General features: G+C 68.8%; 106 protein-coding genes and 2 tRNA genes (2 of these 108 running past the window's edge). 61 read left to right on the plus strand and 47 right to left on the minus strand.

Going from position 1 to position 111,587, the window contains the following annotated elements:
- From MFF21_RS04505 to MFF21_RS04515, 3 genes are all read right to left on the minus strand, one after another.
- Positions 1-658: the 5' portion of an aminopeptidase gene (locus MFF21_RS04505; RefSeq protein ID WP_238310003.1), read on the minus strand. Its footprint begins 608 nt before the window's first position; the window shows 658 of its 1,266 coding nt (coding positions 1-658); it begins with the start codon at positions 656-658; the stop codon falls past the left edge of the window.
- Between the two features lie 157 nt (positions 659-815).
- Positions 816-1,109 (minus strand): DUF2218 domain-containing protein, encoded by a 294-nt coding sequence (locus MFF21_RS04510; RefSeq protein ID WP_238310004.1) that lies wholly within the window; start codon positions 1,107-1,109, stop codon positions 816-818.
- 338 nt (positions 1,110-1,447) lie between these two features.
- Positions 1,448-2,902, minus strand: a complete 1,455-nt coding sequence (locus MFF21_RS04515; RefSeq protein ID WP_238310005.1) for an FAD-binding oxidoreductase — start codon at positions 2,900-2,902, stop codon at positions 1,448-1,450.
- Positions 2,903-2,986: 84 nt separating this feature from the next.
- Between MFF21_RS04515 and MFF21_RS04520 the strand changes: the two genes are divergently transcribed.
- The 4 genes from MFF21_RS04520 (at position 2,987) to MFF21_RS04535 (ending at position 4,565) form a co-directional block, all read left to right on the plus strand.
- Positions 2,987-3,685 carry a fumarylacetoacetate hydrolase family protein gene (locus MFF21_RS04520; protein ID WP_238310006.1) on the plus strand — a complete coding sequence of 233 codons (699 nt, stop codon included), beginning with the start codon at positions 2,987-2,989 and terminating at the stop codon, positions 3,683-3,685.
- A 38-nt stretch (positions 3,686-3,723) separates the two neighbouring features.
- Positions 3,724-4,200, plus strand: a complete 477-nt coding sequence (locus MFF21_RS04525; protein ID WP_238310007.1) for an NUDIX domain-containing protein — start codon at positions 3,724-3,726, stop codon at positions 4,198-4,200.
- 111 nt (positions 4,201-4,311) lie between these two features.
- Positions 4,312-4,386, plus strand: a tRNA-Gly gene (locus MFF21_RS04530).
- A 104-nt stretch (positions 4,387-4,490) separates the two neighbouring features.
- Positions 4,491-4,565, plus strand: a tRNA-Gly gene (locus MFF21_RS04535).
- A gap of 84 nt (positions 4,566-4,649) precedes the next feature.
- Here MFF21_RS04535 and MFF21_RS04540 read toward each other — a convergent pair.
- Positions 4,650-4,997: a hypothetical protein gene (locus MFF21_RS04540; RefSeq protein WP_238310008.1), complete on the minus strand. Its 348-nt coding sequence runs from the start codon at positions 4,995-4,997 to the stop codon at positions 4,650-4,652.
- Positions 4,998-5,302: 305 nt separating this feature from the next.
- On the opposite strand from MFF21_RS04540, the gene MFF21_RS04545 reads away from it, so the two are divergent.
- Entirely contained in the window at positions 5,303-5,998 is a 696-nt protein-coding gene (locus tag MFF21_RS04545) for a GntR family transcriptional regulator (protein ID WP_238310009.1), read from the plus strand.
- A 6-nt stretch (positions 5,999-6,004) separates the two neighbouring features.
- Here MFF21_RS04545 and bamA read toward each other — a convergent pair whose 3' ends face one another.
- Together bamA and MFF21_RS04555 are read right to left on the minus strand one after the other, a co-directional pair.
- A complete protein-coding gene (gene bamA / locus MFF21_RS04550; protein WP_238310193.1) occupies positions 6,005-8,455 on the minus strand; it encodes an outer membrane protein assembly factor BamA in 2,451 nt (816 codons plus the stop codon).
- 224 nt (positions 8,456-8,679) lie between these two features.
- Complete coding sequence (locus MFF21_RS04555) at positions 8,680-9,477, minus strand: enoyl-CoA hydratase (RefSeq protein WP_238310194.1); 798 nt, start codon at positions 9,475-9,477, stop codon at positions 8,680-8,682.
- Between the two features lie 156 nt (positions 9,478-9,633).
- On the opposite strand from MFF21_RS04555, the gene MFF21_RS04560 reads away from it, so the two are divergent.
- Together MFF21_RS04560 and MFF21_RS04565 are read left to right on the plus strand one after the other, a co-directional pair.
- Positions 9,634-10,071: a hypothetical protein gene (locus MFF21_RS04560; protein ID WP_238310010.1), complete on the plus strand. Its 438-nt coding sequence runs from the start codon at positions 9,634-9,636 to the stop codon at positions 10,069-10,071.
- 130 nt (positions 10,072-10,201) lie between these two features.
- Entirely contained in the window at positions 10,202-10,621 is a 420-nt protein-coding gene (locus MFF21_RS04565; RefSeq protein ID WP_238310011.1) for an FKBP-type peptidyl-prolyl cis-trans isomerase, read from the plus strand.
- An 87-nt stretch (positions 10,622-10,708) separates the two neighbouring features.
- Here the strand turns inward: MFF21_RS04565 and MFF21_RS04570 are convergent, their stop codons facing one another.
- The gene (locus tag MFF21_RS04570; RefSeq protein WP_238310012.1) at positions 10,709-11,641 is read right to left on the minus strand and encodes a glycoside hydrolase family 26 protein; all 933 of its coding nucleotides are present in this window, start codon (positions 11,639-11,641) and stop codon (positions 10,709-10,711) included.
- Positions 11,642-11,698: 57 nt separating this feature from the next.
- Positions 11,699-14,350, minus strand: a complete 2,652-nt coding sequence (locus tag MFF21_RS04575) for an MGH1-like glycoside hydrolase domain-containing protein (protein WP_238310013.1) — start codon at positions 14,348-14,350, stop codon at positions 11,699-11,701.
- A 334-nt stretch (positions 14,351-14,684) separates the two neighbouring features.
- On the opposite strand from MFF21_RS04575, the gene MFF21_RS04580 reads away from it, so the two are divergent.
- Positions 14,685-15,251 carry a YgjV family protein gene (locus MFF21_RS04580; protein WP_283206504.1) on the plus strand — a complete coding sequence of 189 codons (567 nt, stop codon included), beginning with the start codon at positions 14,685-14,687 and terminating at the stop codon, positions 15,249-15,251.
- A gap of 280 nt (positions 15,252-15,531) precedes the next feature.
- The gene (locus tag MFF21_RS04585; protein ID WP_238310015.1) at positions 15,532-15,783 is read left to right on the plus strand and encodes a hypothetical protein; all 252 of its coding nucleotides are present in this window, start codon (positions 15,532-15,534) and stop codon (positions 15,781-15,783) included.
- Between the two features lie 185 nt (positions 15,784-15,968).
- Here MFF21_RS04585 and MFF21_RS04590 read toward each other — a convergent pair whose 3' ends face one another.
- Positions 15,969-18,296, minus strand: coding sequence for an amylo-alpha-1,6-glucosidase (locus tag MFF21_RS04590; RefSeq protein ID WP_238310016.1), 2,328 nt, complete (start codon positions 18,294-18,296; stop codon positions 15,969-15,971).
- Positions 18,297-18,516: 220 nt separating this feature from the next.
- Positions 18,517-19,647 carry a glycosyltransferase family 4 protein gene (locus MFF21_RS04595; protein ID WP_238310017.1) on the minus strand — a complete coding sequence of 377 codons (1,131 nt, stop codon included), beginning with the start codon at positions 19,645-19,647 and terminating at the stop codon, positions 18,517-18,519.
- Between the two features lie 355 nt (positions 19,648-20,002).
- Between MFF21_RS04595 and rpmI the strand changes: the two genes are divergently transcribed.
- The 5 genes from rpmI (at position 20,003) to MFF21_RS04620 (ending at position 25,320) form a co-directional block, all read left to right on the plus strand.
- Positions 20,003-20,206: a 50S ribosomal protein L35 gene (rpmI, locus tag MFF21_RS04600; protein ID WP_056244427.1), complete on the plus strand. Its 204-nt coding sequence runs from the start codon at positions 20,003-20,005 to the stop codon at positions 20,204-20,206.
- Between the two features lie 50 nt (positions 20,207-20,256).
- On the plus strand, positions 20,257-20,622 hold the full coding sequence (gene rplT, locus MFF21_RS04605; protein WP_238310018.1) for a 50S ribosomal protein L20: 366 nt from the start codon (positions 20,257-20,259) through the stop codon (positions 20,620-20,622).
- Positions 20,623-20,802: 180 nt separating this feature from the next.
- Positions 20,803-21,882: a phenylalanine--tRNA ligase subunit alpha gene (pheS, locus tag MFF21_RS04610; protein ID WP_238310019.1), complete on the plus strand. Its 1,080-nt coding sequence runs from the start codon at positions 20,803-20,805 to the stop codon at positions 21,880-21,882.
- 70 nt (positions 21,883-21,952) lie between these two features.
- Complete coding sequence (pheT, locus tag MFF21_RS04615; protein ID WP_238310020.1) at positions 21,953-24,373, plus strand: phenylalanine--tRNA ligase subunit beta; 2,421 nt, start codon at positions 21,953-21,955, stop codon at positions 24,371-24,373.
- A gap of 68 nt (positions 24,374-24,441) precedes the next feature.
- Positions 24,442-25,320, plus strand: a complete 879-nt coding sequence (locus MFF21_RS04620; RefSeq protein ID WP_238310021.1) for a DUF1186 domain-containing protein — start codon at positions 24,442-24,444, stop codon at positions 25,318-25,320.
- Here MFF21_RS04620 and MFF21_RS04625 read toward each other — a convergent pair.
- On the minus strand, positions 25,289-26,077 hold the full coding sequence (locus MFF21_RS04625; RefSeq protein ID WP_238310022.1) for a HesA/MoeB/ThiF family protein: 789 nt from the start codon (positions 26,075-26,077) through the stop codon (positions 25,289-25,291). The two genes, MFF21_RS04620 and MFF21_RS04625, sit on opposite strands and share 32 nt — an antisense overlap.
- Before the next feature lie 91 nt (positions 26,078-26,168).
- On the opposite strand from MFF21_RS04625, the gene dapE reads away from it, so the two are divergent.
- Positions 26,169-27,335 carry a succinyl-diaminopimelate desuccinylase gene (dapE, locus tag MFF21_RS04630; protein WP_238310023.1) on the plus strand — a complete coding sequence of 389 codons (1,167 nt, stop codon included), beginning with the start codon at positions 26,169-26,171 and terminating at the stop codon, positions 27,333-27,335.
- Here dapE and truA read toward each other — a convergent pair.
- From truA to recR, 4 genes are all read right to left on the minus strand, one after another.
- Positions 27,320-28,078 carry a tRNA pseudouridine(38-40) synthase TruA gene (gene truA / locus MFF21_RS04635; protein ID WP_238310024.1) on the minus strand — a complete coding sequence of 253 codons (759 nt, stop codon included), beginning with the start codon at positions 28,076-28,078 and terminating at the stop codon, positions 27,320-27,322. The genes dapE and truA overlap by 16 nt on opposite strands.
- 9 nt (positions 28,079-28,087) lie before the next feature.
- Positions 28,088-29,017: a methionyl-tRNA formyltransferase gene (fmt, locus tag MFF21_RS04640; protein ID WP_238310025.1), complete on the minus strand. Its 930-nt coding sequence runs from the start codon at positions 29,015-29,017 to the stop codon at positions 28,088-28,090.
- Positions 29,018-29,024: 7 nt separating this feature from the next.
- Positions 29,025-29,543: a peptide deformylase gene (locus MFF21_RS04645; RefSeq protein ID WP_238310026.1), complete on the minus strand. Its 519-nt coding sequence runs from the start codon at positions 29,541-29,543 to the stop codon at positions 29,025-29,027.
- Positions 29,544-29,618: 75 nt separating this feature from the next.
- Positions 29,619-30,224, minus strand: a complete 606-nt coding sequence (recR, locus tag MFF21_RS04650; RefSeq protein ID WP_238310027.1) for a recombination mediator RecR — start codon at positions 30,222-30,224, stop codon at positions 29,619-29,621.
- Positions 30,225-30,392: 168 nt separating this feature from the next.
- Between recR and MFF21_RS04655 the strand changes: the two genes are divergently transcribed.
- Together MFF21_RS04655 and MFF21_RS04660 are read left to right on the plus strand one after the other, a co-directional pair.
- Positions 30,393-30,827 carry an EVE domain-containing protein gene (locus MFF21_RS04655; protein WP_238310028.1) on the plus strand — a complete coding sequence of 145 codons (435 nt, stop codon included), beginning with the start codon at positions 30,393-30,395 and terminating at the stop codon, positions 30,825-30,827.
- Positions 30,828-30,942: 115 nt separating this feature from the next.
- Positions 30,943-31,560: a ParB-like protein gene (locus MFF21_RS04660; RefSeq protein WP_238310029.1), complete on the plus strand. Its 618-nt coding sequence runs from the start codon at positions 30,943-30,945 to the stop codon at positions 31,558-31,560.
- Here MFF21_RS04660 and MFF21_RS04665 read toward each other — a convergent pair.
- Positions 31,557-32,039 (minus strand): disulfide bond formation protein B, encoded by a 483-nt coding sequence (locus MFF21_RS04665; protein WP_238310030.1) that lies wholly within the window; start codon positions 32,037-32,039, stop codon positions 31,557-31,559. The two genes, MFF21_RS04660 and MFF21_RS04665, sit on opposite strands and share 4 nt — an antisense overlap.
- On the minus strand, positions 32,039-32,620 hold the full coding sequence (locus MFF21_RS04670; RefSeq protein ID WP_238310031.1) for a YqaA family protein: 582 nt from the start codon (positions 32,618-32,620) through the stop codon (positions 32,039-32,041). Before MFF21_RS04670 ends, MFF21_RS04665 begins: the two co-directional genes overlap by 1 nt.
- Before the next feature lie 361 nt (positions 32,621-32,981).
- Here MFF21_RS04670 and MFF21_RS04675 point away from each other — a divergent pair, with 361 nt between their 5' ends.
- The 6 genes from MFF21_RS04675 (at position 32,982) to MFF21_RS04700 (ending at position 38,785) form a co-directional block, all read left to right on the plus strand.
- The gene (locus MFF21_RS04675; protein ID WP_238310032.1) at positions 32,982-33,578 is read left to right on the plus strand and encodes an acyltransferase; all 597 of its coding nucleotides are present in this window, start codon (positions 32,982-32,984) and stop codon (positions 33,576-33,578) included.
- 326 nt (positions 33,579-33,904) lie between these two features.
- Positions 33,905-35,245, plus strand: a complete 1,341-nt coding sequence (glmM, locus tag MFF21_RS04680; protein ID WP_238310033.1) for a phosphoglucosamine mutase — start codon at positions 33,905-33,907, stop codon at positions 35,243-35,245.
- 183 nt (positions 35,246-35,428) lie between these two features.
- Positions 35,429-36,295 carry an outer membrane protein gene (locus MFF21_RS04685; protein ID WP_238310034.1) on the plus strand — a complete coding sequence of 289 codons (867 nt, stop codon included), beginning with the start codon at positions 35,429-35,431 and terminating at the stop codon, positions 36,293-36,295.
- Between the two features lie 172 nt (positions 36,296-36,467).
- A complete protein-coding gene (locus tag MFF21_RS04690) occupies positions 36,468-37,307 on the plus strand; it encodes an outer membrane protein (protein ID WP_238310195.1) in 840 nt (279 codons plus the stop codon).
- Positions 37,308-37,510: 203 nt separating this feature from the next.
- Positions 37,511-38,422, plus strand: coding sequence for an outer membrane protein (locus tag MFF21_RS04695; RefSeq protein WP_238310035.1), 912 nt, complete (start codon positions 37,511-37,513; stop codon positions 38,420-38,422).
- An 84-nt stretch (positions 38,423-38,506) separates the two neighbouring features.
- Positions 38,507-38,785 carry a hypothetical protein gene (locus MFF21_RS04700; RefSeq protein ID WP_238310036.1) on the plus strand — a complete coding sequence of 93 codons (279 nt, stop codon included), beginning with the start codon at positions 38,507-38,509 and terminating at the stop codon, positions 38,783-38,785.
- A 25-nt stretch (positions 38,786-38,810) separates the two neighbouring features.
- On the opposite strand, the gene MFF21_RS04705 is transcribed toward MFF21_RS04700, so the two are convergent.
- Positions 38,811-39,359 carry an HNH endonuclease gene (locus tag MFF21_RS04705; protein ID WP_238310037.1) on the minus strand — a complete coding sequence of 183 codons (549 nt, stop codon included), beginning with the start codon at positions 39,357-39,359 and terminating at the stop codon, positions 38,811-38,813.
- A gap of 502 nt (positions 39,360-39,861) precedes the next feature.
- On the opposite strand from MFF21_RS04705, the gene MFF21_RS04710 reads away from it, so the two are divergent.
- Together MFF21_RS04710 and MFF21_RS04715 are read left to right on the plus strand one after the other, a co-directional pair.
- Complete coding sequence (locus tag MFF21_RS04710; RefSeq protein ID WP_238310038.1) at positions 39,862-42,606, plus strand: DUF3772 domain-containing protein; 2,745 nt, start codon at positions 39,862-39,864, stop codon at positions 42,604-42,606.
- Between the two features lie 109 nt (positions 42,607-42,715).
- Complete coding sequence (locus tag MFF21_RS04715; RefSeq protein ID WP_238310196.1) at positions 42,716-43,165, plus strand: CAP domain-containing protein; 450 nt, start codon at positions 42,716-42,718, stop codon at positions 43,163-43,165.
- A 66-nt stretch (positions 43,166-43,231) separates the two neighbouring features.
- Here MFF21_RS04715 and MFF21_RS04720 read toward each other — a convergent pair whose 3' ends face one another.
- From MFF21_RS04720 to MFF21_RS04730, 3 genes are all read right to left on the minus strand, one after another.
- Positions 43,232-43,894 (minus strand): Phasin, encoded by a 663-nt coding sequence (locus tag MFF21_RS04720; RefSeq protein WP_238310039.1) that lies wholly within the window; start codon positions 43,892-43,894, stop codon positions 43,232-43,234.
- Positions 43,895-44,170: 276 nt separating this feature from the next.
- Positions 44,171-44,524: a phasin gene (locus tag MFF21_RS04725; protein ID WP_238310040.1), complete on the minus strand. Its 354-nt coding sequence runs from the start codon at positions 44,522-44,524 to the stop codon at positions 44,171-44,173.
- Between the two features lie 236 nt (positions 44,525-44,760).
- The gene (locus MFF21_RS04730; protein ID WP_238310041.1) at positions 44,761-46,050 is read right to left on the minus strand and encodes a glycosyltransferase family 4 protein; all 1,290 of its coding nucleotides are present in this window, start codon (positions 46,048-46,050) and stop codon (positions 44,761-44,763) included.
- Positions 46,051-46,247: 197 nt separating this feature from the next.
- Between MFF21_RS04730 and MFF21_RS04735 the strand changes: the two genes are divergently transcribed.
- Both MFF21_RS04735 and MFF21_RS04740 read left to right on the plus strand, forming a co-directional pair.
- The gene (locus tag MFF21_RS04735) at positions 46,248-47,522 is read left to right on the plus strand and encodes a glycosyltransferase family 4 protein (RefSeq protein ID WP_238310042.1); all 1,275 of its coding nucleotides are present in this window, start codon (positions 46,248-46,250) and stop codon (positions 47,520-47,522) included.
- 87 nt (positions 47,523-47,609) lie between these two features.
- Positions 47,610-47,789: a hypothetical protein gene (locus MFF21_RS04740; protein WP_238310043.1), complete on the plus strand. Its 180-nt coding sequence runs from the start codon at positions 47,610-47,612 to the stop codon at positions 47,787-47,789.
- A gap of 33 nt (positions 47,790-47,822) precedes the next feature.
- Here the strand turns inward: MFF21_RS04740 and MFF21_RS04745 are convergent, their stop codons facing one another.
- From MFF21_RS04745 to MFF21_RS04755, 3 genes are all read right to left on the minus strand, one after another.
- On the minus strand, positions 47,823-50,171 hold the full coding sequence (locus MFF21_RS04745) for a putative bifunctional diguanylate cyclase/phosphodiesterase (RefSeq protein ID WP_238310044.1): 2,349 nt from the start codon (positions 50,169-50,171) through the stop codon (positions 47,823-47,825).
- Between the two features lie 423 nt (positions 50,172-50,594).
- A complete protein-coding gene (locus tag MFF21_RS04750) occupies positions 50,595-52,274 on the minus strand; it encodes an acyl-CoA dehydrogenase family protein (RefSeq protein WP_238310045.1) in 1,680 nt (559 codons plus the stop codon).
- Positions 52,275-52,390: 116 nt separating this feature from the next.
- Positions 52,391-53,266: a DMT family transporter gene (locus MFF21_RS04755; protein WP_238310046.1), complete on the minus strand. Its 876-nt coding sequence runs from the start codon at positions 53,264-53,266 to the stop codon at positions 52,391-52,393.
- Positions 53,267-53,498: 232 nt separating this feature from the next.
- On the opposite strand from MFF21_RS04755, the gene MFF21_RS04760 reads away from it, so the two are divergent.
- Complete coding sequence (locus tag MFF21_RS04760; protein WP_238310047.1) at positions 53,499-54,383, plus strand: YihY/virulence factor BrkB family protein; 885 nt, start codon at positions 53,499-53,501, stop codon at positions 54,381-54,383.
- A gap of 313 nt (positions 54,384-54,696) precedes the next feature.
- Here the strand turns inward: MFF21_RS04760 and MFF21_RS04765 are convergent, their stop codons facing one another.
- Entirely contained in the window at positions 54,697-56,472 is a 1,776-nt protein-coding gene (locus MFF21_RS04765; protein ID WP_238310048.1) for a glucan ABC transporter ATP-binding protein/ permease, read from the minus strand.
- A gap of 246 nt (positions 56,473-56,718) precedes the next feature.
- Here MFF21_RS04765 and MFF21_RS04770 point away from each other — a divergent pair, with 246 nt between their 5' ends.
- The 4 genes from MFF21_RS04770 (at position 56,719) to MFF21_RS04785 (ending at position 61,425) form a co-directional block, all read left to right on the plus strand.
- Positions 56,719-57,492, plus strand: coding sequence for a motility protein A (locus MFF21_RS04770; protein WP_238310049.1), 774 nt, complete (start codon positions 56,719-56,721; stop codon positions 57,490-57,492).
- Between the two features lie 34 nt (positions 57,493-57,526).
- The gene (locus MFF21_RS04775) at positions 57,527-58,360 is read left to right on the plus strand and encodes an OmpA/MotB family protein (protein ID WP_238310050.1); all 834 of its coding nucleotides are present in this window, start codon (positions 57,527-57,529) and stop codon (positions 58,358-58,360) included.
- 152 nt (positions 58,361-58,512) lie between these two features.
- Positions 58,513-59,955 (plus strand): DegQ family serine endoprotease, encoded by a 1,443-nt coding sequence (locus MFF21_RS04780; RefSeq protein WP_238310051.1) that lies wholly within the window; start codon positions 58,513-58,515, stop codon positions 59,953-59,955.
- Between the two features lie 156 nt (positions 59,956-60,111).
- Positions 60,112-61,425 (plus strand): replication-associated recombination protein A, encoded by a 1,314-nt coding sequence (locus MFF21_RS04785; protein WP_238310052.1) that lies wholly within the window; start codon positions 60,112-60,114, stop codon positions 61,423-61,425.
- A gap of 4 nt (positions 61,426-61,429) precedes the next feature.
- Here MFF21_RS04785 and MFF21_RS04790 read toward each other — a convergent pair whose 3' ends face one another.
- Both MFF21_RS04790 and MFF21_RS04795 read right to left on the minus strand, forming a co-directional pair.
- Positions 61,430-61,990, minus strand: a complete 561-nt coding sequence (locus tag MFF21_RS04790; RefSeq protein WP_238310053.1) for a TetR/AcrR family transcriptional regulator — start codon at positions 61,988-61,990, stop codon at positions 61,430-61,432.
- Positions 61,991-62,000: 10 nt separating this feature from the next.
- Positions 62,001-62,474: a nuclear transport factor 2 family protein gene (locus MFF21_RS04795; protein ID WP_238310054.1), complete on the minus strand. Its 474-nt coding sequence runs from the start codon at positions 62,472-62,474 to the stop codon at positions 62,001-62,003.
- A gap of 187 nt (positions 62,475-62,661) precedes the next feature.
- On the opposite strand from MFF21_RS04795, the gene MFF21_RS04800 reads away from it, so the two are divergent.
- From MFF21_RS04800 to MFF21_RS04825, 6 genes are all read left to right on the plus strand, one after another.
- A complete protein-coding gene (locus MFF21_RS04800) occupies positions 62,662-64,158 on the plus strand; it encodes a carboxypeptidase M32 (RefSeq protein WP_238310055.1) in 1,497 nt (498 codons plus the stop codon).
- Positions 64,159-64,241: 83 nt separating this feature from the next.
- Positions 64,242-65,489, plus strand: coding sequence for an Hsp70 family protein (locus MFF21_RS04805; RefSeq protein ID WP_238310056.1), 1,248 nt, complete (start codon positions 64,242-64,244; stop codon positions 65,487-65,489).
- A 294-nt stretch (positions 65,490-65,783) separates the two neighbouring features.
- A complete protein-coding gene (locus MFF21_RS04810; protein ID WP_238310057.1) occupies positions 65,784-67,118 on the plus strand; it encodes an RluA family pseudouridine synthase in 1,335 nt (444 codons plus the stop codon).
- A 587-nt stretch (positions 67,119-67,705) separates the two neighbouring features.
- Positions 67,706-68,407: an HAD-IA family hydrolase gene (locus MFF21_RS04815; protein ID WP_238310058.1), complete on the plus strand. Its 702-nt coding sequence runs from the start codon at positions 67,706-67,708 to the stop codon at positions 68,405-68,407.
- Positions 68,408-68,451: 44 nt separating this feature from the next.
- Complete coding sequence (locus MFF21_RS04820) at positions 68,452-69,246, plus strand: ATP12 family chaperone protein (RefSeq protein WP_238310059.1); 795 nt, start codon at positions 68,452-68,454, stop codon at positions 69,244-69,246.
- A 234-nt stretch (positions 69,247-69,480) separates the two neighbouring features.
- Complete coding sequence (locus MFF21_RS04825) at positions 69,481-71,013, plus strand: acyl-CoA carboxylase subunit beta (RefSeq protein ID WP_238310060.1); 1,533 nt, start codon at positions 69,481-69,483, stop codon at positions 71,011-71,013.
- A 65-nt stretch (positions 71,014-71,078) separates the two neighbouring features.
- On the opposite strand, the gene MFF21_RS04830 is transcribed toward MFF21_RS04825, so the two are convergent.
- The 6 genes from MFF21_RS04830 to MFF21_RS04855 all read right to left on the minus strand — a co-directional run bounded on the left by MFF21_RS04830 (position 71,079) and on the right by MFF21_RS04855 (position 77,109).
- Complete coding sequence (locus tag MFF21_RS04830; RefSeq protein WP_238310061.1) at positions 71,079-72,758, minus strand: methyl-accepting chemotaxis protein; 1,680 nt, start codon at positions 72,756-72,758, stop codon at positions 71,079-71,081.
- Positions 72,759-73,197: 439 nt separating this feature from the next.
- Positions 73,198-73,644: a hypothetical protein gene (locus tag MFF21_RS04835; protein WP_238310062.1), complete on the minus strand. Its 447-nt coding sequence runs from the start codon at positions 73,642-73,644 to the stop codon at positions 73,198-73,200.
- A gap of 74 nt (positions 73,645-73,718) precedes the next feature.
- Positions 73,719-74,273: a TerB family tellurite resistance protein gene (locus MFF21_RS04840; protein WP_238310063.1), complete on the minus strand. Its 555-nt coding sequence runs from the start codon at positions 74,271-74,273 to the stop codon at positions 73,719-73,721.
- Positions 74,274-74,344: 71 nt separating this feature from the next.
- A complete protein-coding gene (locus MFF21_RS04845) occupies positions 74,345-75,256 on the minus strand; it encodes a metallophosphoesterase (RefSeq protein WP_238310064.1) in 912 nt (303 codons plus the stop codon).
- Positions 75,257-75,267: 11 nt separating this feature from the next.
- On the minus strand, positions 75,268-75,477 hold the full coding sequence (locus MFF21_RS04850) for a hypothetical protein (RefSeq protein ID WP_238310065.1): 210 nt from the start codon (positions 75,475-75,477) through the stop codon (positions 75,268-75,270).
- 240 nt (positions 75,478-75,717) lie between these two features.
- Positions 75,718-77,109, minus strand: coding sequence for an aminotransferase (locus MFF21_RS04855; protein ID WP_238310066.1), 1,392 nt, complete (start codon positions 77,107-77,109; stop codon positions 75,718-75,720).
- A 96-nt stretch (positions 77,110-77,205) separates the two neighbouring features.
- Between MFF21_RS04855 and MFF21_RS04860 the strand changes: the two genes are divergently transcribed.
- Positions 77,206-77,745 carry a hypothetical protein gene (locus MFF21_RS04860; RefSeq protein WP_238310067.1) on the plus strand — a complete coding sequence of 180 codons (540 nt, stop codon included), beginning with the start codon at positions 77,206-77,208 and terminating at the stop codon, positions 77,743-77,745.
- A gap of 778 nt (positions 77,746-78,523) precedes the next feature.
- Here MFF21_RS04860 and MFF21_RS04865 read toward each other — a convergent pair.
- The gene (locus MFF21_RS04865; RefSeq protein WP_238310068.1) at positions 78,524-79,327 is read right to left on the minus strand and encodes a response regulator; all 804 of its coding nucleotides are present in this window, start codon (positions 79,325-79,327) and stop codon (positions 78,524-78,526) included.
- A 180-nt stretch (positions 79,328-79,507) separates the two neighbouring features.
- Between MFF21_RS04865 and MFF21_RS04870 the strand changes: the two genes are divergently transcribed.
- Positions 79,508-79,732, plus strand: a complete 225-nt coding sequence (locus MFF21_RS04870; protein WP_238310069.1) for a NepR family anti-sigma factor — start codon at positions 79,508-79,510, stop codon at positions 79,730-79,732.
- Positions 79,733-79,783: 51 nt separating this feature from the next.
- On the opposite strand, the gene MFF21_RS04875 is transcribed toward MFF21_RS04870, so the two are convergent.
- Positions 79,784-79,960 (minus strand): DUF1328 domain-containing protein, encoded by a 177-nt coding sequence (locus MFF21_RS04875; protein WP_238310070.1) that lies wholly within the window; start codon positions 79,958-79,960, stop codon positions 79,784-79,786.
- A gap of 726 nt (positions 79,961-80,686) precedes the next feature.
- On the opposite strand from MFF21_RS04875, the gene MFF21_RS04880 reads away from it, so the two are divergent.
- Complete coding sequence (locus tag MFF21_RS04880) at positions 80,687-81,616, plus strand: MBL fold metallo-hydrolase (protein WP_238310071.1); 930 nt, start codon at positions 80,687-80,689, stop codon at positions 81,614-81,616.
- 3 nt (positions 81,617-81,619) lie between these two features.
- On the opposite strand, the gene MFF21_RS04885 is transcribed toward MFF21_RS04880, so the two are convergent.
- Complete coding sequence (locus MFF21_RS04885; protein ID WP_238310072.1) at positions 81,620-82,399, minus strand: DUF1499 domain-containing protein; 780 nt, start codon at positions 82,397-82,399, stop codon at positions 81,620-81,622.
- 203 nt (positions 82,400-82,602) lie between these two features.
- On the opposite strand from MFF21_RS04885, the gene MFF21_RS04890 reads away from it, so the two are divergent.
- Positions 82,603-83,031, plus strand: coding sequence for a MarR family winged helix-turn-helix transcriptional regulator (locus tag MFF21_RS04890; protein ID WP_238310073.1), 429 nt, complete (start codon positions 82,603-82,605; stop codon positions 83,029-83,031).
- 86 nt (positions 83,032-83,117) lie between these two features.
- Here MFF21_RS04890 and MFF21_RS04895 read toward each other — a convergent pair whose 3' ends face one another.
- Positions 83,118-83,306: a con-10 family general stress protein gene (locus MFF21_RS04895; RefSeq protein ID WP_238310074.1), complete on the minus strand. Its 189-nt coding sequence runs from the start codon at positions 83,304-83,306 to the stop codon at positions 83,118-83,120.
- Between the two features lie 163 nt (positions 83,307-83,469).
- Between MFF21_RS04895 and MFF21_RS04900 the strand changes: the two genes are divergently transcribed.
- A complete protein-coding gene (locus MFF21_RS04900) occupies positions 83,470-83,652 on the plus strand; it encodes a hypothetical protein (protein WP_238310075.1) in 183 nt (60 codons plus the stop codon).
- A gap of 36 nt (positions 83,653-83,688) precedes the next feature.
- On the opposite strand, the gene hemH is transcribed toward MFF21_RS04900, so the two are convergent.
- Complete coding sequence (gene hemH, locus MFF21_RS04905; protein ID WP_238310076.1) at positions 83,689-84,756, minus strand: ferrochelatase; 1,068 nt, start codon at positions 84,754-84,756, stop codon at positions 83,689-83,691.
- Positions 84,757-84,893: 137 nt separating this feature from the next.
- Here hemH and MFF21_RS04910 point away from each other — a divergent pair, with 137 nt between their 5' ends.
- The 10 genes from MFF21_RS04910 to dnaQ all read left to right on the plus strand — a co-directional run bounded on the left by MFF21_RS04910 (position 84,894) and on the right by dnaQ (position 93,393).
- Positions 84,894-85,847, plus strand: coding sequence for a class I SAM-dependent methyltransferase (locus MFF21_RS04910; RefSeq protein WP_238310077.1), 954 nt, complete (start codon positions 84,894-84,896; stop codon positions 85,845-85,847).
- A gap of 51 nt (positions 85,848-85,898) precedes the next feature.
- Entirely contained in the window at positions 85,899-87,410 is a 1,512-nt protein-coding gene (locus MFF21_RS04915) for a bifunctional metallophosphatase/5'-nucleotidase (RefSeq protein ID WP_238310078.1), read from the plus strand.
- Positions 87,410-88,123 (plus strand): uracil-DNA glycosylase, encoded by a 714-nt coding sequence (locus MFF21_RS04920; RefSeq protein WP_238310079.1) that lies wholly within the window; start codon positions 87,410-87,412, stop codon positions 88,121-88,123. The genes MFF21_RS04915 and MFF21_RS04920 overlap by 1 nt, the downstream gene beginning before the upstream one ends.
- 92 nt (positions 88,124-88,215) lie before the next feature.
- Positions 88,216-88,665, plus strand: coding sequence for a hypothetical protein (locus tag MFF21_RS04925; RefSeq protein WP_238310080.1), 450 nt, complete (start codon positions 88,216-88,218; stop codon positions 88,663-88,665).
- A gap of 16 nt (positions 88,666-88,681) precedes the next feature.
- Positions 88,682-89,590, plus strand: coding sequence for a polysaccharide deacetylase family protein (locus tag MFF21_RS04930; protein WP_238310081.1), 909 nt, complete (start codon positions 88,682-88,684; stop codon positions 89,588-89,590).
- Positions 89,591-89,678: 88 nt separating this feature from the next.
- Positions 89,679-90,512 carry a pyruvate, water dikinase regulatory protein gene (locus MFF21_RS04935; protein ID WP_238310082.1) on the plus strand — a complete coding sequence of 278 codons (834 nt, stop codon included), beginning with the start codon at positions 89,679-89,681 and terminating at the stop codon, positions 90,510-90,512.
- A gap of 13 nt (positions 90,513-90,525) precedes the next feature.
- Positions 90,526-91,143, plus strand: a complete 618-nt coding sequence (locus MFF21_RS04940; RefSeq protein WP_238310083.1) for a Maf family protein — start codon at positions 90,526-90,528, stop codon at positions 91,141-91,143.
- 17 nt (positions 91,144-91,160) lie between these two features.
- Positions 91,161-92,003, plus strand: a complete 843-nt coding sequence (locus tag MFF21_RS04945; protein WP_238310084.1) for a shikimate dehydrogenase — start codon at positions 91,161-91,163, stop codon at positions 92,001-92,003.
- A complete protein-coding gene (gene coaE, locus MFF21_RS04950; protein ID WP_238310085.1) occupies positions 92,000-92,635 on the plus strand; it encodes a dephospho-CoA kinase in 636 nt (211 codons plus the stop codon). The genes MFF21_RS04945 and coaE overlap by 4 nt, the downstream gene beginning before the upstream one ends.
- Positions 92,636-92,664: 29 nt before the next feature.
- The gene (dnaQ, locus tag MFF21_RS04955; protein ID WP_238310086.1) at positions 92,665-93,393 is read left to right on the plus strand and encodes a DNA polymerase III subunit epsilon; all 729 of its coding nucleotides are present in this window, start codon (positions 92,665-92,667) and stop codon (positions 93,391-93,393) included.
- Positions 93,394-93,418: 25 nt separating this feature from the next.
- On the opposite strand, the gene panC is transcribed toward dnaQ, so the two are convergent.
- From panC to secB, 5 genes are all read right to left on the minus strand, one after another.
- The gene (panC, locus tag MFF21_RS04960) at positions 93,419-94,276 is read right to left on the minus strand and encodes a pantoate--beta-alanine ligase (RefSeq protein WP_238310087.1); all 858 of its coding nucleotides are present in this window, start codon (positions 94,274-94,276) and stop codon (positions 93,419-93,421) included.
- A 107-nt stretch (positions 94,277-94,383) separates the two neighbouring features.
- Positions 94,384-94,719, minus strand: coding sequence for a hypothetical protein (locus tag MFF21_RS04965; protein WP_238310088.1), 336 nt, complete (start codon positions 94,717-94,719; stop codon positions 94,384-94,386).
- A 65-nt stretch (positions 94,720-94,784) separates the two neighbouring features.
- A complete protein-coding gene (gene hisS / locus MFF21_RS04970; RefSeq protein WP_238310089.1) occupies positions 94,785-96,296 on the minus strand; it encodes a histidine--tRNA ligase in 1,512 nt (503 codons plus the stop codon).
- Positions 96,297-96,391: 95 nt separating this feature from the next.
- Entirely contained in the window at positions 96,392-97,627 is a 1,236-nt protein-coding gene (locus MFF21_RS04975; RefSeq protein WP_238310090.1) for an MFS transporter, read from the minus strand.
- A 186-nt stretch (positions 97,628-97,813) separates the two neighbouring features.
- Complete coding sequence (secB, locus tag MFF21_RS04980; protein ID WP_238310091.1) at positions 97,814-98,326, minus strand: protein-export chaperone SecB; 513 nt, start codon at positions 98,324-98,326, stop codon at positions 97,814-97,816.
- A 394-nt stretch (positions 98,327-98,720) separates the two neighbouring features.
- Between secB and MFF21_RS04985 the strand changes: the two genes are divergently transcribed.
- The 5 genes from MFF21_RS04985 to mnmE all read left to right on the plus strand — a co-directional run bounded on the left by MFF21_RS04985 (position 98,721) and on the right by mnmE (position 104,538).
- A complete protein-coding gene (locus tag MFF21_RS04985) occupies positions 98,721-99,437 on the plus strand; it encodes a Tim44/TimA family putative adaptor protein (RefSeq protein WP_238310197.1) in 717 nt (238 codons plus the stop codon).
- 12 nt (positions 99,438-99,449) lie between these two features.
- A complete protein-coding gene (mltA, locus tag MFF21_RS04990) occupies positions 99,450-100,646 on the plus strand; it encodes a murein transglycosylase A (protein ID WP_373324921.1) in 1,197 nt (398 codons plus the stop codon).
- Positions 100,643-101,335, plus strand: a complete 693-nt coding sequence (locus MFF21_RS04995; RefSeq protein ID WP_238310093.1) for a Smr/MutS family protein — start codon at positions 100,643-100,645, stop codon at positions 101,333-101,335. The genes mltA and MFF21_RS04995 overlap by 4 nt, the downstream gene beginning before the upstream one ends.
- A gap of 298 nt (positions 101,336-101,633) precedes the next feature.
- The gene (gene rho, locus MFF21_RS05000; RefSeq protein ID WP_238310198.1) at positions 101,634-102,977 is read left to right on the plus strand and encodes a transcription termination factor Rho; all 1,344 of its coding nucleotides are present in this window, start codon (positions 101,634-101,636) and stop codon (positions 102,975-102,977) included.
- Positions 102,978-103,224: 247 nt separating this feature from the next.
- Positions 103,225-104,538, plus strand: coding sequence for a tRNA uridine-5-carboxymethylaminomethyl(34) synthesis GTPase MnmE (mnmE, locus tag MFF21_RS05005; protein WP_238310094.1), 1,314 nt, complete (start codon positions 103,225-103,227; stop codon positions 104,536-104,538).
- A 695-nt stretch (positions 104,539-105,233) separates the two neighbouring features.
- Here the strand turns inward: mnmE and MFF21_RS05010 are convergent.
- Positions 105,234-105,650, minus strand: coding sequence for a hypothetical protein (locus MFF21_RS05010; protein ID WP_238310095.1), 417 nt, complete (start codon positions 105,648-105,650; stop codon positions 105,234-105,236).
- Positions 105,651-105,748: 98 nt separating this feature from the next.
- Entirely contained in the window at positions 105,749-106,660 is a 912-nt protein-coding gene (locus tag MFF21_RS05015) for a hypothetical protein (RefSeq protein ID WP_238310096.1), read from the minus strand.
- A 409-nt stretch (positions 106,661-107,069) separates the two neighbouring features.
- Between MFF21_RS05015 and MFF21_RS05020 the strand changes: the two genes are divergently transcribed.
- A complete protein-coding gene (locus MFF21_RS05020; protein ID WP_238310097.1) occupies positions 107,070-108,104 on the plus strand; it encodes an aspartate-semialdehyde dehydrogenase in 1,035 nt (344 codons plus the stop codon).
- A gap of 64 nt (positions 108,105-108,168) precedes the next feature.
- On the opposite strand, the gene MFF21_RS05025 is transcribed toward MFF21_RS05020, so the two are convergent.
- Both MFF21_RS05025 and crtD read right to left on the minus strand, forming a co-directional pair.
- The gene (locus MFF21_RS05025) at positions 108,169-109,029 is read right to left on the minus strand and encodes a carotenoid 1,2-hydratase family protein (protein ID WP_238310199.1); all 861 of its coding nucleotides are present in this window, start codon (positions 109,027-109,029) and stop codon (positions 108,169-108,171) included.
- Positions 109,026-110,561, minus strand: a complete 1,536-nt coding sequence (gene crtD, locus MFF21_RS05030; RefSeq protein ID WP_238310098.1) for a 1-hydroxycarotenoid 3,4-desaturase CrtD — start codon at positions 110,559-110,561, stop codon at positions 109,026-109,028. Before crtD ends, MFF21_RS05025 begins: the two co-directional genes overlap by 4 nt.
- A gap of 99 nt (positions 110,562-110,660) precedes the next feature.
- Here crtD and MFF21_RS05035 point away from each other — a divergent pair, with 99 nt between their 5' ends.
- Both MFF21_RS05035 and MFF21_RS05040 read left to right on the plus strand, forming a co-directional pair.
- Entirely contained in the window at positions 110,661-111,530 is an 870-nt protein-coding gene (locus MFF21_RS05035; protein ID WP_238310099.1) for a polyprenyl synthetase family protein, read from the plus strand.
- An 11-nt stretch (positions 111,531-111,541) separates the two neighbouring features.
- Positions 111,542-111,587, plus strand: the 5' portion of a protein-coding gene (locus MFF21_RS05040; RefSeq protein ID WP_238310100.1) for a methyltransferase. The gene runs 1,106 nt beyond the window's last position; only the first 46 of its 1,152 coding nucleotides appear in the window; it begins with the start codon at positions 111,542-111,544; the stop codon falls past the right edge of the window.

Consider the following 111,587-nt stretch of genomic DNA (forward strand, 5'->3'; position numbering starts at 1 on the left):
GGGCCGAGAAGCGCCGCGCGTTCAGCCATTCCGTGCGGGCATGGAGCGCCCGGTTATGCGCCTCCCAGGCCGCGATCGGATCCGGCCCATCGACCCGCGAGGCCTTGAAGATCGCCTCCCACAGGCGTGCGACCGCCTCGTGCGGGTCGAGATCCGGGAAGACCGTCCGCGCCCAGGCCGGGGTGGCGGCGGAGATGATGGTCCAGTTGATCGAGAAACCCGCGATCAATTCCAGGGCCGGCACATAGGCCTTGGAGCGGGCCCGGTTCGCGCGGGAGACCTTTCCGGGATCCTGCCCGGCCAGCAGGGAGGGATCGTCGCCGGAGATGGCGAGGCGGGCGGCCCCGTTGCGATAGGCTTCGGCCATGCCGCCATAGAGCCAGCCGGCCGCCGCATCGAAGGCCTCGTCGGGGGCGTGGGCGAAGCGCGCCAAGGTGGCGGCCTCGTCCGTGTAGAGCGTCGTCACCAGGGAGGCGCCGGCCTTGTAGGCCTGCTCGGTGACCGCGCGGGCGAGGGGAACCGCGTCGAGGGGAGCGGTGACGATGAGTTCCTGCCCCGGCTCCAGTCCGAGACCGACCCGAACCGCGACCTGCGCGAGGCGGTCGAGCCGCTCCTCGAAGGCAGCGGCCGCCGCCTTCCCATCGAACGCAACGTTCATTCCTCAAGTCCCAGGCTGATGGCGATGCGCCATCCTAGCCGATCGGGGCGGAATCGCGCAGGGCGGCGCCATCATTGTCTCGCGAGCGCGCCGAACCGTCACAGGCTCCGGGCAACCGGCCCGCGATGGGCCGCCGAAGGGGCGGCGTCCGGCCGTCTCAGGCGGCGCGCGACCAGATGATCTCGCCGAGATGCTCGCGGAAGGCGAAGCGCAGCAGATGATCGGCGACCACGTTCTCGAGCCGGGTCAGGCCGGCGGCATCCGGGGTGGCGACCTTCATCACCAGGGCGTCGGGGCTCGCATCGAAGGTGCAGATGCGGTCCTCGCCGAAGGGGACGACGCCGTGATCGCCGGTCTCCTCGACGGGAAACTTGTGGCTCCAGTGGCGGCAGAGCTGTTTCAGGTAGCGGTTGGCTTCCGAGGTCGGCACACGCGCCTGAGACGTCGGCATCGGTAGGGTCTCCTCATCAAATCGCGAATCGGGGGCCGCTCACGACGGCCCCGTCGTCATGGGCCGCATCTTCCAACCGTGCGCGGCGATATTGCGGCGCAAGAGGATTCGCGGCCCTCGAAGGGCGATGCTGGCCCAGGGCGGTGCCGAAACGGTTAACGTGCGTATAATTCACAGGCACGCCCCCTGTGTTCCGCGCATCGTCCCAGAGCGTTGCGGCCGGCGGCTTCCCGCGACCGCATTGCAGCATCATGAGAGGATTTTGTGCGATGCACAACACACGTCAATGCCCGCCGGGGGATTAAATGAGCCGGCGCGTCAGTGGGGAATGTGCGGGCTCACACGGGCAGCGCCGGGGGCGCCTCGTCGGAAAGGGCCACGACCTTGCCGGGATTGAGCAGGTTCTGCGGGTCGAACTCCCGCTTCAGGCGCCGCATCAGGTCGAGGCCGACCGGATCGCCATAAAGAACGAGCTCGTCGCGCTTGATCAGGCCGATGCCGTGCTCCGCCGAGATCGACCCGTCCATGGCGTGCACAATGTCGTGAACGATGCGGTTGAACTGACCCCATTCCGCCAGGAAGGCCGGGCGATCCATCCCGACGGGCTGGCTCAGGTTGAAATGCACGTTGCCGTCGCCGAAATGGCCGAAGGCGCAGACGCGCAGGCCCGGCATGGCCGCTTCACAGGCGGCGCTCGCGGCCTCGATGAAATCGGGCAGGCGCGAGAGCGGCACCGAGACGTCGTGCTTGATCGAGCCGCCCTCGGCCTTCTGCACCTCGGGCAGCAGCTCGCGCAGGCGCCAGAGGCCGGCATTCTGCGCCTCGCTCGCGCCGATCGTGGCATCCTCGGCGAGCCTCGCCTCGAGCGCCTCGGCGAGCAGGCTCTCGAGCTCCGCCCGGGTATCGGCACCGGGGCGGGCCGAGGAGAGCTCGACGAGGGCATAGGCGCCGTGGTCGCCGGCCAGGGGCCGGGTCACGCCCCGGCCATGGGCGAGCACGATCTCCAGGCCGAAGCGCGGCATGAACTCGAAGGCGGTGAGATCGCGGTCGGCCGCCCGGCGCAGCCGCTCGAACAAAGCGAGGGCCTCGCGTGCCGAGGCCAGCCCGACGAAGCCGACGCTGCGCGAGAGCGGCTTCGGAAAAAGCTTCATGCAGGCGGCGGTGATGATGCCGAGGGTGCCCTCCGAGCCGACGAAGAGGTGCTTCAGGTCATAGCCGGTGTTGTTCTTGCGCAGGCGCTTCAGGCCGTTCCAGATCCGCCCGTCCGCCAGGACCACTTCGAGGCCGAGCACGAGGTCGCGGGTATTGCCATAGGCGAGCACGGCGGTGCCGCCGGCATTGGTGGCGAGCGCCCCGCCGATGCGCACCGAGCCCTCCGCCGCCCAGGACAGGGGGAACAGCATGCCCGCGGCCTCCGCCGCCGCCTGCATGTCGGCGAGCACCGCGCCGGCCTCGACGGTGATGCTGGCATCGATTGGGTCGACGGAGCGGATGGCGTCGAGCCGGGCGAGGGAGAGCACGATGCCCCCCAGCGGAAGGCCGCCGCCGACGAGGCCGGTATTGCCGCCCTGGGCGACCACCGGCACCCCGGCCTGAGCACAGGCGGCGACGGTGAAGGCGACCTCCGCGGTATCCTTCGGGCGCACGGCCGCCAGCGCCTTGCCGCGATAGAGCCCGCGCGATTCGACGAGATAGGGCGCGAGATCCTCCGGCGCCGTGAGCACATGCGCCGGGCCCAGCCGTTCGGCGAGGGCGGCGAGCAGGGGATGGGGAGTCTCGGAGCCTAGCGTCATCGTGGATGGCGGCCTGCGTCGAGCCGACTAGATAGCCGTGCAGCGCCGGCTTTGCACCCGGTGCCCCCTCCTGGAAATCCGGCCATGCTGTCCGTCATCCCCAATCCCGTCCGCGTCGCGCTCCCCGTCATCGGCACCGAGGATTTCTTTCCGGTGCGCCGGGTCTATTGCGTCGGGCGCAATTACGGCGCCCATGCCCGCGAGATGGGGTCCGATCCCGACCGGGAGCCGCCCTTCTTCTTCATGAAGCCGGCCGATGCCCTCCAGGTGGTGCCGACCGGCGAGACCGTCGCGCATCCCTATCCCCCGGGCACCAGCAACTACCATTTCGAGGTGGAGATGGTGGCCGCCCTCGGCACGGGCGGCCGCGACATCCCCGTCGACCAGGCGCTGGCCCATGTCTACGGCTACGCGGTGGGCCTCGACATGACCCGGCGCGACCTGCAGGACGAGGCCAAGCGCCTGTCCCGGCCCTGGGATCTCGGCAAGGCCGCCGACGCCTCCGGTCCGATCGGCCCGCTTCACCCGGCCTCGGCGATCGGGCATCCGGACCGGGGCGCCATCACCCTCCATGTCGACGGGAGGCTGCGCCAGAGCGGCGATCTCTCGGAGATGATCTGGTCGGTCTCGGAGCAGGTCGCCCTGCTCTCGACCTTCTTCACGCTCCAGCCCGGCGACCTGATCTTCACCGGCACGCCCTCGGGCGTCGGGCCGGTGGCCCGCGGCGAGACCATGAGGGCCGCCATCGACGGGCTGGGCGACATCGCCCTGCGGGTCGCCTGAGGCGCGCTCGGCCGGGAATCGGGTAAGCTCGGCCCATCATGGCCATCAACCTGAACCGCCCGATCCTGCGCGACCTCGCCCACGGCGCCGCCCTGCTGACGCGCGGCATGACGCTCGGCGTGCGCGGCGTCGCCATCGACGCCGCCGGCCACGTCTGCCTCGTGCGCCACACCTACACCCGGGGCTGGTATCTGCCCGGCGGCGGCATCGAGCCGGGGGAGACGGCGGTGGCGGCGATGGTGCGGGAATTCCGCGAGGAGACCGGCCTCGGGGTCGAGCCCGAGGCCCTGAGCCTGCACGGCTTCTTCCTGAACAAGGCCCATCGCGGCCGCGACCACATCGCCGTCTACGTCGCCGCAGCCTTCACGCCGCCGGCCGCGCCCAAGGCGCCGGACCGGGAGATCGCGGAATGCGGCTTCTTCCCCCTCGACGCCCTGCCGGCGGACCTGACCCGGGGCTCCCGCGCGCGCCTGCGGGAGATCGCCGACGCCGTGCCGGCCGCCGCGCTTTGGTGAGGCGGCGCAAAAACAGCGTGACCGAACGCTTGCAACGGCCGGCGGAATGGTGTTTAGAGACGCCACCGGCGGCGCCGGGGCCGCGAGGCCTTGACGAAGCGACGGTTGTGAGCGGGTGTAGCTCAGGGGTAGAGCACAACCTTGCCAAGGTTGGGGTCGAGGGTTCGAATCCCTTCGCCCGCTCCAGTTTCCAAAAGATTTGAAGGTTCAGCGGCAGGCCGCATTAGCGGTATGTCGTGCAATGGTTTCGGCGTGAGCCGGGTCGCGAGACCCGACGAAGGCCGGTGTGAGCGGGTGTAGCTCAGGGGTAGAGCACAACCTTGCCAAGGTTGGGGTCGAGGGTTCGAATCCCTTCGCCCGCTCCAATTCTCCAACCGATCCGAATGGCCGCCGAGAAGCCGCCTCCGGGCGGCTTTCGTCGTTCCGGGCCCCGGGCCGAAATGCCGATCTCAGTTCGCGCAGGCGGGCGCCGCGGCCTGCCGGGGCCGGAAGGCGAAGGGCTGCGGCGCCGGCTGGCGGCCCGGCACCTTCTCCCAGCCCGTCCGGTTCTCCTTCAGGCCGTATTCCAGGAAATGGATGAACGGGTTGATCCGGTCGTCCCGCGCCACGTCGGAATTGGCCTCGAGATAGCCGACCGTGCTGAAATAGGGGCCGGGATCCCGCCCCTCGCGCCAGCCGATCAGCAGGTAATGCTCCAGGGGCGACAAACGTTGATGGAGCACGTCCGGGTACGACGAGACGTAATAGCCTTCGTCGAAGAAACGCAGCTGCGGCGCGATGGGATTCACGGTCGTCACGGACGGGCAATCCTCTTTACACAACTTCGAGAGGAACGCGGGTTCGAGGGAAGCGGAGCGAAGATGTAGCGCGCGCGTCGTGATGCGGGAACGTGGGCGAAGTACACATTCTCTTGATACGCCCCAGCAATCCCCCGCCACGGCGCGGGCTCCAGACGCGTTCTGGCCGGTTCTCCCGGGAGATGGGCCGATCGTTTCCGGACTGGACCTTCGTCCAACCCGTCACGGAAGCACCTCGACACCTCGCCGACTTGCGCCTAGAATTTGAATGCATTCGTTTTCATTCAAAAAAACTTGATGGCCCGATGAATAAAATCGATCCCGGCATCGGCATCAACCGCCGCTACCTGCACGACGAGGTGGCCGATCGCATGCGCGAGCTCATCCATGCCGGTGAGCTGGAGCCCCGCGCCCGCGTCAACGAGAGCGAGCTGACCGAGAAGTTCGGCATCTCGCGCACGCCCCTGCGGGAGGCGATCAAGATCCTCGCCACCGAGGGCCTGCTGGAACTGCTGCCGAACCGCGGCGCGCGGGTGGCCAGCATCTCGCAGGAGGAGATCGAGGAGATGATCGAGGTGATCGCCGGGCTGGAGGCGACGGCCTGCGAGCTCGCCTGCCGCGTCATCGGCGACGACGAGATCGCGGCCATCGAAGAGAAGCACGCGGCCATGATCGTCGCCTGGCAGGCCCGGGACGAGGGGAGCTATTTCCGCCTCAACCGCGAGATCCACGAGGGTATCATGCTGGCGAGCGGCAACGCCACCCTGCGCGGGATCTATACCAGCCTGTCCGGCCGCACCCAGCGCTCGCGCTACACGGTGCACCAGAGCGAGGCGGAATGGGCCCGCGCCGTCGACGAGCACGAGCGCATGATGCCGCTCCTGCGCGCCCGCGACGGCGAGGCGCTCGGCCGGCTGATGCGCTCCCATATCCGCGCCAAGAAGGCCGTCATCGCCGAGGCCTATGGCGAGGACACGGAGCGCGCGCTGTTGCCGGCCTGAGCCCTCTCAGAACTTCGTGCCGCCCGAGAACCGGAAGGCCTGCGTCTGGTCCTTGCCGACGCGGCCGTAATAGGTGCCGTCGCTGCCGTAGACGCGGGTGCCTTCGTCCTTGGTGAGGGCGTAGGCGTAGTCGAAGCGGATCGGGCCGAGGGGCGAGTTCCACAGGATCGAGGCGCCGATCGAGGAGCGGATCGTGGCCTTGTCGCGCACGTTCACGCATTCCGGCTCCACGCCGATCGTGTAGGCGCTGTAGGAGCAGCCGCTGGTCGGGCTGTAGCCGTTGATGATGCCGTCGCCGTTCACGTCGAAGGTCTTCTTGCCCTTGTAGCCGAACAGGGTGCCGGCATCGGAGAAGAGCGCGCCCTTCAGGCCGAGATCCTTCGGCACGCCGGGAAGCGGGAACTGCACCTCCAGGGTGCCGCCGAAATAGGTGGTGCCGCCGAGGGCGTTGGAGCGGGAATCGGTCGTGCCGACGTCACGCGGGCCGATGCCGTTGATCGCGAAGCCACGCACCAGCGACGGGCCCATGAAGAACTGGTCGGTGACGCGGAGCGGGTTGCCGTCGGTCGAGCCGATATGGCCGCCCTGGAACTTGATGAAGCCGACCACGTCCTCCCACAATTCCTTGTAGTAGCGGGCCTCGCCGGTCACCCGGTAGAAGTTCGAATCGCCGCCGAGCCCGGCGATGTCGGGCTTCAGCTCCGCGTAGAACCCGTTCTTCGGCGCCTGGAGATTGTCGAGGGTGGAATAGGCGAGCGTCACGCCGACGAGGGAGGTCAGGGTCGAGCCCTGGGACGACTTGATGGCGATGGAGGCCTCGCCGTCCGCCGCGCAGGTCGGGTAGGTGGCCTGCCCGGCGCTGTTCACGGTGGTGTAGCCGCTGATCGGGTTCGAGCAGTCGTCGTAGGGTTCCTTGAGGGTGTTCGGGACCTTCAGCTCGGTGTTGTAGATCGAGTAGCGGAAGGTGACGCCGAAAGTGTCGGTCACGGGCAGGCCGAGACGCAATTGCGTGCCGACCACCGTGGTCTCGTAGCGGGAATAGCGGGCGAGATCGCTGTACTTGTAGAAGGCGTCGATACCCGCCGCCATGCGATAGCCGAGGAAGTACGGCTCGGTGAAGGACAGGTCGACGCCCTTGGCATATTGGCCCGCCTGCACCGCCAGCCGGACATATTGCCCCCGTCCGAGGAAGTTGGATTCGGAGACGGAGACCTCGCCGATGATGCCGTCCTGGGTGGAGTAGCCGCCGGCCACCGAGAACGAGCCCGTGGGCTGATCCTCGACGTCGATGTTGACCACCACCCGGTCCGGCGCCGAGCCCGGCTCGTTGGAGAAGCGCACCTTCTTGAAGAAGCCCAGCCCGTTCAGGCGGCGCTCGGCCCGGTCGACCAGAACGCGGTTGTAGGCATCGCCCTCGCCCAGATCGAGCTCGCGCCGGATCACGTAGTCCCGGGTCCGGGTGTTGCCGCGGATGTTGATCCGCTCGATGTAGACCCGCGGGCCGTCCTCGACCACGAAGCCCAGCGACACCTTGTGGGTGGCCCGGTCGCGCTGGCCCGTCGGCCGCACCTGGGCGAAGGGATAGCCCTGGCGGTTGACCTCGTTGGTCACCCCCACCAGCGTCTTCTCCACGTCCTCGGCGTTGTAGACGTCGCCGACCTGGGCGCGCACCTCGCCGTCCAGCGCGCCGGCATCGACCCCCGGAACCCGGGCATCCACCGCGACCGCGCCGACCGTGTACTGCTCGCCCTCGTCCACCGTGACGGTGATGACCCAGCCGGCATCCTCCGGCGTCTCGACGTAGCGCGCATCGGCGTTGACGATGCGGAAGTCGGCATAGCCGTTCTTGAGGTAGTAGCGCCGGATGATGTCCAGGTCGTTGGCGATGCGGTCGGGATCGTAGACGTCCGAGGTCTTGATGAACGACAGGAAGTTCATCTCGGAGGAGGTCATCATCCCGCGCAGGGTCGACTCCGAGTAGGCGTTGTTGCCCACGAAGTGGATCTCGCGGATGCCGGTCTTGTCGCCTTCCTCGATCTGGTAGACCACGTCGGTCCGCCCGTTCGGAAGGTCCACCAGACGGTAGCTCACCCGCGCCGTCCCACGACCCGAACGCTTGTAAACGTCACGGATCCGATCAACGTCGGCGGCGACCTGGGCCGGATCGAGGGGGCCGTGGTCGCGGGTGACGGTGGCGGCCTCGAGCGTCGCCTTCTCGATCTTCTTGTTGCCCTCGAAGACGACGCGGCTGACCGCGCCCTTCTCCTGCACCCGCACCACGATCTTCCCGCCCGCGCTCGCGATCGACACATCCGAGAAATAGCCGCTCGCCAGGAGCTCGCGTCGGGCATCGGCGGGGGCGTTGCTGACGATGGAGCGGATCACCTCGGTGTCGACGCGCCGGTTGCCCTCGACCACGATCTCGGCCGCCGCCGGCAGGCTCGTCAGCGCGGACAGCGCACAGCCGAGGAGAAGGGCATGCCGGAGGGAGGAGGACAGCACCACGATACGCTCGCAAACGACTTCGCTGGGATCCACTGATGCGTGGGTAAATTTCCCACGTCAATCGAGCGGAGCCGTTCGGCGTGTGCTGGCGCACGCGGACATCATCCGGAAACGGTCGGGAAACCGTCCGGACGCGGAACGGGGAAACGGGACCGGGAAGCCGGAAGGGACGAGGCTCAGCGGCCCTTCCAGTCGGGGGGCCGCTTGGCGAGGAAGGCCTCCATGCCCTCCCGGAAATCAGCGCTGGTGTAGCACATCAGGATCAGGTCCTCGCCGGCCTCCTCCGCGGCGGGGCCGCCCTCGGCGAGGCGGCGCAGGCCCTCCTTGGTGGCGCGCAGGGTCAGCGGCGCATGGGTCGCGAGCTGCGTGGCGAGCGCCTCGGCGCGGACCGCCAGCGCCTCGGCATCCTCCACCACCTCGGTGACGAGGCCGATGGCGAGGGCCTCCTCCGCCGGCACGAGGCGGGCGGTGAACAGCATGTCCTTCACCCGCGCCGGGCCGACCAGGGCGGAGAGGCGCTTCAGGGTGGCGAGCGACAGGCAATTGCCCAGGGTCCGGGCGATGGGGAAGCCGAGCCGCGCATCCCTCGTCGCGAGACGCAGGTCGCAGGCGGCGGCGATGGCCGCCCCGCCGCCGGTACAGGCCCCGGCAATCGCGGCGACGACGGGCACCCGCACCCGCTCCAGCGTGCCGAGCACGCGGTCCATGAAGCGCTCGTATTCCAGCGCATCCTCGGGCGTGGTCACCTTGCGGAACTCGGCGATGTCGGTGCCGGCCGCGAAGGCCTTGCCGCCGGCGCCCGTCACGATGACCGCCTTGATCGCCGGATCCGCCTCGATCCGCGCGCAGAGCGCCACCAGCCCCTCGTACATGGCGAAGGTCATGGCGTTGCGCGCCTGCGGCCGGTTCAGGGTGATCCGGGCGACGCCGGTCGCGCCGACCTCAAACAGGAGCGCGCCATCCGCCTCCTCGATACGCCGCTCGCTGCCCGACACCCGCATCCTCCCGGATTTGTCCCGTCCGGCGCCTTCTCGCGCAATCCGGGCCGCCAGGGAACCGGCATCGGGGAACGGCGCGGCAGCGGTCACGGTTGTGACGGCGGGGCCGAGTTCGAGAGCGGAATGACTCAGATGCGCGCAAGCCAGGGGCGGGGACGGGGTGCGGGCGGGATCGCGGGCCTCCTGGCCGCCGGGCTGCTGCTGGCCGCGGCGACGCAGGCCGAGGCCGGCTGCCTGCGCCGGATCGTCAACACGTCGAACGCCGTCGCCCTGGTGAGCCGGGACGGCGGCCCCGCCGTGCTGATCCCGCCGCATCGCGCCCAGACGATCCGGTACATGCATCCGGGCCGGATCGCGGTGGCCCTGCATTGCGGCCCGATCGACACGCCGCCGGTCTTCAAGGCCAGCTACGCCACCATGGCCCTGATCGACCGCTGCTACATCGATATCGACGGCGGCGGCACGCAGCCGCTCACCCTCAACAACCCGCGCCAGGGCGACCTGATCGTCGGCCCCCTCGTCGAGGGCTGCCCGGCCGGGTCCCGCGCGGTGGTGAGCGCGCGCTACTGAGGCGCTTCGAGCGGGTTTCGCCCTGCCCGCCGGTCCGTGTTAAGCCGCGCCCGCGAATGCCGGCAGGGGGCGGCGCGGACAGCGTGGTCCCGGGCCCGGCCTTTCTCGAACCAGACGGACAGCCGATTCCATGCGCTCGTTCCTCAGCCTCACCGGAGCCCTCGTCCTCGCCATGACCGCATCCGCTTCCGCCGCCGAACCCGTCAAGCTGCCCTCCGGCCTGTCCTACACCGACGAGGTGGTCGGCACCGGCCCCGCGCCGCAGGCGGGCCAGAAGGTGACCGTCCACTATACCGGCTGGCTCGATCAGGGCGGCCAGAAGGGCAAGAAGTTCGACTCCTCCCGCGACCGCGGCCAGCCCTTCACCTTCACCATCGGCGCCGGCCAGGTGATCCAGGGCTGGGACGAGGGCGTCGCCAGCATGAAGACCGGCGGCCGCCGCATCCTCGTGATCCCGCCGGAGCTCGGCTACGGCCCCCGCGGCGCCGGCGGCGTCATCCCCCCGAACGCCACGCTGATCTTCGACGTGGAGCTGATCGGCGCCAAGTGATGGAGCGCGACGTGACGAGCGCCGATTAGGCGGCGCCGGTCACCGGGTTCTGCATCGGCCGCCGCGGGTGTTCCGCGGCGGCCTTTCTCATGTCGTCTGCCCGGCGAAGGCGCGGGCGAAGGCGGCGCGGGATTGCGGGAAGCGCTCCGCGTCGAGGCGCGTCGGCCAGGCGCCGTCGACGTCGAAATAGAGCGCGTAGGCGATCTGCCCGGCATTCTCCCGGAACCACTCGGCCATCCGGGACACGAAGAGCGGGTTGTCGCCGGCCTGCCCGACCCCCCATTCGGGATAGCTCATCGCCTTGCCGTGCCGGCGGGCAAAGGACCGGTGCCAGTCGAGGCCGAAGGGCACGTCGCGGGTCGCCTTCACCCAGCGCGTCTCGGGCGGATCCCCCGTGCCGAAATCGTAGATGTCGAGGCCGATCACGTCGACGACGTCGTCGCCCGGATAGGCCGCGTCGGCCGGGCAGGCCTGCGGCCCCCAGCCGGGGCACCAGTCGAAGCGGAAGCGGGGCGAGGCCTGCCGGAACAGCCCGACCACCCGGCGATAGGCGCGGATGTAGTCGGGGGCGCGGCCCTTCGCGAGCCAGAGGCTGCCCGCGACGTTCATCTCCCAGCCGATGCGCAGGGTCGCCTCCGGCTGCGCCCGGGCGATGACCTCCGCCGCGTGGCGGAAGAACGGATCGAACGAGCCCCGGCCGATCTCGGCGAGGTCGGTCCCGGCCATGGTGAGCGGCACCGACCAGACGAGGGCGCGCTTCGGGTTCGCCCGCGCCCGGAAGGCGGGCAGCCAGTCGAGCCGGCGGAAATCCTCCCAGGTCTTGTCGCCGTAGAAGTCGAGGGCCGGCACGGAGGCGGGGGGCTGGGAGAGCCATGCCTCCCAGGCCGAGAGCGTCGTCTCCCGCCCCTCCGCTCCCCAATCGGTGAAGGCGCCGGCGAGGCACGGCGGCATGCCCGCGGGGGCGGCGGCCAGGGCAAAGCCGGCCGCGAGGCCGGTCAGGCAGTGGCGGCGGCTGAGCATCGGGCGTCTCCGGAGCGGACCGGCAACCGCCTTAGCAGCGAAAGGTCGAGGAAATCGTCACCCCCGCCGCGCCCGGTTGCAGAGCAGGTTGAGGATCAGCGCCGTCCAGCCGGTCTGGTGCGAGGCGCCGAGGCCCCGGCCGGTATCGCCGTCGAAGAACTCGTGGAACAGGAGCGGCTCCGTCCCGTCCGGGGCCGAGACCGGCGCCGGCGCGCTGCCGCGATAGGCGCGCCGGCCCTCGGCATCGCGGGTGAACAGGCCGATCAGCCGGTCCTCCAGGGCGTCGGCGATGGCGTTCAGGTTCAGGTGCTCCCCCGAGCCGGTCGGATACTCGACCAGGAAGTCGTCGCCGTAATAGGCGTGGAAGCGGCGCAGGGCCTCGATGATCAGGTAGTTCATCGGCATCCAGACCGGCCCGCGCCAGTTGGAATTGCCGCCGAACATGTTCGAGGTGGAATCGGCCGGGTCGTAGCGCACGGTGAAGGAGGCGCCGAGGGCGTTCAGGGAATAGGGCTCCGCCTGATGCGCCTTGGAGAGCGAGCGCACGCCGTGGGGGGAGAGGAACTCCGCCTCGTCGAGCATGCGCTTCAGGAGCGCCTTCATGCGGTGCCCGCGCAGGAGCGAGAGCAGCTTGCGGTCGCCGACGCCGCCCTCCGTCCAGCGGGAGACGAGGCGGGCAAGGTGGGGGCGGTTCTCCAGCACCCAGTTCAGGCGCCGGGCGAAATCCGGCAGCCGCTGCAGCATCGCCGGCTCGATCACCTCGACGGCGAAGAGCGGCACCAGCCCGACCATGGAGCGCACCCGCAGGGGCAGCATGCGCCCGTCGGGCATGTCGACCTCGTCGTAGTAGAACGCGTCCTCCTCGTCCCACAGGCCGAAGCCCTCGCCGCCCATGTCGGTCATGGCCTCGGCGATGAGCAGGAAGTGCTCGAAGAACTTCGAGGCGGTGCTCTCGTAGACGTCGTTGTGCTGGGCGAGCTCCAGGGCGATCCGCATCATGGTGAGGGCGTACATCGCCATCCAGGCGGTGCCGTCCGCCTGGTGCACCATGCCGAAGCCGGGGGGCGGCCGGGAGCGGTCGAACACCCCGACATTGTCGAGCCCGAGGAAGCCGCCCTGGAAGACGTTGCGGCCGCCCGCATCCTTCCGGTTCACCCACCAGGTGAAGTTGATGAGCAATTTGTGGAACACGCCCTCCAGGAAGGCGAGGTCGCCCCGCCCTCCGCGCCGGTCCCGGTCGATCTCGAAGACACGGAAGGTCGCCCAGGCATGGACCGGCGGGTTGGTGTCCCCGAACTCCCACTCATAGGCGGGCAATTGCCCGTTCGGGTGCATGTACCATTCGCGGGTGAGCAGCAGCAGCTGGTTCTTGGCGAAGGTCGGGTCGAGCAGCGCCAGCGGGATGCAGTGGAAGGCGAGGTCCCAGGCCGCGAACCAGGGATATTCCCACTTGTCCGGCATGGAGAGCACGTCGTTGGCCGCGAAATGCGCCCAGGTGCGGTTGCGGCCCTCCCGCCGCTCCGAGGGCGGGCGCGGCATCAGCGGATCGCCCTGCAGCCAGAGGCGGACATCGTAGCGGTAGAGCTGCTTGGTCCAGATCAGGCCGGCGGCGGCCTGCCGGAAGATGGCGCGGGCATCCGCGTCCTCGATGCCGTCCTGAAGGGAATCGTAGAAGGCGTCGGTCTCGGCGACCCGCTGGCGCAGCAGGCAATCCTCGCGGTCGACGGGGCGCGGGCTCGCCCCGGCCCGCAACCGCAGGCGGATCGAGGCCTCCTCGCCGGGGCGGAGGCGCAGCACGTAGTGCAGACCGACCTTGGTGCCGGATTCCTCGCGGATCGCGTCCGCGTCGCCATCGACGATCGCCGCATGGAAGCCGTCCTTGAAGGGGCCGGGCGCGTCGGGCTGGCCGGCATAGCGGCGCAGGTTCGTCTCGTTCTCGCAGAACATCACCCGCGGCGCGCCCTCGAAGGTGAGGTCGTAGGGGCCGAGCCGGGGATGCTCGCAGGCGACGCTGCCGTCCGGGCGCAGCCGCATGATGGGATGCGGCTGCGTCCCGTTCGCCTGCCAGGACCAGGTGTTGCGGAACCAAGCCTGCGGGATCAGGTGGAGATCCGCCGTCTCGGGCCCGCGATTGACCGCCGTGACGCGCATGTGGATGTCCTCGACATCCCCCTTCGCGTACTCGACCGTCACGTCGAAGAAGCGGTTCTGCGCGAAGACGCCGGTATCCTCGATCTCGTATTCCGGCTGCTCGCGGCTGCGCTCCCGGCCCGCGCGCAGCAGGGCGTCGTAGGGATAGGCGGCCTGGGGGTAGCGGTAGAGGAACTTGAGGTAGGCGTGGCTCGGGACCGCGTCGAGGTAATGGTAGACCTCCTTCACGTCCTCGCCGTGGTTGCCCTCCTCGTTGGTCAGGCCGAACAGGCGCTCCTTGAGGATGTGGTCGCGCCCGTTCCAGAGGGCCAGCGACAGGCAGAGGAAGCCCCGCTCGTCGCACAGGCCCGCGAGCCCGTCCTCCCCCCAGCGATAGGCGCGGGAGCGCGCATCGTCATGGGTGAGGAAGCGCCAGGCATTGCCGTCGCGGCTGTAATCCTCGCGCACCGTGCCCCACTGGCGCTCGCTCAGGTAGGGACCCCAGAGGGACCAGGGGCGCTCGCCACGGGTCTGCTCGGCGATGCGGCGGCGCTCCGCCCAGGTCTCGATCATCTCCATGCCGATGGCCCTCAGGCGCGCCGGAGGCCGCGGGCCGGCGCGGCGTCGCGGTGCGCGCGGGAACGGGCACGAACATGTCTCGATAAGGGCTGGGACAACGAACGAAGGCGCATCGAACTCGGCAGGCGATCGGCTTGGAGCGCCTAACATGCATCATCAGCGCCAGCTCCGGGCTGCGCTGGGCGTCGGGCTGATTTCAACCGCATGCAGGCGGCCGATGCGGCAGCGCGGCAACGCTCACCCCACCGTGTTCGGGCCGTTAAGAAAGCGGTTACCATGCAGGCCTAGCGCGTGATTCAGAACAGGCGCCATTCCGGCGCCGCAAGTACGCGCCATGATTGTTTTCGAGACGGCCCTCCCTACGCTGACATCGGTCACGGCGCAGATCGATATCTTCGGAAGTCTCGGACTGTGTTGCGGCTCCGGCGCGGGCCTGATGCCCCGGCGCAGCTGGATTCTTCGGATGTCGGCGCTGTGCAGTGCCTGTTTCGCGCTGCATTTCCTGCGTCTCGGCGCGCTGACCGGCACCGCCATGTGCAGCATCTCGGTGATGCAGAGCCTGCTCTCGGCGCAGTTCGTGCGCGACGGGCGCCGTCCGGACTGGCTGGGGCCGCTCTTCGCCCTGAGCTTTCTCGTGGTGATGGCGCTGACCGCCGCGACCTGGGCCGGCTGGCCCTCGGCCTGCGCGGGGATCGGGGCGCTGCTCGCCACCACCGGCCGGCTCCAGACCCGGACCGCCGCGATGCGCCGCTTCTTCCTGGCGAGCTCGACCTGCTGGGCCGGGCACAACCTGCTCGTCGGCTCGCCCTTCGGGCTGACCTGCGATCTCCTGACCCTCTCCGGCCTCGCCCTGCACCGCGAGCGGGCCGTCCCGCTGGCGCCGCAGTTGAAGGCGGCCTGAGCGCACGCGCGGCCGGAGCGGACCACGCGCCCGGGAGCGCCACGTCGCGCCCAAGCCCATGGGCGGTGATGCGTGTCGTATCGGATCGAGGCTCATGCCGGCCCGATCCTGTCTGCTGAAGGGTCCGGCCGGGTGACGGGCGGCGCCCCCGGTGTCCCTGTGGATCGCCGCGGCGGCGAAACGTGGCCACGTGCTCCCGAACACAGCCAAGCCGGGGCGATCCGGTGTCAATCACGACAGACGCCAACAAGACGTCGCACCGACATCAGGAGATCTTCCCATGACCCACCGTGACATGACCGCGATGACCACCGATCAGACCATCGGCGCCCAGCCCGTTCTTCTTTCCGACGACGCTCTCGATCAGGTCCATGGCGGCGCCCGCTCGGCGTTCGGAGACCTCGACCGCATGTTCAACGACATCAAGCGCGGCATCGGCAACGGCGCGACCTATGTGGACTACCACCACGAGAGCAAGACGGTCGGCGGCAACACGACGACGGTCACGCAGAGCCGCTTCCGCCGCCGGTAAGCCAAAGCCGTCCCAAGCCCTGCCATGTCGGCCCGCCCGGTTCGCCGCGGCGGGCTCGTTCGTTTCTGGCGGATCGCTGTCCCGGTCCGGCGGCACGGTCCGCTCGACCAAGCGGCCCTTCGTCACCGCCTCCGATGATCGCCTCGCCCCGGTGAGGCGCCGGGCTGCAGGGCAGCCCGGCTCCCTCATTTCAGCAGCGAGATCTGCACGTCGCCGACGCGGCGGGTCACCGCGACGGTGACGTCGTCGTCGTGCCGGTGCAGGCGCAGGTCGGCGCGGGACTCGCCGAGCTTCAGATTGAACAGGTGCACCGCCTCCAGGAAGGGCGGCAGGATCGGGTCGCGGAAGCGGATCCGGTTGCGCTCATGGTCGAGTTCGAGGCCGAGGCAGGCGGCCAGGAAGGCGAAGGGTGCCGCCGCCGCCCAGGCCTGGGGCGAGCAGGCCACGGGGTAGTTCACCGGCCCGCGCTGGCGCCGGCGCATGAAGCCGCAGAACAGTTCCGGGAGCCGCTTCTGGTCGTAGTAGAGGCTGGTGTCGAACATGCCCTGGAACACCCGGGCCGCCTCCGCCTTCAGGCCGTAGCGGGCGAGGCCGAGGGCGCAGATCGCGTTGTCGTGCGGCCAGATCGAGCCGTTGTGGTAGGACATCGGATTGTAGCGCGCCTCGCCCTTGGCGATGGTGCGGATGCCCCAGCCGTTGAAGCCGTCGTTGCAGAGGAGCTGCGCGGCCACCTTCGGTGCCCGCTCCGGCAGGGCGATGTCCGTGAACAGGGCATGGCCGGCATTGGAGGAGCGCACGGCGCATTGCCGCTTCTCGCCGTCGAGGGCGAGGGCGTAGGTGCCGATCTCCTCGCACCAGAAGGCGGCGTCGAACTTCTCGCGCAGGGTGTTGGCGGCGGCGGAGAGCCGGTTCGAGAGCTCGTCCTTGCCGAGCAGGCTCGCCAGTCGGGCCGCGCCGCGCTTGGCCGCGTAGACGTAGCCCTGCACCTCGCACAGGGCGATCGGCCCCTTGGCCATGGCGCCGTCGGCGTGGAAGATCGAATCGTGGCTGTCCTTCCAGCCCTGGTTGGCGAGCCCCTTCTCGGTCTCGCGGGCATATTCCACGAAGCCGTCGCCGTCCCGGTCGCCGTAGGTGTCGATCCAGTCCAGCGCCAGCTCGATCGCCGGCCAGATCGCCTCGATCGTGCCCCGGTCGCCGGTGATCGCGTAATACTGCGCGGCCAGCATCACGAAGAGCGGCGTGGCGTCGATGGTGCCGTAATAGTGGCGGAAGGGCACCTCGCCGAGCATCGCCATCTCGCCGCGCCGGGTCTCGTGCAGGACCTTGCCGGGCTGGGCGTCGGCCTCCGGATCGACGGTCTTGGCCTGGGTCGCGGCGAGGAAGCGCAGGACGCCCTTGCCGAAATTCGGATCGATCCAGAGGGCCATCATCGCGGTGATGATGCCGTCGCGGCCGAACACCGTGGAGTACCAGGGGATGCCGGCGAAGGGGTAGACGCCCTCCTGGGTGCGGGTCGCCAGCATGTAGAGATCGGCGGTGGCCCGGCAGAGGCCCTCGTTGAACTGGTCGTTCGAGGAGATGATCGTGGTGATGCCCGCGGTCAGGGCCCGCTGGTCGCGGCGGTTGTCGCGATAGGCGCGGGCGAAGATGCGGCCCTCGGTGATGTGCCGGGCCGGCCGGTCGGCCAAGCTGCCCGCGGCCCGGGACAGGGCGGCGGCGGCCTCCTCGCCGGCCTTCACCGGGCCGGGGGCCGAGGTGTAGGCGCGGTGCGCGTCGAAGGCGACGCGCAGGAAGAGCGAGCTGTGGGCGCCGGGCGCCAGCGTCACCTCGAACTCCGCCACGCCGGGCTCGAGCTTCACGGGCTTGGGGCCGAAATGCACGGAGGTGGTGCGCACGATCTCATCGAGGCCCGCATAGCGGAACTGCACCTCGGTCTCGCTCGCCACCAGCACGGAGCGCTTGCCGCGATGGGTGCGGTCGGTGCCGCGCACCTCGAACAGGTCGCGGAAATCGGCGTCGAAGGTCACGCCGATGCGCAGGCGCCGGGTGCGGGTGTCGTAGTTGCGCAGGCCGATGCGGTCGTAGCAGGCGCCGCGATATAGGAACTTGGTGCGCTCGATCGCGATCAGCTCGCGGGGGATCGAGGTCTCGTCATGGGCGTCGAGGCGGATGTCCGGCGTGGTCAGGTCGACGCTCAGCGCGCCGTTGTCGTCCTGCATCGCCGAGGACAGCATCATCGGGCGCTGATCCTCGATGGTCAGCGCCAGGCGCGAGAGGTAGCGCGTGTCCTGGAAATACAGGCCCTCGGCGCCGGGCACCCAGCCGATATCGCCGTAGGCGTCGAGGACGGCGAAGGCCTCGCCGTATTTCAGCGAGCGCAGGGGCCGGTCGGTCAGCGAGGTCGTGGCCTCGATGTGGTATTGCGGCAGCGCCTCGTCGGCATCGACGAACCCCGCCGACCCTGCCGCCTCGCGCGCGTGCTTGGGACCCTGTGCCGCCGTGCCTGCCGCCATGTGCCGCCTCTCCTGCGAATTCGGGGTCATGCCTCGCCAAGGCCGCTCGCGCGGGCGCCGCGCCTCCCGGAAGGCGGCCACGCGCAGCCTTGCAAAGACAAGGCCGCCGGTCGCTGACTGCGAGCCGGCGGCCCTGTTTCGAACCGACAGTTAGGCGATGTTGCGGCGAGGGCGAGGGGCTCCCGCCGCCTTTCTCGAAGGTTCTTCGCGGGGCGCGGCCTCAGGCCGGCATCGCGGCGACGTTGATCGCGGGGCGGGAGCCGTTGGCCTCGCCGTAATGGGGGGTGAAGGCGGCCGCGGTCGGCAGCTTGATCACGTTGCTCGCCCCCGAGAGCAGCTGCTCGTAGGCCGCGAGATACTTCGAAGCCATCACCTCCGCCGTGAAGCGGCCCTCGAAGTGGCCGCGTACGCCGGCACGGGGCAAGTCCTTGATCTTGCGGCAGGCCTCCACGGCCTCATCCAGCGTGTCGACAATAAACCCACTAACCCCATCCTTGATCACTTCCGGCACCGAGCCGTTGCGGAAGGCGATGACAGGAGTTCCGGCGGACATGGCTTCGATCATTACCAGACCGAAGGGCTCCGGCCAGTCGATCGGGAAGGCGAGAGCCAGGGCGTTACCGAGGAAGTCCTTCTTCTGCTCCTCGTTGATCTCGCCGATATACTCGATCAGCGGGTGGTGGATCATCGGCTCGATGACCTCGTCCCAGTAATCCTGGTCGGCCTTGTCGACCTTGGCGGCGATCTTCAGCGGAATGCCCGAGCGCTTGGCCATCTCGATGGCGCGGTCGGGGCGCTTCTCCGGGGAGATGCGGCCGAGGAAGGCGAGATAGCCGCCCTTGGATTCCGGATAGTAGGGGCAGTTCTCCTTGGGCAGGCCGTGATGGATCGTGGCCAGCCAGTTGGAGTTCTCCGGCATCGGCTCGCGCTGGTTGTCGGAGATCGAGACAAGCGGCATGCCCGTGAAGGTCCGGTAGACCGGCATGAAGTCCGGCACGTCCAGGCGACCATGCATGGTCGTGAGGCACTTGTGGTACAGGTCCTCGAACATCGGGTACTGCAGGAGATCGATGTGGAAGTGGATCACGTCGAACTCATGCGCCCGGCGATGAACGTGGTGCAGCATGGCGAGGTGGCCGGCGGTGTGGTCCCGGTAGCCGAGAAGGCGCAGGCCTTCCGGATGGCAGGCCGCGAGCTTGGCCGAAGTCTGGGAATCGCCACTGGCGAACAGGGTCACGTCATGACCCTGACGGACGAGTTCTTCGGTGAGCCAGGACACGACACGCTCGGTGCCGCCATAGAACTTGGGGGGAACAGCTTCCGCTAGCGGAGCGACCTGAGCGATGCGCACGAAAACGTCTCCTGTGACGAACGAAGTGTTGCGCAGGGTTTTACCGACACGGCCTGAGCGGGACATGAACGAAACCCGCAGCCGAGGTTTATGGTTCCGCTTCCCCCCTTGCCGCCAGGGCGGCCACGCCTAGACACCCGCAATCCTCAGGCCAGGACGGCGCGTCCGAGCAGGCCGCGCTTGCGACGCGCGTGCACCGCAAGCATTGAAACCTGGGAAAGCATCTGCCATAAGCCGCTCCGCGTCGAACCGCCCGGCCGATAGGGCTGCCGTGGCGGTTCTCGTTGCTCCAGCAGCATTCACGCGCAAGGCCCCGGCTCTCCGGCCGGGACGCCGTTGCGTTCAGGAGAGCCAAATGCCCAAGCTGAAGACCAAGTCGGGCGCCAAGAAGCGCTTCAAGATCACCGGCACCGGCAAGGTGATGTATGCCCAGGCCGGCAAGCGCCATGGCATGATCAAGCGGACCACGAAGCAGATCCGCAACCTGCGCGGCACCACGACCCTGTTCGAGGGCGATGCCGCCAACGTGAAGAAGTACTTCCTGCCGAACCAGCGGTAAGCCTTCACGCAAACGCCGAATCTGTTTTCTAGAATTCCAGGAGATCTCCCATGGCCCGCGTCAAGCGTGGCGTGACCAGTCACGCGAAGCACAAGAAGGTTCTGAAGGCCGCCAAGGGCTATTACGGCCGCCGCAAGAATACGATCCGCATCGCCAAGCAGGCGGTGGAGAAGGGTCTCCAGTACGCCTACCGCGACCGGAAGAACAAGAAGCGCACCTTCCGCGCCCTCTGGATCCAGCGCCTCAACGCCGCCGTGCGCGAGCATGGCCTGACCTATTCCCGCTTCATCGACGCCCTGTCGAAGTCGGGCATTCAGGTGGACCGCAAGGCGCTCTCCGAGCTCGCCATCCACGAGCCGGCCGCGTTCGCCGCCGTCGTCGAGAAGGCCAAGGCCGCGCTCCCGAAGGCTGCCTGATCCGGATTCCGCCCGGACGGGCGGAGCCGACGTTTTCCAGAAAGGCGCGGCGCGGACAGCGCCGCGCCTTTCTCTTTTCCGGCCACACCGCGCGGCCGGGCCCTCCCGTCGCGACGCCGCCCTTGCAGGATGGCGCGCGACGCGCAAAAGCACCCGCGACGATCTCGAAGGACAGCGGTGATGGATCTCGACGCTCTCGAACGCGACCTCGTCGGGCAGGTCGGGCAGGCCGGTGACGAGGCGGCCCTGGAAGCCGTGCGCGTCGCCGCGCTGGGCAAGAAGGGCAGCGTCTCGGAGCTGCTCAAGACTCTGGGCGCCATGAGCCCGGAGGAGCGGCGTGAGCGCGGCCCCCTGATCAACGGCCTGCGCGACCGGGTCAGCGGCGCGATCGCAGCCAAGCGCGAGGCCCTGGCGGAAGCCGCCCTCGAGGCGCGCCTGAAGGCGGAGCGGGTCGACGTCACACTGCCCCTGCGCGAGGCGCCGCAGGTGCGCGGTCGCATCCACCCGATCTCCCAGGTCATCGACGAGATCACCGCGATCTTCGCCGATATGGGCTTCTCCGTCGCCGAGGGGCCGGACGTCGAAACGGACGAGCTGAACTTCACTGCGCTCAACTTCCCCGAGGGGCACCCGGCGCGGGAGATGCACGACACCTTCTTCCTGGCGCCCGACCATCTCGGCAAGCGCAAGGTGCTGCGCACCCATACCTCGCCGGTGCAGATCCGGACCATGCGCGCCCAGGAGCCGCCCCTGCGGGTGATCATCCCCGGCCGCACCTACCGGCACGATTCCGACCAGACCCACACCCCGATGTTCCATCAGGTCGAGGGGCTGGTGATCGACCGCTCCGCCAATATCGCGAACCTCAAATGGGTGCTGGAGGAGTTCTGCAAGGCCTTCTTCGAGGTCGAGGGCGTGACCATGCGCTTCCGGCCCTCCTTCTTCCCCTTCACCGAACCCTCGGCGGAGGTCGACATCCAGTGCTCGCGCAAAGGCGGTGAGATCCGCTTCGGCGAGGGCACCGACTGGCTGGAGATCCTCGGCTGCGGCATGGTGCACCCGAACGTGCTGCGCAATTGCGGGCTCGACCCGGATCAGGTCCAGGGCTTCGCCTTCGGCATGGGCATCGACCGGATCGCCATGCTGAAATACGGCATGCCGGACCTGCGCCCCTTCTTCGAGGCGGATGTGCGCTGGATCGAGCATTACGGCTTCCGTCCCCTCGACGTGCCGAGCCTTGTGGGCGGGCTGACCGCCTGACGCCGACGCCTTTCTCTTCCTCGCCGGCCGGGCGCGTCGCGACACGCCCGCGTGCCGAAGGACAGGACCGATGAAGTTCACCCTCTCCTGGCTCAAGGACCACCTCGACACCGAGGCCTCGCTCGCGACCATCGCCGAGACGCTGACGCGGATCGGGCTGGAGGTGGAGGGCATCGCCGACAAGGCGGCCGACCTGCGGCCCTACGTCATCGCCAAGGTGCTCACCGCCGAGCAGCATCCCAATGCCGACCGGCTGCGGGTCTGCACCGTCGATTCCGGCGACGGCCAGCCGCTGCAGGTCGTCTGCGGCGCGCCGAACGCCCGGGCCGGCATGCTCTCGGTCTTCGCGCCTCCCGGCACCTACGTGCCGGGTAAGAACATCACCCTCTCCGTCGGCACCATTCGCGGTGTCGAGAGCCGCGGCATGCTCTGCTCCGGGGCCGAGCTCGGCCTGAGCGAGGATCATGACGGCATCCTCGACCTGCCCGCCGATGCGCCGATCGGCACGCCCTATGCCCTCTGGGCCGGGCTCGACGATCCGGTCATCGAGATCAACCTGACCCCGAACCGCTCCGACTGCGCCTCGATCCACGGCATCGCCCGGGATCTCGCCGCCACCGGTATCGGCACCCTGAAATCCGCGCCTCTGCCGCCGGTGCGGGGGGAGGGCGCCTGCCCGGTGAGCGTGCGCCGCGAGTTCGGCCCCGGCGACGAGGGCGCTTGCCCGCTCTTCGCCCTGCGGCTCGTGCGCGGCGTGAAGAACGGCCCCTCGCCGGAATGGATGCAGAAGCGCCTGCGCGCCATCGGCCTGCGCCCGATCAACACGTTGGTCGACATCACCAACTACGTCACCTTCGACCGGGGACGGCCCCTCCACGTCTTCGACGCCAACAAGGTCGCGGGCGGCCTCGTGGTCCGTCGTGCCCATCCCGGCGAGACGCTCGAAGCCCTCGACGGCAAGACCTACCGCCTCGACGACGCGGTGGTGATCGCCGACGAGCGCGGCGTCGAGTCGATCGCCGGCATCATGGGCGGGCAGGCCTCGGGCTGCGACGAGGGCACCACCGACGTGCTCATCGAATCCGCCCTCTGGGACCCGCGCGACATCGCCAGGACCGGACGGCGGCTCGGCATCGTCACCGATGCTCGCTACCGGTTCGAGCGCGGCGTCGATCCGGCCTTCGCCCTGCCGGGCCTCGACCTCGCCACCCGCCTCGTCCTCGACCTCTGCGGCGGCACCCCGAGCGAGGCGACCGTCGCCGGCGACGTCCCGGAGAACGAGCACATCATCGATTTTCCCTGGACGGAGGTGCGTCGCCTCGCCGGTATCGAATTGTCCCGGGCCGAGATGAAGGTGAGCCTCGAGTCTCTCGGCTTCCATCTCGCCGGCTCCGGCGACCGGGTGAAGGTGCTCACTCCCTCCTGGCGGCCGGACGTGGAAGGCAAGGCCGATCTCGTCGAGGAGATCGTGCGCATCGCCGGGCTCGATCGCATCGAGTCCAAGCCGCTGCCGCGCAAGGAGGCCACGATCGTCAAGCCGACGCTCACCGTGCTGCAGAAGCGCACGCGCCTCGCCAAGCGGGCGCTGGCGACCCGCGGCATGCTGGAGGCGGTGACCTGGTCCTTCATCCCGCATGACGATGCCGTGCTCTTCGGCGGCGGCGGCGCGGATCTCGCGCTCGCCAACCCGATCGCGGCCGATCTCTCCGACATGCGCCCGAGTCTGGTGCCAAGCCTGCTGCGCGCCGCCCAGAGCAACGCCGATCGCGGCTTCGGCGACGTGGCCCTGTTCGAGGTCGGGCAGTGCTTCGCCAACGACCAGCCGGAGGGCCAGAGCATCCGCGCCGCCGGCATCCGCCGCGGCAATGCCCGCCACGAGGGTGGCGGGCGCCACTGGAGCGGCACGGCCGAAGCCGTGGACGCCTTCGAGGCCAAGGCCGACGCCCTCGCCCTCGTCGCGGCCCTGGGCGTACCGACCGGCGGCCTACAGGTCGTGGCTGGCGGCCCGGCCTGGCTGCATCCCGGCCGCTCCGGCACGCTCCAGTTCGGGCCGAAGGGCGTGGTCGGCCATTTCGGCGAGGTGCATCCCCGGGTGATGAAGGCCCTCGACCTGAAGGGGACGCTGGTCGCCTTCGAGATCGTGCTCGATGCGCTGCCCCTGCCGAAATACAAGCCGACCAAGGTGAAGCCGCCGCTCGCCCTCTCGGATCTTCAGGCGGTGTCCCGCGACTTTGCCTTCGTCGTCTCCCGCGACGTTGCCGCCGCCGATCTGCTCAAGGCGGCGCAGGCCGCCGAGCGTAAACTGATCGTGGGCGTCGACGTGTTCGATCTCTACGAGGGACCGGGCGTGCCGGAGGGATCGAAGTCGGTTGCGGTGGCAGTCCGGCTTCAGCCGATCGACAAGACCTTGACCGATGCCGAGATCGAGGCCGTGAGCGCCAAGATCGTCGCCGAGGTCGCCAAGAAGACCGGCGCAACCCTGCGGGCCTGACCGGGAGCGCGATGCAGAGGGGCGCAATCCGCCCCTCGCACCGCCCGCGAACACGACAAGGAGCGGCCATGGACGCGGATCTCGTCGCGGTTCTCTCGGAGGAGCGCTACCGTCCGGTGGAGGCCCTGAAACGGGCGGTCGCGCAGCCGGAGGCCATCGCCGAGCCGGTGCTCGCCCTGCTCGACAAGGCGGCCGGCGATCCGGATTGCCTCGACGACGGCGAGGCGAACCTGCTGTTCTGGGGACTGCACGCCCTCGCCGCCGCACGCGATACCCGGGTCCTCGCACCGCTGCTGCGCTTCCTGCGCAGCGACGGCGAGGCCATCGACGCCCTCCTCGGCGACGCCACCACCGAGACGCTGCCCGCGATCCTCGCCTCCTGCTTCGACGATGACGCCGCCGGACTCGGCCGGCTGATCCTCGACAGCACCGTCGACGGCTTCGTGCGCAATTCCGCCTTCGCCGCGCTCGGCTTCCTGACCCGGCAGGGTCGCATCTCACGCGAGGCCGCGACGGCCGTGCTCGTGCGCTTCGACGAGGGGCGGGCGGCGGTGGAGGAGGATCCCGCCTGGATCGGCTGGGAAGAGACGATCGCCTATCTCGGCCTCGCCGGGCTGGCGCCCCGCGCGGAGGCCGCGCGGCGGGACGGGCGCATCACGGACGCGTACAGCGATGCGGCCTGGTTCCGGAAGGCGCTGCGGCAGGCGAGCGCCGCGCCGCCGGATCTGAGCAGCTTCGAGCCGAGCCATTACGCCTATCTCGACGATCCGGTAACGGCCCTGGCCTGGACCGACGAGGCGGCGGGTCAGCCGGTGACGAATCCCTACAAGGGGATCGGCCGCAACGATCCCTGCCCCTGCGGCAGCGGCAAGAAGTACAAGAAGTGCTGCCTCGAGGCAGGCGTGATCGCCGCTTCTAAGCCGCCGCTCCTGCCCGGTCTCCATTGAGCGGGTTCTCCGGGTCACAGGCATAGGCCAGGGTCTCGAAGCGCATGGAGCGGGCGTCCACCATCAGCAGGCGCCCGACCAACGGCTCTCCGAAGCCGGTCACGGCGCGGATCACCTCCATCGCCATCAGCGAGCCCATCACTCCGGCGAGCGCCCCGAGCACACCAGCCTCCGCACAGGCCGGCACCGCGCCGGGGGGAGGGGGGTTCGGGAACAGGCAGCGATAGGTCGGGTTCGGGCTGCCATCGGGGCCGCGTTCATGGGCGCGGATCGTGGTGAGCGAGCCGTCGAAGCGCCCGAGCGCTGCGGTCACCAGCGGGCGCTGCGCCCGGAAACAAGCATCCGAGACCGCGTAGCGGGTCGCGAAATTGTCCGAGCCATCGGCGACGAGGTCGTAGCGTGCGATCAGCCCGGCCGCGTTCTCCGCCGTCAGCCGAAAGGGGTGCGCCTCGACCGTGACATGAGGGTTGAGGCGGGCGACGGCCTCGGCCGCGCTCTCCACCTTCGGCCGTCCGAGATCGGGCGTGCCATGGATGACTTGCCGCTGCAGGTTCGAGAGCGAGACCGTGTCGTCGTCGGCGATGCCGATGGTACCGATGCCGGCCGCGGCGAGATACTGGATCAGCGGCGCGCCGAGGCCGCCGGCTCCCACCACCAGCACCCGGGCCGCCTTCAGCTTCGCCTGGCCGGGGCCACCCACCTCCTGCAGCACGAGGTGGCGGGCATAGCGTTCGATTTCGTCGGACGAGAGGGCCATGAGAGGGATGTAAGCCGCGAAGGGCCGACAAGGAAGCGCCGTTGCGCCGGCTCGCCGTGCGGCCTAGGCCAGCATCAGGCTCGAGACCGACATGATGACCGACACCTCCCCCCTCGCCCTCGCCCAGGCGCTGATCCGCTGTCCCTCCGTCACCCCGGAGGAGGGGGGCGCCCTGTCGCTCCTGGCCGGCCTGCTGTCGGAGGCAGGCTTCGCGGTCGAGCGGCCGATCTTCTCGGCCGAGGGGACGCCGGCCATCGAGAACCTCTATGCCCGCTTCGGCACAGGCGCCCCCTACCTGCTCTTCGCCGGCCATACCGACGTGGTGCCCACGGGAGCGGAAGCGCAGTGGACGCACGGCCCCTTCGCCGGCAACATCGCGGACGGCCAGCTCTATGGCCGCGGTGCCGTGGACATGAAGGGCGGCATCGCCTGCATGCTCTCCGCCGCGCTCACCTTCCTGAAAGCGCGAGGCGATGATTTCTCTGGCTCGATCGGCTTCCTCATCACCGGGGACGAGGAGGGGCCGGCGATCAACGGCACCGTGAAGCTCCTCGACTGGGCCAGGGCCCGGGGCGAGCGCTTCGACCATTGCCTGCTCGGCGAGCCAACCAACCCGACCACCCTCGGCGAGATGATCAAGATCGGGCGGCGCGGCTCGCTCACCGGCACGCTGACCGTGCACGGGCGCCAGGGCCACGTCGCCTATCCGCATCGGGCCGAGAACCCGATTCCCGGCCTCCTGCGCCTCGCCTCGGTCCTGATCGCCGATCCGCTCGACGGCGGCACCGCGCATTTCGACGCCTCGAACCTCGAATTCACGACCATCGATGTCGGCAACCCGGCGACCAACGTGATCCCGGCCTCGGCCAAGGCGGTGTTCAACATCCGCTTCAACGATACCTGGACCGCCGACAGCCTCGGTGCCGAGATCCGCGGGCGGCTGGAAGCGGCCGCGGGCAACGCCGTGCGCTTCAGCCTCGACCTGCAGCCCTCGAACGCCCCCGCCTTCCTCACCGAGCCCGACCGCTTCGTCGATCTGGTGACGGACGCCATCAAGGCGGAGACCGGCCTGCGGCCCCAGCTCTCCACCACGGGCGGCACCTCGGATGCCCGCTTCATCAAGGATGCCTGCCCGGTGATCGAGTTCGGCCTCGTGGGCGAGACCATGCACCAAGTCGACGAGCGGGTGGCCGTGGCGGATCTGGAGCGGCTGACGGCGATCTACGGGCGGGTGCTGGAAGCTTACTTCCCCTCGTAATCCACGCCCACAAACGTCAGTCCGCAGGCCGGGGCCAGCGGGCCGCAGCGGTGCTTGGCCTTGGTGGCCAGGATCTCGGCCACGTCGTCGGCGCTGAGGCGGGCGCAGCCAGCGAGCATCAGGGTACCGACCATGGCGCGGACCTGATGGTGCAGGAAGGAGCGGGCGGAAGTCGCGACCACGATCTCCTCGTGCAGCCCCATGCCCTGCCGGATCACGTCGAGCTGTTCGAGGGTGCGCACGGGAGAATTCGCCTGGCACTCGGCGGCGCGGAAGGCGGAGAAGTCGTGCCGGCCGAGGAGCCTGTTCCCCGCCGACTGCATGAGCCCGACATCGAGGGGCCAGGGCACGTGCCAGACATGGGCCCGGGTCAGGGCGGCGGGGCTGCGCCGGTTGAGGATGCGGTAGCGGTAGTGCCGGCGGATCGCCGAGTGGCGGGCGTCGAAGCTCTCCGGCACCACCTCCGCCGAGACCACCGCGACCGGTTGAGGGCGCAGATGGGCGTTCAGCGCATCGCGCACCGTGTCGGTGCGCCAGTCCCGGGCGAGGTCGAGATGAGCGACCTGATGGGTCGCGTGCACGCCGGCATCGGTGCGGCCGGCGCAGGTCAGGCGTACCTCCTCTCCGGAGAAGCGGGTCACGGCAGCCTCGATCGCGCCCTGCACGGTCGGGTCTTCCGCCTGCCGCTGCCAGCCGCAGAAGGGCGCGCCGTCATATTCGATGACGAGCTTGTAGCGGGGCATGTCAGGCCCTCACCCGACCTGCGCCCCCGGCGCCAGCCGCGCCCCGCGCAGGAAGTCCTCGCCACTGGCGATGCCCCCCTTGCCGGCCCTGCGCAGTTCGACGAGGCGCACGGCGCCGCTGCCACAGGCGAGGGTGGCGGCGGAATCGAGCAGCGTGCCCGGCGCGCCGGAGCCCTCCGCGGGCAGCGCCCGCAGCACCTTCACCCGTTCCGAGCCCTTGCCGAGATCAGCTTCGAAGAAGGCGCCGGGGAAGGGCGACAACCCGTTGATGTGGCGCGCCACCTCATGGGCCGGGCGCGACCAGTCGATCCGCGCCTCCTCGTTGGTGATCTTGTGGGCGTAGGCCACGCCCTCCTCCGACTGCGGCACGAAGGTGAGACCTTCGCGCCCGAGCCGGTCGAGGGCTTGGCCCATCAGGTCGGCGCCGAGCGGCATCAAGGCGTCGTGGAGCTCGCCCGCGGTCATGCCCTCTTCGATCGGGAGACGAGCCTCCAGAGCGACGGGGCCGGTATCGAGCCCGGCCTCCATGCGCATCACGCCGACGCCGCTCTCGGCGTCGCCCGCCATCACCGCCCGCTGGATCGGGGCGGCGCCGCGCCAGCGCGGCAGCAGCGAGCCGTGCAGATTCAGGCAGCCGTGCCGGGGCAGATCGAGGATCGCCTGCGGCAGCAGCATCCCATAGGCGACGACGACGGCGACGTCGGCGGCATGCGCGGCGAAGGTCTCTGCGGCCTCCGGCGTCTTCAGGGTCGAGGGCGTCAGCACCGGCAGCCCCAGGGCCTCGGCCTTTGCATGGACCGGCGAGGGCTTCAGCGCCATGCCGCGCCCGGCCTTGGCCGGCGCGCGGGTATAGACCGCGACGACGGCGTGCCCATCCGCATGCAAGCGCGCGAGGGTCGGCACCGCGAAGTCCGGGGTGCCCATGAACACGACGCGCATGGGAGCCTCAGGCCGCAGCGTCGCGTTTGGCCGCCTTGGCGAATTTCTTCATCACCCGGTCGCGCTTCAGCTTCGACAGGTGGTCGATGAAGAGCACGCCGTTGAGATGGTCGATCTCGTGCTGCAGGCAGGTGGCGAGCAGGCCGTCCGCCTCCTGTTCCACGATCTGGCCGTCGAGGTTCATGTAGCGCACGCGCACCCGGTCCGGCCGCTCCACCTCGCCGTAGAATTCGGGGATCGACAGGCAGCCCTCGTCGTAGACCCGCTTCTCCTCCGAGGCCCAGACGATCTCCGGATTGAGATAGACGGTGGGATTGCGCGCGTCCTCGTCCTTCGAGGTGTCGATGGTGACGACCCGCTTCGGCACCCCGATCTGGATCGCGGCGAGGCCGACGCCGGGGGCGTCGTACATGGTCTCGATCATGTCCTGCGCGAGTTCGCGGATCTCCGCGGTCACCGTCTGCACCGGCTCGGAGGTCAGGCGGAGCTGAGCGTCGGGAAGGATGACGAGAGGGCGGATGGTCATGGCTCGGGCCGGGCTGTCGGGAGGCGATTTCCGGCAATACGGTCCGTGCCGGAACGGGTCAAATGGACGGAATGGTTAGAACGCCGTGCGGCTGCGGATCGCCGCCGAAAGGGTGCCCTCGTCGAGATAGTCGAGCTCGCCGCCCACCGGCACGCCATGGGCGAGCCGGGTCACGGTGAGGTTCAGGGGACGCAAGGCCTCGGTCACGTAATGGGCCGTGGTCTGGCCGTCGACGGTGGCGTTGAGGGCGAGGATCACCTCCCGCACCCGGGGGTCGGAGGCCCGCTCCACCAGCCTGTCGATGTTGAGATGCTCCGGGCGCACCCCGTCCAGGGCCGAGAGCACGCCGCCGAGCACGTGGTAGCGGGCGCTCACCGCGCCGGAGCGCTCCAGCGCCCAGAGATCGGACACGTCCTCCACCACGACGAGGGTGGTCGGATCCCGGTTCTCGTCCCGGCAGACGGTGCAGGGATCGCTGGTATCGACATTGCCGCAGGAGGTGCAGGTGACGATCCGCTCGGAGGCGACGCGCATCGCCTCCGCCAACGGCCCGAGCAGGGTCTCCCGCTTCTTGATGAGCTGGAGCGCGGCACGACGGGCCGAGCGGGGGCCGAGCCCCGGCATGCGCGCAAGCAGCTGGATCAGGCGCTCGATCTCCGGGCCGGCGACGGCTTGCGGCATGGTCTCTCTGCTTCGCGGGGATGCTTCACGGATGCGGCGGCGCGGACGGGCCGCATCCGCCTGTAGATAGGCATTTCCGGAGCCGGCTGCATCCGCTTCGCGCCTGTTGGCACAGGCCTCGCCCCCCGGCTAGAGCGAAGGCCTGTTGCCGCCTCCGGAGACGCGCCCGTGGCCCATTGGCTGTTCAAGTCCGAGCCCTCGACCTGGTCCTGGGACCAGCAGGTGGAGGCCGGGGAGGCGGGCACCTTCTGGAACGGCGTGCGCAACCACCTTGCCAAGAACCAGATGCAGGCGATGCGGGTCGGCGAGCGCGGCTTCTTCTATCATTCCAACGAGGGCAAGGCGGTGGTCGGCATCGTCGAGGTGATCCGGCCCTATTACCCCGACCACACCGACGAGAGCGGCCGCTTCGGCATGGTCGATGTCCGCGCCGTCACCGCGATGCCGAAGCCCGTGACGCTCGAGGCGATCAAGGCCGAGCCGGCCCTGAAGGGCATGGCCCTGGTCACGAATTCCCGCCTCTCGGTCCAGCCCGTCACCGATGCGGAATGGAAGACCGTCTGCGCCATGGGGGGACTGACCGGCGGCCTCTCCGAGGACTGATCCCGGCCGGGATCCGAAATCCCGAAAATGTCTCCCGGGAACGTGAAGCGCGACCGCTTGCCGTGGGCGGCATTGCGCCCTTCCTCTTGCCGACCTTTCAGGAGGAGTGAGTCCGATGGCGCCCCGTGAACCCCTGCTCAAGCCCGTGCCGATCGCTGAGTTGCGCCCGACGCAGATGACCGTCGGCTACCGCGAGGTCGAGGAAAAGCGCAGGCGTTGGCGCGAGCACGATCCCGAGAAGAAGGCCGCCTTCCTCGGCTCGCACATGATCCCGACCCTGCTCGGACCGAAAAAGCGCCATTACGTCATCGATCACCACCACCTGTCCAGGGCACTGCTCGAGGAGGGCGTCGAGAGTGTGCTGGTGACCGTGGTGGCCGACCTGCACAAGCTCGACAAGGACGCCTTCTGGACGGTGGCCGATCACAAATCCTGGGTGCACCCTTACGACTCGGACGGCGTGCGGGTCGGCTTCTCCGACATCCCGAAGGCGATCAGCGACCTGTCCGACGATCCCTTCCGCAGCCTCGCCGGCGAGCTGCGCCGGGCCGGCGGCTTCGCCAAGGACACGACCCCGTTCAGCGAGTTCCTCTGGGCGGACTTCCTGCGGCGCAACCTCAAGCGCAAGCAAGTCGAGCACGACTTCACCCAGGCCGTGGAGGAGGCGCTGGCGCTCGCCAAGTCCCAGGATGCCGGCTACCTGCCAGGCTGGTGCGGGCCGATCGAGAGCTAATTCCGCGCGCGAAGCGCCGCGCTGCCCGACAGTGCGGCGAGGGCCAGGGAGATCAGCGCGCTCCAGCCGGCGAGGGAAATCCCGAGGACGCGCAGGGCCGCCGTGCTGCAATCCACCACCCGGACCGAGTCGAGGTTCTTCAGGAAGTCGCCGACATCGGCGGGGGTAGCCCCGGCGCCGCCCCCGCAATCGCTCGGACCCAGCCAGAAACCCCATTCCGCCCCGGCATGGTAGGCGCCCAGAGCCGCGCCGTAGAGCAGAGCCAGCGCGCAGAAGCCGAGGGCCAGCCGTGCCGCCCGCGCCGGCAGGATCGCAGCGAGCAACGCCACCGGGACGACGGCGTAGTACGGGATGCGCTCTTGCAGACAGAGCTTGCACGGCACGTAGCCGAAGCCATGCTCCAGGACGAGGGCGCCACCCACCGTGAGCGCTGCGGCGAGGGCGACGGCGAGCGCCGCGAGGCGGAGCGTCGGCCGCATTACAGCATCGCCTTGAAGGCGACGAAGCCGAGGATCACCACCGCAGCGAACAAGGCCACGGCCACGTTCAGGTGCCGGTCGAGCACCGAGCGAATGCTCACTCCGTAGCGGCCGAGCAGCCCCGCCAGCACGAAGAAGCGGGCGCCGCGGGTGATCAGCGACAGCAGCACGAACCAGAACAGGTCGTAATGGGCGAAGCCCGAGGTGATGGTGACGAGCTTGTAGGGGATCGGAGTGAGGCCTTTGAGCAGGATCACCCAGTGGCCGTATTTGGCGTAGGAGGCCTGGAAGGTCTCGGCCTTGTCGGCGAGTCCGTAGAGGTTGAACAGCCACTGCCCGACCGAATCGAACAGGAGGGCGCCGATGGCATAGCCGAGCAGCCCGCCGAGCACCGAGGCGACCGTTGCGATGCCAGCGTAGAACCAGACCCGGTCCGGCCGGCTCACCCCCATCGGCACCAGCATCGCGTCCGGCGGCACCGGGAAGAACGAACTCTCGGCGAAAGAGACCGCCGCGAGCGCCCAAGGGGCGGAGGGCTTGGCGGCGAGCGCGAGGATCCACGCGTAGAGGCGGCGAAGCATGGTCTCTCGTCCGGAGGGAAAGGCCGCGCCCTTTCAGCACAAGCGCGGGCGGAAGGCGAGGGCGATCCCGCAGACGGGGTTTTTCGCGAGCGGGGCGCGCAGCCCTCACGAGCGCCGGACCGGTCTCTGAATAGAGCAGACAAGGCAATGCCGTGGGACTTTTGGTTTATCAGAGCGATCCTTGGCACGACAAGCGTATTTCGAATTCCAGGGCCGCTAATTCACAAAGCATCTATATGATATCATAAAATCAGAAAATCAATTTTCAGATAATATTATGCCGATTTTGAAATGAAAACCCACTTCACCGGATTGAACAGGAAAGATATGATGGCAGAGTGACGTGAGGGAGGGGGCTACCTTGCCGATAACAATCAACGAGCAATATCCAGGAGCAAACAAGATCTATTTGCCAGAGTCAGTGCGAGAAAGTGGAAATGGTGCATTAGAGATATTTGGCAAAAATAACACGATAGAAATCCTAAACCCTATTGCTTGCGCGCATTTATATATTAAAATTACAGGCGACAACTCTATTAAAATAAATCATAACTGTGTGCTCAATGGGGTAAACATCCACCTCCTTCAACCCGGATCTCTGGATATCGGGGAGGGAACGGGCTTCAACGGCCATTCCAACATCCATATGCACGAGAGCGCAAAAATCACGATCGGACGGCATTGCTTGATTGCTGCCGGAACGAATTTCGCATCATCGCATGTTCACAAGATCGTTGACGCCGCTACAGGCGAAAGATTGAATCCACCCGGCGACATTACCTTGGAAGATCACGTCTGGAGCGCGGGATCGGTCCATTTCTGGGGCGGCTCGTATATCGGTCGAGACAGCGTTGTTGGTCAGGGAACAATGGTGTCCAGAAAGAAATTCCCCCCGAACAGCCTCATTGTCGGAACTCCCGCGCGAATTGCGCGCGAAGGAATCAACTGGGAGTTCTGACCAGCTGGGACTTCGACAGAATCTCTACGGAAGAAGCTTCGCGATAAATTTTGAGCCATATCCTGAAATCTGGTGCCGCCCCTTCGATTGAGGCCACAGCGGAGGCAGGAATCGCGACGCAGCAAAGGGCGGTCACCTCTTGCGCGTCGCAACGACGCGCGCCCCTGGCATGCGCCCCACAGACGCCCGCCGAGATCGCCGCCCATGCCCGACAGGTTAAGGCAGCCCCGATGCGGTCACCATCGATTTGCCACGCTTCGATACCAGCCCTCCAGAACTTTGCGGTAAAAGGGCACCGAGGGGCCCACGCGAGCGGGATCGAGAACGTGCGGAAATATTTCGGAACCGATGGCGTGCGCGGACGGGCGAATGGCGTGATCACGCCGGAGCTCGCCCTCAAGGTGGGCCAGGCGGCGGGCGTTATCTTCCAGCGCGGCGATCACCGCCACAGGGTCGTCATCGGCAAGGACACGCGCCTCTCCGGCTACATGATCGAGACCGCCCTCGTCGCCGGCTTCACTTCGGTCGGCATGGACGTGCTCCTTCTCGGTCCGATGCCAACCCCGGCCGTTGCCATGCTCACCCGCTCCATGCGGGCCGATCTCGGCGTGATGATCTCCGCCTCGCACAATCCCTTCGAGGACAACGGCATCAAGCTGTTCGGTCCGGACGGTTTCAAGCTCTCCGACGAGGTCGAGCTGGAGATCGAGGCGCTGATCGACGGCGACATGCGCAAGAGCCTCGCCGGCGCGCAGGATCTCGGCCGGGCCAAGCGGATCGAGAGCGTGCATGCCCGCTACATCGAGTTCGCCAAGCGCACGCTGCCCCGCCACGTCACCCTGGAGGGACTGCGCGTTGTGGTCGATTGCGCCAACGGCGCCGCTTATCGCGTCGCCCCGGAGACCCTGTGGGAGCTCGGCGCGGAGGTGATCTCCATCGGCGTCGAGCCCGACGGCTTCAACATCAACCGTGACGTCGGCTCGACCGCACCGAACGCCCTCATCAACAAGGTGCGCGAGCTGCGCGCCGATGTCGGCATCGCGCTGGACGGCGATGCCGACCGGGTGCTCATCGTCGACGAGAAGGGCCAGAAGGTCGATGGCGACCAGCTCATGGCCGTCGTCGCCCGCTCCTGGAAAGAGGACGAGCGGCTGACCCAGCCAGGGCTCGTGGCGACAATCATGTCGAATCTCGGCCTGGAGCGCTATCTCGGCGGACTCGGCCTGACCCTGGCTCGCACCGCGGTCGGCGACCGTTACGTGCTCGAGCACATGCGCGAGCATGGCTACAATCTCGGCGGCGAGCAATCCGGCCACATCATCATGTCCGACTACGCCACCACCGGCGACGGACTGGTGGCCGCCCTGCAGCTCCTCAGCGTGGTCAAGCGCCTGGAGCGGCCGGTGAGCGAGGTCTGCCACTGTTTCGACCCGCTGCCGCAGATCCTCAAGAACGTCCGCTTCCGCTCCGGCGAGCCCCTGCGGGCCGACTCGGTCGTCACCGCCATCGCCCAGGCCAAGCAGCGCCTCGGCAATGGTGGCCGGCTCGTCATTCGCCCCTCCGGCACCGAGCCGGTGATCCGCGTGATGGCCGAGGGCGACGATCACGACCTGGTGGCGGAGGTCGTCGACGAGGTCGTCGATGCGGTGGCCCGCGCGGCCGCCTGAGATCATGGGGCGGCGGGCGGCCGCGCCGCCCGCTTGTCGCAGAAGCATTTGGACGAGCGAGCGCTTCGTCAAGCTTAGTTTTTAACGTTAAGCTGGACTTAACCGAAGCGGAGCAAAGTCACACGCGTCTTCTGATGGCCGGCTCTCGGATTCCGGCGCTGCACGACGAGTGAAGGACAGTCCATGAGCCGCCCCACGCTCTCCGCACTGGCGGGGTGCCTCACGCTCCTCGCGAGCGTCGCCGCCCCCAGCCTCACCTACGCCGCCGATCTGCTTCCTCCGCCGCCGCCCCCGCCCGCGCCCATCCCCGTCGAGGTCGGCGGCGGCTGGTACCTGCGCGGCGATGTCGGCGTCGGCGCGACGGAGTTCGACAGAATCGCGCTTCGCACCAGCGGCGGTATCCCCGGTGGCTACCACACGGAAGGGGAGTCTTTCGGCAGCACCTACTTCGCCGGCGCCGGCATCGGCTACCAGTTCAACAGCTTCCTGCGCGGCGACGTGACCGGCGAGTATCGTGGCGGCGGCCGCGTGAGCTTCACGGACGTCTATAACAGCGCCTACGGCGACGGCACGCCCGGCACGGGCCTCGACTACAACAGTGGCAACGTCTCTTCCGTCGTCGTGATGGCCAACGCCTATTTCGACCTCGGCACCTGGTACGGCCTCACCCCCTATATCGGCGGCGGCGCCGGCTCGGCCTTCCACCACCTGAGCGGCTTCACCGATATCGGCGCCGGCACCGCCATGGGCGGCTACGGCATCGCCCGGCCGAAGAACACCACCAGCTTCGCCTGGAACCTGCAGGCAGGCATCACCTACGACATCACCGCCAATTTCAAGGTGGATGTCGGCTATCGCTACATGAACCTCGGCAATTTCAGCACTGGTACGGTGAACTGCTTCAACAACGGCTGCTCGGATTCCTATGGCTACAAGGTCAAGGATCTGACCTCACACGATGTGAAGATCGGTCTGCGCTATCTGATCGGCGCAGCCGCCCCGGTCTACGTGCCGGACTACGCGCCGGGCCCGCTGGTAAGGAAGTACTGATCTTTCGCCTGCGACGTCATCGAGGCGGCACAGGCAACCTGTGCCGCCTTTTTATTTTTAGAAACACGCCTTTAAGCAAATTATAACCCTTAGAAAGCAACAATATGCAAGCTTGAAGATGGTTTTTCGCGCCGTCTTCCATCTCCTCGAACTCGATCGGAAGCCCGTGGCCATGGCGGTATCGCGTCCATGCTGGAACCGGCTTGCCCTGGCCCTGCTCGCTACCGGCACAGCCAATGGCGCGCGCGCCGCGGACCTTCTGCCGCCTCCCGCGCCCATCGCCCAACCCGTCGCCGTCGGGAGCGGCTGGTACCTGCGCGGGGATTTCACCGAGAGCGTGTTCGACCGTCCTCACGATGCCACCCGGCCGGATCCGAACGACCCGGGCATGCCGCCCCTGGTCGGCCTCCGCCTCAGTCGGGAACCCGGCTATGGCGGCGGCGTCGGCTACCGCGTCAACGAGTGGCTGCGGGTCGACGCAACCATCGACCAGCGCACCCCGGCGGCCTTCTCGGCCTATTCCTCGCGTTCCAACTTCGTGACCGGTCGCAACCTCGAAGCGGGCGAACTGAGCGCGCTGACGGGCTTGGTGAACGTCTATGCCGATCTTGGCACTTGGTGGGGCTTCACGCCCTATATCGGGGCTGGGGTCGGCGTGGCGCAGAAGGACGTCCACAACGCCTATACGCAGACGACCTGCTTCGTAGATGGCTGCGACGGTGCCCCGGGCAGCGGGGCCCGCACGGCCGTGGCGCGCCCGGACAAATCCGTCGCTTCCCTGGCCTGGGCGCTCACGGCCGGCCTGTCCTACGCGGTCGGCGCCGGCTTCAGCATCGACGCGGCCTACCGCTACGTCGATCTCGGACGCGCCAAGAGCGGAACCGATCCCTATGGCGGCAGCACCCGCCTGAAGGATCTCACCGCAAACGAGTTCCGCATTGGCCTGCGCTACCAGTTCGCCGGCGGACTCCTGCCGGGCGCCTTCGAGCCGGCCTCGCCCTACGGCAACTGAGACTCTCGGATCCGACACCACGGGAGGCAACCGACGCCCTGAGCCGCCGGTCGCCTCCGGACGTTTGTTCAAAATCGGGACAAGTAGGACTTGCTCCGATTGCTTCAGCGGAAAGATCAATACCGAAAATTAAGGTTACCAAAGTAAGACGTCATCATCGCTCGGCAACGGACGCTCGCGTTGCTGCCCTGAGGACGTTGAAGATGCGTAGACCAGCCCTCGGTTTCCTGGCCGTCCTGACCCTGCCGGGCGCCGCTGCCGCGGCCGATCTGGATTACGGCGTGCTGCGTGGGCCGGAATATGAGGAGAGCTACGCCTCCAGCACAATCGACTGGAGCGGCGTCTATGTCGGCGGCCACGGCGGATACTCGTCGGGTGCCTTCGGCTTCCGGAACACCTTCCAGCCTATCGTCGCCAACATGCTACGCTCAACCGTAGTCGAAAACGACATGAGCGCGTCGACTCTGCTCCAGGCGCACACCGATCGCCAGGGCGGAAGCACATTCGGCGGATTTGCTGGCTATAATGTGCAATTCGACGATATCGTTCTTGGTGTGGAGGTCGACTACACACGGGCGGGACTCATCGGCGCGACCACAGACTCCATCCGCCGGTACATGACGACGCCGAGCGACGGCTATCTTACCCATGTAAATCTATCGGGGCTGGCGGGCACCAAGATCGAGGATTACGGCACGATCCGCGCCCGCGCAGGCTATGCTCTCGGCAACTTCCTGCCTTTCGTAACGGGCGGTCTCGCAATCGGCCGCGCCCGAATCACCGACAACGTTGCCGTGCAGACCTACGGCTACGATCAGGCCGCTTACAAAGCCAATATTGGCCTCGACGCGAGCAAGCAAACCTACGTCAACCACTACGGCTATTATAGCTTCGATCAGGCAAATCCGGCTGCTGGTACTCCCTTTAATCCAGAGTTTTTTGGTCGCACGAAAACTAAGGTCGTTGGCGGCGTCGCACTCGGCACAGGTCTCGAATACGCGATCACGTCGAATGTTCTTCTGCGTGGCGAGTACCAGTATGTCTATTTTAACGATTTCGACGGCCACAAGCTGAACCTGAACACCGTGCGCGGAGGCGCGGCCGTCAAGTTCTGATCTCAGCTTAACCCTTTTGGAAAACCCGCCGCGCTAGCCTTGCCGAAGGTGCCGGCTCACGGCTCCCATCACCACGAGCGGAACATGCGGCGCACGCTTCTCATCTCCGGCAGCCTGATCCTGGGGCTCGCCGGCTTCGCGCCGGGGATGGCACAGGCTCAGGGTTACGGGGAGGGGAGCTACGCGGCCCCTCGGTACCGCCCCCATCCGCCCCGCCGCCTGCCGCCCCCGGACGTGCGCTACCGTGATCCGCGGGGCGAGTTGCAGCTCCGGGCGGCGCACGTCTCCACGATCCAGGCCTATCTCCCACGGCCGACCGACGTCCCGATCTACAACGCGCCGCCGCCGCGCTTCCCGCAATAGATCGCTCTCCCCCTCGCCGGCGGCCTTAGCTGTCGAGTTCGCTGTCCCAGTACAGGTAGTCGAGCCAGGTGTGGTGGTATTGTCGGTGGTCGAATTCCGGCTGGCGGCGATGCAGCTCGTAGCGCGTCGGTCGACGGGGCTCGTTGAGCAGCGGCATCTCCGCCTGTTCCGGCGTGCGGTTGGCCTTGCGCAGATTGCAGGGGCTGCAGGCGGCAACCACGTTTTCCCAGCTCGACAGGCCGCCCTTGGAGCGCGGCACCACGTGGTCGAAGGTGAGGCCGCCGGAGGGTAGGCGCAGGCCGCAATACTGGCAGGAAAAGCCGTCGCGCAGATAGATGTTGTAGCGGGTGAAAGCCGGGCTGCGCGCGAGCGTCACGTAGTTCTTCAGCGCCACCACGCTCGGCACCTTGAGCGAGCGGCTCGGCGAGCGCGCCTCGGTGTCGTAGCTCGCGACCAGGGTAACACGGTCGAGGAACAGGGCGGTGAAGGCGTCCTTCCAGGACCAGAGCGAGAGCGGATTGTAGGAGAGTGGCCGATAATCCGCGTTGAGGACGAGTGTCTGGAGATCCATCATCGGCACGGTTCTCGACTTGCGGGGAAACGGGGGCAACGCGTCGGATCGAACGATCGCGCTGCCCCGAGCGGGCGATAGAGGGGCGCCCTCCGGCCCGCCTGCCGGCGGACTGACGGGGTGGGCGCGCGGCGCGACCGAGTTCGAAAATCGAGGGGACCAAAAGGCCGGATCGCGGCATCGTCCGCGCTCCAGGGGAGAGCGGAGAACCTGAAGTTCGCGCGCCAGCCAGCGTATCCGGCGGCCAGCGCCGCTTCCTCGCGGAATGAGGAAAGGGCCAAGTCCATCGCCGCTTAGTCTAATATCAGGGTGACAGGCTTGTGAAGATTGTTCGACGGCGGCACGACACCGCGCCCACAGGCCGCATGGGTTCAAACCCTCGCTCGGTTTCGGCCATATTGCGGCGCAAGACTCGGCAGGGCCGCGTGAGGCCCTAGCTGACGGGTCGGCCCGCGGCCACGCGGCATGACATGGCCGCGCGTTAGGTCCCTGACCAAGGATGATGATGGTTCGACGGTTCTTCCTTTCCCCGCGGACGGCCACCTTCGCCGCCCTTCTTGCGAGCGTGGTGGCTCTCTCCCCCGCTGCCGTCACGGCGCAGGGAACGGCGCCCGCCCCGGCGCAGACGGTGCCACCGGCACAGGGCACCGCACCGCCCGCACAACCGCAACCAGGGCACGAGCAGGGAAAGACGGCTCCGGCACAGCCACCACAGGGTCAGGCGCCCGCCGCCGCGGCACCGCCCCCCAAGCCGGTGGTGAAGGCGCCGACGGCGGAAGCGCTCCAGAAGATCCGGGAGCGCCTCGACGAGATCAAGAACGATCTCGATGCCCGCGAGAAGACGGTCACCGGGCCAAATGTCGCCGCCGGGGATTTGACTCGTGCGCGCGACGGACTGGACGCCGTCTCCGACCGGATCCGCGGAATCATCGACTTACTCACCCCCCGCCTCGAAGCGGCTCGGGAGCGTCTTACCCAGCTCGGCCCGAAGCCGAAGGAAGGTGAGGAAGACGCGGATCTCGCCAAGGAGCGGGCCGAGCGCGAGCAGGCCGTAACCGACATCGACGGCACCCAGCGCCTCGCCAAGTCGCTCCTCGTCCAGAGCGAGCAGATCGTCGATCAGGTGACGAACCGCCGCCGGGCGGCCTTCACCCGCGGCCTGTTCGAGCGCACCTCCGGCCTCGTCAGCCCGGATCTTTGGATGCGCGTCGCCAACGACGTGCCCCGCGATCTGCGCGGCCTCCAGAGCGCCTTCGAGGACATCGCCTACCTGTTCTCGCGCAACGGCACGATCTGGAACCTGCTGCTCCTCGGCCTCGCCTTCGGCGTGTCGATCGCCCTCTATATCGGCCGGCGCAACATCGCCCCGGCGTTGGGGCGGCGCGATGCCAGCGTGACCAATCCGTCCCGGCACAGGAAGCTCCTCGCCGCGTGGCGGGTGCTGCTGCTCGGCACCGGCCCGGCGATCGCGGGCAGCTACGCCATCTACTACGCTCTGGACGTGACCGACCTGCTGCCGCAGCGGCTCCTGCCGGTGGCGAGCGCGATCCTGATCGGCCTCGCTTTCATCGCCTTCGTCCAGGCGCTCTGCGATGCCCTGCTCGCCGTCGGCAAGCCCGCCTGGCGCCCGGCGCCGGTCTCAGACGCCGCCGCTTGGCGCATCTCCACCCTCGCGGTCAGCATCGCCGTGGTCATCACGGTCTCGAAATCGGTCGAGGCCCTGAATGCCGGGATCTCGGCGGCCTTGCCGATCTCGATCGCCACCCGCGGCATCGGCGCGGTGGCCGCGGCCCTGCTGCTGGCGATCGGCCTTCACCGCTTCGCCGATACGGCGGAAAAGGAGGAGGCCTGCTTCGGCCCCTACGTCGCCACCGAGACCTCCACGGGGATCGGCGGCCCGCTGCGCATCCTCGGCTGGGTCGCGGTGGCCGTGGTCGGGCTCGCGCCCCTCGTCGGCTACGTTGCCCTCTCGGCCTTCCTCGTCGACCAGCTCATCTGGACGGCGAGCCTGATCGTGCTGCTCTGGCTGTTCATCGCCAGCGCGGACACCTTCATCGGCAGCACGCTGACCGAGGACACCAAGCTCGCCACCGCGCTCCAGGCCAATACGGGCCTGCGCAAGCGCTCCCTCAACCAGATCGCGGTGCTCGGCACGGGCGCCGCCCGCGTCGTGCTCATCGCCATCGTCGCGCTTCTGGTGCTCGCACCCTGGGGGCTCGATTCCACCGACGTGTTCTCATCAGTGCGCAGCGCCTTCTTCGGCTTCAAGGTCGGCGACGTCACGATCTCGCTCTCCTCGATCGTGTTCGGCGTCGGCATCCTGGTGCTCGGCGTGGTCATCACCCGCGCGGTCCAGCGCTGGTTGGAGAACACCTACCTGCCGGCCACGGATCTCGATGCGGGCCTGCGCAACTCCATCGCGACGGTCGTCGGCTATTTCGGCTTCCTCCTGGCCCTGGCCCTGGCCTTCTCCTATCTCGGCCTGAGCCTCGAGAAGCTCACCATCGTCGCCGGTGCCCTCTCGGTCGGTATCGGTTTCGGCCTCCAGTCGATCGTCAACAACTTCGTCTCCGGCCTCCTCCTGCTCTGGGAGCGGCCGATCCGGGTCGGCGACCAAGTCGTCATCGGCGACAGCGAGGGCATCGTGCGGCGCATCTCGGTGCGCTCCACGGAGATCCAGACCTTCGACCGCTCGGCGGTGATCGTGCCGAACTCGAACCTGATCTCCGGCGTGGTGAAGAACCGCGTCCGCGGCGACCGCACCGGCCGGGTCATCATCTCGGTCAGCGTCCTGCGCAATCAGGATCCGGTGCGGGCCGCCGAGATGATGGTGTCCTGCGCCGCCGCCCATCCCGACGTGCTGAAGGAACCGCCGCCCCGGGTGGTGTTCAAGAAGATCGGCGACCCGTTCCTCGACTTCGACCTGATCGCCATGGTGACCGACGTCAATCTCGGCCAGAAGGTGCAGAGCGACCTCAACTTCTCGGTCTTCGCGACCCTGTCCGAGGCGGGCTTCATCCCCGCCATGGGCCCGGCCTCGAGCTTCGTCACCGTGCAGGGCCTCGAACCCGTGCGGGACGCTCTCAGCCAGATCGCCGGCGCGGTCGTGGTTCAGAGGCCCCCGGACGGCGCGCAGGATACGACGGAGGGCGATGCCCGCGAGCTCCCGCCGGGACGCGACGAGGTACGGCGCGCTACGCCACGCGAAGGCAGCCGCGACACCGGCGGGCGCACGCTCGGCACGAACTGACCTTGAGCGGACGGGCAGGGCATCCCATTTGGGAAAGTCCTGCCTGCCCGAGACCCGTTTCGTGACCGGACGCCTGCCGCTTCTCGCCGCGCTCTGCGCCGCCGCCTTCATGCTCGGCGGTTGCGCCGGAGAGGTCTCGCCGAATGCGGCGGTCCCGAGCATGTACCTGCCGCTCACCACGCAGAGCGCCGCCGTCGACACGGCGGCGGCCCGGGACATGATCTCGGCCTATCGCCGCAACAACGGCGCGGGGACACTGACGATCGACCCCGAATTGCAGAAGCTTGCCGAGACAGAGGCCGCCGCCATGGCGGTGGCGGACAAGCCCAGCAACAGCCAGACCGTACGCAACGCGATCGGTCGGCTCGGCTATGCCGGAGCGGAGGCGAATCTCTCCGCCGGATATCACACCCTGGCGGAAGCCTTTTCCGGCTGGCGGGAGAGCAAGCCCCACAACGCGGTCATGCTGGATCCCAACGCCACGCGGATGGGGATCGCCACAGCCTACGCGCCGGGCTCCAAGTACAAGGTCTACTGGGCCCTGCTCGTCGCCCGATGAGGAACGGGCGGCCCCTCGCGGAAGCCGCCCGTCGAGACATCTCAGGGCTGGTGCAGCGCCCGGGGCTCAGTGCCGCGTCGCCGATTCCGTGAAGCGGTTCGCCGAACGGACGATGTCGCTGATGCAGGTCAGCGAAGCGTCGGCGACACGCTGAAGCTCGTCCACTTGAAGACGGATCACCTCGGCGGGAGAGGTCGCCTTCGACAGCGCCTGGATATGGGCCAGGGCCGCAGCCCCCTCGTTGCGGGCATAGGCAACGAGGGTCGCGTTGATCTCGTTGAGGGGCGCGAGGGACGGCACGAAGCCGAACGTGGCGCTGGCCCGGAAGAAGGAGGTCGGCTTCGCGGCGGGAGCCTCGGGGGAGGCCGCCGCGACAGGCGCGCCCTCCGCAACGGGCACTGGGGGCTGTTCCGGAACGGCCTCGGCAACGGCCTCCGTGGCGATCTCCGTGACAGCCTCGGCCGTATCGGAGCTCACCTCGACAGCGTCCTGAGTGGCCTGCGCTGCGATCTCCACGGCCTGCTCGGCCTGCGCGATCGTCTCCTCGACGACGGCCTCGCTCGCTTCGACCGTCGTCTCGATCGGATCCGGATCCGCGATGCCGGCCTCGGGGATCTCAGGCACCTCGGGGGCACCGGCGTCCAAGGTCTCGGCCTCGGTCGTATCCTCGGCCTCCGTCACCGGGGTCTCGACCGGCGATTCGGTCTCGGGAGCGGCCTGGGTTTCCAAAGACCGCCCGTTCGGCGGGACCTGGCCCCGCCTCGTTCTGCGCCTTATCGTCGACATGAACCGCTCTCCTCCGCTTGCTGGACCATCGGCACGCCGGGCGTCCGGACGCCGAAAGCCCGAGCGGATGCACTCAGCAGACTCCGACGAGGCGGAAGCGCCGCGAGGCGTCATGCAGTCTCGCACCACCGGGGCTGCAGGACTGCGGCTGGACCCGCCATGCAGCGGGTCTCAGCGTTTCGGCGGGGGCGCGACTCCCCCGCCACGCACGCCCTCCGCTTAGCGGGCGACGCTCTGGGCGAGAGCACCGAATTCCTTCGCCTGAGCCTGGAAGGCGGCGAACTGCGTCTTCACGTACTCGGACTGAAGCTCGAAGGCCTCACGCGCGTCGCGGGTGCGGACGAGCTTCTGGGCGTAATCGAAGGCGGTGTTGGCGTTCGCCTGCGCGTTGTCCAGGCCCTTCAGAACCGCGGCGTGGAGCGCCGACTGGATCGAGGTGGCGGACGAGCCGAGCTGCTCCGAGGTCTTCACGGCGCCGTTGATGAAGGTGCCGAAAGCATTGCGAGCCTGATCGACGCTCTTCTCGGCGAAATCGCGAAACTCGGTCGGGATCTCGAAAGTCTGGGTGCTCAAGGCTGTCTCCTTCACATGTCGCAAAGCGACGCAGCCGGAACGGCATGCGTCCGCGCAGACATATGTTGCAACGCAACATGAAAGTCAAGAAGGAAGTTTCCGAGAGAACACCCCTGCGGGCTCGCAACTGCAAAATTGCGCCGAATCTCTCGTTCGAAAACTCAGACTAACGGCCCGGGATCCAGGCAGTCAACGCATTCGGCGGCACGAAATATCGCAATGCAATAATTCAGGATTCAGAGGTGGCTCGCGGCTTCGCCTGCGCGAATGAGCTCGTTGGCCGGCTCAGATCCGGCGCGAAAGCTTTGCTGCTTCGTGTCTGCCGCGGCCGCGATCTTGCGGTAGAGCGCCAAGAGTGCATCCGCATGGCGCGACATCGTCATCGGAGCCGACCAATAGGCGTCGTACGCCGCCCGGCCCATGGCGCCGACGCGCCCGTCATCGACGCATTGCCGGAAGACGGCGGTCAAAGCGCTCATTTCGGGCTCGGCGACGAAGCCCGTCCGCCCGTTCTCCACCTTCTCGGCCGCTCCGGACCGGCGCGAGGCGACGACGGGGACGCCCCGGGCCATCGCCTCGTAGATCGTCAACGGCCCGGTTTCGTACCAGCGCGAGGGCGCGCAGACCGCCCTGGCGCGGCGTACGAGGATCGCCTCCACCTCCTGTGGGGAGCGCCAACCGACGAGCTCGGCGCCCTGCGCCGCGAGCTCCGCCTCCAGCGGCCCCGCGCCGATGAACAGAGCTGGGATCCCAGCCTCGCGCGCCGCCGCGGCGACGAGATCGGCGCCCTTCTCGCGGGTCAGCCGGCCGACATAGACGATGGCGTCGCCCCGGGCAGGCTCGGCCGGCACGGCCTTCTCCACGCGCACCGGGTTGTCGACCCGGTGATGGCGCAGGGTCCGGCCGGCGAGGAGAGATCCGATACGGCCGACGCTCGCGTCGCAGACATGGATCACGTCGAGGGGCGCGCGTCCGAGTGCCATGCGCAGGGCCGCGGTCCGGCCGAGACGCACGAGCTTGTGCAGGCGGCTCCTCGGATCGCAGGCGGAGGCGAGGCAGCCCGCGGAGAGGGGTCGGAGCGTGCAGGGCTCCGACCGGTCGAAGCGGTAATAGACGCCGGTCGGGCAGGCGAGGAAATAGTCGTGCAGGGTCAGCACCAGCGGCGCCTGCGCGTTCAGCAGCACGGGGAGCACGCTGGGGGAGAGGGCCCGCGTCCATTGGTGGAGATGCAGGATATCCGGCGGCCGGGGCAGGGCGGCGAGGGCGGCCGCGAGACGGCGCGCCGCCTCCGCGCTCCAGATGCCGGAGACCGCCGCCCGCACCGCCGGCAGGTTCCAGACATCCTCGAGGCCGAGGCAGATCCGCTGCAGACGGGGATGGTCGAGGAGCGGGTCGGCCTCCCCCGGCACCGCCTGGAGATAGGTGACGTCCACCCCGGCCTCGGCCAGGCCGCGGGCGGATTCGAGCGCCACCTTCTCGGCGCCCCCGCTCGCGACGGCGAACTCGGCCAGGACGACGACATGCATGGCGGCTCCCGGCCCCGCGTCTCCGGCACAGAGGCCGGAACAGGCCCGCAGGTTTACGCGCGATCAACTGCCGTCCGGTAAACAGGAGGCTCGATCGGGCCCGTCACGCGACGCCCGGAAGCTGCAACGGCATCCGGGAGGAGGGATCCTCGGCGGTGCGCCCCGCGGCAGGCCGGGCCGGAACCTCCGAGGCTGCCTTGCACGTCGTCCTCGTCCTCGATCATGCCCATATCAACGGCGGCCAGGCCAAGGTCGCCCTCGATTCCGCCCTCGGCCTGCGGGCGCGCGGCCATGCGGTCACGGTCTTCGCGGCAGTCGGCCCGATCGATCCGCGCCTCACCGCGGCCGGCATCCGCGTCGTCTGCCTCGGCCAGGACGACATCGCCTCGACCACCAACAAGCTCGCCTTCGCCGCCCAGGCCATCTGGAACCGGCCGGCCGGCGCGGCGCTCGCCCGGGAGCTCGCGGCCTGCGATCCGGACGATACCCTGGTCCATGTCCATGCCTTCGCCAAGGCGCTCTCGCCCTCGATCGGCCCGGCGATCCGCGCCTCGGGGCTGCCCTGCCTCTACACGATGCACGAGTTCTTCCTGGTCTGCCCCAATGGCGGCTTCTACGCCTATCCGGCGGATGCGATCTGCCACCGCCGGCCGATGTCGGCCGATTGCCTGACCACGAATTGCGATGCGCGCTCCTATCCCCGCAAGCTCCTGCGGGTCGTGCGTCATCTCGGGCTGGAGCATGTGGCGGACCTGCCCAGGCTGTTCCGGCACGTCGTCACGATCAGCGCCCTGCAGGAGCGGGTGATCACGCCGCTCCTGCCCGCGGGCACCGTCTTCCACCGGGTCGACAACCCCATCTCCGTGCCGCAGGCGCCGCCACGCGCCGGCCCTCCGGGCGACTTCCTGTTCGTCGGCCGCATCTCCACGGAGAAGGGCGCCCCGATCTTCGCGGAGGCCGCCCGCCAGGCGGGCGTGCGGCCGGTCTTCGTGGGCGACGGCCCGAGCGCGGCGGATCTCAAGGCGCGCTATCCCGAGAGCGTCATGCTCGGCTGGAAGAGCGCGCCGGAGGTGCAGGCCCTGATGCGCGCCGCGCGCGCCCTGGTCTTTCCGAGCATCTGGTACGAGGGCCAGCCGCTCACCGTCTACGAGGCGCTGGCCTGCGGCTGCCCGGTGATCGTCTCGGATGCCTGTGCCGGCCGCGAGGCGATCGAGGACGGGGAGAACGGCTTCTGGTTCCGCTCGGGCGACGCCCAGGCCCTCGCCGCCCATCTGGTGCGGCTGAAGGACGATGGGCTGGCCCGGCGCCTGGGTGAGACCGCCCATGCCCGCTACTGGTCGGCCCCCTTGAGCGTCGAGGCCCATCTCGACCGGCTGGAGCAGGTCTACGGCCTCGTCACGCGCGAGGCCCGGAACGCGGCGGGACCGGTCCTGCGGCCGAGCCTGCGGCGCGCGGCGCCGTCACGGCCCTGAGCGGGTCCGAACCAGGACGGCACGCCTCGCGTTGGTCTTGAGAAGGCCGCCGGCAGCGGCCCTCCGTGGCAGACCCAGCGAGGCGCAATGTCCGACAAGACGACGCAACCGAAAGACGATCCGAAAGCCGCGGGCTTCCGGCAGGACGGCAAGGGCGACAAGGACAACCCCGAGAACCGCCAGGACAAGACGGATGCGCGGCTCGACGAGGCCCTGGAGGAAACCTTTCCGTCGAGCGATCCCGTCTCGGTGAAGATAACCAAGTAGGCCGCGGCCTCGGGTTTCGCGCAGGCGCTGGCCTCAGGCGGAGGCGCGAAGGACCATCGCGGCCTCGTCAGCGATGAGCGCCCGCGCGTCCACCGCAGGCATCGGACGCCCGAACAGATAGCCCTGCACCTCGTCGCAGCCCTTGTCCCGCAATTGCTCGAACTGCGCGACGGTCTCGACGCCCTCGGCCACCGTGGGAATGCTCAGGCTCGCACCGAGCCCGATCATCGCCCGCACGATGGCCCGGGAATGAGCGTTCTCGCCGATCTGGCTCACGAAGGAGCGGTCGATCTTGATCTTGTCGAAGGGAAAAGACCGCAGATAGCTGAGGGACGAGTAGCCCGTGCCGAAATCGTCCATCGCGATGCGCACGCCGAGGGCGCGCAGCGCGTGAAGCGTCGCCTTGTTCGCCTCGTTCGCCGTCAGCAGAACGGATTCCGTCACCTCCAGCTCGAGCCGCGCCGGCGGCAGGCCGGCGTCGCGGAGCGCCTGCCGCACCAGCGGCACCAGATTGCGATCACGGAACTGGACCGGAGACAGATTCACCGCGATCCGGAGCGGGATCTCCCAGCGGGCAGCCTCCAGGCAGGCGGCGCGCAACACGAACGCGCCGACCGATCCTATCAGCCCGGTCTCTTCGGCCAGCGGGATGAACTCTGAGGGCGGGATCGGCCCGTCCACGGGATGGTGCCAACGGACAAGGGCTTCGAAGGCCACGATCCGGCGCGTGCGCGTCTCGACGATCGGTTGATAGGCCAGGGTCAGCTCGCCGCGGTTCAGAGCCTCACGCAGATCGTTCTCGCGCTTCCGCCTTGCCTGCGCCCAGCCGTCCATGGCCGCGTCGAAGCAACGGGCACTGTTGCCGCCTGCGGATTTGGCCCGGTAGAGGGCGAGATCCGCGTTGCGCAGGAGCGTGTCCGGGTCACTCCCATGCGCGGGCAGGCAGGCGATGCCGATGCTCGCCCCAACATGACTCTCCTGTCCGCCCAGGTGGAACGGCAGCGACAGGATCTCGATGATCCGGATCGCGACAGCATGGGCCATGGCGGCCGCGTCGGGACCGGCCAGGAGGACCGCGAACTCGTCGCCACCGAGCCTCGCGACGAGATCGCGGGCGCGCACGCAACCGGCGATGCGCTCCGCCGCCTCCCGCAACAGCGCATCCCCCGCCGGATGGCCGAGCGTGTCGTTGACGAACTTGAACTTATCGAGATCAAGGCAGAGCAGGGCGGCATCGACGCCCCCCTGCGCCTGGTTCGCAAGCGCCTCGGCAAGCCGGGTGGCGAAGAGCACGCGGTTGGGCAACCCTGTCAGAGCGTCGTGATGGGCCATGTGGATGATGCGGGCCTCGGCCCGCCGCCGCTCGGTCACGTCGATGGCGCCCCCCAGAAGCACGGGCCGTCCCTCGAAGGGCAGTGCCCGCTCGAACAACGTCACTTCGATCGTGGAGCCGTCGGCCCGGCGCTGGCGGCGGGTATTCCCGTCACCGGAGGGCTGTTCTCCATGCGGCTCGTCGAGATCGGGCAGGCGCCGGGCGAGCAGCTCTTCTCGACTGTAGCCGTAATGGGCGACGGCCGCTTCGTTGACGGCGACGAAGCGCGCGGAAGCCGGTTCCAGCAGCCACATCGGCAGGGGATGGTTGTCGAACAGGAGCCGGAAGGATTCCTCACGGGCCTTGATGTCGCCGACATCCGTCATGGTCACCGCGATGAGGTCGCCGATCGCCCGCGCCTCGACCTTCAGGGAAAGGGTCGTGCCGTCGGAGCGCGGATAGGCAAGTTCGAGCAGCGCACGGTCCGTGCGTCCCACCACGGCGGCGAGCATCCGTGTCACACCGAGGGAGGCCGGCACGAAATCTCCGAGGCGCTGCCATTGCAGGGCATCGATCGAGCGCCCGAAGATCTCGGCGGCGCCCTGGTTCAGGGTGACGATCTTGAAGTCGTCGATCGCGCCTCCGGCGTTCCGGATCGTGCTGAGCGCCATCAGACCCTGCCCGGTGGCGCCGAAAAGGGCCTGGACGAGCTCCGTGCGCACGCAGGTCTCGTCAACGTGGACGAGGATCAGCGGCGTGCCGCCCGCACGGGCCAGGGGGACGCCGACCAGCTCCCAGCTCGACACCACACCGTCGGTGATGCGGTCGCAGCGTGCGCTCGCAGGCTCCTCCGTCCGAAGGGCGGCCTCGGCGATCTCCTCGATCGGCCATCGGACCTCCTCGGCCACGCCGGCGAGGGGAAGATCCTGCACCGCGCCCTCGAACCAGTCCTGGAAGCCGGGGCCGCCCCACATCAGCGTGTGGGCGCGACCGTCACGCGTGGCGACGAGGACACAACGATCGGCCAGGCGCCCGAGGCGCCCGAGGACGACGGCCTCGTAGGTCGGCATGGCTCCCGGCCGGGCGCGGCAACGGGTCCAGTGCTGAGCCAGCGTCCCGTTCTGTCGGGCCAAAGTCGGATGGGGCGACACGAACGTCGTGCTCCGGAAACACCGGACCGCAGGCTAAGCAAGCCTTCGTTGAGGGAAAGTATACGAGCCGGCTAGACTATCGGCTTATCCATCGACGCAGCGATGCTCGGCGACAGGAAACGAAGAGGCTCACGCAATCTTGTGCCGCCTCCGATTGATTGCTTCGGTTGACCGGGTCTCGCTTATCCCACCCGAAGTCGGACGCGCCCGACTTCGGGTCTTCTTGCCGAGGCCCGGCAGGCTCGGGTCACCCGAGAGGAAGCGAACCCCGGATGACCCGATCGGATCGGCCGGAGCGTGGCCCCGGCCGCCTCCGGCCGCTCGTGTCGAGCCGAACCCGGATCACTGCTCCAGCAGACGCCGGGCGATGACCTGGGCCTGGATCTCGGCCGCACCCTCGAAGATCGAGAGGATGCGGGCATCGCAAAGAACACGGCTAATCGTGTACTCGAGCGCGAAGCCGTTGCCGCCATGGATCTGCAAGGCGTTGTCCGCCGCCGCCCAGGCGACGCGGGCACCCAGCAGCTTGGCCATGCCGGCCTCCAGATCGCAGCGCTTGCCCTCGTCCTTCTCGCGGGCGGAGAAGTAGGTGAGCTGGCGGGCGATGTTGATCTCCACCGCCATCATCGCGAGCTTGTCGGCGACGCGGGGGAAATTCACCAGGGCCTTGCCGAACTGGATCCGCTCCTCGGCGTAGCGCAATCCGATATCGAGGGCCGACTGGGCGACGCCGATGGCGCGGGCCGCGGTCTGGATGCGGGCGGATTCGAAGGTCTGCATGAGCTGGGCGAAGCCCTTGCCCTCGACCTCGCCGAGCAGGTTCGATGCCGGCACCACGAAGTTCTCGAAGGCGAGTTCGAACTCCTTCATGCCCCGATAGCCGAGCACCTCGATCTCGCCGCCGGACAGGCCCTCGACGGGGAAAGGATTCGCGTCGTCGCCGCGGGGCTTCTCGGCGATCAGCATGGAGAGGCCCTTATGGCCCTTCTCCTCCGGCTTGGTGCGCACGAGCACCGTCATGATGTCGGCGCGCACGGGATGGGTGATCCAGGTCTTGTTGCCCGAGATCTTCCAGACGTCACCGTCCTTGACCGCCTTGGTGCGTAGGCTGGCGAGGTCGGAGCCCGTGTTCGGCTCGGTGAACACGGCGGTCGGCAGGATCTCACCCGAGGCGATGCGGGGCAGGAAGCGCTGCTTCTGCTCCTCGGTGCCGCCGCACAGGATCAGCTCGGCGGCGATCTCGGAGCGGGTGCCCAGAGAGCCGACGCCGATATAGGCGCGGGACAGCTCCTCGGAGACCACGCACATCGAGATCTTCGGCAGGCCCATGCCGCCGTATTCCTCGGGGATGGTCAGCCCGAACACGCCGAGTTCGGCCATCTTCTCGATGATTTCCATCGGGATGTAGGCGTTCTCGCGGTGCCATTCCTGCGCCTTCTCGACGACCTCGGCCTTGCCGAAGCGGCGCATTTCGGTGCGGATCGCCTCCATGTCCTCGTCGAGGCCGGAATCGCCGATCGTGGCGGAGCCGGAGCCCTCGCGGATCTTGGCGACGAGGGCGGCGCGGTTCTCCGGGGTGTTGCCGGTGGCGATCGCCGCCTCGACCGCATCGGTGCGGAACTGGAGGAGCTCCTTGGCGGAGAGGCCGAGGGAGCCCACCGGGCGCACCATCTCGCCCTGGCTCATCGGGATGCCGCCGAACATCTGGTCGAGATACTCGCCGATGCCGATCTTCACGAGCAGGCTCTCGGTCTCGCCGAGCTTGCCCGCCTCCTGCAGGCGAGCGGCATAGCCGGCGAGCTCTTTCACCGCCTCACCGTAGACGGCGAGCCAGGCGAGGCCGTGGGCGGCGTGCTGCTCGGCCTCGAACTTGGCGGCGTCGACCTTGCCCTCGGGCGACAGCACCTTGGTGCGCACGCGCCGGGTGGCCTCCGCGACGAGCTTCTTGGCGGCCTCGGCGGCGTCGCGGCTCAGCGCGACGAGATCCAACGGCTCGTGCGCGACGGCAGGGGAAGCGGACATGGCGTACTCTCTCGAAACGTTTCCAGTTGGGCTCTTTATAGGGTTGATGCGCCGCACTGTAGAGGTTTCTTGCCGTTGTCAGGCAGCGATCGACCTTGAATTCATGATACTTTTGGTCACCCGCGACTGGCTACCGCAACCCCCAGGGCCGCTACCGCCATCCCCCCGATCTGCACCGGCGTCAACGCCTCGCCGAACAGGGCGTAGGCCATCGCGGCAGAGACGGGGGGCACCAGGAAGAACAGCGAGGCGACGCCCGCCACTGCGCCGCGCCGGATCAGCGCCAGCAGGAGCAGGATGCCGGCCACGGAATTGACGAGAACCGACCAGGCCATCCCGGCGGCGAGGGGCAGGCTGAGGGAAAGCCGCGTCTCGCCGGCGGCCAAGGCCAGGGGGATCGCTATGGCGGAAGCGCCGAGGAACTGTACCGTCGCATTGGCGACGAGGTCGCTGCCGCCCCCCGTTCGTTTTTGCCAGAGGGTGCCGGCGGTCATCGCCCCCATGGCGCCGAGGCAGGCGGCGAGGGCCGTCGGCGGGATACCCGAGGCGTCGACGGCGCCGAGCTTCGGCGCCAGCACCAGGGCGGCTCCAGAGAAGCCCAGCGCGATGCCGAGCCAGCGGCGCGGACTTACCCGCTCACCGAGCACCGGGCCAGCCACCGCCGCGGTCAGCAGCGGCTGCAGGCTGCCGACCAGGGCGGCGATGCCCGAGGGCAGGCCGCGATGGACCGACCAGAACACACCGGCGACATAGAGCCCCTGCATCAGCACCCCGGCGACGATCCCGTCGCGCCAGCCCTTCGCGTCCCGCGGCCAGGCGGCACGGAGGGCGAAGCCGATGCCGGCAAGCACCAGCGCGACCAGCACGAGGCGCACGGCAACGAAAGCGAGGGGCTCGGCATAGGGCGCGACGAACCGGGCGGCGACGAAGCCCGTCGCCCAGATCACCACGAAGAGAGCCGGAATCACGAAGCGGCTGGTGAAGTCGGGCATGGCCGGCACCTAGCAACACGGGTTCCCCCGGCCCGCAATGGCCACGCGGGAGGATCGGCCATGCGCGCTCCTGTATGCACCGGCACGATCCTGAGCTGTGGCACCCGCGTCACCGGACCAAGCGATCTCCGCTTCGGGAGGCGCCGCTCCGTTGACGCGAGGCGGGCCCTGGCCCGTATGTCGACCGAGCCGTCCTCTCCACGGCCGGTGCTCTCCAGGTCCTCGCCAGCCCTTGCGCGTCCTCCGAACAAGCCTCGACATCGCAAGCCTCGCGGCCCAGCGCTTCGTCGCCCATGACGGATGGGCGATCGCGAGTCATATCGCGCTCTCGATCCTGACCTCGCTGTTCCCGTTTCTGATCCTGCTTGCGGCGTTGGCCGGTCTTCTCGGCACGAAATCGCTGGCCGACGAGGCCGGCATCCTGATCTTCGAAGCCTGGCCACGGGAAATCGCGGAGCCGATCGCGGGGGAGGTCCATCGGGTGCTCACGGAGCAGCGCGGCGGCGTGCTCACCCTCGGCGCCCTGCTCGCGCTCTACTTCTCCTCCTCGGGCGTCGAGAGCCTGCGCGTCGGCCTCAACCGCGCCTACGGCCTGCGGGAGATGCGGCCCTGGTGGCTGACCCGGCTGGAATCCATCGGCTATGTCGTGTGCGGGGCCTTCGCCATGCTGGCCTTCGCCCTGCTCGTGGTGCTCGGCCCCCTGATCTGGCGGCAGGCGGTCTTCGTCGCGCCGGGCCTCGAGCCCCTCGGCCTCACCGTCGCGATCGGCCGCATCGCGCTCACCGCCGTGCTGATCGCCCTGGTGCTGGTCATCGCCCACAAGTTCGTCGCGGCGGGCCGGCGCCCCGTCGCCGCGGTTCTGCCCGGCATCGCCGTGACGCTGGTGCTCTGGTTCCTGGCAGGCCTCGGCTTCGGCTTCTATCTCGACCGCTTCTCGAACGCCTACGCCTCGACCTATGGGGGCCTCGCCACGGCGATGGTGTTCCTGGTCTTCCTCTACTGGCTGGCGGCGATGTTCCTGTTCGGCGGCGAGATCAACGGCACCGTGATCGCGGCGCGGCGCCAGCAATTGCAGGCGCGGATGCGGGCGCGACAGGCCGGCGTCGCGCCGCCCTGACCCGGCCGCAAGAACCGTGCGGTAGAATACAGTCGAGACGCCCGCCGATCACACACCACAACCATTGGTTTGCATCCAGCGCCCACGAAATCTCGACGAGGACATGGGCCGGGCCACATTTCAGACATTTCTAAGAGCGGAACCGCGGGAACTGTTCGCGGCTGGCGGCTTTTATTCCATGCTCTACTGCGACAGACCCACCTGACGGCCCCATTCTCGCAAGACAATGGGCCGTTTTTTGTTGGCTCGACGGTATCATGGAGCCAATCGTCTTGGACGCAATAGAATAGGTGCCGGCAGGTGGAGGCTCCCGTCAGGCGGCCAGCGGCAGGGACTCGGCGCCAACCCCGGCGGCCATGAACTGCGCCCGCGCCAACTCGGCGAAGCGGCCGCCCTGCGCCACCAGCTCCTCGAAATGGCCCGCCTCGACGATCCGCCCCTCATGGAAGACGAGGATGCGGTCCGCGTTGCGGATCGTGGCCAGCCGGTGGGCGATCACGAAGGTGGTACGCCCCTCCATCACCGCTTCCAGGGCGCCCTGGAGCTTGCGCTCGGTGGCCGCGTCGAGGGCGCTCGTCGCTTCGTCGAGGATCAGCACCGGCGGATTCTTGAGAAGCGCCCGGGCGATGGACAGGCGCTGGCGCTCGCCCCCGGAGAGGGAGCGGCCGCGCTCGCCGATGACGGTGTCGAGGCCGTCGGGCTGGCGGGCCATGAACTCCATGGCCTGGGCCCGTTCCAGGGCCTCCATCATCTCGGCGTCGGTCGCGTCGGGCCGGCCGACCTGCAGGTTCTCGCGGATCGAGCGGGCGAACAGCATCGGCTCCTGGAAGACCACGCCGATGTTGTGACGCAGCGAAGCGAGCCCGATGTCGCGGATATCCGTGCCGTCGATGCGGATCGCGCCGGTATCGGGATCGAAGGTCCGGTGCAGCAGGCCCAGCGTGGTCGACTTGCCCGAGCCGGTGGTGCCGACGAGGGCGATGGTCTGCCCGGCCTCCGCCGTGAAGGACACGCCGTCCAGCGCCCTGCGGCGGCCGTCATAGGAGAAGCCCACGTTCTCGAAGGCGACCTCGCCCGAGAAGCGCGCGACCTGCTTGGCGCCCGGGCGGTCGCGCACCGCCGGCACCGTGTCGAGGATCGCGAAGAACTCCCGCATCTTCGGCGCCTGCTGGAACACGCCGTTCACGAAGCTGACCACGTGGTCGAGCTTGCCCACCAGCATGGTGGCGAAGCTCATGAAGGCGACGATCTCGCCGATGCTCGCCGAGCCGTTCTGGTGCAGCAGGATGCCGGTGATGAAGATGGCGGTCATCGTGAGCGTGGCCGAGGCCTTGGTCGCCACCGCGGCGAGCGCCCACCAGGACAGGACCGGGATCTGCGCCTTCAGGAGGTCGCGGATGATGCCGTGCATGGCCTCCTTCTCCGCCTTGGCGCGGGTGAAGGACTGGATCACGGCGACATTGCCCAGGGCGTCGGAAGCGTGGGCGGCAAGCCCCGAATGATAGTGCTCGACCTCGCCCTGCAACGCCTCGGTGCGGCGCATGACGAAGGTGGTGAGGCCGGTGAAGACGAGCACCAGCACCACGAGGATCGCGCCGAGCTGCCAGTTGATGAACAGCGTCATCGGCAGCAACACGCCCAGGGAGACGAGGGCGGCGAGATGGTCGCGGAAAAAGCCGAGCCAGAGCCAGGACATGCCGTTCGTACCCTCCAGCATCGCCTTGAGCACACGGCCGGAATGGTTGGCCGAGTGGAAGGCCAGCGGCAGGTCGAGCACGTGCTCGAAATAGTTCGCCATGGTGGTCAGGCGGTTGCGGTGCGCGAGCCGGTCCGCATGCAGGGCGATGGCGACGCCCGCAGCGATGGTGAAGAAGCCGAAGGCGACCCAGGCGCCGATCCAGGGCACCAGCGACGTGGTCTCCGAGCCGGCCCCGAGCCGGGTCAGCCCGTCGATGATCCGGCCCATGATGAGGGGTTCGGCGAAGGCCGCGACCGCGAGCAGGACATTGGCGAGCACGAGGCCGATGGCGAGGCGGCGATCCGCCCGCAGAAGCCCCATCACCCGCGCATAGAGCCGAATCATCGACATCGAACCGCTCTCCGAGCACCCGCGGCTGTCCGGCTTGCCGGGACAAGCTGCCGCGCGCAGCCCCGCCCGAGGATGTCACGACGGTCCTCAGCCCGATACAGCGGACCGGTTTATGACGGATCCCGCCTGAACGGGCGCTGACGGGATGCATCCGGCGCGCCTTCGTCTTTACGGTTCCTTCAGCCTGTTTGTTTACGTCTGCGCCCAGTGCCCGCCCTCCCGGCGGGGCGCGTTCGGACGGCGTCCATGGATCTCGCGACGGCTCTCGGTCTCATTTCCGGTCTCGGCGTGGTGGTCGGCCTGATCATGCTCGACGGCGGCCATTTCGGCGCCTACGCGTCGGAGCATGCGGTGGTCGTGGTGTTCGGCGGCGCCACCGCCGCGACCATGATCCGCTTCCCCTTCTCCGTCATCGTCCACGGCCTGCCGATGGGCCTGCGCTACGCCTTCACCACCCGCTCGGTGAAGCCGCGGGAGCTGATCGAAGAGATCACCAAGATCGCCGACGTGGTGCGCAAGTCCGGCCCCATCGCCCTGGAGAACATGGAGATCTCGGATCCCTTCCTCGCCCAGGGCGCACGCTACATTGCCGACGGCTACGACCGCGACTTCATCCGCGACACGATGGAGCGCGACCGCGACAACTTCCTGATGCATCTCGACGAGGGCTCGAAGGTGTATCGGGCCTACGGCGACTGCGCCCCGGCCTGGGGCATGGTGGGCACCATCCTCGGCATGGTGGCCATGTTCGCCAACATGTCCGACCCGTCCAAGCTCGGCCCCGCCATGGCGACCGCGCTGCTCGCCACGCTCTACGGCGCGGTGATCGCCAACCTCATCACCCTGCCGCTCGCCGACAAGCTGCACGTGAAGCTCGAGGAGGAGGACGTGTCCCGCTCCCTGATCATCGACGGCATCCTGCTGATCCGCGACCAGAAGAGCGCGTCGCTGGTTCGCGAGATGCTGATCGCCTACCTCCCGCACAACCACCGCGAAGAGCTGACCGCGGAAGCCGCCTGAGGCGGGCGCAGTCTGAGCCGGGGAGCACGGTGCGGTGGCCAAGAAGAAGCGCGGCGGAGCCCATGGCGGTCACGGCTGGTTCGTGACCTTCGCCGACCTCATGGCGCTGCTGATGAGCTTCTTCGTCATGGTCGCGGCCTACTCGACCCAGGACCAGAAGAAGCTGCAGGTCGTCGCCGGCTCGATGCGCGACGCGTTCGGCACCAACAAGGAATCGAAGTTCGCCGGCATCATCGAGTCGCAGGGGCTGCCCGCCGCCGACCACGTGAAATACCTCCGCGACATCCCGCCCGAGCGTGCTTCCGACCGCACCACCCCGCCGACCACGGATAGCGGCCTCGACGACGGCATCCCCGATCGCGGCTATCCGGATGCTTTCGGCCAGGCAGCCGCCTCCCTGCGCCAGGCGATGCAGGACATGCCGGAGATCGCGGAGCTCTCGAAGAACATCATCGTCGCCCCGAGCCAGCGCGGCCTCGACGTCTCGATCGTCGACCAGGACGGCCGCTCGATGTTCCCAGACGGCTCGACCCGGCCGAACGACCGCACGCGCCGCCTCCTGGAAAAGATCGCCCCGACGCTCGCCAAGCTGCCGAACCGGATCGCGGTCACGGGCTTCACCGCGAGCGACCGGCCCGGCATCCGCCCGCCCGCGCCGCCCTGGGAGCTCTCGGCGGGCCGCGCCGTGAGCGTGCGCGAGATCCTCGCCAATGCCGGCGTGCCGGGCGACCGCTTCGCCTCCGTGGCCGGCAAGGCGGATACCGAGCCGATGTTTCCCGACAACCCCTATCTCGCGGCCAATCGCCGGGTCACCGTCACGCTGCTCTCGGAAGCCGCGCCGACGCCGTCCGGCAAGCGGGTGCCGTAGGGCGCCACGCGCCGGAATCCATGCCGCGATGGATGCCGGCCCGGCATGGCAGCGCGCGGGCCGGACGCGGTCGCGCCGCGCTCCGACGGATTCCGCCCGGGCCAAAACGGCACTAGATAGCCGCTCGTCCGATTGCCTCCGGGGAGCCCCGCATGTCCGCCTCGCCGCGCCCGCCCGTCCGTCTTCTCGCCGCCCTTCTCCTCGCAGCGAGCCCGCTCGCCGCCCCATCCGCCCGGGCGCAGATGGCCAACACGTCGGAGAAGGCGATCCCCCTGTCGAAGGGCGAGATCCAGCTTTCCCTGGCGCCGGTGGTGAAACAGGCCGCCCCCTCCGTGGTGAACGTCTACGCCTCGCATGTGGAGAAGCGGAACGCCCGCCAGGACGCCATGGCGGAGTTCATGCGCCGCTTCTTCGGAGAGGACGGACCAGGGGGCATGCCCCGGGAGCGCGCCCAGCGCTCCCTCGGCTCCGGCGTCATCGTCGACGCCTCGGGGCTGATCATCACGAACAACCACGTGATCGATAACATGAACGAGGTGAAGGTCGCTCTCGCCGACAAGCGGGAATTCGAGGCGACTATCGTGCTGCGCGATCCCCGCACCGACCTCGCCGTGCTCAAGATCAAGAGCCCGGACGACATCCGGGCGATGCCGATCGGCGATTCCGACCATCTCGAGGTCGGCGACTTCGTGATGGCGATCGGCAATCCCTTCGGCGTCGGCCAGACGGTGACCCAGGGCATCGTCTCGGCGCTGGCCCGGACGCAGGTCGGTTCCTCCGACTACCAGTTCTTCATCCAGACCGACGCGGCGATCAATCCGGGCAATTCCGGCGGCGCGCTCGTCGATTTGCGCGGGCATCTCGTCGGCATCAACACCGCGATCTACTCGCAATCCGGCGGCAGCCACGGCATCGGCTTCGCCATCCCCGCCAGCATGGTGCGCACGGTGGTCGAGACCGCCAAGAACGGCGCCAGCATGGTGCGCCGGCCCTGGCTCGGCGCCCGGGTCCAGACCGTGACGCCGGACATCGCCGAGAGCGTGGGCCTCGACCGCCCGAGCGGCGTGCTGGTGGCGAGCCTGCAGGCTAAGAGCCCGGCGGAGGAGGCCGGCCTGAAGCGCGGCGACGTGATCCTGACCATCGACGGCCAGCAGGTCGACGACCCGGAGGCCTTCGGCTACCGCTTCGCCCTCAAGGGCATCTCCGGCTCAACGCATTTCGGGATCCTGCGCGGCTCGAAGCGGCAGACGCTCGCCGTGAAGCTCGGCCCCGCCCCGGAGACGCGCCCGCGCGACCCGATCAAGGTGAAGACCCGCTCGCCCTTCGTCGGCGCCACCCTCGTCAACACTTCCCCGGCGGTGGCCGAGGAGATCCAGGTCGATCTGCCCGCCGAGGGCGTCGCCGTGACCGCCGTCGATGACGGCTCGATCGCCAACCGGGCGGGGTTCCGCAAGGGCGACGTGATCGTCGCCATCAACGGCACGCCGATCACCTCGACCAAGGACGTCGAGAAGATCTCCCGCAACAGCCTCGGCATGTGGGAGGTCTCGATCAACCGCGGCGGCGAGGTGCTGACCTCGTTGTTCGGGGGCTGAGACCGCGTCCGCGGTATCGGCAAGCCAGCGCGGCGCCTGAGCGAAGGCGGAATCCGCATCGCGAAGCGATCGGCCGGATTTCGTATGACGTCAGCCCTGTGGGCGCGGCCACCGGGGGCCTTGCTTGATCGGCCACAGCGGAGTGTTGATGCGGCCATGTCCGATCTCTTCGCCTCGGCCGGCCTCGACCGGGCCGCGCCCCGGCCGCTGGCCGACACCCTGCGCCCGCAATCCCTCGCCGAGGTGGTCGGCCAGGAGCACCTGACCGGCCCGGACGGGGCGCTGACCCGGCTGCTGGCCTCCGGCACCCTCGGCTCCCTGGTGTTCTGGGGGCCGCCGGGCACGGGCAAGACCACGGTGGCCCGGCTGCTCGCCCGCGAGACCGACCTGCATTTCGAGCAGGTCTCGGCGATCTTTTCCGGCGTGGCGGACCTGCGGAAGGTCTTCGACGCCGCGCGCAAGCGCCGTTCGACGGGGCAGGGGACCCTGCTCTTCGTCGACGAGATCCACCGCTTCAACCGGGCCCAGCTCGACGCCTTCCTGCCGGTGATGGAGGACGGCACGGTGACCCTCGTCGGCGCCACCACGGAGAACCCCTCCTTCGAGCTCAACGCGGCGTTGCTCTCCCGCGCCCGCGTGCTCCTGTTCCGGGCGCTCGACGAGGCGGCCATCGCCAAGCTGCTCGCCCGGGCCGAGGACCTGACGAAGAAGCCCCTGCCGCTCACCGAGGAGGCCCGCTCCGTCCTCGTGCGCATGGCCGACGGCGACGGGCGCGCGGCCCTCACCCTGGCCGAGGAGATCTGGCGCTCCGGACGGCCCGGCGAGACCCTCGACGCGGAGATGCTCCAGACCCTCGTGCAGCGCCGGGCGCCTATCTACGACAAGTCGCAGGAGGGCCATTACAACCTGATCTCGGCCCTGCATAAGACCGTGCGCGGCTCGGACCCCGACGCAGCGCTCTACTATCTCTGCCGCATGCTCGACGGAGGCGAGGATCGGCTCTTCATCGCCCGGCGGCTCGTGCGCATGGCGGTGGAGGATATCGGGCTCGCCGACCCGCAGGCCCTGGTGGTCGCTACCGCCGCCAAGGACGCCTTCGATTTCCTGGGCAGCCCGGAAGGTGAGCTCGCCCTCGCGCAGGTCACGGTCTATCTCGCCTGCGCGCCCAAATCGAACGCGGTCTACACCGCCTACAAGGCGGCCACCCGCGTCGCCAAGGAGCACGGTTCCCTGCCGCCGCCCCGCACCATCCTCAACGCGCCGACCAAGCTGATGAAGCGCATCGGCTACGGCGAGGGCTACCGCTACGACCACGACGAGCCGGACGCCTTCTCGGGCCAAGATTACTGGCCGGAAAAGCTCGGCCGCCAGCAATTCTACGCGCCGACCGACCGGGGCATGGAGACCCGCTACGCCGAGCGCCTCGCATGGTGGGAGCGCCTGCGCCGGGAGCGGCGGGAGACCGAATAGGGGGCTATCCCGCCAGCAGCCGTTCCTCCAGCCGCGCCAGCAGCCGCGTGAACAGGGCTGGGTCGCGCAGGGCCCGGGCGGCGACGAGGCCGCCCTGAATCGCGGCGACCGCGTCCTCGGCCCGGGCCCGCGCCTCCGCCGCGTCGAGACCGTAGCGCCGGAGGGCCTCGGCGAGGGCATCCCGCCAAGCGGCGAAGTAGCTGTCGATCCGCTCGGCGAAGCGGTCGCGGACCTCCCCGAGCGCCAGCACCCCGACGAGGCAGACCCGCCGGCCCGAGCGGAAATACGTGTCCGTCGCCCCGAGCATGTTCCGCACGGCCCGCGCCGGATCCTCCGCCTCCCGCAGGGGCCGGAACATCTCCGCCTCGAACCACGCTTCGATCGAGGCGAGCACGGCCTCGGCCATCTCCTCCTTCCCCCCGGGGAAGAAGTGGTAGAGGCTGCCCTTGCCGAGGCCGGTGCGCGTCCCGATCAGGGTCAGGCTCGCCCCCTCGAAACCGTGCTCGCGAAACACCTCCGCGAGCACGGGCAACAGCTCCTCCCGCCCGGACGCCACCCGCGCCATCGGCGGCCCGTCAGAGCCCGAGTTCGGTCAGGCCCGGATGGTCGGCCGGGCGCGGACCGGAGCGGTCCCAGTGGAACAGACGCTCGCTCTCCCGGATCGGGATGTCGTTGATGCTGGCATGCCGCACCCGCATCAGACCGTTGGCGTCGAACTCCCAGTTCTCGTTGCCATAGGCGCGGAACCAGTTCCCGGACGCGTCGTGGAACTCGTAGGCGAAGCGCACGGCGATACGGTCGTCGGTGAAGGCCCACAGCTCCTTGATCAGCCGGTACTCGTCCTCCTGCCCCCATTTGCGGGTCAGGAACGCCACGATGGCCGGGCGGCCCTGGAAGATCTCCGAGCGGTTCCGCCAGCGGCTGTCGACCGTATAGGCCAGGGACACCTTCTCCGGGTTGCGCCCGTTCCAGCCATCCTCCGCCGCGCGAATCTTCTGAATCGCCGTCTCTCGGCTGAAGGGCGGGAAGGGCGGACGGGACTCGGCCATGGCTGCGCTCCTGGCTCCTGGGTTTCTGTACCGATCGGTACAGAAACGAGGGGTAGGCCGCGATGCCGGGCGTGTCAACGCGGCCGGCGCCGCAAACCCAGTTCCGCCGCAGCGCCGCGCTGACAGCTACCCCTCGCCCCCGTCACCCCCTAAACAGGCTCAACCCTCATCCCAAGGACGCCGCACGATGCAGGCCTACGACGCCCTCGCCGCCACCTTCACCCGCATCGGCGCCATCCAGGACGCGGCGGGCATCCTGGGCTGGGACATGCAGACCCTGATGCCGGACGGGGCGGCGGAGGGGCGGGCCGAGCAGCTGGCGCAGTTGAGCGTGGTCGCCCACGAGATCCTGGTGGCACCGCGCACCGGCGACCTCTTGGGGCAGGCGCAGGACGAGACGAAAGACCTCGGCGAATGGGAGCGAGCGAATCTGCGCGAGATGCGCCGGGCCTATCTCCACGCCTCCGCCGTCCCGGCCGACCTCGTGGCGGCCAGCTCCAAGGCAGCCTCGCGCTCAGAGATGGTCTGGCGCGAGGCGCGGCAGAATGCCGACTTCGCCCTGCTCGCCCCGCATCTGGCCGAGACCCTGCGGCTGCAGCGTGAGGTCGGGCAGGCCAAGGGGGCCGCCCTCGGGCTCGATCCCTACGATGCGCTGCTCGACGGCTACGATCCCGGCATGCGTCGGGCTGCCATCGATCCGCTCTTCGCGGCCCTGCGGGCGGAGCTGCCGGGCCTGATCGCGACGGTGCAGGAAAAGCAGGCGGCGGAGGCCGCGCCGCTGCCGCTGCCCGGCCCCTTCCCGGTGGAGGCGCAGAAGGCGCTGGGCCTCACCCTGATGAAGGCGGTCGGCTTCGATTTCGCCCGCGGCCGGCTCGACGTCAGCCTGCACCCGTTCTGCGGCGGGGCCACGGACGACGTGCGCATCACCACCCGCTACGACGCGGCGAGCGCCACCGGCGCGCTGATGGGCGTGCTGCACGAGACCGGCCACGCCCTCTACGAGCAGGGCCGCCCGGCCCGCTGGCACCACCAGCCGGTCGGCAGCGCGCGGGGCATGAGCCTGCACGAGAGCCAGTCGCTGCTGGTGGAGATGCAGGCCTGCCGCAGCCCGGAATTCTGCGCCTATCTCGCCCCGCAGCTCGCCGCCACCTTCGGCGGGGAGGGGGCAGCCTGGACGGCGGAGAACCTGCACCGGCTCTACACGCGGGTGGCACCGGGCTTCATCCGGGTCGATGCAGACGAGGTCACCTACCCGGCCCATATCCTGCTGCGCTACGCCCTCGAATCCGCGATGGTCGCCGGCGACCTCGCCGTGGCCGACCTGCCCGGCGCCTTCAATGAGGGGATGCGCGACCTGCTCGGGCTCAGCGTGCCGAACGACCGCCTCGGCTGCCTGCAGGACATCCACTGGCCCGGCGGCAGCTTCGGCTATTTCCCGACCTACACACTGGGCGCCATGGCCGCCGCGCAGCTCTTCCGCGCCGCCTGCGCCGCGGAGCCCGGCATCTTGCCGGGCCTCGCGCAGGGCGATTTTACCCAGCTGCGGACCTGGCTGCGCGACCACGTGCACGCGAAGGCGAGCTTGCTCGAGACCGACGAGATTCTGCTCGCCGCCACCGGCAAGCCGCTGGGCGCGGAGGATTTTGGCCGGCACCTGCGTCGGCGCTATCTCGGAGAGGCTTGATCCTTTCTCCGGAAGCCGGGATTGCGCGGCGCAGCAAGGCGCCTTAACGGAGCCGCCCCCCTTCCTGAGCAAGACCGGTTCCCATGGCGGCCTGCGGCCTCGATTTCGGCACGTCCAACACCACCCTCGGCCTCGTGAAGGCCGGGCTGCCCACTCTGCTGCCCCTGGAAGGACGCCACCGCACCATCCCGAGCGCGATCTTCTTCCCGCCGGGCCGGGAGCCGGCGATCGGTCGCGCGGCAATCGAAGCCTATGTCGAGGGCGTGCCCGGCCGGCTGATGCGGGCGCTGAAATCCGTGCTCGGTTCGCCGCTGATCGAGGAGACCACCCCGGTCGGGCGTGAGCGCATCCGCTTCCGCGACGTCATCGCCCGCTACCTCACCGCGGTGAAGGCGCGGGCGGAGGCGGAGGCCAACGTCTCCTTCGACACGGTGGTGCATGGCCGCCCGGTGCACTTCGTCGACGGCGATCCGGAAGGCGACCGCAAGGCGGAGGAGACCCTGCGGGAAATCGCGCAGAGCATCGGCTTCCGCCATGTCCGCTTCCAGTACGAGCCCATCGCCGCGGCGCTCGACTACGAGCAGCGGGTGACGGGGGAGGAGATTGCCCTCATCGCCGATATCGGCGGCGGCACCTCGGATTTCTCGATCGTGCGACTCTCCCCGGAGCGGCATCGCCGGGACGACCGCGTCGAAGACATCCTGGCCAATGACGGCGTGCGCATCGGCGGCACGGATTTCGACCGCGGCCTCAGCCTCGGCGCGGTCATGCCGCTGCTCGGCCTCGGCAGCCCGATGAAGCGCGGCGACCTCGCCGTGCCCAATGCGTATTTCCACGACCTCGCGACGTGGTCGAGCATCAACCGGCTCTACAATCCCAAGACCCTGCGCGAGATCGACGAGGTGATTCGCGACGGCGCCCGGCCGGATCTCGTCACCCGGCTGCGCAGCGTGGTGGAGGCCGAGCGCGGCCACAGCCTCGCCATGCAGGTGGAAGGAGCCAAGATCGCCGCCTCGGAGACCGGGCACGGTAGCGTCGATCTCGGCTTCGTGGAGCGGGAGCTCGAAGTCGGGATCGACCGCGACCGCCTCGTCGGGCACACCGAGGACCTGTCGCGCCGCGTCGCCGCCCGGATCGGCCGCTGCCTGGAGCAGGCCGGCCTGCCGGCGGAACGGATCGACGCCCTGTTCCTCACCGGCGGCTCCACCGGCCTGCCGCATGTGCGCGCCGCCCTGACCGCGAGCCTGCCCCGCGCCAAGGTGGTGGAGGGCGACACCTTCGGCTCGGTCGGCCTCGGCCTCACCATCGAGGCGGGACGCCTGCCGGGATAAGCGTCAGGCATTGCCCGCATGTGCGCTCTGGGCGGCGGCTTGCAACCTCGGACTGGGCGAAGACGGAGCGTCAGAAGGCGACCGCCGCCTCGGCTTCCGAATCGAACCAGATCAGGGGGTGATCCTGGGCATCGGGGACATTTCCACGCTCGTGGCGGCCCCGTTCTTTCCGGGCCACCCGCGGCAAGGATGTGGTTTTTCCCCCGTGTCCGACAGGCCGCGGAAGACTTTTCGCAGCCGTCGCCCGCGCGGAGGCCGCTTTGCGGCGCCGGGGCACGGTGTTAGCAGCGAGCCATGAAGGGAAGACCACCACATCGCGGCGGCAAGGGCTCCGGAGGCGACGGGGCCGGAGGCAAGGGCTTCGGCGGCCCGCGCAGCCGTCCGCCCCGGGCCGGCAACGGACCGCGCACCTCCGCCCTCGAAGCCGCGCGCCGCGCTGCCAAGAACCGCGGCGAGGACGTCGCCGACCGGTCCCCCTGGGCGACCGAGGACGCTGCGCCCGCTCCGGAGAAGGCACTGCGCAAGCCGCGATCTGCGCCGCCCAAGGCCGCGGCCCGGGCGCCGAAGGCCACCGTCGCAGCGGAGGCGCCCACCCGCCGGGAGCAGCGTGCCGCGGCTTCGGAGACGCTGGCCACCGGCGTGCAGACCCTGACGGTCGAGGCGGACGAAGCCGGGATGCGCATCGACCGCTTCCTCACCGCCCGCTTCCCGCAGCTGCCCTTCGCCCGGGTGCAGAGCATCGTCCGCAAGGGCGAGCTGCGGGTCGACGGCAAGCGCGCCAAGCCCAACGACCGGCTGGAGCCCGGGATGTCGGTGCGGGTGCCGCCGCTGAAGCTCGATCAGCCGTCCGACCGCCCGCGCAGCCCGAGCAAGGTGGCCGGGGATGCCGAATTCCTCCGTTCGCTGATCCTCTACGAGGATGCGGACATGATGATCCTCAACAAGCCGTTCGGGCTGGCCGTCCAGGGCGGCTCCGGCACCGTGCGGCATGTCGACGGGCTACTCGACGCGCTCACCGAGCCGGGCGGCCAGCGCCCGCGCCTCGTTCACCGCCTCGACAAGGACACGGCGGGCTGCCTGATCATCGCCAAGACGCGGCTCGCCGCGGCGACACTCGCCAAGAGCTTTCGCTCGCGGGCGGCGCGCAAGATCTACTGGGCGCTCACCGCCGGCGTGCCGCGGACCCGCCAGGGCCGCGTCTCGACCTATCTCGCCAAGGAAGAGCCGACGGATGCGGATGCCCGCATGCGCATCGCCAAGCATGGCGACGAGGGCGCGAGCCATGCGCTCACCTACTACGCCGTGGTCGATCAGGCGGCGCAGAAGCTGTCCTGGCTGTCGCTCAAGCCGGTGACCGGGCGCACCCACCAGCTCAGGGCGCATGCGGCCCATATCGGCCATCCGATCGTGGGGGATCCCAAATATTTCGACGTGGAGAACTGGGAGCTGCCCGGCGGCATCCAGAACCGGCTGCACCTGCTGGCTCGCCGGATCGTGATTCCGCATCCGCGCACCGGCAAGCCGGTCGATGTCAGCGCGCCGCTGCCACCGCACATGGCCCAGAGCTGGAACCTGCTCGGCTTCGACGCGGCCCGCTACGACCCGATCGTCGAGGCACCCGAGGCCTGACAGGAACCACCCCGACAAGGCCCGATCCGGCTGCTGAGACGATCGGCCGGGTTGGCAAATGCCAAGCGAGCGATATCCTTGCCCCATGGCTGCGCTCCGGGCCAGCGGCACGGCGCCTTCGCCGGTCGCGAGGCACCGGTCCCCGCACCGACGTGTCTCGCCGGGAACCATGAAGCCAGCGACCTTCCTCCTCCTCGCCCTTGCCGGGCTTGCCATGGCCGGACCGGTGCAAGCGGCCGCCGTAAAGCGGACGACGTCCCCCCCGACGTCCGCACCACAGACAGAGCAGGACCTCGAGACGGCGGACAAGGCCGCCCCTCAAGCGCCGCCGCCGATCAAGGCAGCCGCTCAGGCACAGACGAAGCCACCGAACGCGCCCGCAGGGACGCCACGAAGCGCGGGTCGCCGGCGCGTGTCTTATGCGAGCTGCAACCGGGAATCGCATCGGCGCAATCTTCGCGGGGGTGCCCGGCGTCGCTTCCTGATCCGCTGCCGCCTTGGCTACGAACGGCGCGCACAGCCGCTGGGCCAGGGCCAGCCGCCCGCATCCGGCCGCCGGCCGTGAGGACAGTGCGCGAGGCAAACCCGTGGTGAGGCTCGTCGTCTTCGACGTGGACGGGACCCTCGTCGACAGCCAGCACCTGATCGTCGAAGCCCAGGCGCGAGCCTTCGCGGCCCATGGCATGACCGCACCCGCCCGTCGGGAGGCCCTGTCCGTCGTCGGTCTTTCCTTAGGCGAGGCCTTTCGTCGACTCGTGGGCGATGCCGGCCCCATCGATTCGCTCTCGGACAGCTACCGCAACGCCTTCCAGGCGCTGCGCATCGATCCGAACTACGAAGAGCCTCTGTTTCCCGGCATGGGCGAACTGATCGAGCGGCTTCATGCCCGCGGGGACGTCCGGCTGGGGATCGCAACCGGCAAATCCCGCCGCGGCGTCGCCCACCTGGTCGAGAAATACGGCTGGGAGCGCTGGTTCACGACCATCCAGACCGCGGACGATGCGCCTTCGAAGCCCGACCCGACCATGCTTCGCCAAGCGATGGTGGAGGCCGGCGCCGAGGCCCCCATGACCGTCATGATCGGCGATACCACCTACGATATGATGATGGCCCGGGATGCGGGCGTGGCCGCCATCGGTGTCGGCTGGGGCTATCATACGCCGGGCGCCCTCTACGGAGCCGGCGCGGTTACCGTCGTGGACTCGGCCCAGAACCTGAACGATCTCTTCTCCGGTTCGCTCGACGACGCGCAGCAAAATTCCCTCGCCGATGCCCTGAACGCGCGCTGACGGCACCTCGCCCGAGGCCCCTCGATTGGTGTAAGGCGCCCAGAATGAGCGACGATGTTACCCGCGACTGGCTCGGCGATCCGGGCGATTCACCGCGTACCGACCCGCTGCAGGCGGCGCGGGCTCAGACCAAGCCGCCCCTGCCCAAGCGCTTCTACAAGCAGGCCGCTGCCGAGGCGGGGGAGGGCGGCTTTCGTCTGACGCTCGATGGCCGCAACGCCAACACTCCGGCCCGCAATCGGCTCTCCGTGCCGGATCGGGCTATCGCGGAAGCGCTCGCCGCCGAATGGGAGGCGCAGCGCGCGTTCATCGATCCCGCGACGATGCCCCTGACTCGGCTCGTCAACTCCGCCATCGATGGCGTCGCGTCCCGCATGGAGGCTGTGGCCGAGGATCTGTGCGCCTATGCCGGCACTGACCTCGTCACCTATCGCGCCGCAGAGCCCGAGCGGCTCGTTGCCGCCCAGGCGGAAGCCTGGGACCCGGTGATCGACTGGGCGCATGAGGCTTTCGGCGCACGCCTGATCCTCAGCGAGGGCGTCATGCATGTTGCCCAGCCGGACACCGCGGTCGCAGCTCTCCGTCAGGCTGTGCTGACCGAGCGGAATCCTTTCCGCCTCGCGGCTCTCCACGCCATGACCACGCTGACCGGTTCGCTGCTGATCGCACTCGCCGTGCTGCATCGCCGGCTCGATGCCGAGACCGCCTGGGCCGCGGCGCATGTCGACGAGACCTATCAGGCGAGCATCTGGGGGCCGGACGCGGAAGCCGAGGCCCGGCTCGCCTACCGCAGGGCGGAGTTCGATGCCGCCGCGAAACTGGCTGCGATCTCTCCGTAGCCCCTGACGGCTGACCGGGGCTCGTCCTCTCCACCATGAAGGGCCAGGCTGAGCCCGCAAGGCCGCAAGGCACGCCGGCAACAGGCCTTTTTGCATACAATTCGCCCCGTTTCCGGAGGCGGCAACGCATGCTAGAGGCGGTCAGCCTGCCATGGCCAAGCCGGGCCAACGACTCGGACGGACGATTCTGGCCAGGGCAAAAATGATCACGAAGGGTGGGGCCGCCGGAAGACCATGAAGGACATCCTCGAGAAGCTGGAAGAGCGGCGCGCGCAGGCCCGCCTCGGCGGCGGCGAGAAGCGCCTCGACGCCCAGCACAAGCGCGGCAAGCTCACGGCCCGCGAGCGCATCGAACTCCTCCTCGACCATGGGTCGTTCGAGGAGTTCGACATGTTCGTGCAGCACCGCTCGAACGATTTCGGGATGGAGAAGCAGAAGATCCCCGGCGATGGCGTGGTCACCGGCTGGGGCACGGTGAACGGCCGCAAGGTCTTCCTGTTCTCCAAGGACTTCACCGTCTTCGGTGGCTCCCTCTCCGAGGCGCATGCCCAGAAGATCGTCAAAGTCCAGGACATGGCGCTGAAGATGCGCGCGCCGATCATCGGCATCTTTGATGCCGGCGGCGCGCGCATCCAAGAGGGTGTCGCGGCCCTCGGCGGCTACGGCGAGGTCTTCCGCCGCAACGTCATGGCTTCGGGCGTCATCCCCCAGATCTCGGTCATCATGGGCCCTTGTGCGGGCGGCGACGTCTACTCGCCGGCCATGACCGATTTCATCTTCATGGTCCGCGACACGAGCTACATGTTCGTGACCGGCCCGGACGTGGTGAAGACCGTAACCAACGAGGTCGTGACCGCCGAGGAGCTCGGCGGCGCCAAGGTCCACACCACGAAGTCCTCCATCGCCGACGGCTCCTTCGAGAACGACGTCGAAGCGATCCTGCAGATCCGCCGCCTGCTCGACTTCCTGCCCGCCAACAACATCGAGGGCGTGCCGGAGATCGAGAGCTTCGACGACGTCAACCGCCTCGACAAGTCGCTCGACACGCTGATCCCGGACAATCCGAACAAGCCCTACGACATGGGCGAGCTGATCCGCCGCGTGGTCGACGAGGGCGACTTCTTCGAGATCCAGGCGACCTACGCCCGCAACATCATCACCGGCTTCGGCCGGGTCGAGGGCCGCACCGTCGGCTTCGTGGCCAACCAACCCCTGGTGCTCGCCGGCGTGCTCGACTCGGACGCCTCGCGCAAGGCGGCGCGGTTCGTGCGCTTCTGCGACAGCTTCGGCATTCCGATCGTCACCTTCGTGGACGTGCCGGGCTTCCTGCCGGGCACGGCGCAGGAATATGGCGGCCTGATCAAGCACGGCGCCAAGCTGCTCTTCGCCTATTCCCAGGCAACGGTGCCGCTCGTGACGATCATCACCCGCAAGGCCTTCGGGGGTGCCTACGACGTCATGGCCTCGAAGCATGTCGGGGCGGATCTCAACTACGCCTGGCCGACGGCGCAGATCGCGGTGATGGGCGCCAAGGGCGCCGTCGAGATCATCTTCCGCGCCGAGATCGGCGACGAAGCGAAGATCGCGGAGCGCACCAAGGAGTACGAGGATCGCTTCCTCTCGCCCTTCGTCGCGGCCGAGCGCGGCTATATCGACGAGGTGATCATGCCGCACTCGACCCGTAAGCGCATTGCGCGGGCGCTGGGCATGCTCCGTTCCAAGGCCATGGAGCAGCCCTGGAAAAAGCACGACAACATCCCGCTCTGAGAGAGCGGAACCGGCGGCAGGGCCGAAGCCCTGCCGCCTCTTCCCCCTTACGATCCTGCTGGGCCTCAGGCCGCATGCACGCGCGACAGGAACGTCGCCACTGACGCCTGCAGGCTCGCACTGCTTTCTCCGACACGCAGGGCCCCCGTTCGCACCTGGGCCGCCTGCGTCTCGTTCGACGAGGCGGCAGCCCGTACCCCGGCCACGTTCTCCGAGACCGTGCGGACCTCCATCGCCGCCTGACCGATCGCCTGGGCGATCTCCTGGCTGGCCTGCCCCTGCTGACCGGCGGCCGCGGCGACCTCCGTGGCGATGTCCGTCATCTGCGCAACCGTCCTGCGGATCGAGCTGATCGCCTCGGCCGTCCCCATCGAAGCGGCCTGGATCGCGCCGACCTGACCCACGATCTGGTCGGTGGCCAGCGCCGTCTGACCGGCGAGCGCTTTTACTTCGGCCGCGACCACCGCGAAGCCACGGCCGGCGGCGCCGGCGCGGGCGGCCTCGATCGTGGCGTTGAGGGCGAGCAGGTTGGTCTGATCCGCAACGCTGCGGATGAGGGCGACCACACTTCCGATCTCGGTGGCCGCCTTGGAGAGGCTCTCCACCGTCTCGCCGAGGACGGTGGTGTCGGTGAGAGCGACGCCCGCGATTTCCCGGGCATACCGGACCTGATCCGCGATCGACCCGGCCGAGCTGGAGAGTTGCTCCGCTGCGCCGGCGATGCTGTTCACGACACCGGCCGAGCTGCTGGAGGAATCCGCGACGACGGAGGCCCGGCCGGTGGTCTCGGAGGCGGTCTCGGAGAGGGTGTCGGCGGCCGCCTGCATCGCCTCGGCGGAGCGGGCGAGTTCGGCGACCGCCATCCCGCTCTCCGCCTCGAACAGGCGCGTCGCCTCCGCGAGCTGCGAGGCCCGGCGCACATCCTCCGCCTGGCGATGCTGGGCGTTGAGATCGAGTTCGCGCCGCTCGATGAGCGCCTGCTGAAAGGCCGCGATCGCCTGCGCCATCTCGCCCATCTCGTCGCGACGCTGCGTGAAGGGGATGGTCTCATCGAGACAGCCCGCCGCAAGGCCGAGCATCGTCTGCTTCAGGCGGTGGAGAGGACGCTGGATCTGCGAGATGGCAATCCAGAAGGCTGCCGCGAGCCCCAGGGTGAGGCCGACCGCGGGAATGGCCAGCAGGGCGATCGTAGCCCGGTGCTGCGACTGTGCCTCTGCCTCGCGCTGTGCGTCGAGCTTGGCGAGCACCTCGGCGCCGAGGGCGTTGATCTGTGCCACCATGCGCTCGCGGTTCTTCACCGTGGCTTCATCGGTCGCCTGGATCAAAGCGGCCTTCGGTGACACGGAGAGGCCGAGTTCGGCGGTATCTCTCTGGTAGGCGACGAACTCCTTCACGGCGAGGTCGAGCCTCCGGCTCTGCTCGGGCGTAAGCTGCCCCTCCATGGCCGAAAGAAATGGCTCGCGGGTCCGCTCCACCTGGGCCAGGGCGGTCTGCAGGGCGGCGAGGCGCGGGCGGGCTTCGTCGGCATCGGCCGCCGTGTAGAGCGCAGTCGCCTCGACCACCGCGTGCTCGATCGCATGGGCGAGGCTGCGCGCCTGCAATCCCGCATTCCAGACGGCCTCGGTCCGCTCGGACCAAGCCTGCCGCTCCGATGCCTGACCGATGGCGAAGGCCGCGATCCCGAGGGCAACGAGGCCGAGAAGGCCGACGACGGCGAACAATTTGACGCCCAGAGAGATACGCATAGGACTGCCGACAGCTATGGTGTGGGGGTTATCGCACCTATAGCCATGCATCCCTTGCATCGATCTTAAAAAGAGCCGACTAACATTGTGACACTACTATTACAGATCGTTACAATTGCTTGAATTAATTCGCTGCCAGCTGAACTGCTGCACGAACATGCATCTGAGCTTTTACAGCCGTGCGCGACCACGCCGGGTTCAGCGGATCCCAGCCTCTCTTTTGACGCCCTGGATTCTGTCGAGCCGTCGCAGCGCTCTGGAACTCGGATACCGGGCAATGCGCCAGGCTTCGGCTCCGCGGCACCTTGCTTAGAAAGACAACAGCCGGCCTTCCGACAGCGCCCGAAGATCGGATCCGACCCGATGGCATTCGGCCGGCTGCTCTCGTGACATCGCGCCGTCTTTCGACGAAACGGTCTCCGCTTCGTCGGAAGGCGCCCTAGCTGCGATCCGCCTGCTCGATCACGGCACAGAGGGTGAGCGGCCCCTTCTCCGATTTCATCAGCGAACAGGTGACGAGCGCGCCGCCCGCCGAAACGTTGCTGTGACGGGTCCGGGTCGCCGCATCGCGGGCACTCCGCGCCGCCGCCTCGAGAATATCGGGAGCGATGCCGGTGACCGCGTGCCCGGCTCGCGCGAACAGCGCGTAATAGGGATCCGGCGGCGTCTCGCCTCGGTGCTGCGCCCCGACAGAAGAGGGATGGATGCCCCCGCAGGACAGGGTCAGCGTCATGTCGGGGCCGGCCTGGAAATTGGCGAAATCCGCCGTGCGGTTGCCGACCTCGGCCTTGGCTTCGGCTGCGACCTTGTCGATCAGGTCCCCGCATTCGTCGGCCATGGCCGGTGCGGCGAAAAGGAAGACCGGGAGGAGGAAGACGGCGCGCATACCAGGAACTATAGCGCCGTCGCCCGGCGCCGTCCCCTCGAACGCTGAGGCGTTTCGACGCCGGCCGTTGCTCGTCAGGCGAAGTCGCCCGACCGGCTCGCCGCGAGGGCGGGGCGGTCCGCCAGAAGCCGCCGCTTGAGCCGTGCGACAGCCTCGCGCTGCAACTCGCTCGGGCTCGAATGGGCACCCGCGACCTTGGTCAACATCGCGACGAGCTCCAGCCGCTCTTCCGGCGTCAGAGCGTCCCTCAGCAGCGGCAGCAGTTCGTCCGCGACGAGGGAGAACGGGCGACGCTCCTGCGTGTAGGTCCAGGCCCGTTCGAACAGGGCCGGGGCGTTCTCCACCTGCAGCGGAGTCTCCAGGAAGGCGAAGATCTGCGTCTTCTCGGCGGCCGTGACCGGGCTGCCGGTGCGCACGATCTGGATCATCAGAATGGTCGCGGCGAGGCGCACGTCGCGGACGCGAGCGAGCGGCGTCCCGATCAGGTCCTGCAAGGCGGATCGGGCACGGCGCTGCAGGCCCTTGGTGTCCCGGTCGACCTCCTGCAGCCCCTTCACCGTGCCATGGACCCGAAGGACCCAGAACAGCACGCCGCCCAGCACCGCGATCACCAACAGCAGAAAGGGCATCCGACCTGCCTCCCAAAAGCTCCATCGCACGCGAATCCCGGCGGCGACCGAACCATGGCCGGCAGGACGGGTCAAACCGTGGCGGGCGTCCCCAGTTCGACCAGCACGATTTCCGGCGGCACGCCGAAACGGACGGCGACCTTGCTCACGCCGAGGCCGCCCGAAACGATCAGATGGCGTCGACCTTCGACGACATGGCCATAGGCATAGCGCTCGCGCGGCGTCCCGATCAGCATCGGCGAGGTCCCGAAGATCCGGATCTGTCCGCCATGGGTATGGCCCGCCAGGGTGAGGGCGACCCGCTCGGGCATATGCAGGAAGATGTCGGGCTCGTGCGCCATCAGGATCACCGGCGCCGCATCGCTCACCTTAGCCAGAGTGCCGGGAAGATCGGCGAGGCTGCGGCGGCTCCCGACCGGCAGGAACGGCTCCTGGTCGGCGAGCCCGGCGAGCCAGAAAGCATGGCCGTCCTTCACGAGGCGGATGGCGTCGTTCTCCATCACCGGGATGCCCTGGGCCTCCAGCAACCGGCGTGATTCGACGGGTCCCTTGCGGGCGCGCATCGCCGCTTCGTCGTCCCACCAATCGTGGTTGCCCAGAATGGCATGTACGCCTAACGGCGCCCGCAAGCCGGCGGCGAGCTTCGCAAAATCGGTGAGCGGCACGCGCCGCCACGTCACCGTGCGGCTTGCGGGATAATCGCCGAGGAGCAGGATCAGGTCCGGGGACAGCGCGTTCGCCGCCGCCACGATCTCCTCGACGCGGGCGAGCGGCATCCAGGGTTCGCAGACATGAATGTCCGCGATCACGGCGATCCGCAGATGGAGGCCCGGTGTCCAGCCGGGCGGGGTCAAGGCATAGGCCGTGGTGACGAGCCGGAAGCGCGGCTCGACACAGAAGGCGTAGCACGCTGTCGATCCTCCGGCGAGCAGGCTCGCCGAGAGGCCGCCGAGAACCTGTCGGCGGCTCGGGAGAAGCAGCACCTGAGGGTGGCTCAGAGAGCCGGCTCGTCCTCGTGCACCATCCGCTTCGCGAAGCGGGCCGCAGCCTTGGCACGAGCGGCCTCGGCTGTCTGCGCCACGCTGCGCATCGCGGCGGCGAGCGCCGGGAGCGCTACCGGCCGGAAACGCTCATGGCCGTTCGTGGCCGCACCCTGCGGCTGCGTCTTCAGCGACGCTTCCGGGTTCCGGCTGGAGGAGTCCATGGTCTTCGTCCTGTCCGTTCTTGGAGCGGCCGTGTTCGGCCTTGGCTCTCGATCCTGGTCCGTGATCGCGACGGCGTTCGGGCGCCATTGCGGCCCGATCCGGGCAAACGCCGGATCTGCAGCCTGCTCATTGGCCGGCAAATGAGATGAACGGAAGCTTAAAGCCACACCTCTGCCTGACATTCACGCAAGCCTGTCGCGTAGGCAGTACGCTCGATTGAATAGACTGCATTCAAGATTTCAGGCAGCCTGCATCTTCTCGACGCCCGTCTCCACAATCCATGCTGCAGTGCGATCAAGCGCCCGCAGCAGGCGCTCGAACAGAGCATCGATCTCTTCCCGGGTGATGATCAGCGGCGGGCAGACCGCCAGCCGATCGCCGGGGAAGGCGCGCAGGATCAGACCCTCGTCCTGGGCGAAAGCGACGCAGCGCGCGGCGACGGTGGCACTCGGCAAGTACTGCGCACGGCTCGTCTTGTCGGCGACAAGCTCGATGCCGCCGATCAGGCCGAGCCCCTTCGCCTCGCCAACGAGAGGATGCTCGCGCAGCGATTCGAGGCGCGCCTGGAAATGCGGCGCCTTTTCCGCCGCGCCCTCGACAATGCTGTCGCGCCGGTAGATCGCCAGGGCGCGGTTGGCCACCGCGCAAGCGACGGGATGGCCGGAATAGGTAAAGCCGTGCCCGAAGCCGCCGAGCTTGCGGCTCTCGTCCAGCATGGCCTCGTAGAGCGGAGCATCGATGGAGAGACCGCCCAGAGGCAGGTAGCCCGAGGTGACGGCCTTGGCGAAGGAGAGCGTGTGCGGGCGCATGCCCAGCGCCTCGGAGCCGAACCAGGTGCCGAGCCGCCCGAAGCCGCAGATCACCTCATCGGCGATCAGCCGCACGTCGTAGCGGTCGAGCACCGCCTGGATCTTCTCGAAATAGGTCGCGGGCGGCAGGATCACGCCCCCGGCGCCCATCACCGGCTCCGCGATGAAGGCGGCGACCGTCTCCGGTCCCTCCCGGAGGATCAGGGTTTCGAGTTCCTCCGCAAGACGGTCCGCGAAGGCCGCCTCGTCCTCATCGGGTCGCGCGCCGCGATAGGGATGCGGGCAGGCCGTGTGCAGGAAGCCCGGCAACGGCAGGTCGAAATCGGCATGGTTGCCAGGCAAGCCGGTCAGGGACGCCGTGGCGACGGTGACGCCGTGATAGCCCTTCAGCCGGGCGATGATCTTCTTCTTGGCCGGACGCCCGAGGGCGTTGTTCATGTACCAGGCGAGCTTGATCTGGGTGTCGTTCGCCTCCGAGCCCGACGAAGTGAACAGGATCTTCGAGGTCGGGACCGGCATCAGGCCCTTCAGGGTCTCGGCAAGCTCGATCGCCGGGTCGTGACTGCGGCCGGAGAAAAGATGCGCGAAGGGCAGGCGGGCCATCTGCTCGCGAGCCGCCTCCACCAATTCGGCATTCGAGAAGCCGAGGGCCGCGCACCAGAGCCCCGACATTCCTTCGAGATAGGGACGGCCCTGGACGTCATAGACCCAAACACCTTCGCCCCGCTCCAGAACCAGCGGACCCGCTTCCCGGAAGGCCGCGAGATTCGTGTAGGGATGGATCAGGGTTTCGACGTCGCGGGTGGCGAGGTTCGACAGCATGGCGCTCGGCGGATCGTTCTGAGGGTGCGGCCACACTAACGACCTGAAGCGGCGTCAGGAACCCGGTCGACGAAGGCAGCCCCCACCCCGAACGCGATGCTCGACCCCGCCACCATCGTCGCCACGCCGGCCCCCGGCCGGGCCTGCGGCGCCTGCACGCTCTGCTGCAAGGTCTACGACGTGCCCGACGTGCAGAGCCTCGCCGGGCAATGGTGCCGCCACACCCGGCCCGGAAAGGGCTGTGGCATCCACGAGGCCCGACCGGGCCATTGTCGCGCCTTTCACTGCCTCTGGATGACCGAGAGCTGGCTTGGGCCGGAATGGAAGCCGGATCGGGCCAAGATGGTTCTCAGCCTCGATCCGGTAACACGATTCCTGAACGTGCAGGTCGATCCGGGGCAGGCCAATGCTTGGCGACGCGAGCCCTATTATGGGCAGTTGCGCAAATGGGCCGCGGCCTCGCTCCCCCTGCAGCGCTACGTGCTGGTGCACCTGAACAAGACGACGACCGTCGTGCTGCCCGATCGCGACGTTCCCCTGGGCACCTTCTCCCCCGGCGATCGCCTGGTGGCTCGGGAGCGGATGTCGCCTGCGGGCCTCACCGCGGATGTCGAAAAAATCGACGGCAGCGTGTGAGCGCCGTCAGGCCATGCAGCGGCCAGGCACCATGCGTCGAGCCTCGGGACCGGCAAGGGAGCTTATGGCCGTCTCGCAACCCTCGCGGGTCATGCGCTTCGGACGGGCGGGGGTCTCCTGCACCAGTTCCGGACGGCTCGGGGCGGGCGCCACCTTCGGCTCTGGCCGCGGGGCGTTGGCCAGATGCAACGGGCTTGTCGGCAGGAGAGCCGGGCGCTGGCCCGGAAGATCCTGCACCACGCTCCGGTTCACAGCCGCCGGACGAACATCCTGCGCCATGGCCGCGTCCGCGCTGGCGCGGACGGAGGGAAGAACGAGGAGGGTGAGGATCGCAGCAGGCCCGCCAACACCGAGGATGAACCCTGACCGAAGCATCTTCGCGATCTCCGACGAGCTTGACCGATTGACTTGACAACGCCTCCTGAACGCTACGGTTCCGCACCTGTCCCGGTTTGGAGCACGACGCTATAAGCCCTTATCGATCAAAAACTTGATCGAAAATTCACCCGTTCTCACATTGCGGGGTCTCGTGATGAAAATGCACCACGCCACGAAAAAATAAGTGGTTCTGTGGAAAAAGTGGAACTGGGGAGGCGCCTCCTCGTTGAGGAAACACCCGGCCACCTGGTCCTCCCCGCATTCCCCTTGTGCATTGGCCGGAACCTCTGAACACGGGTCGGACATCGTCCGACCCGTTTTTTGTGCGCGTTCCTGGGCTCGCCCATTAAAAAAGCCCCGGACGAGCCGGGGCTTCTGTCGCCGAATTGAGGGCGAAGCGTCAGGCGCTCTTGGCTTCTCTGCGACGAGCCGTCTGCTGGAAGAACAGCGCTTGGCTGATCACCGCAGAGACGTTGGCCGGCTGGAACGGCTTGGCGATGAGGAAGGCCGGCTCCGGACGCTCGCCGGTGAGGAAGCGTTCGGGATAGGCGGTGATGAAGATTACCGGGACCTCGAAGGTCTTCAGAAGATCGTTCACCGCATCGAGGCCGGACGAACCGTCGGCGAGCTGGATGTCCGCGAGGATCAGGCCCGGGCGGGTGCCCTCCGAGGCGATTTTCACCGCCTCCGTGCGCGTACGGGCGACGCCGATGACATTGTGCCCGAGGCCTTCCACCAAGGCTTCGAGATCCATGGCGATCAGCGGCTCGTCCTCGATGATCAGGATCTGCGTCGCCATGTCGGCCGCGAGTTCGCGGCCGGCCTCGTCGACGAGCTCACGCACCTGCGCGACATCCACCTCGAGGATGATCGCGGCGTCCTCCTCCGAGAATCCCTCAAGGCAGGAAAGCAGGAAGGCCTGACGTGGCAGCGGCGTGATCTGCCCGAGCCGGACCTCGGCCGGAAGATCATGCTGCACCTGCTCGCTATGGCCGTTCACGGAGAGCGAGTTCCAGATCCGCGTGAAGACGCGGAACAGGTCCGCCTTGACGTTGCTGCTGCGGCCCAGCGTCTCCGGCTCGTTCACCAGCGTCTCGAGCGTGGCGGCCACGTAGGCGTCGCCCGCGACCTGACTGCCGGTGAGCGCGCGCGCGTAGCGGCGCAGATACGGCAGGTGCTGCACGACGAGTTGCGCTGTGGACATGTCTTCCCCTGACCTTTGCCGGTCTTGCGTTGCTTCCGCCCTAACGCAGCCGGAACGACTCCGTTCCGGTCAAACGGAACCCTTCCCAGGCAGGGGCGTTTGCGCGAAAGCCATGGCTCATATGGAGCTGCAAGACAATCGCGGTACACCGCGGGCGCAGCGCAAGGGATGTTCGGGCGGATGAGTAGCGAAGAGGATGCCGGGGCGCCGCAGGGCGGCCACCGACAGTGGGGGCCGCGCACGCGCAGCCGGGGGATGGAGGAGCAGACGCAGAAGCGGATCGGTATCCATCTGCGCGCTCTCTACGATTCCGTCGTCGAGCAACCGATTCCCGATAGGTTCAAGGATTTGATCGCTCGCCTCGACGACTCCGAAAGCGCCCCGCCAGCGTCGACCGAGAGCTGAGCAGGGCTGACCGCGCTGCAGAAGCAGCGCGGCCCTTTTCCTGCGGACGCGTCAAAGTGTCGACGAGCGACCGCGGATGAGGCCGATGACGGCCGAGATCGCGAACAGGACGATCGCTACGAAGAAGACGAGCTTCGCAGCCTCCATCGCCGTGCCGGCGATGCCGCCGAAACCAAGCAGGGCGGCAACGAGGGCGACAACGAGAAATGTGACGGCCCAACCGAGCATTTGCCGATTCCTTTCGAAGACGTGGCGCGACCCGTGCCGCGGCCTTTGACCCAAATAACGTCAAGGTTTGAGCGCCGGTTCCGCTCCTTTCGGCGCTATCCACGACTTCCTCAGCCTTGATCCGGCTGCGCATTGGTCCGACGTTAAGGATCGATGCCGAAGATTTGCGACGGCAGGCGGTCCGAAAGGCCCAAATCCTGCCGTAACCACCGGGATGCTGACGCATCACCGGAACCGACTAGCGGGACGCAGGGTTCGTCACCATCTGTTCGATCGTACCGAAGCAGGGAGCAGCGATGACCACACGTCCGAGAACAGCTGCGAAGAGCCGCTTCGGCGGCGCCATTCGGGCGGTCGTCGAGAAGATCGGTCGCGCCCTCGAATCGCTGCAGCCGGTCCCCCGCTATCAGCCCGTCCCCGTACGCGTTCGCCGCTCTCCCGAGATGCGTCGCTGACGCCTTCGGACGGTCTGATCCGTGACGTCGGTTGGCGCCGTCCTCCCCCGGGCGGCGCCTTTTTTCTGACACCTCAAAGGGTCTGGCGTCCCGCCCTTGCTCGAAGACGAAGAGATCGGTCTGCTTCTCAAGGGCTACCCCGAACTTCGGAACTTGCCGGAGTCCTCGAAAGTCCCTCGCCCGGGTTTGAGGATCTGATGGGCCTGTCGTAGGGCAGGAAAGAGGCGCGGCGCCACCGGTCGGGCCGCCGACAATGGCCTCCGGAGCCACGATGACGCTTTCCTCCGCGAGCGGCCAGGACAACCCCGCCCTCGATCCCTCCCTGCCGGCCAATGGCCGGCTTGAACAACTGACGCCGCTCGTGCGGCGACGAATCTGCACGAATGCCGGCCCGTTCACCGCGAGCGGCACATGCAGCTACATCGTAGGCCAGGGGCGCGTCGCCGTGATCGATCCGGGACCGGAGGATCCGATGCATGTGGACGCGTTGCTGGAAGTCCTAGCCGGCGAAACGGTGGACGCGATCGTCGTCACCCACACCCATCGTGACCATTCCCCCGGTGCACGGCTGCTGCAGGCCCGCACCGGCGCCCCGATCGTCGGATGCGGCCCCCATCGCGCTGCCCGTGGTCTCGCCGAAGGGGAACTTCCGGCGCTGGACGCCAGCGCGGATCGCCAGCACCAGCCCGACCGCGCCCTCAGGGAGGGCGAGGCGGTGTCAGGGCCGGGCTGGACGCTCATCGCCCTGGAAACGCCGGGGCACACCATGAACCATCTCGCCTTCGCCTTCCCGGAGGAGAACGCCTTGTTCTCGGGCGATCATGTCATGGCCTGGTCGACCACCGTCGTGGCGCCTCCGGACGGCTCCATGCGCGCCTACATGGCCTCCCTCGAACGCCTCCGGGACAGGACCGAGACGGTGTTCTGGCCCGGCCATGGCGGCCCGGTGCGCGACCCGCGCCGCTTCGTGAGAGGGCTTGCCGCCCATCGCCGCCAGCGCGAGGCCGCGATCCGTGCGCGGCTCGCGGCCGGCGACCGGGAGATCGGTGCGATCGTCGCGGCCGTCTATCAGGGCTTGAGGCCGGCCCTGCGGGGGGCAGCGGCCCTCTCGGTCTTCGCCCATTTGGAGGACATGGTGGAACGCGGCCTCGTCCAGGCGGACGGGCCGCCGACCCTGCACGCTCGCTTCGCGCCGGCCTGAAGACTATTTCAGCGCGATCGCGAGATTGGCGATCTCATCGAGATAAGTGCGGATCCGGTCGGCATTGTCGCCGAGGTCGCGGCTTCCGAACCGGGAGGCCGAGCGCACGTCGATGCGCGCCCCATCCGCCCGCGGATGGATGCGGATCGTGACGTCCGCGGGCAGGTTCAGGACGCGGCTATAGGCGATAGCATCGATGCGCCCGTTGCCGACCCGGCCGCCCGGGCGCAGGGCCTCGACGATCCGCCACTTGCGATTGACCGCCGCGGTGCGAGCCAGGGTGAAGGCCTCGTCGGGATCCACGTCGAGGGTGAGCGGCGCGATCTGCGGATACGCGGCCTTTTGGGCCTGACGCGCCTCAGGGCCCGGATCCAACGGAAACCGGCCGCCACGGGCGGCGAAGGCGGCACGGGAACGGGAGAAGGCCGGAGCGTTGTCCGTATCGGTGCTGACATCCGCGATCGCCGGCAGACGCAGACCACGCAGGGCGGCATAGGCCGGATAGGCCAGCACCACGCAGGCGATCGCCACCCCGACCAGAGCCGCACCGAGACCGCGCGCGCCCTCGCGCCAGACCCTCAGAAAAGCGAAACCTGCCAGGACGAGGGCGAGCACCGCGACGAGGAGACCGCCCGCGAGCGTGGCGAGGGCGGGCCCCGTCTCCGTCCCCGGCGCACGCACGACGAGCACGGCGATGACGCAGACCAGCAGGGCAAACACGGACAGATTGCGCGCGTAATGGCCGGCGCGGGTAACGGGCTCCTCGATCAGCAGGCGGCGCATGACAGGACAGGCATGTGAGGAGACCACTTTCAAACGCGCGCCCGAGGCCAAGGCAACCGGAAACGACGGCTCAAGCCTTACAGGGCAGGAGCGTCCAGCGCCAAGCGAATGAGCAAGGGATCAAAAACCTGCGGTCTGCTATATCCTGGCGCGTGATGCCGATTTCTCCTTCGCGCCAGAACCCTGCACCCGACGCGCAACTGATGCGGGTCTGGTTCCGCTTCCTCCGTCTCAACCGACGCGTCACCGTCGCGGTCGCAGGGGAGTTGCGCGAAGTGGGATTATCGATCCCCCAGTTCGACGTGCTCTCGACTCTCACCGAGCAGCAGGGCCTCACCCAACAGGATCTCGCCGCGCGTCTCTACGTCACGAAGGGGAACGTCTCAGGTCTGATCGACAGGCTCGTCGATGCAGGGCTGGTGGAGCGGCATCCAATCCCGGGCGACCGGCGCTCCCATGCCCTCCATCTCACCGCCCATGGCGCCGATCTCGCCCGGCGCGGCATGGCCGTGCAAGAGGGTTACGTGCGCCGCACCTTCGGACGCCTTCCGCCCGAAGCCATCGCCGAGTTCGAGCGGCTGATCCTCCTCTGGCGCGGCTATGCGCGGGAGGATGCCGAGACCCAGGCATAACGGAGCAGGCGCCCCCGCCCTGGGAGCGCCCGCCCGGAACCGTCAAGGTCAAAACCTTTCCGGCGACGAGCCCCGGAACGGGAGGCTCAGGCGTCGCCGGCACGGCCGGTCGACTGGCCACCCTTGCGCCCGGCCGTCGAGGCGAGTTCGCGATCCTGCGAGAAAGAGCGCTTCTCGGCCGGCACGGAGCGACCGCCCTTGCTCGCGATTTCGCGTTGCCTTTCAATATTCATCGAGGCGAAACCTCGCTTGGAGGTTGAATTCCCAGTTGCCATCTGCGCCTCCTCGGCTTTTTCTCACACCGGTGACAACCTTCAGCAATATCGATGGTTCCTTGGCCGTAACGGGCGGCCTCCCGAACTCCCGGCAGCGGCGGAGCGTTGACGGGTCTGGATAGGGGCGCTTGCGCGGCCAAAATCGCCAACCCGGGATGCTCACATGACCAACCGCTCGATGGTGAAGCCGTCGGCCACCGTAAAGGCCAACACGACGCCATTGCCCCCGATGCCTGCGCCGGAGGACAGCACCACGCCGACGACGACCCACGAACCGACCGATTCTCCGCAGCCGAATGCCAGCGCGGCGCACACGCCGGGCGATAAGCCACGACCGAAGGTCTGATGTCCTGTCCGGTGGAACGCTCCGCCGCCTCCTACCTCAGATCCAGCCCTGCAGCTCCTTGCGCACGATGTGTTCGATCACACGCATGCCGAGGTCCGTGTCATTGAGACAGGGGATATAGGCGAAGCGTTCGCCGCCATTCTCCTCGAAATAGTGGCGGTTCTCGCCGTCGAGCTCTTCGAGGGTCTCGAGGCAATCGGCGGAGAACCCCGGCGCGACGATCGCCATGCGCTTCACGCCGGATTTGGCGAGCGCCTGCACCGTCTCATCCGTATAGGGTTTCAGCCATTCCTCGTTGCCAAAACGGGACTGGAAGGTGACCTGCATCTTCTCCGGGCTGAAGCCGAGCGCTTCCCGGATCAGGCGCCCGGTCTTGCGGCACTGGCAGTGATAGGGATCACCCTTGAGCAGGTAGCTCTTCGGCACGCCGTGGAACGAGGTGAGGATCACCTCCGGCTCGAAATCGAGCTTGGCCAAACCGTCGCGAATCGAGTCGGCCATGGCCCGGATGTAGACGGGATCGTCGTGATAGGGGGGCGAGACGCGGACGGTGGGCTGCCAGCGCATCTGCATCAGCGCCTTGAAGGCCTGATCGCAGGCAGTCGCCGACGTCGCCGCGGCATATTGCGGATAGAGCGGCACCAGCAGGATGCGGTCACAGCCCTGGTCGAGCAGGGCCTGGATACGGAGCGAAACCTCGGGCTTGCCGTAGCGCATCGCCCAGTCGACCACGACCGCATCGCCCATCGCCGCCTGCAGCTTGTCGCGCTGACCGCGAGTGATGGTCTTGAGCGGGCCCTCGTCGAGCTCGTTGTTCCAGATGCTGGCATAATCGCGGCCCTTCGGCCCCGGGCGCTTGCTGAGAATGACGAGGTTGAGGAGCGGCCACCAGATCAGCCGCGGCACCTCGATGACCCGGCGGTCGGACAGGAACTCCTTGAGATAGCGCCGCATCGGCCAGTAGGTCGTGCCCTCGGGCGTACCGAGATTCATCAGCAGCACCCCGACGCGGCCGCTGCGCACGACCGGATGGTCGGAGGGGAGGGGGCTAGCCGCCACCGGACGGGCGGTTTTCAGCACGTCGAGTTCCACACGTTCGTTCATCGGGCTTCCGGTCGGGGCTTCGGCACCCGCGCCAGGATCGGTCGCAGCGCTCATGGGGCAGCGGTCCGGTTGTGCGCGGGCTGAGTTCGATCTAGAGGACGCGGCTTGCCAGCGAAGATCCCGAAGGTCAGCGCGACATGCCGTCTCCCCGGTATTTCCTGAAGCACTTCGTGCCATTCACGGGGTACCCCTACACGGGCTCGCCCACGGCCTGCAATCTATGCGGCTCGCCGCATTCGGTCACCGTCGCCGAGACCGATCGCCGGCTGAAAGTGCTCAAATCGGTCGCCTGCACCGATTGCGGACTGATCCGCACCGATCCGATGCCGACCCCGGACGAGCTGTCGGAGTATTATGCGACCGCCTACCGGGCCGATTACCAGCTCGCCTTCGCCGGCGGCCCGCCGCGCCATCACCTCAACCGCTCGGCCCGGGAGGCAGCGTTCCGCGCGGACCTGCTGGCGCCCAAGCTCGTGCCGGGGGCTCGCCTGCTCGATTTCGGCTCGGGCTCCGGCGAATTCCTGGCTGCGGCCCGCAGTCGCGGGGTCGAGGCGATCGGCGTCGAACCGGGTCGCGACTACGCGAATTTCGCGCGCGCGCAGCACGGCGTCGAGGTGCTGGACGATGCGGGGGAAGGCCGCTTCCCCGATGGGCATTTCGACGTGATCTCCTCGCATCACGTCTTCGAGCACCTGCGCAACCCGGCGGACGTGATGGAACGCCTCGCCCGCTGGCTGAAGCCCGACGGCATCATCTATGCGGCGGTGCCCAACATGGCCGCCACCGGCAAACCGCCGCATGAGCGGTTCCATTTCGCCCATGTGCACGGTTTCGTGCGCGAGACCTTCGACCTGATGGCGCGCCGCGCCGGTCTGGTGCCGCATACGGACTATCAGCGGGAGGACACCACGGTCGTCTACCGCAAGACCGATGCGCCGCCGGTGCGCCTGACCAATCCGGGTCTCGCGGACAGGCTCGTTTCCGAGCTTCGCCCGATGAATCCCGGCATCTATCTCGCCTCCGGTGCCTGGATCTGGCCAGCCCTGCGGCGGAACGCCAAGGCCGTGCGCGACGGTCTGGCACGGCGCTAGGCAGGGCGCCTGCGTCGTCAGCCCGTCACGGAAGGCGGCGAGAGCACCAGCATGGCCTCGTCCCTCAACCGCCGCGACCTCATCGGTGCCGGTCTCGCCTCGGGCCTCGCCGTGCAGAGCGGCCCGGCCCAGGCTCAGGAGAGTGCGCGGCCAACCTTCAGCCTGCTCCTCGTCAACGACATCTACCTGATGAGCGCGGTCGAGGGCCGTGGCGGCTTCGCTCGGCTCAACGCCGTGGTGAAGGCTGAACGGGCCCGCGGCGTGCCCATACTCTACTGCCACGCGGGCGATTGCCTTTCGCCCTCGTTGATGTCGGGCTTCGACAAGGGCGCGCACATCGTCGCTCTCCACAACCTCGCGCCGCCGGACGTGTTCGTGCCGGGCAATCATGAATTCGATTTCGGGCCGAAGAACTTTTCCGAGCGCATGGCGCAGGCGCGGTTCCCCTGGTTCGCCGCGAACCTGCGCGATGCGGAGGGCCAGAAGCTCCCCGGCGGCCGCGACCGAACCCTGTTCGAACTCGGCGGCGTGAAGGTCGGCCTCGTCGGCATTGCCCTGCAATCGACACCGCAGAAGTCGCAATCGGGCGACCTGCGCTTCGGCCCCGAAATCGAGACGCTGGCGCGGGAGGCGGCGGCCGTCCGCGCCGAGGGTGCCGAGATCGTGGTCGGCGTCTGCCATACGGCGCGACCGGTGGACGATGCGATCCTGCGCGGGCGCGTGGTCGACATCCTGCTCTCGGGCCACGACCACGATCTTTACCTGCACGATGACGGGCAGGGGATCGTGGTCGAATCGAGCCACGATGCCCTCTTTGTCACCGCGGTCGATGTCACGGTGACGCGTGACGGCAAGGGCAAGCTGTCCTGGCGCGCGGGCTTCCGCATCCACGACACCGCGCAGACCGTCCCCGACCCAGAGACGGAAGCACTGGTACGCCGCTACGAGGGCGAGCTCTCGAAGGAGCTCGACGTGCCGATTGCGATGACGGCGGTCCCCCTCGACAGCCGGGTGGCGACGGTGCGCGCCAGGGAATCGAGTTTTGCTGACCTCGTCGCCGACGCGGTGCGCGCTCGGACCGGGGCCGAGATCGGCCTGATGAACGGCGGCGGTATCCGCGGTGATCGGCTCTATCCGTCCGGCACGGTGCTGACCCGCCGGGATGTGCTGACCGAACTGCCCTTCGGCAACACCACGGTGCTGGTCGAGATCACCGGCAACGTGCTGCGGGCCGCGATCGAGCACGGCTATGCCGATCTCGGTCGAACCTCGGGCCGCTTCCTCCAGATCTCCGGCCTCCAGGTCACTCTCGACCCGACCTCGCCACCGGGCAATCGACTCGTCTCGGCCCTCGTCGGCGGCGTGCCGCTGCAGGACGAGAAGCGCTACCGGGTCGCCGCCAATAACTTCATGCTGGATGGCGGCAACGGCTACGGCATGCTGGCCGAGGGTCGGGTGCTGATCGGCCCCACCGACGGCACGCTTCTCGCCGATGCGGTGATGACCTATCTGCGCGAGCGCTCGCCCGTCACGGTCGAGGAAGGACGGATTCTTCTACGCTGATGCCTGCTCCGGTCGCCGCTGCCCTTTCCGCCTTCCGGGCTACCGGCTCACCCTGGCTGGCGCTCCCCTTCTTCCGCGACGGCTCAGCGGAAGCGGTGGCGCGGAAGGTCGACGACCGGGTCGCGACGGGGGCGCAGGTTCTACCGGCCCCTGAGAACATCTTCCGCGCGCTCACCCTCACGCCCCTCGACCAGGTGAAGGTGGTGATCCTGGGCCAGGATCCTTATCCGACGCCAGGAGATGCCAACGGGCTCGCCTTCTCCTATGTCGGCCCCCGCCGCCTGCCGGCTTCCCTCAAGGTCATCCTAGCCGAGGTCGATCCGTCCCCGGAGGGCGTGAAGCCTGTTTTCCGCACCGGTGATCTGACGCCCTGGGCAAAGCAGGGCGTGCTGCTCCTCAACTCCGCGCTCACTGTCGAGAAGGGGGCTGCCGGGGCGCATCTGCGCTACGGCTGGGCGCGGCTCGCCGACGAGGCCGTGGCCGCTGTCTCGGCCCGCCCGGGACGAACGGCCTTCCTGCTCTGGGGGGCGCAGGCGCGGGCTCGCAAGGTGCTGATCGACACCGGCCGCCACCTCGTGATCGAGAGCGGCCACCCCTCACCCCTCAACCGGGCCCGGGACTTCCCCGGATCGCGTCCTTTCACCAAGGCCAATGCCTGGCTCGACAAGCAGGGCCTCGACCCGATCGACTGGTCCCTCGAGAAGACCGCCTGAGGCGAGCTGCCCCCTTGCGGGTTGAGGCCCCTCCTGTATCCGGAACCGGCTTAAGCGGCTCGTAAGATGCCGCGGCCACGAGGAACCGCCCGATGACCACCCGCCCGCTGCTCGCCACGTTGCTCTGCGCCGGTCTGTCCCTACCCGCCTTCGCGGAGGAGGCGGCCAAGCCCGACGCGCCGCAGACCCCGGCCCCTTCGGAGCCGCGCCCGATCCGCAACGCGCCGTCGCCCCGGGCGCTGGAATTCGCCGCCTACATCTTCTCCGCCGCCAATGTGTGCGGCTACCGGATCGGCGTGAAGGACTTCGAGGCGCTGCTCGCCAAGCAGAATGTCCGGCCCGAGGACGTGAGCCCGCGCGGGCCCTTCGGCGCCCGCGTCCAGGGCATCTTCGCCCTGATGTCGAACCAGATGCGGCTCAACCGCGAGCAGGCCTGTTTGGCAGTAGCCGGCGAGTATGGCCCCGAGGGCAACATCGCCAAGAACGTTCTGCTGCCCCCCGGCAGCGGCGAGCCGGCGCCCGAAACCAAGCCCGCACAGTAAGCACGAAAGGCCCGCGATGCGTCGCAAGCCGGATCACGGCCGCTATGAGTACAGTGGCCTGCCCGACAGGCCGGTCTATGACTGGCCCGGCGGCAAGCGCCTCGCCGTCTACATCGCCCTCAACCTCGAGACCTTCGCCTTCGGCGAGGGCCTCGGCGCCGAGCTCGCCCCCGGCGGCCCGCAGCCGGACGTGCTGAACTATGCGTGGCGCGATTGGGGCAACCGAGTCGGCGCTTATCGCCTACTCGACCTGTTCGACAGCCTGTCCCTGCCCGTCGCCATCCTCGCCAACAGCGATCTCTACGCGGATTGCCCGGGCCTGATGGAAGCGGTGCGGGTGCGCGGCGCCGCACTCGGCCACGAGATCGTCGGGCACGGCCGCACCAATGCCGAGCGCCAGGGGGACCGCGACGAGGCGGCCGAGCAGGCGCTGATCACGGAGGCAACCGCGACGATCGCGACGCAGGAGGGCAGGGCGCCCGCGGGCTGGCTCGGTCCCTGGATCTCCCAGTCCCGGGTCACGCCCGACCTCCTGAAGGAGGCCGGCTACACCTACCTGCTCGACTGGGCCCATGACGACCAGCCAGTCTGGTTCGCAACGCGCGATGGTGGCCGGATCCTGTCGGTGCCCTATCCCCAGGAATTGAACGACATTCCGGCCATCGTCGCGCGCAAGGAGACGGGCCGCGCCTTCGCCGAGGCGATCGAAGAGGCCTTCGCGGAGATGCTCATCGCCGCCAAGGCGGCACCTCTCGTCATGGGCATCGCGCTCCATCCCTACATCGTGGGGCAGCCCCACAGGCTCGGCCCGCTGCGGCGGGCTCTGACGCGAATCGCCGCCCATCGGGACGCGATCTGGATCACGACCCCGGGCGCCATCGCCCACCACGTGGCAGGACTGCCGGAAGGCACGATTCCGGCGTGAGGCGCGGCGCTTGCGAGAGAGGCGGGATCCGTCGAAAAGCAGAAGCGTGCCACCTGCCGGCCGGAAGCGGAACTGACGAAAGATCCGGATGACGACACGCAGCTATTTCCACCTGCATCTCGTCTCGGATTCGACCGGCGAGACGCTGATCAATGTCGGCCGGGCCGCCGCCGCGCAGTACGAGGGCGTCTCGGCGATCGAGCACGTCTACCCACTGGTGCGCACGGGCACGCAGCTCGCCCGCGTCATCTCGGAGATCCGCGCGGCCCCGGGCCTCGTACTCTACACCCTGATCGGCCACGAGCTGAGCGAGCAGCTCGAATCCGCCTGCCGGGAGGCGAACTCGCCGACGCTCAACGTGCTGGAGCCGGTACATTCCCTGCTGCGCTCCTATCTCGGCGCCAGCTCCACGGAGCGGCCGGGCGCCCAGCACATGCTGAACGCGGAGTACTTCAAGCGCATCGACGCGATGAATTTCACCCTCGCCCATGACGACGGAAACCTGCCCATCGACATCGACGAGGCGGATGTGGTCCTGATCGGCGTCAGCCGCACCTCGAAGACGCCGACGTCGATCTACTTGGCGAATCGCGGGCTCAAGACCGCCAACATTCCGCTGGTGCCCTCCATGCCGATCCCGCCGGCCCTGGAGAACGCGCGCAAGCCCCTCATCGTCGGGCTGATCGCCTCGCCGGAGCGCATCGTACAGATCCGCCAGAACCGGCTCCTCAGCCTCAAGGCGGATGACAGCTCGATGTATGTCGACCGCGATTCCGTGGCGAGCGAAGTCGCCGCCTCCCGCCGGCTCTGTGCCAAGTACAATTGGCCGACGATCGATGTGACCCGGCGCTCCATCGAGGAAACGGCGGCGGCGATCCTCGACCTTTATCGCGAGCATCGCCTCAAGTTCATCTCGACCTGACCGGAAGCCCATCGTGACCGAGCAACCGACCGGCATCGCCCGGGAGCCGATCATCCTCGCTTCGACGAGTCGCACGCGCCGCGATCTCCTCCTCGGCGCCGGGATCGAAGCCGAGGCGGTCGCGCCGCAGGTCGATGAGCGCGCGATCGAACGGGAGGCCGAGGGCCTCCCCCCCGCCGATCTCGCTCTTCGTCTCGCCGAGGCGAAGGCCCGCGCCGGGGCGACCCTGCGGCCCGGCCGCCTCGTGATCGGGGCCGACCAGGTGCTGGAGGAAGGCGGCCGCGTCTTCCACAAGCCCGCGGATGCGGAGGCCGCTTGCGCCCAGATCGCGGTCCTGCAAGGGCGGACCCATCGCCTGCTCTCGGCGGTCGCCGTCGCTCGCGACGGCGCGGTGGAGTCCTTCGTCGAGGAGGCGCGCCTGACCATGCGGTCGCTCCCCGGGGAAGCCATCGCGCGCTACGTCAGCCTCGCCGGCGAGCGTGCGGTGACGGGAAGCGTCGGCGGCTACCAGCTCGAAGGGCTCGGCGTGCATCTGTTCGCGCGCATCGAGGGCGACCACAGCACCATCCTCGGCCTGCCCCTCCTCCCGCTGCTCGCACGCCTGCGGGCCCTGGGCGCACTGGCCTTCTGAATCTCGAGGACACAGACGTGACGCGCAGAGCCTTCGTGGTCGGCCATCCGATCGCCCATTCCCGCTCGCCGCTGATTCACGGCCACTGGCTCGCCGAGCTGGGTATCGACGGCACCTACGAACGCATCGACGTGGCACCGGCCGACTTCCCGGACTTCGTGCGAAGCCTCGCCGCGAAAGGCTTCGCCGGCGGCAACGTCACCATCCCGCACAAAGAGGCCGCCTTCGCGCTCTGCGATACCCTCACCGAACGGGCGGACAAGATCGGCGCGGTCAATACCCTGATCGTCGACGCGGACGGGCGAATCAGGGGTGACAACACGGATGCCGAGGGATTCGTGCGCCACGTCGAACAGAGCGTCGGCGCGGAACGGCTCGACGCCGTCGACCGGGCTCTGGTTCTCGGAGCGGGGGGCGCGGCTCGGGCGATCGTGGTCGGTCTGCGCGAGCGCGGCATACCCTGCGTTCTTGTCGCCAACCGCACCCTGGAGCGGGCGCAGAGCCTCGCGGCGATTGAGAAGGGGATCGAGGCTATCGCCTGGGACGATCTGCCCAAAGCGCTCGCGGCGACCCGGCTTCTCGTCAACACGACCTCGCTGGGAATGACCGGACATCCGCCCCTCGCCCTCGACCTGTCGACTCTCCCACCCGACGCCATCGTGTCGGATATCGTCTATGCGCCCCTCGACACCGATCTGCTGCTCGCCGGCCGTGCCCGCGGCCTCGCGACGGTCGACGGGCTCGGCATGCTGCTGCATCAGGCGGTGCCGGGTTTCGCGGCCTGGTTCGGCGTGAGACCCACCGTCACCGCGGCCCTGCGCGAGACGATCGTGGCCGATCTCACGGCGACACGTCGATGAGCGCGGCCGGGCGCCCGACGATCCTCGGCCTGACCGGCTCGATCGGCATGGGCAAGTCGGCCACCGCCGCGATGTTCGCCGAGCACGGCGTGCCAGTACATGATGCCGATGCCGCCGTACACGCCCTCTACGCTCCCGGCGGCGCGGCCGTCGACAAGATCGGCGCTCGCTTTCCCGGCACCCTCAATGCCGCAGGCGGCGTCGACCGCGCCAAGTTGCGCGCCCTCGTCCTCGACGATCCGGAGGCGATGCGCGATCTCGAACAGCTGGTTCATCCCCTCGTGGCCGAACAGGAACGGGCCTTCCTTGCCCGCCACGCACAGGCGCCTCTGGTCGTTCTCGACATCCCCCTCCTGTTCGAGGGCGGGGCGGCGGCACGCTGCGACGCCGTCCTCGTGGTCACAGCGCCACCGGAAATCCAGCGCGAGCGGGTGCTCGCACGGCCCGGCATGACGGAGGAGGCTTTCACGCGTATCCTCGCCAAGCAGATGCCCGATGGGGAGAAGCGCGCCCGGGCCGATTACCTGCTCGACACGAGCCTTGGCTTCGCGGAGGCTGGAGCTCGGGTGGCCGAGATCATTGTGGATCTCACCCGAGGCCGGGCTGCCCAGCGGCCTGTTTCGGAGGGATGATCGGGCTAGACCCGCGAAACGGAAGACAGATGCTGCGCGAGATCGTTCTGGACACCGAGACCACGGGCACCGACGCCCGCGGCGGCGACCGCATCATCGAGATCGGCGGCGTCGAGCTGATCAACCACATCCAAACGGGACTCACCTTCCACGAGTACATCAACCCGCAGCGGCCGGTCTCTGAAGGCGCCTTCGCCGTGCACGGCCTGTCCGATGCCTTCCTCTCCGACAAGCCGGTCTTCGCAGATGTCGCCGAGAAGTTCGCCGCCTTCTGCGGCGATGCCCGCCTTGTGATCCACAACGCGGCCTTCGACGTCGGCTTCCTCAATGCCGAGTACCAGCGGCTCGGCCCTGCCGCTCCGCCACAGATCGTGCTCGAAGAGGTCGTCGACACGCTGATCATGGCCCGGCGCAAGCATCCGGGCGCCGCCAACAACCTCGACGCGCTCTGCAACCGCTACGGCATCGACACGACCCGCCGCACCAAGCACGGGGCGCTCCTCGACGCGCAGATCCTGGCGGAAGTCTATATCGAGCTGCTCGGTGGCAAGCAGACCCATCTCAGCCTGACGGTCGAGGAGGCGCCGCCGCCGATCGCCGAGATCGCGACCACGGCGGAGATTGTCGCGCTGCCTCAGATCGTCGCCCGCAGCCGCCTGACGGCGGAGGAACGCGAGCGCCATGCCGGCCTGCGCCGCAGTCTCGGCGCTCATGCGCTCTGGCTCGACTACATTGCGGACGAGGCGGCGGGCGCCTGACCGGTACCGTCACCGCGTGACGCCCTCATACGGGCGTCACCGGCAGGTTATCGATGAGGCGGGTGTTCCCGAGATAGGCCGCCGCCAGAAGCCGCGCCGGCCGTGACGCCGTCGTGACGGACGCCAGCGTCTCGGCATCGCGCAGTTCAAGATATTGGGGCCGGAAACCCGCCGTCTCCAGCGCAGACAGGCCCTCGCACAGGAGTGGGCCGGCGGCGGCGGCCGCACCGAGGCGGCCGGCAAGATCGGCCATCACCCGGTGCAGTTCCGGCGCCTTGGCGCGCTCCTCCGGGCTCAGGTAGCGGTTGCGGGAGGACAGGGCGAGCCCATCCGGCTCACGCAGGGTCGGTACGCCACGGATGTCGAAGGGCATGTCGAGGTCGTGCACCATGCGCTGGATGACCTTGAGCTGCTGGAAATCCTTCTCTCCGAACAGCGCGATATCGGGCTGGACCTGATGGAGGAGCTTCGTCACCACGGTGGCGACGCCGGAAAAGTGGCCGGGGCGCAGGTCGCCGCAGAGTCCCCCGCTCGGACCGCCGACTTCGATGCGGGTCGCGAAGCCCTCCGGATACATGATCTCGACGCCGGGCAGCCAAGCGAGATCGGCCTGCGCCTCCCGAAGCAGGGCGAGATCGGCCTCGAGCACCCGCGGATAGCGCGAGAAATCCTCGTTCGGCCCAAACTGGGTCGGGTTCACGAAGATGCTCACGACGACGCGCTGCCCGACCCGTTTCGCCTCCTCGACGAGGCTCAGATGGCCGGCATGCAGGGCCCCCATGGTCGGCACCAGCACGATTGTCTCGCCGGCCGCCCGCCAGCGGCCGGTGGCCTCCCGCAGGGCCTCGATGCTCCCGACCCGGAGGAGGGATTGATCCGACATCGCAACACGACCTTCGCCAGCACGCCTCTCGGCCGCCTCATAGCGGATCCCGCCGATAGCGCCACGGGAGAAGCCGCATGTCGGGATCCCGCGCCAGAGCGGAAAGGTCAGGGGCAGTAGCGTAGCGGCCGGCCGAAGGGATCGTCGCGGCCAAGGGGCGGCCTGAAGCCGTAATAGCTCGGCTTGCCGAGGCCGTAGGGCGAGCCGACGTAGCTCGGATCGTCCGGCGCGTCGGTGGGCACGGGCGCACGCCGCGGCGCGCAGCCGACCACCCTCTGCGGCCCTGCCGGCACACCCGTCACCACCCCGTCCCCGTCGCTGCGGGGGAAGAAACGCGCCGAAGGGGGAGGGGCGGGATAAGGCTCGTACAGATCCGCGGCCGAGGCCGGGAGACCGGCCGCGCCGAGACAGAGGAAGGCCGCGAGGCCACGCCACCGAGCCATCGCCCTCTCCGCAGACAGAGCCGGACGATGGCGCAGCATGGTAAACGGCCGGTTAGCGCCGCGGCTCAGCCGAAATGCAGCCCGAGCACTTCGCGGACGCGATCGACCATCTCGGCCACTGGCACGGAGAACTGCGCCGGCCGGGCAGCCTTCCACTCGGCGTTGCTGGCGATGGACTCGGCCGCCTTGGCGCCCTCGATCAGGTCCTTGATCTGGACCTCGCCGGCCTCGCGCTCGTTCGAGCCCTGGATGATCGCCACTGGCGCCCCGCGACGGTCGGCATATTTCATCTGTGCTTTCATGCCCGAGGCGCCGAGATAGAGCTCCGAGCGGATGCCGGCCGCACGCAAAGCCGCGACCAGGGCCTGATACTCGGCGATATTCTCCCGATCCAGGACCAGCACGACCACAGGGCCGGCCTTGGCAGCGCCAGCGAGCAACGGGCTCTTCACGAGCTGCAGCGCCGAGAACAGGCGGGAGACGCCGATGGAGAAGCCGGTTGCTGGCACGGGCTCGGACCGGAAGCGGCCGACGAGGCCATCGTAACGGCCGCCGCCTGCTACGGAGCCGAAGCGTACCACCTGTCCCTCCTCGTTGGTCACGGGGAAGGTCAACTCCGCCTCGTAGACGGGACCGGTATAGTATTCGAGGCCGCGCACCACGCTCGGATCGGCACGGACCCGGTCGGGCCCGTAGCCGGCAGCCGCGCAGAGGCGCAGGATCGCATGCAGCTCGGCGATGCCCTCGCGACCGGTCTCGGAGCTGCCGACCACGTCGTGCCAGGCGCCGAAGAAGCTCTCCCAGAAAGCCATGCGGTCGCCGTCCTGGGTGGGCGAGGCCTGGAAGGCGACATAGGCGAGGATGCGCTCGATCGCGTCCTCGGCCAAGCCGGCGCCCTTGGTGAAGTCGCCGCTCTCGTCCTTGCGGCCGGCGCCAAGGAGAAGCCTCACGCCATCCGGGCCGAGACGGTCGAGCTTGTCGATGGCGCGTAACACCGTAAGCCGTTGACCCGCCTTGTCGGCTCCGGAGAGGCCACAGGCCTCCATCACCCCATCCAAAACCTTCCGATTATTAACCCGCACCACGTACTGGCCGGCGAGGCCGAGACGGTCGAGGGTATCGGCCATCAACATGCAGACTTCCGCATCCGCAGCCACGGAACCGGCACCCACGATGTCCGCGTCGAACTGCATGAACTGACGGAAGCGGCCCGGCCCCGGCTTCTCGTTGCGGAACACGTAGCCCGCGCGGAAGCTGCGATAGGGCTTCGGGATCACATCGAAATGCTCCGCGACATGCCGGGCGAGTGGCGCCGTAAGGTCGTACCGCAGCGATAACCAGGATTCGTCGTCGTCCTGGAACGAGAAGACTCCCTCGTTTGGACGGTCGAGGTCGGGCAGGAATTTTCCGAGCGACTCCGTGTACTCGATGAAGGGCGTCTCCAGCGCCTCGAACCCGTAGAGCTCGAAGGTCGCGCGGATCGTCTCCAGCATGCGGCCCTGGGCGGCGATCTCCGCCGCACCGCGGTCGACAAAACCACGCGGGAGGCGGGCTTTCAGGGTCTCGGCCTTGGCCATTTCAGGCTTTCAGAACAGGGGGCAACGTCGTTCGGCTCTATCGCAGGCGCGCGGCGGGCGGCAAGCGCCCTCGGGATTCACCGGGTTCGCACAGGTCACGCCCGCTGCTCCGCACCTGCCCGACGCCGTGCCCGGCGACGCTCCCGCGCACTCTCTTCCGTCGTCGCGCTGAGCCAGAACACCAGCACCAAAGCTGCGACACCCGCCACCCCGAGGGCGAGGAAGGCGGCTTCCCAACCGAACCACGCCTGAACCAGGCCGCCGAACCCCGCAGAGACAGCGCCACCGACACCCTGCACGGCGTTGATCGAACCGAAAGCGGTCTGCGTACGTCCCGACCCCCAGGTCAGGTCGGCCACCACGACCGGTACCGCCACGCCGATGATGCCGGAGGCGACGCCGTCCAGCACCTCGGCGGCGATGAGCCAAGCCGGATCGTCGATGAAGGCGGAGAGAGCCGCCCGCAGGGGCAAGGCGAAGCAGGCGGCGATCAGGAGCTGACGCCGCCCACGCCGATCCGCGAGCGAGCCCGCGAAATAAGCGACCGGGATCATCACCCCCTGAGCAATCATCACATAAGCTGCCGTCCAGCCCGTGGCACTGAAGCCCGTCGCCACGAGCTTCTGCCCGAGGAGGGACAGCATACCCCCATTGCCGAGCTGGAACAGAGCAAGGGCGATCGCCAGCACGAGCAGGCGGCGGTTCGCCAAGACACTGAGGATCGAGGAGCGCTCGGGATCCTGCTGGTCCTCCTCCTTCCAACCCACTGCCCTACGCTTGTTCCAGCAGCGAGCCGGCGTCGCGATCGTGGCAAGGATCGCCGCGACGGCCATCGCGCCGAGCACCCAGAATGCGATGGAAGGTCCGAGGCGAACGGTCCCGAGCCCGACGGCCGCGGCCGCAGCAAGGATGCCGAGATGGTTGAAAGCCTGATTGCGACCCTGCTGCCGGGGAAAGGCGTCCTTGCCGACCATGCCGAGGGTGAGCGCCGTGACGGCCGGCAAAAGCAGCGTGCCTCCCGCCGCCGCGATCATCTGCGCGGCGAACACGGCCGCAAAGCCCCGGGCGGGGAGAAGCAACAACGTTCCCGCAAGAATCGCGACGCAGGCGACGATGATGAGGAGGCGCGGCCGCCCGAGCCTGTCGACCAGCGCTCCGAACGGGCCGCTGAGGAGCAGCGCCCCGATGCCGGAGAGCATGGTGACCAATCCGACCCGAGAAGGGCTCCAATCGCCGAGCTGCGCGAGCCAAGTCCCGAGAAAGGGCCCCAATCCACCCTGGATGTCGCCGATGAAGACGTTGATCAGGGCGAGATGAGTCGCGGGCGCCATGCGTTTCCGTCATTGCCGCGCGCATGCCGGGCCAAGCCGGCCGGCTGCAAAGGCAGCTCTGACCGTTCGGCCAAGAGGATAGGCGGGCGGGAAGTTCCGGAGCGGTTGTCCGGACGGGAAAGACGGAGACCCTCCGCGGGCGCGCCGCGGAGGGTCTCGACGATAAAAGCGAACCTACGAACTGGATCAGGAAGCCAGCGGCGCGCCGGGCTGACCACCGGCCTGCTGAGCTTCCATCATCTTCTGGCGGTACAGGCTCACGAAATCGATCGGGTCGATGTACAGGGGCGGGAAGCCACCGTTGCGCACGGCCTCGGCCACGATCTGGCGAGCGAAGGGGAAGAGCAGACGCGGGCACTCGATCATCACCGCCGGATGGATCTGGTCCTGCGGGATGTTCCGCATGCGGAAGATGCCGGCATACTTCAGCTCGAAGGCGAAGAGCACATCGTTGTTGATCTTCGCGTTGCCCTCAAGGGTCAGCTCGACCTCGAAGTCGGCCTCGGCGATCTGCTGCGCGTTGACGTTGACCTGAATGTTGATCTGCGGGCTCGCCTCCTGCGGCTGCAGGGAGCGCGGCGCGTTCGGGTTCTCGAACGAGAGGTCCTTCGCGTACTGAGCCAACGCGTTGATCGCGGGGGCGAGATCCCCGCCCTGCGCCGCCGCGCCGTTGCCGTTCGGAGCCGGGTTGTCGGCCATGGCGTTTGTCCTCTCTATCGAAAACACGTCTTGCGCAGGTCCGACCGTCCGGCCCACACTCGTCCGATGATGGGTTGGGAACGGGTCTCGACGGACAACCGCCCTCGACGGCCGTGCCGCTATCACGCCCGTTTGCGACGAACAAGCGCAGCGCCCCGCGGAGAAGGGCTCACGTTTCCTCACAAAGCTGTCCCGGCAAGCGCGAACCCGCCTGGATCCCGCTCGCGGAGCACACCATATCGATTCCGGTCTCGTGCCGAGGACGTCGGACTGCTATGCGGCTCGTTCTTTGCGCCCGGAGCCCCTGCCGGATAACGGGCGGCCGAGGGGGTTTTCGTCGAGGCGCCCCGGAGACCGCCGCGTTGGCCAACGCGCGACACGATTTGGATCGGTGATGCAGGATTCCTTCGACGTTACGACCCTGATCTTCCTGGCCCTGGCCGTCTTCGTCATCTGGCGGCTGCGTTCGGTGCTGGGGCAGAAGACCGGCGCCGAGCGCTCGCCGTTCCGCCCGATCGAGCGCAATCGCACGGAGCCGCAAGCGGGCCGGAACGAGGGCGACAATGTCGTGCGTCTGCCTGGGGCCGACCGTGTGCAGCCGGCAGCCGCCCCGGCGACAGAGACGCGCGATTGGCGCGGGATCGCCGAGCCGGGCTCGGCGGTCGCGCGCGGACTCGAACTCGCCGTGCAGGCCGAGCCCGGCTTCGATCCCCGCGCCTTCCTCGAGGGGGCGAAGAGCGCCTACGAGACCATCGTGATCGCCTTCGCGAAGGGTGACCGGAAGACCCTGCGCTCGCTTCTCTCCCGAGAGGTCGGAGAGGGCTTCGAGAGGGCCATCGCCGAGCGCGAGAAGCGGCGCGAGACCGTCGAGACCACCTTCGTCTCGATCGACAAGGCCGAGATCGTGGCCGTGGACGTGCGCAACCGTGTCGCACAGATCACGGTCCGCTTCCTGTCGAACCTCATCACCGCGACCCGCGATGCGGACGGCAAGGTCGTGGATGGCAGCCCGGAGACCGTGGTCGAAGTCCCCGACGTTTGGACCTTCGCCCGTACTCTCGGCAGCCGGGATCCGAACTGGCAGCTCGTGGCGACCGAGGCCGGCAACTGACCTGCCCGGGCGATGGCGCGCCTTGCACGATATAGGTTCGCTTTCGCCGCGGCCGTCTGCGCCCAGGCCGGGTTGGCCGTGGCCGACGACACGGTCAAGGTCGGCGGTGCGCTTCTCGAACCGGTGCGTCTCGGGAGCCTTCCCGGCTTCCACAACGATGATCTCAGGGCCGCTCTCGACACCTTTCGGCGGGGCTGCGCAACCCGCCAGGCGGTTCCGGCCCAACCGGATGCTGCGGGGGATACGGACGATCTCGAAGCCGCCTGCGCGGCCTCGAACGGGATCACCTTCGAGAAGGCCAGCGACTTCTTCGAGCAGAACTTCAACGCCTATCGCATCCTGCGCCCTGACCGTTCGGGAAACGAGATCCGCCGGGGCTTCCTGACCGGTTACTTCGAGCCCGAACTGATCGGCTCCCTTGTCGAGGCACCCGGCTTCACGACCCCAGCCCTGGCACGCCCCGACGATCTTGTCAGCTTTGAACCGGGGCAGAGTGCGCCCGGCCTGGATCCCGAACTGCGCGCGGCACGTCGGATCGGTGAGGGTTTCGTGCCGTTCCCCACGCGCGCCGAGATCGAGGATGGGGTTCTGGGAAACGGCACCCGGCCCGTCCTATGGCTACGCGATGCGGTCGACCTTTTCGTCCTGCAGGTGCAGGGCTCGGGACGGGTTCGCCTGCCTGATGGCCGCATCGTGCGCCTGACCTATGACGGCAAGAACGGACGCCCCTATACCTCGATCGGGAAGCTGATCGTGCAGGAGGGCCACCTTCCTCTTGAGGGACTGACGCTCCCGCGTTGGACAGGCTGGCTGCGGGCGCATCCGCAAGAGGCGCGGCGTCTGATGCGTGCCAATGCGTCCTATGTCTTCTTCCGCCTGGAAGACATCGCAGATCCGCGGCTCGGGCCGCCGGGCGCGGCCAAGGCGCCGCTCACACCGGGTCGCAGCCTTGCGGTGGATGGGGGGATTTGGCGGTATGGGTTGCCGTTCTGGCTGGAGGGGCGTCTGCCGGGGGGCACGGCGGACGGCCGGATGGTGATCGCGCAGGATACCGGAAGCGCGATTATTGGCCCGGCACGGGGCGATCTCTTCGTCGGCACCGGCGAGGCGGCGGGAATCGCCGCCGGAAACTTGCGCGATGCTGTGGGCTTCGTCGTTCTGCTTCCCAAGCACATCGGCAAGACTGGGACGGCGGACGCCGCGCGATGAGGAAGCCCCGCCGGCCCCGGACGCTCACGGAGGGTGAGGCGCGTCTCTGGGGGGAGATCGCCAAGCTGATCACCCCGCTGCGCGGGCGCGCGAAACGCGGCCCGACGACGGCTGCGCCTGAAAAAGCCTCACAGCAAACCATTGAAAAAGAAAAGGTTTCCCGGCCATCCGAGCACCCGGCTCCCCCGCGGCCGAAGCCGGTCGCAGCGGCCCCGAAGCCCGCGCCCGTGCTGCCCGCGGCGCGCCCGGGGCAGCGCCCGCTCAAGCTCGGCGACCTCCATCCCAGCGTCGCGGTGCCGAAGCCGAGCCCCCCTGCGGTGGCGGCAGCGAAGCCGACGCGGACCGCCCCCTCCGGCCTGGAGCGGCGGGAGCATCGCGGCCTGAAGCGCGGCCTGCTGCCGATCGAGGCGCGCATCGACCTGCACGGCCTCTACCAGGCGGAGGCGCATGCGGCCCTGGTCGGCTTCCTGATGCGCGCGCGCGCGGCCGGCCATGCCCGCGTCCTCGTCGTCACGGGCAAGGGCGGGGAGGGCGCCCGCGATCCCTTCTCCGAGCGGGGCGTGCTGCGCCGGAGCGTGCCGCACTGGTTGCGCGGGCCGGACCTGCAGAGCGTCGTCGTCGGCTTCGAGGAGGCGGCCCGGCATCACGGCGGTGCGGGAGCCCTCTACGTGAGACTGCGACGCCGCTGACCGCGCCTCCGAAAAAGATCAATTAAATCAATAGTTTGAGACATCCACAGCCCATATCGGCCGCGCCGCGCCGGGGGACTTGAGCCAGATCACGAAAAGCGGTATTGACAATTGCTCTCCTTGTTGAGCCGTGCCGCATCCCCAGGGCCTCCCGGCTCCGACGAGACGATGTGCGGGCTCCCTCGCTTCCTGCGATGACGAACCGGATCGTGGTGCCCTCGGCACCCGGTGCAAGGCTCCCCAACCGACCCGCGCCACCCCGCCTTTCTCGCCTTCTCCTGAAGTCATCAATCACCACATGACGTCATCGAACGACGCTCTCGCTCCCGCAGACATTCCCGCCGAGCCGACCCTGGCGGCGACGGATCTCGACACGGTTCGTGAAGTAAAACTTCAAGACCTGAAGTCGAAGACGCCGACCGAGCTCATCGCCTTCGCCGAAGAGGTCGAGGTCGAGAACGCCTCGACCATGCGCAAGCAGGAATTGATGTTCGCGATCCTGAAGCAGCTCGCTGCCAAGGAGGTCGAGATCATCGGCTCGGGCACCGTCGAGGTCCTGCAGGACGGTTTCGGCTTCCTGCGCTCGTCGGATTCCAACTATCTGCCGGGCCCGGACGACATCTACATTTCCCCGACACAGATCCGCCGCTTCGGCCTGCGCACGGGTGATACCGTCGAAGGTCCCATCCGGGGGCCGAAAGATGGCGAGCGGTATTTCGCGCTGATCAAGGTCAACACGATCAATTTCGAGAACCCCGAGAAGATTAAGCACAAGGTTCACTTCGACAACCTGACGCCGCTCTTCCCGACGAAGCGCTTCAAGCTCGAGCTGGACAATCCGACCAAGAAGGATTTCTCGCCGCGCATCATCGACATCGTCTCGCCGATCGGGAAAGGCCAGCGCGCCCTGATCGTGGCGCCGCCCCGGACGGGTAAGACGGTGCTGATGCAGAACATCGCCCAGTCGATCACCCTGAATCACCCCGAGTGCTACCTGATCGTGCTGCTCATCGACGAGCGGCCGGAGGAAGTCACCGACATGCAGCGCTCGGTGAAGGGCGAGGTCATCGCCTCCACCTTCGACGAGCCGGCCACCCGCCACGTCCAGGTCGCCGAGATGGTGATCGAGAAGGCCAAACGTCTGGTCGAGCACGGCCGAGATGTCGTGATCCTTCTCGACTCGATCACCCGTCTGGGCCGCGCCTACAACACGGTCGTGCCGTCCTCCGGCAAGGTTCTGACCGGCGGCGTCGACGCCAATGCTCTGCAGCGGCCGAAGCGTTTCTTCGGCGCGGCGCGCAACATCGAAGAAGGCGGCTCTCTGTCGATCATCGCCACGGCGCTGATCGATACCGGCTCGCGCATGGACGAAGTGATCTTCGAAGAGTTCAAGGGCACCGGCAACTCCGAGATCATCCTCGACCGGAAAGTCTCCGACAAGCGCATCTTCCCGGCGATCGACATCACCCGCTCGGGCACGCGCAAGGAAGAGCTTCTGGTTCCGCCGGATTCTCTCAAGAAGACCTATGTCCTGCGCCGGATCCTCAACCCGATGGGCGTCACCGACGCGATCGAGTTCCTGCTGGACAAGCTGCGCCAGACCAAGAGCAACGCCGATTTCTTCGACTCGATGAACACCTGAGCCGAAGAAGCACAGCCCAAGTCTTCACAAGTAACGCGAAAAACGCAGCCCCGCTGCCGGCCTCGGCACGGCTCCGAAGCCGGGCGCCCGGGGCTTCGAAGCCCTGGCCTCGGGGCTTCGAGGCGGCTGAGCAGAACCCCGCTCCGCCGGGATTGTGTCGCCGCCCCGCAGCCAGACGTCGCATCCGCCACCCGGTCACACCAGGACCGGGTGCGGATTCCGGGAAGGACGGGAGCCGGGAGCACCCTTGCCCGACGAGGCCACCATCTTCGCCCCCGCGAGCGGCTTCGGCCGCGCCGCGATCTGCCTGATCCGCATCAGCGGCCCGGCCTCGGCGCCCCTGCTCGAATCGCTGTCCGGCGCCCTGCCGCCGCCCCGCCGCCAATCGCTGCGAACCCTGCGCGCCGCCGACGGCACGCTGCTCGACCGGGCGGTCGTGGTGTTCATGCCCGGCCCGGCCACCTTCACCGGGCAGGACATGGCCGAGCTGCATCTGCATGGCGGGCTCGCCGTGCGCGCGGCGGTGCTGCGGGCGCTGCACGCCTTTCCCGGCTGCCGGGCGGCGGAGCCGGGTGAGTTCGCCCGACGGGCCTTTCTGGCCGGGCGCATCGACCTGACCGAGGCGGAGGCCACCGCCGACCTGATCGACGCCGAGACCGAGGCCCAGCGCCGGCAGGCCCTGCGCCAGCTCGAGGGCGCCCTGGGCCGCCAAGTCGCGGAATGGCGCGAGACCGCGATCGGGCTCCTCGCCCAGGCCGAGGCCGCCCTCGATTTCGCCGACGAGGGCGATGTCGCGGACGAGGCGCTGGACGCGGCCCTCGGCCGAGCTGCTTCCGCCCTGCGCGACGCGATCCGCGCCGCGCTTCGCGACGGGCGCCGGGGCGAGCGCCTGCGCGAGGGCTTCTGCGTGGTGCTGGCCGGCCCGCCCAATGCCGGCAAATCGACCCTGCTCAACACCCTGGCCGGCCGCGACGCGGCCATCGTCTCCCACATCCCCGGCACCACCCGGGACGTGATCGAGGTGCGCTGCGATCTCGGCGGGCTGCCCGTGGTGCTCGTCGACACGGCGGGCCTGCGCGAGACCACCGACCCGATCGAGGCCGAGGGCGTCGCCCGCACCCGCCGCCGCATCGCCTCCGCCGACCTCGTCCTGCATCTCGTCCCACCGGAGGGAGCGGAGGAGCAGGCACAGGGCGGGGTGCCCTGCCTCGTCGTGCGCACCAAGGCGGATCTCGGGGAGGGGGGAGCGGGGGAGGCCGACGCCCTCGCCCTCTCCGCCAAGACCGGGGAGGGGATCGAGGCCCTGCTCGCGGCGATCCAGCGGAGCGCCGAATCCGCCCTCGGCGGCGGCGAGGCCCTGGTCACCCGCGAGCGTCACCGCGACGCCCTCACCCGCGCCGCCGCGCATCTCGACCGCGTCGCCGCGCCCGCGACCGACCTGCCGGAGCTGATCGCCGAGGACCTGCGCCTCGCCGTGCGCGCCCTGGGCGAGGTCGGCGGCCATGTCGGTGTCGAGGAAATGCTCGACCGGCTGTTTTCGGGGTTCTGTATCGGGAAGTAGCGGAGGCGCCTCCGCGGTGTCCGGCTGGGCACGCCGGCCGCGCGCAGTCCCTCTCTCCGCGTGCGGGGAGAGGAGGGCGCCTCTGCGGTTTTCGGCTCGCGCGTCGGTCATGTGCATCCCCTCTCTCCGCTTGCGGGGAGAGGGCCGGGACGACCTCGTCGTCAGCGCGGCGAGGCGGCAGCCGAGGGTGAGGGGGCTCAGCCGGATGAGACTCCTCCGGAATCGCCCCCTCACCGCCGCTCCGGCTGCGCCTCCGCTCCCCGCATGGACGACGGGTCCATGCGGGCCTCTCCCCGCGTGCGGGGAGAGGGGGGCGCCTCCGCGGTTTTCGGCTCCCGCGTTGGTGGTGTGCGCAGCCCCTCGCCCCGCTTGCGGGGAGAGGGCCGCGACGACCTCGTTGTCGGCGCGGCGAGGCGGCAGCCGAGGGTGAGGGGGCTCAGCCGGATGAGACTCTTCCGGAATCGCCCCCTCACCCCCGCTCCGGCTACGCCTCCGCTCCCCACATGGACGACAAGGTCCATGCGGGCCTCTCCCCGCGTGCGGGGAGAGGGGGGGTGCTTCTGCGGTGTCCGGCTGGGCGTGTCGGTCGCGTGCAGCCCCTCGCCCCGCTTCCCACGCTCCGATCCGGCCGAAAGCCGTCCCGAACGAGAACGGGCCCCAAAAGGGGCCCGCTTCGTGTCCGTGGCCGCGGCGGCTTACCGGTAGGGGTTCAGGCCGGTGCGGGAGACGTAGGAGGTCGGGTCGATCGCGTCGACCGCCGAGAAGTCGACGTTGCGGATCGCGGTCGAGCGGGCGCCGATGAACGGGCCGTTGGTGATCGGGTCGGGCAGGTTCGAGCCGCCATAGAGGTCGTTGCGGCCGTAGACCGGGCTCAGGGCGTTCGAGGCGGCGATGAAGGCCGGGTTGGTGGCCGGGTTCATCACGGAGCCGTTGCCGGGCTCGGTCACGTTGCCGGCGTCGAGCCAGCTGCGCGGACGGATGCGGATCGGCAGCGGCTGGCTCACGCGCACGTAGCCCGGATTGCCGTAGGGGCCCTGTGCCTCGGCGGCCGTGCCGAAACCGATGGCGGAGAGCGTAAGGGCGCCCAGCAGGGCTATCTTGGTCGAGCGCATAGGACCACCTTGTTGAAACCGGGGACAGTATGGCCAAGCTTCCTTAAGGAATCCGGCCTTTGGCGAATAGACGTGTGAGCGGGGCCGTTGTTCCGGCCCTAGCGCGAAGCTTGTGCGTTTTGCCGCAATAACGCCTCATTTTTTCGTGCGCGTTTCTGAGCGGCGGAATGCGCGGTGGGTTTCCCGGCTTTCGCAGGGGTGATCGAGCCGGTGGCCTCCCCCGCCTGGGCCGCCTCGGCGCCCGTGCCGGCCTTGCAGGAGGGGTCGCGCCGCGCCTCGGCTTGGGTGAAGGCGGTCTCCAGCGGCGACACCGATGTGCCCTTCAGCACCAGCCGATCGACGGCGCAGGCCAGATCCCGCGGTTCCGGCATCTGGCCGAGGATGCCGCAGAGCCAGCCATCGAGGCGCATGGCCTGGGTCTCCAGGCTCTGGAAGCCGAGGCAGGCCCGGCTGCCCTCGCCGGACAGCGTCGCCGCCACGGTCTCGAAGGCGCCGAACTTGGTGGCGAGCTGCCCGCGCTCGCCCGTGCGCGTCACGGCGAGGCCGCGCCCGTCCGCCGCCCGGCGGGCGAGGGTGACGAACAGGCTCGACCCGGTCTCGGCGCCATCGGTCATGGTCAGCACCAGATAGGGCGCCTCGATCGCGTCGAAGCTGCCCGAGGTCAGCGCGTCCTCGCGCAGGCCCGTGGCGGCGTTCCAGCGGGGCGGCTCCGTGCGCAGGGGCAGGTCCGGCTGCGCCGGCTCCAGGCCGAGCAGGGGCCCGCCGGCGGCCACGGGCGTGGCCGCGCGGACGGGGGCGAGCGCCCGGGGCGGGTCGCTCCAGGGCGCCGGGGCCGGGGGCGCCGGGCCGCGGTCCCGGGCCACCAGGGCGAGGCCGGCGATCAGGGCGGCGGCGCTGGCGAGCTGGCCGGCGCGCCGCAGGCGGCGGAAGGGTTTGGCCCGCACCAGCAGGCGCGGGGCGGGCTCCTCGGCGGCGCTCTCGTCGGGCTCGAAGCTCGGCTCTCTGCGCATCGGCGGCACTCCCGAAAGGGGGCGGAAGGCAGCGCGCCTTCCCGGCCTTCCGCTGTGCGGCCGCGGGCCCCAAGCTTCGGTTTCCGGGGGAAGGGACGGGCCGGATTCGTCCCCGGCTGCCTCCGGTTACAGTGAACGCTTTCTTTCGTCTCGCCTCCGGCAGGATCCTGCCGGTCGCCCCGGGGCCGCCCTTGACAGCACGCGCGCGTGGGCGCTTTGTGCACCCGCGAACGGAGCCCACCCCGCCTGAGCGGGGGCGGGCTCGTTTGCTTGGGGCACCCGCGATCCCGGCTTTCCGGAACGGCAGGCCCGCCCCTTTCGGCAAGGCCGCCCGCCGCGAGGGTCGCGACGAGGCGGCACGGTCCCTTCGGCGCAGAACGCCCGGGACCCGCGAAGCGGAGCGGATGAGATGGGTTACAAGGTCGCCGTCGTCGGAGCCACGGGCAATGTGGGCCGCGAGATGCTCGACATCCTGGCCGAGCGCGCCTTCCCGGCCGACGAGGTCGTGGCGCTGGCCTCGCGCCGCAGCCAGGGCCAGGAAGTCTCCTTCGGCGACAAGATTCTCAAGGTCAAAGCCCTCGACACCTACGACTTCACCGACACGGACATCTGCCTGATGTCGGCCGGCGGCGAGGCCTCGAAAGAGTGGAGCCCCCGCATCGGCCAGCAGGGCTGCGTGGTGATCGATAACTCCTCGGCCTTCCGCTACGACGCCGACGTGCCGCTGATCGTGCCCGAGGTGAATGCCGACGCGGTGGTGGGCTTCACCAAGCGCAACATCATCGCCAACCCGAACTGCTCCACGGCGCAGCTCGTGGTCGCGCTCAAGCCGCTGCACGAGGCGGCGACCATCAAGCGCGTGGTGGTCTCGACCTATCAGTCGGTCTCCGGCGCCGGCAAGGACGCCATGGACGAGCTGTTCAACCAGACCCGCGCGGTCTTCACCGCCGGCGAGGTGGTGCAGAAGAAGTTCACCAAGCGGATCGCCTTCAACGTCATCCCCCACATCGACGTGTTCATGGAGGATGGCTACACGAAGGAAGAGTGGAAGATGGTCGCCGAGACCAAGAAGATGCTCGATCCCAAGATCAAGCTCACGGCCACCGCGGTGCGGGTGCCGGTCTTCATCGGCCATGCCGAGTCGGTGAACATCGAGTTCGAGCGCCCGCTCTCCCCCGAGCAGGCGACTGAGATCCTGCGTGCGGCCCCGGGCGTGCTCGTGATCGATAAGCGCGAGAACGGCGGCTACATGACCCCGCACGAGGCGGCGGGCGAGGACGCCACCTACATCTCCCGCATCCGCGAGGACGCCACCATCGAGAACGGCCTGAACTTCTGGTGCGTCTCCGACAACCTGCGCAAGGGCGCGGCGCTGAACGCGGTGCAGATCGCCGAGGTGCTGATCAACCGCAAGCTGCTGCAGAAGAGCCAGCAGGCGGCCTGATCCGGCCCTCACAGAGGACTAAGTTCGAGAGGCGCCGCTCCGAAAGGGGCGGCGCCTCTCGCGTTCAGCCGGGCACCCGCGGCATCCGGAACGGCAGCATCAGCTGCACCAAAGGGTTGCGGAAGCGGGTGAGCGACAGGCTCTCGTGCACCGGCCGCACCGCCTCGCCGTCGAGGCGGGTGGCGAGCAGGGAGCGGGCGTAGAAGGGGGTGTCCTCGAAGGTGCGCAGCACCCGGGCGGCGCCGTCGTCGCTGCGGGTCGAGCGGCCCATGCGCCAGAGCCGCGTCGGCGGCAGAGCGGCGGGGAGCGGCGGGCGCCATTCCCGGCGGCGGCCGTCCCGGGCGAAGCGCAGGGACAGGTTCTGGCCGCTGCCGTCCGTCCGGCGCACGTCGTAGAGGATGGCCGCCCCCTCGGAGAGGTCGGCCCGGCACCAGGTCCAGTCGGAGAAGGTGTCCTCCAGGCGGCCGTCGCCGTCGTTCGTGTCGAAATAGCCGGTGCCGCGCCAGCGCAGGGCCGGCTCTTCCAGCGCGACCTCGACCGCGGAGGAGGGCGCCATCGGCCACCAGCGATGCAGGCCCGGCGCGTCGAGGGTGAAGGGGCCTTCCGTGATCCCGTGGGGGGTGAGCCGTATGGTGCCGCGGATCGGGTAGGGCAGGGGCGCGGCCCGCTCGTCGAGGCGGATCGTCAGCGCCGTGCCGTCCCATTCCATGGCGCTCGCGCCGATGGCGATCGAGGCGGCGTCGCGGGCAAGCGCCCGGGCACCGCGCTCGGTCATGGCGAAGCGGTTCGCCCGCTCGCCGTAGAGCACCACGTTCATGGCGCAATGGGCGAAGGGGTCCTGGGCGCGGTCGAGGACGTAATAGGGCGAGAACACGCTGCCGATGAAGGCGATGACGGTCAGCCCCTGGCGCCCGTCCGCGCTCAGCGCGTCGACATACCACCAGGCATAGCCGCCCGTCGCGACCGGGCCGTCGAAGCGAGGTCGGCGAGCACCGCCTGGGCCGCCAGCCGCCCGGACTGGGCCGCCATCGGAACGCCCGGCCCCGGATGCACGCTCCCCCCCGCCAGGTAGAGGCCCGGCAGGCGGGTGCGCGCCCCCTGGCGCTTGAAGGTCGCGCTCCAACCGTGGGAGGCCCGGCCGTAGAGGGCGCCCCCCGTCCCCGGGAACAGCGCTTCGAAGCCCTCCGGCGTGGTGATCGCCGGGGCCGCCGCCGGGGTCAGAGTGAGCCCGCAGGCCGAGAGCCGTTCCGTCAGAGTCCTCTCGCATCGGGCGATCTCCGGGCTGGTGGGCGGGCGCTCGCGCCCATCGGCGGGGGCGTTGACGAGGACGAGCAGGCGCTCCGGCCCCGAAACCGCGCCGCCCTCCGCCGCCCGATCCTGGGCGCAGACATAGACGGTCGGGTCGGAGGGGAGCTGGCGCCGGGTCAGGATCTCGGCGAACTCGGCCCGGTAATCGGCGGAGAAGAACACGTTGTGGTGGGCGAGGGGAAACCCCTCGGCCCGCGCGTTCAGGCAGAGGGTGAGGGCGGAGAGCGAGCGCTCCGGCGGCGCGATCCGGTCGCCGGCGCAGGCCGCCGCGCGTCCGAACAGGCCGAGCCCGAAGGCCGCCGCATCGGCATTGGCGACGACCACGTCCGCAGGGATGCGCTCGCCGCTGGCGAGCAGCACGCCGGTCACGCTCCCGGCCTCGGTGAGGATGCGGTCGACCTGCGCGCCGTAGCGCAGCCGCGCCCCGTTCTCGGCGGCGAGCGCCGCCAGCACCCGGGCGAGGCCGGAGAGGCCGCCCTCGAGGGTCCAGAGCCCGGCCTGCTCGACATGGGCGACGAGCATCAGGGTGGCGGGGGCGGCGAAGGGCGAGGCGCCGCAATAGGTGGCGTAGCGGCCGAAGAGCTGGCGCAGGCGCGGATCGCGAAAGTACTCGCCGAGCGCCGACCAGAGCGTGGCGAAGGGCTGGATGCGCCAGAGGTCGCCGAGGCCCGACAGGCCGACCCGCCGGCCGAGCTCGACCGGCCCCGGCCGCTCGCCGCGGATGAAGGGACCTTCGAGGGTGCGGTAGACCTCCGCCGCCCGGACACAGAAGCGGCGATAGCCCTCGGCCTCGCGGGCCCCGGCGAAGTCGGCGATGGCCCGGGCCGAGGCTTCCTCGTCAGCGAAGAGGTCGAGCCGCTCGGTCCGGCTCCAGGCGTGGCGGGCGATCAGGCGCGCGGGCGTCAGGCACACCCTCTCCTCCAGGGCCGCGCCCACCTCGGAAAAGATCTCGTCAAAGACCCAGCGCATGGTGAAGACGGTTGGCCCGGCCTCGACCAGGCGGCCATCGACCTTGAGGCTGCGCATCTTGCCGCCCGGGCGGGCGGCCCGCTCCAGCAGCAGCACGTCGAGCCCGGCATGGGCGAGCCGCAGGGCGGCGACGAGCCCCGCCACCCCGGCTCCGACCACGACGATCCGCTCGGAGGCCACGATCCCACGCTCCTGGCGGCCATTGATCCGGACGCCATTAAGTGTCAATCTTTGTTGACATACAAGAGCGACAAACAAACGACACACCGGGAGAGAGCCATGGATGCCGGCGGACGGATCGAGGCGGCGCTCGATATGGCGGTGGCGCGGGCGGAGGCGCCGGGGGCGCCGCCGCGGCTGGCGGAGGCGATCCGGTACGCGGTGTTTCCCGGGGGCCACCGGATCCGGCCGCGGCTCTGCCTGGCGGTGGCGCGGGCCTGCGGCGACGACGATCCCGAAGCCTCCGACGCGGCGGCCGGCGCGATCGAGCTGCTGCACTGCGCCTCGCTGGTGCATGACGACCTGCCCTGTTTCGATGACGCGCCGATGCGCCGGCAGAAGCCGAGCGTGCACGTGGCCTTCGGCGAGCCCCTGGCGGTGCTGACGGGGGACGCCTTGATCGTGCTGGCCTTCGACACGCTGGCCCGGGGCGCCGCCCGGCGGCCCTCGCGCCTCGCGGCCCTGGTCGGGCTGGTCGCCCGGGCGGTGGGTTCGCCCGCCGGCATCTGCGCCGGCCAGGCCTGGGAATCGGAGCCGACGGTGGCGCTCAGCGACTACCAGCAGGCCAAGACCGGCGCCCTGTTCGCCGCGGCCACGGTGGCGGGCGCCACCGCGGCGGGGGAGGCGGCCCTGCCCTGGCGGCTGCTCGGGGAATGCCTGGGCGAGGCCTATCAGGTCGCCGACGACCTGCGGGACGTGGCCTGCCGCCAGGAGGAGATCGGCAAGCCCGCCGGCCGCGACGTGACCCTCGGCCGGCCGAACGCCGCGGCCCTGCTCGGCATGGGCGGGGCCATCGAGCGCCTGCGCCGGCTCTGCCGCGACGCGATCGAGGTGATCCCGGATTGCCCCGGCGCCGAGGCGCTGCGCGCGGAGATCACCGCGCAGACCCGGCTGTTCCTGCCGGCGAGCCTGCGCCTGGCCCCGGCCTGACGGAGCGCGCCATGCCCGCTTCCCCCGCGGAAGCCCGAGCGGTGGCGGCGCTCCCCT

Origin of the sequence: Methylobacterium organophilum (assembly GCF_022179465.1) — a bacterium.
Lineage (GTDB): Bacteria > Pseudomonadota > Alphaproteobacteria > Rhizobiales > Beijerinckiaceae > Methylobacterium > Methylobacterium organophilum.

What these genes read in the sequence shown, in the direction of transcription:
- MFF21_RS04510 (WP_238310004.1), bottom strand. Translation starts at nt 1,109, where the DNA reads ATGCCGACGTCTCAGGCGCGTGTGCCGACCTCGGAAGCCAACCGCTAC.
- MFF21_RS04515 (WP_238310005.1), bottom strand. Translation starts at nt 2,902, where the DNA reads ATGACGCTAGGCTCCGAGACTCCCCATCCCCTGCTCGCCGCCCTCGCC.
- MFF21_RS04520 (WP_238310006.1), top strand. Translation starts at nt 2,987, where the DNA reads ATGCTGTCCGTCATCCCCAATCCCGTCCGCGTCGCGCTCCCCGTCATC.
- MFF21_RS04525 (WP_238310007.1), top strand. Translation starts at nt 3,724, where the DNA reads ATGGCCATCAACCTGAACCGCCCGATCCTGCGCGACCTCGCCCACGGC.
- MFF21_RS04545 (WP_238310009.1), top strand. Translation starts at nt 5,303, where the DNA reads ATGAATAAAATCGATCCCGGCATCGGCATCAACCGCCGCTACCTGCAC.
- MFF21_RS04560 (WP_238310010.1), top strand. Translation starts at nt 9,634, where the DNA reads ATGCGCGCAAGCCAGGGGCGGGGACGGGGTGCGGGCGGGATCGCGGGC.
- MFF21_RS04565 (WP_238310011.1), top strand. Translation starts at nt 10,202, where the DNA reads ATGCGCTCGTTCCTCAGCCTCACCGGAGCCCTCGTCCTCGCCATGACC.
- MFF21_RS04570 (WP_238310012.1), bottom strand. Translation starts at nt 11,641, where the DNA reads ATGCTCAGCCGCCGCCACTGCCTGACCGGCCTCGCGGCCGGCTTTGCC.
- MFF21_RS04575 (WP_238310013.1), bottom strand. Translation starts at nt 14,350, where the DNA reads ATGGAGATGATCGAGACCTGGGCGGAGCGCCGCCGCATCGCCGAGCAG.
- MFF21_RS04580 (WP_283206504.1), top strand. Translation starts at nt 14,685, where the DNA reads ATGATTGTTTTCGAGACGGCCCTCCCTACGCTGACATCGGTCACGGCG.
- MFF21_RS04585 (WP_238310015.1), top strand. Translation starts at nt 15,532, where the DNA reads ATGACCCACCGTGACATGACCGCGATGACCACCGATCAGACCATCGGC.
- MFF21_RS04590 (WP_238310016.1), bottom strand. Translation starts at nt 18,296, where the DNA reads ATGGCGGCAGGCACGGCGGCACAGGGTCCCAAGCACGCGCGCGAGGCG.
- rpmI (WP_056244427.1), top strand. Translation starts at nt 20,003, where the DNA reads ATGCCCAAGCTGAAGACCAAGTCGGGCGCCAAGAAGCGCTTCAAGATC.
- rplT (WP_238310018.1), top strand. Translation starts at nt 20,257, where the DNA reads ATGGCCCGCGTCAAGCGTGGCGTGACCAGTCACGCGAAGCACAAGAAG.
- pheS (WP_238310019.1), top strand. Translation starts at nt 20,803, where the DNA reads ATGGATCTCGACGCTCTCGAACGCGACCTCGTCGGGCAGGTCGGGCAG.
- pheT (WP_238310020.1), top strand. Translation starts at nt 21,953, where the DNA reads ATGAAGTTCACCCTCTCCTGGCTCAAGGACCACCTCGACACCGAGGCC.
- MFF21_RS04620 (WP_238310021.1), top strand. Translation starts at nt 24,442, where the DNA reads ATGGACGCGGATCTCGTCGCGGTTCTCTCGGAGGAGCGCTACCGTCCG.
- MFF21_RS04625 (WP_238310022.1), bottom strand. Translation starts at nt 26,077, where the DNA reads ATGGCCCTCTCGTCCGACGAAATCGAACGCTATGCCCGCCACCTCGTG.
- dapE (WP_238310023.1), top strand. Translation starts at nt 26,169, where the DNA reads ATGATGACCGACACCTCCCCCCTCGCCCTCGCCCAGGCGCTGATCCGC.
- truA (WP_238310024.1), bottom strand. Translation starts at nt 28,078, where the DNA reads ATGCCCCGCTACAAGCTCGTCATCGAATATGACGGCGCGCCCTTCTGC.
- fmt (WP_238310025.1), bottom strand. Translation starts at nt 29,017, where the DNA reads ATGCGCGTCGTGTTCATGGGCACCCCGGACTTCGCGGTGCCGACCCTC.
- MFF21_RS04645 (WP_238310026.1), bottom strand. Translation starts at nt 29,543, where the DNA reads ATGACCATCCGCCCTCTCGTCATCCTTCCCGACGCTCAGCTCCGCCTG.
- recR (WP_238310027.1), bottom strand. Translation starts at nt 30,224, where the DNA reads ATGCCGCAAGCCGTCGCCGGCCCGGAGATCGAGCGCCTGATCCAGCTG.
- MFF21_RS04660 (WP_238310029.1), top strand. Translation starts at nt 30,943, where the DNA reads ATGGCGCCCCGTGAACCCCTGCTCAAGCCCGTGCCGATCGCTGAGTTG.
- MFF21_RS04665 (WP_238310030.1), bottom strand. Translation starts at nt 32,039, where the DNA reads ATGCGGCCGACGCTCCGCCTCGCGGCGCTCGCCGTCGCCCTCGCCGCA.
- MFF21_RS04670 (WP_238310031.1), bottom strand. Translation starts at nt 32,620, where the DNA reads ATGCTTCGCCGCCTCTACGCGTGGATCCTCGCGCTCGCCGCCAAGCCC.
- MFF21_RS04685 (WP_238310034.1), top strand. Translation starts at nt 35,429, where the DNA reads ATGAGCCGCCCCACGCTCTCCGCACTGGCGGGGTGCCTCACGCTCCTC.
- MFF21_RS04690 (WP_238310195.1), top strand. Translation starts at nt 36,468, where the DNA reads ATGGCGGTATCGCGTCCATGCTGGAACCGGCTTGCCCTGGCCCTGCTC.
- MFF21_RS04695 (WP_238310035.1), top strand. Translation starts at nt 37,511, where the DNA reads ATGCGTAGACCAGCCCTCGGTTTCCTGGCCGTCCTGACCCTGCCGGGC.
- MFF21_RS04700 (WP_238310036.1), top strand. Translation starts at nt 38,507, where the DNA reads ATGCGGCGCACGCTTCTCATCTCCGGCAGCCTGATCCTGGGGCTCGCC.
- MFF21_RS04705 (WP_238310037.1), bottom strand. Translation starts at nt 39,359, where the DNA reads ATGATGGATCTCCAGACACTCGTCCTCAACGCGGATTATCGGCCACTC.
- MFF21_RS04710 (WP_238310038.1), top strand. Translation starts at nt 39,862, where the DNA reads ATGGTTCGACGGTTCTTCCTTTCCCCGCGGACGGCCACCTTCGCCGCC.
- MFF21_RS04715 (WP_238310196.1), top strand. Translation starts at nt 42,716, where the DNA reads ATGCTCGGCGGTTGCGCCGGAGAGGTCTCGCCGAATGCGGCGGTCCCG.
- MFF21_RS04730 (WP_238310041.1), bottom strand. Translation starts at nt 46,050, where the DNA reads ATGCATGTCGTCGTCCTGGCCGAGTTCGCCGTCGCGAGCGGGGGCGCC.
- MFF21_RS04740 (WP_238310043.1), top strand. Translation starts at nt 47,610, where the DNA reads ATGTCCGACAAGACGACGCAACCGAAAGACGATCCGAAAGCCGCGGGC.
- MFF21_RS04745 (WP_238310044.1), bottom strand. Translation starts at nt 50,171, where the DNA reads ATGCCGACCTACGAGGCCGTCGTCCTCGGGCGCCTCGGGCGCCTGGCC.
- MFF21_RS04750 (WP_238310045.1), bottom strand. Translation starts at nt 52,274, where the DNA reads ATGTCCGCTTCCCCTGCCGTCGCGCACGAGCCGTTGGATCTCGTCGCG.
- MFF21_RS04755 (WP_238310046.1), bottom strand. Translation starts at nt 53,266, where the DNA reads ATGCCCGACTTCACCAGCCGCTTCGTGATTCCGGCTCTCTTCGTGGTG.
- MFF21_RS04765 (WP_238310048.1), bottom strand. Translation starts at nt 56,472, where the DNA reads ATGTCGATGATTCGGCTCTATGCGCGGGTGATGGGGCTTCTGCGGGCG.
- MFF21_RS04770 (WP_238310049.1), top strand. Translation starts at nt 56,719, where the DNA reads ATGGATCTCGCGACGGCTCTCGGTCTCATTTCCGGTCTCGGCGTGGTG.
- MFF21_RS04780 (WP_238310051.1), top strand. Translation starts at nt 58,513, where the DNA reads ATGTCCGCCTCGCCGCGCCCGCCCGTCCGTCTTCTCGCCGCCCTTCTC.
- MFF21_RS04785 (WP_238310052.1), top strand. Translation starts at nt 60,112, where the DNA reads ATGTCCGATCTCTTCGCCTCGGCCGGCCTCGACCGGGCCGCGCCCCGG.
- MFF21_RS04790 (WP_238310053.1), bottom strand. Translation starts at nt 61,990, where the DNA reads ATGGCGCGGGTGGCGTCCGGGCGGGAGGAGCTGTTGCCCGTGCTCGCG.
- MFF21_RS04795 (WP_238310054.1), bottom strand. Translation starts at nt 62,474, where the DNA reads ATGGCCGAGTCCCGTCCGCCCTTCCCGCCCTTCAGCCGAGAGACGGCG.
- MFF21_RS04800 (WP_238310055.1), top strand. Translation starts at nt 62,662, where the DNA reads ATGCAGGCCTACGACGCCCTCGCCGCCACCTTCACCCGCATCGGCGCC.
- MFF21_RS04805 (WP_238310056.1), top strand. Translation starts at nt 64,242, where the DNA reads ATGGCGGCCTGCGGCCTCGATTTCGGCACGTCCAACACCACCCTCGGC.
- MFF21_RS04810 (WP_238310057.1), top strand. Translation starts at nt 65,784, where the DNA reads ATGAAGGGAAGACCACCACATCGCGGCGGCAAGGGCTCCGGAGGCGAC.
- MFF21_RS04820 (WP_238310059.1), top strand. Translation starts at nt 68,452, where the DNA reads ATGAGCGACGATGTTACCCGCGACTGGCTCGGCGATCCGGGCGATTCA.
- MFF21_RS04825 (WP_238310060.1), top strand. Translation starts at nt 69,481, where the DNA reads ATGAAGGACATCCTCGAGAAGCTGGAAGAGCGGCGCGCGCAGGCCCGC.
- MFF21_RS04830 (WP_238310061.1), bottom strand. Translation starts at nt 72,758, where the DNA reads ATGCGTATCTCTCTGGGCGTCAAATTGTTCGCCGTCGTCGGCCTTCTC.
- MFF21_RS04835 (WP_238310062.1), bottom strand. Translation starts at nt 73,644, where the DNA reads ATGCGCGCCGTCTTCCTCCTCCCGGTCTTCCTTTTCGCCGCACCGGCC.
- MFF21_RS04840 (WP_238310063.1), bottom strand. Translation starts at nt 74,273, where the DNA reads ATGCCCTTTCTGCTGTTGGTGATCGCGGTGCTGGGCGGCGTGCTGTTC.
- MFF21_RS04850 (WP_238310065.1), bottom strand. Translation starts at nt 75,477, where the DNA reads ATGGACTCCTCCAGCCGGAACCCGGAAGCGTCGCTGAAGACGCAGCCG.
- MFF21_RS04855 (WP_238310066.1), bottom strand. Translation starts at nt 77,109, where the DNA reads ATGCTGTCGAACCTCGCCACCCGCGACGTCGAAACCCTGATCCATCCC.
- MFF21_RS04860 (WP_238310067.1), top strand. Translation starts at nt 77,206, where the DNA reads ATGCTCGACCCCGCCACCATCGTCGCCACGCCGGCCCCCGGCCGGGCC.
- MFF21_RS04865 (WP_238310068.1), bottom strand. Translation starts at nt 79,327, where the DNA reads ATGTCCACAGCGCAACTCGTCGTGCAGCACCTGCCGTATCTGCGCCGC.
- MFF21_RS04870 (WP_238310069.1), top strand. Translation starts at nt 79,508, where the DNA reads ATGAGTAGCGAAGAGGATGCCGGGGCGCCGCAGGGCGGCCACCGACAG.
- MFF21_RS04875 (WP_238310070.1), bottom strand. Translation starts at nt 79,960, where the DNA reads ATGCTCGGTTGGGCCGTCACATTTCTCGTTGTCGCCCTCGTTGCCGCC.
- MFF21_RS04880 (WP_238310071.1), top strand. Translation starts at nt 80,687, where the DNA reads ATGACGCTTTCCTCCGCGAGCGGCCAGGACAACCCCGCCCTCGATCCC.
- MFF21_RS04885 (WP_238310072.1), bottom strand. Translation starts at nt 82,399, where the DNA reads ATGCGCCGCCTGCTGATCGAGGAGCCCGTTACCCGCGCCGGCCATTAC.
- MFF21_RS04890 (WP_238310073.1), top strand. Translation starts at nt 82,603, where the DNA reads ATGCGGGTCTGGTTCCGCTTCCTCCGTCTCAACCGACGCGTCACCGTC.
- MFF21_RS04895 (WP_238310074.1), bottom strand. Translation starts at nt 83,306, where the DNA reads ATGGCAACTGGGAATTCAACCTCCAAGCGAGGTTTCGCCTCGATGAAT.
- MFF21_RS04900 (WP_238310075.1), top strand. Translation starts at nt 83,470, where the DNA reads ATGACCAACCGCTCGATGGTGAAGCCGTCGGCCACCGTAAAGGCCAAC.
- hemH (WP_238310076.1), bottom strand. Translation starts at nt 84,756, where the DNA reads ATGAACGAACGTGTGGAACTCGACGTGCTGAAAACCGCCCGTCCGGTG.
- MFF21_RS04910 (WP_238310077.1), top strand. Translation starts at nt 84,894, where the DNA reads ATGCCGTCTCCCCGGTATTTCCTGAAGCACTTCGTGCCATTCACGGGG.
- MFF21_RS04915 (WP_238310078.1), top strand. Translation starts at nt 85,899, where the DNA reads ATGGCCTCGTCCCTCAACCGCCGCGACCTCATCGGTGCCGGTCTCGCC.
- MFF21_RS04920 (WP_238310079.1), top strand. Translation starts at nt 87,410, where the DNA reads ATGCCTGCTCCGGTCGCCGCTGCCCTTTCCGCCTTCCGGGCTACCGGC.
- MFF21_RS04925 (WP_238310080.1), top strand. Translation starts at nt 88,216, where the DNA reads ATGACCACCCGCCCGCTGCTCGCCACGTTGCTCTGCGCCGGTCTGTCC.
- MFF21_RS04930 (WP_238310081.1), top strand. Translation starts at nt 88,682, where the DNA reads ATGCGTCGCAAGCCGGATCACGGCCGCTATGAGTACAGTGGCCTGCCC.
- MFF21_RS04935 (WP_238310082.1), top strand. Translation starts at nt 89,679, where the DNA reads ATGACGACACGCAGCTATTTCCACCTGCATCTCGTCTCGGATTCGACC.
- coaE (WP_238310085.1), top strand. Translation starts at nt 92,000, where the DNA reads ATGAGCGCGGCCGGGCGCCCGACGATCCTCGGCCTGACCGGCTCGATC.
- dnaQ (WP_238310086.1), top strand. Translation starts at nt 92,665, where the DNA reads ATGCTGCGCGAGATCGTTCTGGACACCGAGACCACGGGCACCGACGCC.
- panC (WP_238310087.1), bottom strand. Translation starts at nt 94,276, where the DNA reads ATGTCGGATCAATCCCTCCTCCGGGTCGGGAGCATCGAGGCCCTGCGG.
- MFF21_RS04965 (WP_238310088.1), bottom strand. Translation starts at nt 94,719, where the DNA reads ATGGCTCGGTGGCGTGGCCTCGCGGCCTTCCTCTGTCTCGGCGCGGCC.
- hisS (WP_238310089.1), bottom strand. Translation starts at nt 96,296, where the DNA reads ATGGCCAAGGCCGAGACCCTGAAAGCCCGCCTCCCGCGTGGTTTTGTC.
- MFF21_RS04975 (WP_238310090.1), bottom strand. Translation starts at nt 97,627, where the DNA reads ATGGCGCCCGCGACTCATCTCGCCCTGATCAACGTCTTCATCGGCGAC.
- secB (WP_238310091.1), bottom strand. Translation starts at nt 98,326, where the DNA reads ATGGCCGACAACCCGGCTCCGAACGGCAACGGCGCGGCGGCGCAGGGC.
- MFF21_RS04985 (WP_238310197.1), top strand. Translation starts at nt 98,721, where the DNA reads ATGCAGGATTCCTTCGACGTTACGACCCTGATCTTCCTGGCCCTGGCC.
- mltA (WP_373324921.1), top strand. Translation starts at nt 99,450, where the DNA reads ATGGCGCGCCTTGCACGATATAGGTTCGCTTTCGCCGCGGCCGTCTGC.
- MFF21_RS04995 (WP_238310093.1), top strand. Translation starts at nt 100,643, where the DNA reads ATGAGGAAGCCCCGCCGGCCCCGGACGCTCACGGAGGGTGAGGCGCGT.
- rho (WP_238310198.1), top strand. Translation starts at nt 101,634, where the DNA reads ATGACGTCATCGAACGACGCTCTCGCTCCCGCAGACATTCCCGCCGAG.
- MFF21_RS05010 (WP_238310095.1), bottom strand. Translation starts at nt 105,650, where the DNA reads ATGCGCTCGACCAAGATAGCCCTGCTGGGCGCCCTTACGCTCTCCGCC.
- MFF21_RS05015 (WP_238310096.1), bottom strand. Translation starts at nt 106,660, where the DNA reads ATGCGCAGAGAGCCGAGCTTCGAGCCCGACGAGAGCGCCGCCGAGGAG.
- MFF21_RS05020 (WP_238310097.1), top strand. Translation starts at nt 107,070, where the DNA reads ATGGGTTACAAGGTCGCCGTCGTCGGAGCCACGGGCAATGTGGGCCGC.
- MFF21_RS05035 (WP_238310099.1), top strand. Translation starts at nt 110,661, where the DNA reads ATGGATGCCGGCGGACGGATCGAGGCGGCGCTCGATATGGCGGTGGCG.